At 51.3% G+C, this 97,466-nt stretch carries 95 protein-coding genes; 37 read left to right on the top strand and 58 right to left on the bottom strand.

What is annotated here, in order from left to right; translation table 11 throughout:
• Positions 1–199: 199 nt before the first annotated feature.
• The 6 genes from KDM87_RS16535 to KDM87_RS16510 all read right to left on the bottom strand — a co-directional run bounded on the left by KDM87_RS16535 (position 200) and on the right by KDM87_RS16510 (position 8,517).
• Positions 200–544: a hypothetical protein gene (locus tag KDM87_RS16535; RefSeq protein ID WP_186897745.1), complete on the bottom strand. Its 345-nt coding sequence runs from the start codon at positions 542–544 to the stop codon at positions 200–202.
• Positions 545–822: 278 nt separating this feature from the next.
• Positions 823–1,950 (bottom strand): ABC transporter permease, encoded by a 1,128-nt coding sequence (locus tag KDM87_RS16530; protein WP_212680215.1) that lies wholly within the window; start codon positions 1,948–1,950, stop codon positions 823–825.
• 1 nt (position 1,951) lies between these two features.
• Positions 1,952–4,723 (bottom strand): ribosome-associated ATPase/putative transporter RbbA, encoded by a 2,772-nt coding sequence (gene rbbA, locus KDM87_RS16525; protein WP_212680238.1) that lies wholly within the window; start codon positions 4,721–4,723, stop codon positions 1,952–1,954.
• A 2-nt stretch (positions 4,724–4,725) separates the two neighbouring features.
• Positions 4,726–5,796 (bottom strand): HlyD family secretion protein, encoded by a 1,071-nt coding sequence (locus KDM87_RS16520; protein WP_212680214.1) that lies wholly within the window; start codon positions 5,794–5,796, stop codon positions 4,726–4,728.
• Positions 5,797–5,800: 4 nt separating this feature from the next.
• Positions 5,801–7,330 (bottom strand): efflux transporter outer membrane subunit, encoded by a 1,530-nt coding sequence (locus tag KDM87_RS16515; RefSeq protein ID WP_212680213.1) that lies wholly within the window; start codon positions 7,328–7,330, stop codon positions 5,801–5,803.
• 257 nt (positions 7,331–7,587) lie between these two features.
• On the bottom strand, positions 7,588–8,517 hold the full coding sequence (locus tag KDM87_RS16510; protein ID WP_329604947.1) for a LysR family transcriptional regulator: 930 nt from the start codon (positions 8,515–8,517) through the stop codon (positions 7,588–7,590).
• Positions 8,518–8,798: 281 nt separating this feature from the next.
• Here KDM87_RS16510 and KDM87_RS16505 point away from each other — a divergent pair, with 281 nt between their 5' ends.
• Positions 8,799–9,041, top strand: coding sequence for a DUF4148 domain-containing protein (locus KDM87_RS16505; protein ID WP_212680211.1), 243 nt, complete (start codon positions 8,799–8,801; stop codon positions 9,039–9,041).
• Positions 9,042–9,181: 140 nt separating this feature from the next.
• Here the strand turns inward: KDM87_RS16505 and KDM87_RS16500 are convergent, their stop codons facing one another.
• From KDM87_RS16500 to KDM87_RS16485, 4 genes are all read right to left on the bottom strand, one after another.
• Positions 9,182–10,906 carry a methyl-accepting chemotaxis protein gene (locus KDM87_RS16500; protein ID WP_212680210.1) on the bottom strand — a complete coding sequence of 575 codons (1,725 nt, stop codon included), beginning with the start codon at positions 10,904–10,906 and terminating at the stop codon, positions 9,182–9,184.
• Between the two features lie 684 nt (positions 10,907–11,590).
• Positions 11,591–12,364: a hypothetical protein gene (locus KDM87_RS16495; protein ID WP_212680209.1), complete on the bottom strand. Its 774-nt coding sequence runs from the start codon at positions 12,362–12,364 to the stop codon at positions 11,591–11,593.
• Between the two features lie 519 nt (positions 12,365–12,883).
• A complete protein-coding gene (gene ssb / locus KDM87_RS16490) occupies positions 12,884–13,372 on the bottom strand; it encodes a single-stranded DNA-binding protein (protein WP_212680208.1) in 489 nt (162 codons plus the stop codon).
• 47 nt (positions 13,373–13,419) lie between these two features.
• Positions 13,420–14,604, bottom strand: a complete 1,185-nt coding sequence (locus KDM87_RS16485) for an MFS transporter (RefSeq protein ID WP_212680237.1) — start codon at positions 14,602–14,604, stop codon at positions 13,420–13,422.
• 250 nt (positions 14,605–14,854) lie between these two features.
• On the opposite strand from KDM87_RS16485, the gene uvrA reads away from it, so the two are divergent.
• The 5 genes from uvrA (at position 14,855) to ychF (ending at position 22,187) form a co-directional block, all read left to right on the top strand.
• On the top strand, positions 14,855–17,722 hold the full coding sequence (gene uvrA, locus KDM87_RS16480) for an excinuclease ABC subunit UvrA (protein ID WP_212680236.1): 2,868 nt from the start codon (positions 14,855–14,857) through the stop codon (positions 17,720–17,722).
• 7 nt (positions 17,723–17,729) lie between these two features.
• Positions 17,730–18,305 (top strand): aminoacyl-tRNA hydrolase, encoded by a 576-nt coding sequence (gene pth, locus KDM87_RS16475; protein WP_212680207.1) that lies wholly within the window; start codon positions 17,730–17,732, stop codon positions 18,303–18,305.
• A 16-nt stretch (positions 18,306–18,321) separates the two neighbouring features.
• A complete protein-coding gene (locus KDM87_RS16470) occupies positions 18,322–19,434 on the top strand; it encodes a patatin-like phospholipase family protein (protein ID WP_212680206.1) in 1,113 nt (370 codons plus the stop codon).
• A 243-nt stretch (positions 19,435–19,677) separates the two neighbouring features.
• Entirely contained in the window at positions 19,678–21,072 is a 1,395-nt protein-coding gene (locus KDM87_RS16465) for an MATE family efflux transporter (RefSeq protein ID WP_212680205.1), read from the top strand.
• Positions 21,073–21,095: 23 nt separating this feature from the next.
• Positions 21,096–22,187 carry a redox-regulated ATPase YchF gene (gene ychF, locus KDM87_RS16460; RefSeq protein WP_186884480.1) on the top strand — a complete coding sequence of 364 codons (1,092 nt, stop codon included), beginning with the start codon at positions 21,096–21,098 and terminating at the stop codon, positions 22,185–22,187.
• A gap of 93 nt (positions 22,188–22,280) precedes the next feature.
• Here the strand turns inward: ychF and KDM87_RS16455 are convergent, their stop codons facing one another.
• Positions 22,281–22,946, bottom strand: a complete 666-nt coding sequence (locus tag KDM87_RS16455) for a cysteine hydrolase family protein (RefSeq protein WP_212680204.1) — start codon at positions 22,944–22,946, stop codon at positions 22,281–22,283.
• A gap of 133 nt (positions 22,947–23,079) precedes the next feature.
• On the opposite strand from KDM87_RS16455, the gene KDM87_RS16450 reads away from it, so the two are divergent.
• The 3 genes from KDM87_RS16450 to KDM87_RS16440 all read left to right on the top strand — a co-directional run bounded on the left by KDM87_RS16450 (position 23,080) and on the right by KDM87_RS16440 (position 26,197).
• Positions 23,080–24,096: a GlxA family transcriptional regulator gene (locus tag KDM87_RS16450; protein WP_212680203.1), complete on the top strand. Its 1,017-nt coding sequence runs from the start codon at positions 23,080–23,082 to the stop codon at positions 24,094–24,096.
• 90 nt (positions 24,097–24,186) lie between these two features.
• A complete protein-coding gene (locus KDM87_RS16445; protein ID WP_212680202.1) occupies positions 24,187–25,035 on the top strand; it encodes an MOSC domain-containing protein in 849 nt (282 codons plus the stop codon).
• Positions 25,036–25,066: 31 nt separating this feature from the next.
• Entirely contained in the window at positions 25,067–26,197 is a 1,131-nt protein-coding gene (locus KDM87_RS16440; RefSeq protein ID WP_212680201.1) for a GGDEF domain-containing protein, read from the top strand.
• An 18-nt stretch (positions 26,198–26,215) separates the two neighbouring features.
• Here KDM87_RS16440 and KDM87_RS16435 read toward each other — a convergent pair whose 3' ends face one another.
• From KDM87_RS16435 to rsmD, 3 genes are all read right to left on the bottom strand, one after another.
• A complete protein-coding gene (locus tag KDM87_RS16435; protein WP_186884475.1) occupies positions 26,216–26,473 on the bottom strand; it encodes a YfhL family 4Fe-4S dicluster ferredoxin in 258 nt (85 codons plus the stop codon).
• 51 nt (positions 26,474–26,524) lie between these two features.
• Positions 26,525–27,019, bottom strand: a complete 495-nt coding sequence (coaD, locus tag KDM87_RS16430; protein WP_186884474.1) for a pantetheine-phosphate adenylyltransferase — start codon at positions 27,017–27,019, stop codon at positions 26,525–26,527.
• A 66-nt stretch (positions 27,020–27,085) separates the two neighbouring features.
• Positions 27,086–27,745: a 16S rRNA (guanine(966)-N(2))-methyltransferase RsmD gene (gene rsmD / locus KDM87_RS16425; RefSeq protein WP_212680200.1), complete on the bottom strand. Its 660-nt coding sequence runs from the start codon at positions 27,743–27,745 to the stop codon at positions 27,086–27,088.
• Positions 27,746–27,856: 111 nt separating this feature from the next.
• On the opposite strand from rsmD, the gene ftsY reads away from it, so the two are divergent.
• The 4 genes from ftsY to rpoH all read left to right on the top strand — a co-directional run bounded on the left by ftsY (position 27,857) and on the right by rpoH (position 31,792).
• Positions 27,857–28,960: a signal recognition particle-docking protein FtsY gene (ftsY, locus tag KDM87_RS16420; protein WP_212680199.1), complete on the top strand. Its 1,104-nt coding sequence runs from the start codon at positions 27,857–27,859 to the stop codon at positions 28,958–28,960.
• Between the two features lie 26 nt (positions 28,961–28,986).
• Entirely contained in the window at positions 28,987–29,661 is a 675-nt protein-coding gene (locus KDM87_RS16415; RefSeq protein ID WP_212680198.1) for a cell division ATP-binding protein FtsE, read from the top strand.
• 35 nt (positions 29,662–29,696) lie between these two features.
• Positions 29,697–30,611, top strand: a complete 915-nt coding sequence (locus KDM87_RS16410; protein WP_212680197.1) for a cell division protein FtsX — start codon at positions 29,697–29,699, stop codon at positions 30,609–30,611.
• A 290-nt stretch (positions 30,612–30,901) separates the two neighbouring features.
• The gene (rpoH, locus tag KDM87_RS16405; RefSeq protein ID WP_212680196.1) at positions 30,902–31,792 is read left to right on the top strand and encodes an RNA polymerase sigma factor RpoH; all 891 of its coding nucleotides are present in this window, start codon (positions 30,902–30,904) and stop codon (positions 31,790–31,792) included.
• Between the two features lie 200 nt (positions 31,793–31,992).
• Here rpoH and KDM87_RS16400 read toward each other — a convergent pair whose 3' ends face one another.
• From KDM87_RS16400 to KDM87_RS16380, 5 genes are read right to left on the bottom strand one after another with little or no spacing between them, the layout of a single operon-like run.
• Positions 31,993–32,574 carry an SCO family protein gene (locus KDM87_RS16400; RefSeq protein ID WP_212680195.1) on the bottom strand — a complete coding sequence of 194 codons (582 nt, stop codon included), beginning with the start codon at positions 32,572–32,574 and terminating at the stop codon, positions 31,993–31,995.
• Complete coding sequence (gene cyoE / locus KDM87_RS16395; protein ID WP_186897727.1) at positions 32,571–33,455, bottom strand: heme o synthase; 885 nt, start codon at positions 33,453–33,455, stop codon at positions 32,571–32,573. The genes KDM87_RS16400 and cyoE overlap by 4 nt, the downstream gene beginning before the upstream one ends.
• Positions 33,456–33,460: 5 nt before the next feature.
• Complete coding sequence (locus KDM87_RS16390; RefSeq protein ID WP_212680194.1) at positions 33,461–34,534, bottom strand: COX15/CtaA family protein; 1,074 nt, start codon at positions 34,532–34,534, stop codon at positions 33,461–33,463.
• 3 nt (positions 34,535–34,537) lie between these two features.
• Positions 34,538–35,077, bottom strand: coding sequence for an SCO family protein (locus KDM87_RS16385; protein WP_230407838.1), 540 nt, complete (start codon positions 35,075–35,077; stop codon positions 34,538–34,540).
• A 46-nt stretch (positions 35,078–35,123) separates the two neighbouring features.
• Positions 35,124–35,852, bottom strand: a complete 729-nt coding sequence (locus KDM87_RS16380; RefSeq protein WP_212680192.1) for an SURF1 family protein — start codon at positions 35,850–35,852, stop codon at positions 35,124–35,126.
• 59 nt (positions 35,853–35,911) lie between these two features.
• On the opposite strand from KDM87_RS16380, the gene KDM87_RS16375 reads away from it, so the two are divergent.
• Complete coding sequence (locus tag KDM87_RS16375; protein WP_186884463.1) at positions 35,912–36,112, top strand: twin transmembrane helix small protein; 201 nt, start codon at positions 35,912–35,914, stop codon at positions 36,110–36,112.
• 87 nt (positions 36,113–36,199) lie between these two features.
• Here KDM87_RS16375 and KDM87_RS16370 read toward each other — a convergent pair whose 3' ends face one another.
• The 7 genes from KDM87_RS16370 to KDM87_RS16340 form a co-directional block, all read right to left on the bottom strand.
• Positions 36,200–37,060, bottom strand: coding sequence for a cytochrome c oxidase subunit 3 (locus KDM87_RS16370; RefSeq protein WP_212680191.1), 861 nt, complete (start codon positions 37,058–37,060; stop codon positions 36,200–36,202).
• A 39-nt stretch (positions 37,061–37,099) separates the two neighbouring features.
• Complete coding sequence (locus KDM87_RS16365) at positions 37,100–37,315, bottom strand: DUF2970 domain-containing protein (protein ID WP_212680190.1); 216 nt, start codon at positions 37,313–37,315, stop codon at positions 37,100–37,102.
• Positions 37,312–37,902, bottom strand: coding sequence for a cytochrome c oxidase assembly protein (locus KDM87_RS16360; RefSeq protein WP_212680189.1), 591 nt, complete (start codon positions 37,900–37,902; stop codon positions 37,312–37,314). Before KDM87_RS16360 ends, KDM87_RS16365 begins: the two co-directional genes overlap by 4 nt.
• 13 nt (positions 37,903–37,915) lie before the next feature.
• The gene (locus KDM87_RS16355) at positions 37,916–38,023 is read right to left on the bottom strand and encodes a cytochrome oxidase small assembly protein (RefSeq protein WP_212680188.1); all 108 of its coding nucleotides are present in this window, start codon (positions 38,021–38,023) and stop codon (positions 37,916–37,918) included.
• Between the two features lie 49 nt (positions 38,024–38,072).
• Positions 38,073–39,668, bottom strand: coding sequence for a cytochrome c oxidase subunit I (gene ctaD, locus KDM87_RS16350; RefSeq protein ID WP_186884459.1), 1,596 nt, complete (start codon positions 39,666–39,668; stop codon positions 38,073–38,075).
• Positions 39,669–39,691: 23 nt separating this feature from the next.
• On the bottom strand, positions 39,692–40,864 hold the full coding sequence (gene coxB / locus KDM87_RS16345; protein WP_212680187.1) for a cytochrome c oxidase subunit II: 1,173 nt from the start codon (positions 40,862–40,864) through the stop codon (positions 39,692–39,694).
• A 231-nt stretch (positions 40,865–41,095) separates the two neighbouring features.
• Positions 41,096–42,010, bottom strand: a complete 915-nt coding sequence (locus KDM87_RS16340; protein WP_212680186.1) for a methyltransferase domain-containing protein — start codon at positions 42,008–42,010, stop codon at positions 41,096–41,098.
• An 89-nt stretch (positions 42,011–42,099) separates the two neighbouring features.
• On the opposite strand from KDM87_RS16340, the gene KDM87_RS16335 reads away from it, so the two are divergent.
• Positions 42,100–42,846, top strand: a complete 747-nt coding sequence (locus KDM87_RS16335) for a phosphoribosyltransferase family protein (RefSeq protein ID WP_230407831.1) — start codon at positions 42,100–42,102, stop codon at positions 42,844–42,846.
• A gap of 9 nt (positions 42,847–42,855) precedes the next feature.
• Positions 42,856–43,326 (top strand): tRNA (uridine(34)/cytosine(34)/5-carboxymethylaminomethyluridine(34)-2'-O)-methyltransferase TrmL, encoded by a 471-nt coding sequence (trmL, locus tag KDM87_RS16330; RefSeq protein WP_212680185.1) that lies wholly within the window; start codon positions 42,856–42,858, stop codon positions 43,324–43,326.
• A 47-nt stretch (positions 43,327–43,373) separates the two neighbouring features.
• Here trmL and rfaE2 read toward each other — a convergent pair whose 3' ends face one another.
• From rfaE2 to KDM87_RS16265, 13 genes are all read right to left on the bottom strand, one after another.
• Positions 43,374–43,853 carry a D-glycero-beta-D-manno-heptose 1-phosphate adenylyltransferase gene (gene rfaE2 / locus KDM87_RS16325; protein WP_212680184.1) on the bottom strand — a complete coding sequence of 160 codons (480 nt, stop codon included), beginning with the start codon at positions 43,851–43,853 and terminating at the stop codon, positions 43,374–43,376.
• Positions 43,854–43,994: 141 nt separating this feature from the next.
• Positions 43,995–44,927, bottom strand: a complete 933-nt coding sequence (locus tag KDM87_RS16320) for a CysB family HTH-type transcriptional regulator (protein ID WP_212680183.1) — start codon at positions 44,925–44,927, stop codon at positions 43,995–43,997.
• Positions 44,928–44,940: 13 nt separating this feature from the next.
• Complete coding sequence (locus KDM87_RS16315) at positions 44,941–46,005, bottom strand: sulfate/molybdate ABC transporter ATP-binding protein (RefSeq protein WP_212680182.1); 1,065 nt, start codon at positions 46,003–46,005, stop codon at positions 44,941–44,943.
• Positions 46,006–46,020: 15 nt separating this feature from the next.
• Complete coding sequence (gene cysW / locus KDM87_RS16310; protein ID WP_212680181.1) at positions 46,021–46,926, bottom strand: sulfate ABC transporter permease subunit CysW; 906 nt, start codon at positions 46,924–46,926, stop codon at positions 46,021–46,023.
• Positions 46,923–47,786: a sulfate ABC transporter permease subunit CysT gene (cysT, locus tag KDM87_RS16305; protein ID WP_212680180.1), complete on the bottom strand. Its 864-nt coding sequence runs from the start codon at positions 47,784–47,786 to the stop codon at positions 46,923–46,925. Before cysT ends, cysW begins: the two co-directional genes overlap by 4 nt.
• A 150-nt stretch (positions 47,787–47,936) precedes the next feature.
• Positions 47,937–48,806, bottom strand: a complete 870-nt coding sequence (locus tag KDM87_RS16300) for an EAL domain-containing protein (protein ID WP_212680179.1) — start codon at positions 48,804–48,806, stop codon at positions 47,937–47,939.
• A 49-nt stretch (positions 48,807–48,855) separates the two neighbouring features.
• Positions 48,856–49,071, bottom strand: coding sequence for a TOBE domain-containing protein (locus KDM87_RS16295; RefSeq protein WP_200179498.1), 216 nt, complete (start codon positions 49,069–49,071; stop codon positions 48,856–48,858).
• Positions 49,072–49,239: 168 nt separating this feature from the next.
• Entirely contained in the window at positions 49,240–50,172 is a 933-nt protein-coding gene (locus KDM87_RS16290; RefSeq protein ID WP_212680234.1) for an ATP-binding cassette domain-containing protein, read from the bottom strand.
• Positions 50,172–51,068, bottom strand: coding sequence for an aliphatic sulfonate ABC transporter permease SsuC (ssuC, locus tag KDM87_RS16285; protein ID WP_212680178.1), 897 nt, complete (start codon positions 51,066–51,068; stop codon positions 50,172–50,174). Before ssuC ends, KDM87_RS16290 begins: the two co-directional genes overlap by 1 nt.
• Before the next feature lie 9 nt (positions 51,069–51,077).
• Complete coding sequence (gene ssuD, locus KDM87_RS16280; RefSeq protein WP_212680233.1) at positions 51,078–52,223, bottom strand: FMNH2-dependent alkanesulfonate monooxygenase; 1,146 nt, start codon at positions 52,221–52,223, stop codon at positions 51,078–51,080.
• Between the two features lie 19 nt (positions 52,224–52,242).
• Positions 52,243–53,298 (bottom strand): sulfonate ABC transporter substrate-binding protein, encoded by a 1,056-nt coding sequence (locus tag KDM87_RS16275; RefSeq protein ID WP_212680177.1) that lies wholly within the window; start codon positions 53,296–53,298, stop codon positions 52,243–52,245.
• Between the two features lie 161 nt (positions 53,299–53,459).
• The gene (gene ssuE / locus KDM87_RS16270; protein ID WP_212680176.1) at positions 53,460–54,044 is read right to left on the bottom strand and encodes an NADPH-dependent FMN reductase; all 585 of its coding nucleotides are present in this window, start codon (positions 54,042–54,044) and stop codon (positions 53,460–53,462) included.
• A gap of 31 nt (positions 54,045–54,075) precedes the next feature.
• Entirely contained in the window at positions 54,076–55,098 is a 1,023-nt protein-coding gene (locus tag KDM87_RS16265; protein ID WP_212680175.1) for a sulfate ABC transporter substrate-binding protein, read from the bottom strand.
• A gap of 168 nt (positions 55,099–55,266) precedes the next feature.
• Between KDM87_RS16265 and KDM87_RS16260 the strand changes: the two genes are divergently transcribed.
• The gene (locus KDM87_RS16260) at positions 55,267–55,857 is read left to right on the top strand and encodes a glutathione peroxidase (protein ID WP_212680174.1); all 591 of its coding nucleotides are present in this window, start codon (positions 55,267–55,269) and stop codon (positions 55,855–55,857) included.
• A 114-nt stretch (positions 55,858–55,971) separates the two neighbouring features.
• Here the strand turns inward: KDM87_RS16260 and KDM87_RS16255 are convergent, their stop codons facing one another.
• Entirely contained in the window at positions 55,972–56,601 is a 630-nt protein-coding gene (locus tag KDM87_RS16255; RefSeq protein WP_212680173.1) for a TetR/AcrR family transcriptional regulator, read from the bottom strand.
• A gap of 221 nt (positions 56,602–56,822) precedes the next feature.
• Between KDM87_RS16255 and KDM87_RS16250 the strand changes: the two genes are divergently transcribed.
• The 7 genes from KDM87_RS16250 to KDM87_RS16220 are packed head-to-tail and all read left to right on the top strand — an operon-like array spanning position 56,823 to position 62,563.
• Entirely contained in the window at positions 56,823–58,106 is a 1,284-nt protein-coding gene (locus KDM87_RS16250; protein ID WP_212680232.1) for an NAD(P)/FAD-dependent oxidoreductase, read from the top strand.
• Positions 58,107–58,137: 31 nt separating this feature from the next.
• Positions 58,138–58,971: a DUF1365 domain-containing protein gene (locus tag KDM87_RS16245; protein ID WP_212680172.1), complete on the top strand. Its 834-nt coding sequence runs from the start codon at positions 58,138–58,140 to the stop codon at positions 58,969–58,971.
• Entirely contained in the window at positions 58,968–60,212 is a 1,245-nt protein-coding gene (locus KDM87_RS16240) for an SAM-dependent methyltransferase (protein ID WP_212680171.1), read from the top strand. Before KDM87_RS16245 ends, KDM87_RS16240 begins: the two co-directional genes overlap by 4 nt.
• Positions 60,209–60,775, top strand: a complete 567-nt coding sequence (locus KDM87_RS16235; protein WP_212680170.1) for a chalcone isomerase family protein — start codon at positions 60,209–60,211, stop codon at positions 60,773–60,775. Before KDM87_RS16240 ends, KDM87_RS16235 begins: the two co-directional genes overlap by 4 nt.
• A 25-nt stretch (positions 60,776–60,800) precedes the next feature.
• A complete protein-coding gene (locus KDM87_RS16230) occupies positions 60,801–61,358 on the top strand; it encodes a DUF3833 domain-containing protein (RefSeq protein ID WP_212680169.1) in 558 nt (185 codons plus the stop codon).
• Positions 61,355–62,122 (top strand): SDR family NAD(P)-dependent oxidoreductase, encoded by a 768-nt coding sequence (locus tag KDM87_RS16225; RefSeq protein ID WP_212680168.1) that lies wholly within the window; start codon positions 61,355–61,357, stop codon positions 62,120–62,122. Before KDM87_RS16230 ends, KDM87_RS16225 begins: the two co-directional genes overlap by 4 nt.
• Complete coding sequence (locus KDM87_RS16220) at positions 62,123–62,563, top strand: nuclear transport factor 2 family protein (protein WP_212680167.1); 441 nt, start codon at positions 62,123–62,125, stop codon at positions 62,561–62,563.
• 53 nt (positions 62,564–62,616) lie between these two features.
• Here KDM87_RS16220 and KDM87_RS16215 read toward each other — a convergent pair whose 3' ends face one another.
• Entirely contained in the window at positions 62,617–63,054 is a 438-nt protein-coding gene (locus KDM87_RS16215) for a nuclear transport factor 2 family protein (RefSeq protein WP_212680166.1), read from the bottom strand.
• A gap of 23 nt (positions 63,055–63,077) precedes the next feature.
• Positions 63,078–65,093: an NADPH-dependent 2,4-dienoyl-CoA reductase gene (locus KDM87_RS16210; protein WP_212680165.1), complete on the bottom strand. Its 2,016-nt coding sequence runs from the start codon at positions 65,091–65,093 to the stop codon at positions 63,078–63,080.
• A gap of 150 nt (positions 65,094–65,243) precedes the next feature.
• Here KDM87_RS16210 and KDM87_RS16205 point away from each other — a divergent pair, with 150 nt between their 5' ends.
• Entirely contained in the window at positions 65,244–65,798 is a 555-nt protein-coding gene (locus tag KDM87_RS16205) for a PadR family transcriptional regulator (protein ID WP_212680164.1), read from the top strand.
• A 159-nt stretch (positions 65,799–65,957) separates the two neighbouring features.
• The gene (locus KDM87_RS16200) at positions 65,958–66,797 is read left to right on the top strand and encodes a hypothetical protein (RefSeq protein WP_212680163.1); all 840 of its coding nucleotides are present in this window, start codon (positions 65,958–65,960) and stop codon (positions 66,795–66,797) included.
• A gap of 127 nt (positions 66,798–66,924) precedes the next feature.
• On the opposite strand, the gene KDM87_RS16195 is transcribed toward KDM87_RS16200, so the two are convergent.
• The 3 genes from KDM87_RS16195 to KDM87_RS16185 form a co-directional block, all read right to left on the bottom strand.
• Entirely contained in the window at positions 66,925–67,614 is a 690-nt protein-coding gene (locus KDM87_RS16195; RefSeq protein WP_212680162.1) for a VIT1/CCC1 transporter family protein, read from the bottom strand.
• A 45-nt stretch (positions 67,615–67,659) separates the two neighbouring features.
• Entirely contained in the window at positions 67,660–68,529 is an 870-nt protein-coding gene (locus KDM87_RS16190) for a PhaM family polyhydroxyalkanoate granule multifunctional regulatory protein (protein ID WP_212680161.1), read from the bottom strand.
• Positions 68,530–68,601: 72 nt separating this feature from the next.
• Entirely contained in the window at positions 68,602–69,873 is a 1,272-nt protein-coding gene (locus KDM87_RS16185) for a branched-chain amino acid ABC transporter substrate-binding protein (protein ID WP_212680160.1), read from the bottom strand.
• Positions 69,874–69,985: 112 nt separating this feature from the next.
• On the opposite strand from KDM87_RS16185, the gene KDM87_RS16180 reads away from it, so the two are divergent.
• Both KDM87_RS16180 and KDM87_RS16175 read left to right on the top strand, forming a co-directional pair.
• Positions 69,986–71,158, top strand: coding sequence for a DUF3108 domain-containing protein (locus KDM87_RS16180; RefSeq protein WP_212680159.1), 1,173 nt, complete (start codon positions 69,986–69,988; stop codon positions 71,156–71,158).
• A 1-nt stretch (position 71,159) separates the two neighbouring features.
• Positions 71,160–71,915, top strand: coding sequence for a DUF3108 domain-containing protein (locus KDM87_RS16175; protein ID WP_212680158.1), 756 nt, complete (start codon positions 71,160–71,162; stop codon positions 71,913–71,915).
• Positions 71,916–72,023: 108 nt separating this feature from the next.
• Here KDM87_RS16175 and KDM87_RS16170 read toward each other — a convergent pair whose 3' ends face one another.
• Positions 72,024–73,322: a lipopolysaccharide biosynthesis protein gene (locus KDM87_RS16170; RefSeq protein WP_212680157.1), complete on the bottom strand. Its 1,299-nt coding sequence runs from the start codon at positions 73,320–73,322 to the stop codon at positions 72,024–72,026.
• 102 nt (positions 73,323–73,424) lie between these two features.
• Here KDM87_RS16170 and queC point away from each other — a divergent pair, with 102 nt between their 5' ends.
• The 3 genes from queC to KDM87_RS16155 all read left to right on the top strand — a co-directional run bounded on the left by queC (position 73,425) and on the right by KDM87_RS16155 (position 76,520).
• Complete coding sequence (gene queC, locus KDM87_RS16165; RefSeq protein ID WP_212680156.1) at positions 73,425–74,144, top strand: 7-cyano-7-deazaguanine synthase QueC; 720 nt, start codon at positions 73,425–73,427, stop codon at positions 74,142–74,144.
• A gap of 203 nt (positions 74,145–74,347) precedes the next feature.
• A complete protein-coding gene (locus KDM87_RS16160; protein ID WP_212680155.1) occupies positions 74,348–75,091 on the top strand; it encodes a metallophosphoesterase family protein in 744 nt (247 codons plus the stop codon).
• A 1-nt stretch (position 75,092) separates the two neighbouring features.
• On the top strand, positions 75,093–76,520 hold the full coding sequence (locus KDM87_RS16155) for a bifunctional serine/threonine-protein kinase/universal stress protein (RefSeq protein ID WP_212680154.1): 1,428 nt from the start codon (positions 75,093–75,095) through the stop codon (positions 76,518–76,520).
• A 41-nt stretch (positions 76,521–76,561) separates the two neighbouring features.
• Here KDM87_RS16155 and KDM87_RS16150 read toward each other — a convergent pair whose 3' ends face one another.
• The 4 genes from KDM87_RS16150 to KDM87_RS16135 form a co-directional block, all read right to left on the bottom strand.
• Positions 76,562–77,755: an ABC transporter substrate-binding protein gene (locus KDM87_RS16150; RefSeq protein ID WP_212680153.1), complete on the bottom strand. Its 1,194-nt coding sequence runs from the start codon at positions 77,753–77,755 to the stop codon at positions 76,562–76,564.
• A gap of 403 nt (positions 77,756–78,158) precedes the next feature.
• Positions 78,159–79,313 carry an alpha-D-ribose 1-methylphosphonate 5-triphosphate diphosphatase gene (locus KDM87_RS16145; protein ID WP_212680152.1) on the bottom strand — a complete coding sequence of 385 codons (1,155 nt, stop codon included), beginning with the start codon at positions 79,311–79,313 and terminating at the stop codon, positions 78,159–78,161.
• 96 nt (positions 79,314–79,409) lie between these two features.
• Positions 79,410–79,820: a VOC family protein gene (locus tag KDM87_RS16140; RefSeq protein WP_212680151.1), complete on the bottom strand. Its 411-nt coding sequence runs from the start codon at positions 79,818–79,820 to the stop codon at positions 79,410–79,412.
• Between the two features lie 21 nt (positions 79,821–79,841).
• The gene (locus KDM87_RS16135) at positions 79,842–80,237 is read right to left on the bottom strand and encodes a VOC family protein (protein WP_212680150.1); all 396 of its coding nucleotides are present in this window, start codon (positions 80,235–80,237) and stop codon (positions 79,842–79,844) included.
• A gap of 357 nt (positions 80,238–80,594) precedes the next feature.
• On the opposite strand from KDM87_RS16135, the gene KDM87_RS16130 reads away from it, so the two are divergent.
• From KDM87_RS16130 to KDM87_RS17815, 3 genes are all read left to right on the top strand, one after another.
• Positions 80,595–81,368 carry a DUF1045 domain-containing protein gene (locus KDM87_RS16130; protein WP_212680149.1) on the top strand — a complete coding sequence of 258 codons (774 nt, stop codon included), beginning with the start codon at positions 80,595–80,597 and terminating at the stop codon, positions 81,366–81,368.
• On the top strand, positions 81,365–82,111 hold the full coding sequence (locus KDM87_RS16125; RefSeq protein ID WP_212680148.1) for an alpha/beta fold hydrolase: 747 nt from the start codon (positions 81,365–81,367) through the stop codon (positions 82,109–82,111). The genes KDM87_RS16130 and KDM87_RS16125 overlap by 4 nt, the downstream gene beginning before the upstream one ends.
• Before the next feature lie 75 nt (positions 82,112–82,186).
• Positions 82,187–84,358 carry a YecA family protein gene (locus KDM87_RS17815; RefSeq protein ID WP_230407829.1) on the top strand — a complete coding sequence of 724 codons (2,172 nt, stop codon included), beginning with the start codon at positions 82,187–82,189 and terminating at the stop codon, positions 84,356–84,358.
• A gap of 306 nt (positions 84,359–84,664) precedes the next feature.
• On the opposite strand, the gene KDM87_RS16115 is transcribed toward KDM87_RS17815, so the two are convergent.
• Complete coding sequence (locus KDM87_RS16115) at positions 84,665–87,058, bottom strand: TonB-dependent receptor plug domain-containing protein (RefSeq protein WP_212680147.1); 2,394 nt, start codon at positions 87,056–87,058, stop codon at positions 84,665–84,667.
• Positions 87,059–87,577: 519 nt separating this feature from the next.
• Between KDM87_RS16115 and KDM87_RS16110 the strand changes: the two genes are divergently transcribed.
• On the top strand, positions 87,578–87,790 hold the full coding sequence (locus tag KDM87_RS16110) for a cold-shock protein (protein ID WP_186884413.1): 213 nt from the start codon (positions 87,578–87,580) through the stop codon (positions 87,788–87,790).
• A 638-nt stretch (positions 87,791–88,428) separates the two neighbouring features.
• Here the strand turns inward: KDM87_RS16110 and KDM87_RS16105 are convergent.
• The 5 genes from KDM87_RS16105 to KDM87_RS16085 form a co-directional block, all read right to left on the bottom strand.
• The gene (locus KDM87_RS16105; RefSeq protein ID WP_212680146.1) at positions 88,429–88,758 is read right to left on the bottom strand and encodes a c-type cytochrome; all 330 of its coding nucleotides are present in this window, start codon (positions 88,756–88,758) and stop codon (positions 88,429–88,431) included.
• Positions 88,759–88,773: 15 nt separating this feature from the next.
• The gene (locus KDM87_RS16100) at positions 88,774–89,703 is read right to left on the bottom strand and encodes an alpha/beta fold hydrolase (RefSeq protein WP_212680145.1); all 930 of its coding nucleotides are present in this window, start codon (positions 89,701–89,703) and stop codon (positions 88,774–88,776) included.
• 131 nt (positions 89,704–89,834) lie between these two features.
• Positions 89,835–90,596: a head GIN domain-containing protein gene (locus KDM87_RS16095; protein ID WP_212680144.1), complete on the bottom strand. Its 762-nt coding sequence runs from the start codon at positions 90,594–90,596 to the stop codon at positions 89,835–89,837.
• A gap of 233 nt (positions 90,597–90,829) precedes the next feature.
• Positions 90,830–91,048 carry a DUF4124 domain-containing protein gene (locus tag KDM87_RS16090; RefSeq protein WP_212680143.1) on the bottom strand — a complete coding sequence of 73 codons (219 nt, stop codon included), beginning with the start codon at positions 91,046–91,048 and terminating at the stop codon, positions 90,830–90,832.
• Positions 91,049–91,330: 282 nt separating this feature from the next.
• Positions 91,331–92,626: an acetyl-CoA hydrolase/transferase family protein gene (locus KDM87_RS16085; protein ID WP_212680230.1), complete on the bottom strand. Its 1,296-nt coding sequence runs from the start codon at positions 92,624–92,626 to the stop codon at positions 91,331–91,333.
• A gap of 218 nt (positions 92,627–92,844) precedes the next feature.
• On the opposite strand from KDM87_RS16085, the gene KDM87_RS16080 reads away from it, so the two are divergent.
• Complete coding sequence (locus tag KDM87_RS16080) at positions 92,845–94,218, top strand: M20/M25/M40 family metallo-hydrolase (protein ID WP_212680142.1); 1,374 nt, start codon at positions 92,845–92,847, stop codon at positions 94,216–94,218.
• An 89-nt stretch (positions 94,219–94,307) separates the two neighbouring features.
• Complete coding sequence (locus tag KDM87_RS16075) at positions 94,308–94,919, top strand: glutathione S-transferase family protein (protein WP_212680141.1); 612 nt, start codon at positions 94,308–94,310, stop codon at positions 94,917–94,919.
• 94 nt (positions 94,920–95,013) lie between these two features.
• On the opposite strand, the gene KDM87_RS16070 is transcribed toward KDM87_RS16075, so the two are convergent.
• On the bottom strand, positions 95,014–95,394 hold the full coding sequence (locus KDM87_RS16070) for a DUF423 domain-containing protein (RefSeq protein ID WP_212680140.1): 381 nt from the start codon (positions 95,392–95,394) through the stop codon (positions 95,014–95,016).
• Between the two features lie 27 nt (positions 95,395–95,421).
• Positions 95,422–97,110, bottom strand: a complete 1,689-nt coding sequence (locus KDM87_RS16065) for an ArnT family glycosyltransferase (protein WP_212680139.1) — start codon at positions 97,108–97,110, stop codon at positions 95,422–95,424.
• Positions 97,111–97,466: the final 356 nt, after the last annotated feature.

Raw genomic sequence — 97,466 nt, 5'->3', positions numbered from 1 at the left:
AAACCAGCTGCGGCTGTACGTCCGGTCAAAGCTGCGCCTGCTCCTCGCAAACAAATTACGACCGCATCAACCTCGAATCAGGACTGGGAAGAATTCTGACCGGGATGTATTAGCGATGAAAACTCAGCGTTAATACTGTCAAAACACAAAAAGCACGATTGACATTGCTGTCTGTCGTGCTTTTTTTGCTGCTACATACTTAGTGGAACGCGCCAGCCAATTCTGGTGTTTTTGCCTTCAGGCGGAACGCACTCAGTGCTTTCGTCGCATCAGGAACTGCTGTTACTTCCGCAATGCCGCTCATTAATTCTGAAATACGGCTTTTCAACGCTTTAGCCTGGGTCGCCAATTTGAAATGCGCTGGACGCTGAGTCTGTACGATACTCCAGCGAACGATAGGCGCATGTCCACTTCCATCTAACAATGCACGATCACGCATCCATTTTTCAAAGGAACGGGAAGGCATATCGGTCTCAATCCAGATCAGATTGTCAGACGTCATCTTTTTATTATCGGAAGGGCGAACCAAAATTTCGTAAATCATTTTCAGACTCCTGTTGGGGAATCTCCGCTGCGTTAAAAGTACGTGCAAAGATTCTATGAGTCGAAAAACGAGCCGGAAGCCACTTCGGTTGACACGTAATGTTACGAAACTAAAAAAAACTATACTTTTTTTCCATTGAAATTATAAAAAATTTATTTTTTTCTTAAAAAAACTAAATTTCATCGGTTTTTTAATTTAAAAATTTTAAATAGGCTGAACGCTTACGCTTGTTAATAAAGTTTATTATTTATCATTTTAACAAATATTTAGTGATCGATTTAAGCCATCTGCCCTAAGGTTTTGCGGAAACGCGCCAATGAGAGCATGAACAATACAGAACCAATTACCAGTAATGCAAAAAAAGCCCGCCACACAACTTCAAGCCCGGCACCGCGATACAAAATGGCCTGGCTCAATTCGGTAAAATGCGTTGTAGGCGCCAGAGACATCAGCCATTGAACAAAAACGGGCATACTTTCGCGCGGAGTCATACCACCGGACAACATTTCCAGCGGCATCATCGTCAGCATCATCAACAACCCAAACTGCGGCATACTCCGTGCCAGAGTTGCCATAAAAATTCCCATAGATGTTGTTGCAAACAAATGCAAAGTCACACCAATAAGGAATAAAGCGACGGACCCATCAATCGGAACGCGCAAGGCGCCTTGAATAATAACGGTCAGCGAGACCAGAACGGCAACAAGTACAACCAAGGCCATCGACCAGACTTTTGCCAACATGATTTCAGTCGGCGTCACAGGCATCACCAATAAATGTTCTACCGTACCATGCTCGCGTTCACGAATAAGCGCCGCCCCCGTCAGAATAATTGAGAGCATCGTAATGTTATTCACCAGTTCCATCAATGAGCCAAACCACGATGGATTGAGCGCCGGATTAAAACGCGAACGTAGTGCAAGTTCCACGGGCTGTATCGGTGTCTCACGATAACGTTGCACAAATTCATTGACTTCCCCCATCACTATTTGCTGTATCGCGCCGTTGCCGGAAAATGCCTGGCTCATGCGAGTCGCATCGACGTTCAGCTGAAGCTGAGGGGTCTTTCCCGCAATAACATCGCGCTGAAAATCAGGTGGAATGATCAGAACAAATGTATACAGTCCGGCATCAAGCCCGGGATCAACTTGTGACTGGTTGATACGTACAGGTTTAGTAAATTGCGGTGGATAAAATGCAGAGATGATACGCACTGATAAAGCAGAATCATCTTCATCCACAATCGCAATCGGTGCGCGGTTCAGTGTTTCTGGCATCGCCGTGCCGGCGACATAGATCGCAGCGGTGAATGTATAAATAATCAGCGCCAGCATCATGGGGTCGCGCCAAAGACTCCATAACTCTTTGACACCCAGACGATAAATATTTGCCAAATGACGTCGCATATCAGCGCTCCTGTTTTTTCAGCAAGGCAATCGCCGCGCCAAGAATAACTGGGATTGCCAGCAACAAGGGCCAGAAAGCCGCATGTAAATCATCAAAGCCTAATGCTTTGCTGAAGACGCCGCGACTGATATTAAACATATACGTTGCCGGATAAATCTGTCCAACCAGATGCCCGATACCTTCCAGCGAAGAAACAGGATTGATCAGTCCGGCAAATTGAACAGCCGGAATCATCGTTCCTATCATGGTAAAAAACATGGCTGCAATCTGGCTGCGGGTCAATGCTGAAGCTAATAATCCCATGCCAGTTGAACAAATGCTGAACAACCACGCGGCGAGCAATAAAACAAAGAAATTTCCCTTTACGGGTACGTCGAATATCGTGACGGCAGCCAAGCTCATTAAAAGAAAATTCAGCATTGCCAACGCGACATACGGCACTTGCTTGCCAAGCAAAAATTCGGTGCGCGTTGTCGGCGTCACATAAAAATTAATGATCGAACCCAACTCTTTTTCGCGCACAACCGCCAGCGCCGTCAGCATTGCAGGCAACATCAACAGCAATAGTGGAATCACTGCTGGCACCATTGATGGCAAACTCTTCACATCAGGGTTATAGCGATAACGCGTCTCCACACTGGTAACGCCTGACAAAGTTGATCCTGTACGTTCATGCATCTGCTGTAAGAACCATTGCTGGTGCATGCCCTGCACATAGCCATTCACCGTTTCTGCGCGTTGTGGCATAGCGCCATCCACCCAGGCACCAATCTGCACAGACTTACCGCGCTCTACATCGCGCGCAAAGCCAGGTGGAATTTCTATCGCCAGTGACAACTCGCCGCTACGCATGCGCCAGTCGAGTTCTGCATAGTCAGCAATCGGCGCATGCTCAACAAAATAACGCGACCCTGCAAGATTGAGTATGTAATTCTGGCTTAATACAGTTTGATCACGATCGAGTACGGCAAAGCGCAGATTTTCAACGTCCATGCTGATGCCGTACCCCATCACAAACATCAGCAGCAAGGACCCCAGCAACGCCAGCGTGCTGCGAACCGGATCACGCTTTAGTTCCAGCGCTTCACGCCAGGTATAGGTGTAGATGCGTCCAAGGCTGCGTCGGCAACGTTGTCTGAAGCTGGGCGCTGATGTGCTGGAAAACGCTGGCAGTTCGGCGTTATTGATACTGGCCACCGCGTTAGTATCAGCAACAGGTTGTACAACATCGCCACCATCGGCTTCCAGCAGATAATCGATAAATGCTTGTTCCAGTGTTGCTGCGCCCCGTTGCGCAACTAATGCTGCCGGTGCATCGCTGGCAAGTACTCGCCCTGCATGCATCAGCGAAATACGATCGCAGCGCTCAGCCTCATTCATGAAGTGAGTGGAGATAAAAATGGTGACGTGGTCGCGCCGCGCCAGCTCTATCATCAAACGCCAGAAATTATCGCGTGCCACGGGATCAACGCCAGACGTCGGTTCATCCAGAATCAGTAATTCGGGTTGATGCACCATCGCAACCGCCAGCGACAAACGTTGCCGTATGCCAAGCGGCAGCTTATCGGGCAGCATGTCAACAACCTCTTGCAAATCAAAGCGCGCAACCATGTCCGCCACACGACCCAGTACGTCTGCTTCCGGCACATGAAATAAACGCGCATGCAAGATCAGATTCTGTTGCACATTCAGCTCGGCATATAAGGAAAACGACTGCGACATATAACCGACACGACGACGAATGGCGATATCGTGTGGATTCACTTTCTGACCAAACAACCAGGCATCGCCTTCGGTTGCGGGCAGCAAGCCTGTCAACATTTTCATGGTGGTCGATTTACCGCAACCATTGGAACCGAGAAAGCCGAATATTTCTCCGCGCCGGATGCGAAAACTGACATGATCAACCGCCACAAAATCACCGAAACGCATCGTCAGATTTTGCGCCTCAATTGCGACTGCAGCGCTGTCAGTCATCGTCAGTGGTGGAATTTCGACTCGCTGGTGTCCACGCCGCTTGATCTCCGGCAGCAAACCAATAAATGCTGCCTCCAGCGAGAGGGTCGCCGTTTTCTGCATCAGTTGGGCGGGCGTTCCTGTCGCCAGCACCTGACCATCATCCATCGCGACCAGCCAGTCAAATCCTTGCGCTTCATCCATATACGCCGTCGCAACGATGACACTCATACCCGGACGGCTGACGCGAATATGCGCAATCAGATCCCAGAATTGCGCACGAGCCAGTGGATCGACACCGGTAGTCGGCTCATCCAGAATAAGTAAATCCGGATCGTGAATCAGTGCACAACACAATCCCAGTTTCTGCTTCATACCGCCGGATAATTTGCTCGCTGGCCTATCCAGAAAAGGAGATAGCCCTGTACTGCGCGTCAATTCATCAATCCGACGATGGCTCTCAGTAGCATCATGCCCAAACAGACTGGCAAAGAATTGCAGATTTTCTTCAACCGACAAAGTCGGGGAAAGATTCTTACCGAGCCCCTGCGGCATATATGCAATGCGGGGGCAGACCTGCTCACGATGGCGACGACTGGCCATATCGCCACCAAGCACGTCAAGATGTCCCTGCTGCAAGGCGCGTGCACCGGAAATCAGTGATAACAAGCTGGATTTACCAACGCCATCAGGGCCGATAATTCCCACCATACAATTCGCTGGGATATCCAGCGTAATATCATCCAGCGCACAAACCTTGGCGTAATTCAGCCGCAGCTGTTGAGCATGCACGACAGCTGATGCCGCGACAGACATGCTCACGGCAGCGCTTTCAAATTAAGCGATGCTGGCCATGCAGCCTGTGTATCAGGCTTAATCCACGCCACGCCCGGCAAACCAGTTTTTACCTGTTGCAGGTACTTGAGCAATAAATCACGATCAATTCTGGCTTTCACACGAAACATCAATTTCTGGCGCTCGCTGGCAGTTTCAACGGTCTTCGGAGTGAACTGCGCCGTGCTGGCGACAAACGACACTTTGGCCGGAATCACAAACTGCGGTGCCGCATCCAGGACAATACGCACCTCGCTGCCCAGTGCAACTTTCCCTGCAACACTTTCCGGTACAAAGAACGTCATATAGACATCGGAAAGATCAACCAGATTCAATACCTTTCCACCACCGCCCAGAATTTCACCCGGCTGTGCAACGCGATACTGTACACGCCCTGCACGCGGCGCTTTCAATTCGCTGTCAGCCAGCTCGACATCGATGCGAGCAGTGGTCGCGGCAGCAGCTCTGACACTAGACTGCGTTCCCGTAACTTGCGTCACGGCCGCCGTCACCGCCGCCTTTGCCGCGCTGACCTGTGCCTTGGTGGCGGCAAGCGCGGCAGCCGCACTGCTGACACGTGCGCGATCATCGTCGAGTTCCTGACCGGAAGACGCACCTTCTTTAAACAGAGTTTCCGAGCGAGCCAGACGCCGTTGTGCCGCATCGAGTTCACTTTCACGCTGCACCACCAACGCCTGCGTTGCCTGCAAATCACTCTCGCGTAATGCAACCTGCGCCTCGGCACCTTTCACCGCATATTCCGCTTGCTGCTGTCGTGCTACGGCTTCATCTTTTTGTGCCTGCAAACTATCGATTTGCATACGCGCCAGCAATTGGCCTGCTTTCACAAACTCGCCTTCGGCCACCAGAATTTCCTGCACCCGCCCGCCCAGCTTGGTCGCCACGTCGATTTCAGTGGCCTCAATGCGACCATTGCCACTCACCACACTGTCACTACGATCCACTCCATTCCGGCGCTGATAAACAACATAGGCAGTGATCGCAATGGCAACTGCCATAACAAGCAAGACGATTTTTTTAATATTCGGATTCATGCGTTTATTCCTGGTTGTTTTTTGGCACCGATACGGGATCGACAGAAGACACAGATAATTCATCAGCAAACTGAATGCCACCGCCAAGTGCTGCGAAAAGCGCGACCTGTGCTGACAGGCTGGCGCGACGTATTTGTACCAATTGCTGCTCGCTCGACAGCAAATCACGCTCGGCGTCCAACACTTCCAGATAGCGTGCAGAACCATGGTCATAGCGTAGCTTCGCTAACCGCGCACGCTCAGCCTGTACTTTCAGGGTCTCGCGCGCAATATCGTCCTGTGCCGCTAACCAGTAACGTGCAGCTAAAGCATCAGCAACGTCCCTGAAAGCGGCCTGTACCGTTTGCTCGTAATGTGCGATAGCCTGCTCGCGCCGCAATCGGGCGACTTCAGTGACTGCCTCGCGTCTGCCACTGTCAAAAATCGGTAAAGTAATACTCGGTGAGAATGTCCATGCCTGACTGCCACTGCTGAATAATCCGTTTAACTCAGCACTTGCCGTACCAGCAAATGCGGTTAAAGCAATTCGTGGAAAAAAAGTGGCCCGGGCTACCGCCATATTTGCCTGGGCTGCTTGCAGCGAGTGCTCGGCAGCGAGTATGTCCGGCCGCTGCAATAGCAGATCCGAGGGCAACCCGGCCTTCAATTCAGGTAAGGGCGGAAGAGCATTGAATTGCTCGGACGCCAGCGGCAGTTGCAGTGGAACCCCCACCAACAAGGTCAATGCATTGATCTGGGTCGCACGCGTATGTTCAAGTTGCGCCTGCAATGCCATTGCCTGTTGCGATAGCAACTCGACCTGCGTCAATTCAAGCCTGGATGTTGCCCCCAGATCGACACGACGACGAAAAATACGTAAGGACTTGGCACGACTTGCGACAGTGCGTTGTGCCAGCATCAGACGCTCGTCCGTTTCGCGCAAAGCAAGATAAGTGTTCGCTACTTGTGTGATCACGCTCAACGCCGTCGCGCGACGAGTCGCATCGGTGGCAAGATACGACTGCAACGCCGCCGCATTCAGACTACTGACGCGTCCCCAAAAATCAATCTCCCAACTGCTGAAGCCAACACCAAGCTGAAATTGGCTACCAACAACCGGCCGACCCGATACATTCAGATCGCCGGGCACAGCAGTGCGCGTTGCATCCAGACTGCCGGCGATCGTAGGCAAGCGATCTGCCCTTTGTATGCCGTAAGCCGCGCGCATTTCCTGCACACGCGACAAAGCACTACGCACGTCCCGATTATTGGCTAAGGCCAGCTCAATGAGACGACGCAAAGCCGGATCAGAGAAATACGTTTGCCAACGGATTTGAGAGGCAGGAATACCTGCATCGTGCGCCGGTGCTGCGCTATAAACTTCAGCAACAGGCGATGCGGGTGATTGATATGTCGGTGCAGACAACGTACAGCCAGTCAGCAACGCAAGCAATAACGTCGCTGACGTCAGTGATATCGATGCTGCAGGAGGTCCGGCAGATACATCGTCAGAGCGTTCATTTCGCGATTCTTGACACCAATATCCATGCAACATACTTCATCACCTTTGATTCTGACGTCTAGTGGAAATTTCCTCTGCCGCGCTATTGATCCTCAGATCAATACCGGTTTGACTTCTCTGACAGCGATATCATGAACATCTGCCGACTCCCCCCTGACTAAACAAGTTAGCCAAGTGGTGCAACACCGATATTAAAACGCCTATCTTCAGGATGCCAATCTAATAATAAGTGAAATCATCAGTTCACAGACTGTGTAAACTCAGGCTAGATGCAATTTTTTTATGGCAGATCAAAGTATCTGCTGCGTCATGCCGGCGTGCGGAAATTTTTCAACGATGAAATTGATAAAACTTCGGACTTTTGCAGAAAGCAAACGACGACTGGGGTAGGCCATGAAAATAGTGACACTGCCAAACAAGTGATCAGGAAGCAGCCGGATCAGACGCCCACTACGGATATCATTTTCCAACGAATAGGATGGCAACAAGACCAGACCCATATCGGCAAGAGCGCATTCCCGCAGAATATCTGTGTTATTCGAGACAACCCGGCTATTGACTGGTATCTGCTTTAAGGCTTGTTTTGATTTCCCGGGATAAGAAAATTCTTCCGCATCCCGCTCATGAATCATCCAATTGTGACGCATAAAATCAAAGCCATAATTCAGACACCGGTGTTGAGAGATATCGTCTAAGGTTTGCGGTGACCCGTTGACTCGCAGATATTCAGGTGTCGCGCACAACATGACTTCCGGTGTAGCCAGTTGACGGGCAATCATGCTGCTATCGATTTTTTGTAAATCGAGAAAAAAACCAACATCAATCCCCTCTTCGACCATGTCGATAGAATGCGAAGAAATTTTGATGTCCAGAATGATATCGGGGAATTTTTTTGCAAAAAGTGGCAGCAAAGGAGCTAGTTGTGACACGCCAAAGCCCGGCACCGAATAAATCCGCAAGGTGCCACTCGGCTTTTTTGCTGATGTTGCAGCAATCGCATCAGCATCTTCGATATCAGCCAAAATCTGCCGGACACGCTCAAGATAAACATGTCCGGTTTCAGTCAGTGATAATTTGCGCGTGGTCCGGTTTAATAAGCGCGTACCAAGATGTGATTCAAGATCTGCAACATAGCGGGTCACAACGGCATTTGACATCTCCAGTGCGACTGCGGCCCTGGCAAATCCGCCCAACTCTACGACCTTGGAAAATATGCGCATCGATTGCAGCCTGTCCATTTTTCAAGCCCTTTATTATTCCGCTCTGAGCAACAGTATATTCCCGATACTCGTCTTTTTTGATTAAAAAGAAAAGTCTAAACTTCGTTCGTCAATAAGCCTTTTACGCACTGCGCTTATTCAACAAAGCCTGATCCCCGCTTTACAGAGCGTCATTCAGCGTACTAAAAGACCACTACCAGGTTGTACGCCGCAATGTTATCGGCAGTATAAGCATCAGGGATACGGCGTTTTGACTCTTGATAACTGAATTGGAAACTTACATGAAAACGACATATTTATTCATTGCTGGCCTGATCAGCCTCAGCACAAACGCAGTCTTTGCAGCAGAAACAACAACACCCGTCCCTAAAACCCGTGCAGAAGTAGTCGCTGAACTGGCGCAGGCGCGCGCTCAGGGTGAAGAAGTTGGTATGGAAGGAATGATCTGGTACGAAGCGCAAAAAGCTGAATTAGCAAAAGCCAACGCAGCAAAAAAAGAAACTGCCAAAGCTGACAAAAAATAAGTGCGGAACATGATTTTGCCGGTACCGGTGAAATCGATCAGACTGATCGGCACTATCAGAGCTCTGCCAAAATGAAAAACGCACCCGACATAAAATCGAGTGCGTTTTTTATCTCAATATCGTTATTCTGAAATCAAAACTCAGAACTCTTCCCACTCATCGTTTCTGGCAGGTTTAGCTTCGCTTACACTGGTCAGTTTTGGTGTTGCCTTGTTACTTTTCTTTAATACAGGCTCACGCTTTACCTGACTGAGGCGGCTCTGGGTCTTCGTTTCTCTCGCTTCTTTTACTGTGTTTTTCAAATGGACAGTATCGGCACCGGACAGCTGAAACACACTGACCACTTGTACCATATCGGCAGCCTGATCTTGCAAAGAAGCTGCTGCGGCCGCTGCCTCTTCCACCAGTGCGGCATTCTGCTGGGTAACAGTATCCATTTGCGTAATCGCCTGATTAATTTGCTCGATTCCCGCTTCCTGTTCAATACTGGCTGAAGTAATTTCTCCCATGATGTCGGTGACACGCTTCACACTGTTGACGATTTCTTCCATCATCACGCCAGCCTGGTCTACCAGACGGCTACCGGCATCCACTTTGCTGACGGAATCATCAATCAACTGTTTAATTTCCTTCGCAGCACTGGCGGAGCGATGCGCGAGACTACGCACTTCACTAGCAACCACTGCAAAACCACGCCCCTGCTCACCAGCACGCGCAGCTTCCACTGCAGCATTGAGCGCCAGAATATTTGTCTGAAAAGCGATGCCATCAATCACGCTGATGATATCGACAATTTTCTTAGATGAAGTATCGATCGCCCCCATCGTATCGACCACCTGCGACACAACCGCACCGCCTTTGACCGCAACTTCAGAAGCTGTGACCGCAAGCACATTGGCCTGACGGGCATTGTCCACATTTTGTTTTACGGTGGAGGTCAGTTCCTCCATAGAAGATGCAGTTTCTTCGAGCGAGCTTGCCTGTTCTTCTGTACGCGAAGACAAATCCAGATTACCACTGGCAATCTGCGCCGATGCCGTGGCGATCGTGTCTGTTCCGTCGCGCACCTGACCAACAATATTCTGCAAACTGTTGTTCATTTCTTTTAACGCCTGTAGCAAGAGACCGGTTTCATCTTGTGAAGTAACTTGAATTTGCTGATCCAGATTGCCGCCTGCAATCGTATTTGCAATCGTCACAGCCTCATTCAGCTTCCCGGAGATTAAGCGCGCAATCCAGTAAGCAAACGTAAACGACAGAACCGCAATCGCGAGAATCAGAACGATGATCCAAGTTCTGGAATCGCTATAAGTTTTCCCCGCCAACTCACTCGATTTTTCAGCACCAACGTCATTCACGTCGGCCAGCTTATCGACCTCAGCCAGCATGGCACGATACACCTTCGTCGATTCGCCGCGCATCAACGTAATGGCCTCTTCTTTCGTCCGCTTAGAAGAATACTCAACGATCTTGGCGTGCTCCGCCAGAAATACAGTAATGCTTTTTGCCACTTCAGGATAAATCTTTTTCTCTTCTTCTTCACTAATCAGCGACTCATATTTTTTTTGCAAAGAGATCAGATCGTCTATCTGCTTTGCCGCATTTTTTTCTGCGGTCTGCATATCCTCCGGCGTCGTTGCCAGAATATGCTGCTGTTCAAAACTACGGATGCGCGCCATCGCCATTTTTACCCGTCCCAAGACTTGTATGCTTGGTAGCCAGTTAGTCGCAACCGCAGTGGCGGCTTCATTGACCTTACTTAACTGGACGATGGAAAAAACACCGAGAAAAATGCTCAGCACGATTGCAATCGAAAATGACAGCAATAATTTGGAAGCAATTTTTAAGTTGTTAAACCATTTCATAATGTAGACTCTTTTTCTTGTTGAATTTGATCGGTCAGACAAGCACACTGTTTGTGCATGTCATATCCGATTCTAGGACTGACGCACGTCGATCGATATTGACCGATATCAAGTTGTGCCTATCTGTGCAAGCTGGATATGTATTTCATTTCAGCACCATATTCCAGATTCTTTTTTTTTCATGCATTAGCGCAAACTCCGGCGCTACGCCCCCATTGATTTCCCCGAGAGCAACCTGCCACATAAAAAATAATGAGCACTATCAATTCGTTGTCAGCAGGCATGTCCGGTCCAAGAAACCTGCTTCAAAGAAACACAGGATGTTTATTCATGCCAGAACAGGCTGAATCATATGCTGATATTTTCATAAAAAAACGTCTGCACACAAGATTTAACTAACGTAAATATTTGTTAAATTTTTGAAATGTATTTGTGCCAAAAATTTTGTCGGATCGCACCGCTTTTTTAGCGTCTGTATTGCTGAAATTTATTTATTTCAGAAGCCGGAGTTGAATCAGGAATCCCTGATAAGTTTGCGCTATCGTGCACAGTCTTTTCCCATGCAGCGTAGCGAGCGACCAGGATCGTATGCGCTTGAACATCATGGAATTTACTAAGATACAAATACCAGAAATTCCATCATGGCTTGCCCGCGTAGAAATCGACTGTGCACCAACAGTGTCATTATTTGATATTGAAAACCTTAGGGTCAATGACGGCGCTGGCCTTTACAGAAATAGGTTCAGTAATGACGACTCCGAACTGATCTTTTGCTGTCAATGCCCTGACGTAACCAGCCACGTATTTACCGTCGTAGCCGATAAATTTGGTCGAACCCTGAGTTTCAATCATGCAAACCTGACCCACCGTTTGCGTCGTCGCACTTTCTGGCAAGCATTTCAATTGGATGCCATTGACTACCTTGGCATCGGTATAGATTGCGCTATTTTCCTCGTCACCTTTCATCTCGGTTTGCACAGGCTGCGAGACACGCTCGCCATTTTCCTGAACATCAATGTGATAGCTGTTTCCGTTGTTCACAACACGTAATGTTTCCGTTTTTGCGATCGACGAGGCGCAGCCACTCTCCGGAGTCATATCGACCTTGATGACGCTGCTGACCGTTGTATGCGAATAATTTTTTCCATCACTGACGTATGTATCTTTATCGATAATGAAATCAGCTGGAATATCAATAAACGGCTTGACTGGCAAATTTTTAATTTGCGCAAAACCGACACAGGCGTCGTAGCCATTTTTATACCAGTCGCGATACTGCGCAAGGTTCTCAGGCTTTGTCGCCGTTACCACCTCGTAACCCGATCCCGTTGAGCTACGACTGTTATTACCATCTGGATTGGCTGAACTGCCGGAACTATTCCCACAAGCGGTTGTGCATATCAAAAGTGTCAGAGCGATACTTTGCTTGAGATACGCCGTTTTATTTCCTGACCACATGTGGAATCCTCATCTAATAAATTTGAAATTAAGATCACCCTATTGCTGACAACAACGATGCCGTGCACAACTTTGCGTCAGTCGCCAACGATGTTCGCCAGCAGGGAATAAATAAACCCGGATACGCTTCTTTTCCATCGTGTCACAGCAATCGATAAGGGCGATCAATTAACGTGACTTTGCCCTTGAGTACGAATCAATATCTGACGATTTATCCAAAAAAAGAAACGGATTAATGCGTGGAAATCATAGTGCAATATAAGAAATTATTTTTTGACAATTACATTGATTTACATTTCTTTTGAAAATATAAATTTTCTTTATTTCAGAGGAAAACAATTCCAGATATATCAAAGACTTTTTGTTATTCTGCATATTTCTTTTTACCAACGAAATCGCAAAATTTTACAAAAATCTTATAAAGAAAAATTTGTATTTATTTGTCTCTGCAAATAAAAAAAGCCCTGAAAAATCAGGGCTTTAATATTTATTTTTTACACTTCACATCGCAGGTACGAATTAAAACGGAATATCGTCATCCATGTCTGAGAAGTTCGGCGCAGGGCGGGAAGCTGGTGCCTGACGTGGTGCAGGTGCTGCGGCCTGACGAGGCGCAGGAGCTGGAGCGCCGCCGTAACCGCTGTCATCCATTGCTGCGCCGCCGCCCATACCCTGACGGCCGCCCAGCATCTGCATGCTGTCTGCCTTGATGTCGGTCGCGTATTTTTCAACGCCGTCTTTGTCTGTGTATTTGCGTGTGCGCAGGCTGCCCTCGACGTAGACTTGCGAGCCTTTTTTCAGATACTGACCCGCGATTTCAGCGAGCTTGCCAAAGAAGGTAATGCGGTGCCATTCAGTCTGTTCTTTTTTATCGCCTGTTGCTTTGTCTTTCCAGCTGTCTGTCGTTGCGACAGTAATACTGGTCATTGCATCACCACTTGGCATATAACGTGTTTCCGGATCGCGGCCCAAATTGCCAACGATAATGACTTTATTGACGGATGCCATGGTTTTCTCCTGTTTTCCTGTTCGTTCCTGATAATAATCTGGCTGATTCAGCCTTCTGCAGGCTGATTACGGCCTGACCGGCGGGGTATTTCCGGCATTTTGGATGCGATTATAAGCCAGATAAGAGTAAAAACAGCGCACAAACCAAAGATTGATGAGGGCGTTGCGTACTGCGACAGCAAACCGCCGACAGCACCGCCGCATGCCATCCCGAAAGCCTGCAAAGTGTTATACACGCCCAATGCCGCACCTTTGGCTGCTGGCGGCGCAATCCGCGATACCAGCGATGGCTGACTGGCTTCCAATACATTAAAAGCAATGAAAAAAGCGAATAACAGAGCCATCAATAAAAACGGCTGTTGCAACCATTGCCAGAAACCCAGTTGCACCAGCAATAACAAGGTAATCGCCGCAATAAATACCTGCTTCATCTTGCCGTATTTTTCACCAACAAAAATGGCTGGCAACATCGCCACAAACGATGCCAGCATGACCGGCAAATAAATTTTCCAATGACTGGCAACTGGCATACCGGCGACCTTGACCAGCGTTGCAGGTACCACCACAAACATGGCCATTTGTCCCAGATGTAATACAAAGACGCCAAAGTTCAGGCGCATCAACTCGCGGTTTTTCAATACGGTGGAAAAAGGAACCGGCTCAGCCTTCACCATCGCGGCATCCGGCGTGACCCAGATGACAAGCGCGATGGCGGCCAGCGCCAACACTGCGGTCAGCATAAACATGCCCGCCATCCCGATGCCCGCATACAGCAAAGGCGAAATCACCATCGCCAGTGCAAACGTAATGCCGATCGAGCCGCCTATCATTGCCATCGCCTTGGTACGGTGCTCTTCACGGGTAGAATCGGCGACCAGTGCCGTGATTGCAGCTGAAATGGCACCCAAGCCTTGTATGCCGCGCCCGATCATGATGCCGGTCAGCGAGGAGGATTCCGCACAAATTACGGCGCCAAGTGCAAACAAAATCAGGCCAGTCACGATGACGGGTTTGCGTCCGTAACGATCAGATGCCATGCCGAAGGGTATCTGGAAAAATGCCTGCACCAGACTGAACATGCCCATGGCAATACCCACCATCACAGCACTCTCACCACCACTCAGGCTTTTTGCATAAATCGCAAATACGGGCGACATCAGGAACAGACCCAGCATGCGTAAGGCAAAGATAGATGCCAGCGAGGTGCCCGCCCTGATTTCATCGCGGCTCATACCGGATGATTCACTTTGTATTGCACCAGTGCTATCGGATTTTGTTGCCATAGTCATATTAAAAACTCGCCCACGTGAGGTAATTTGCGCAAAGCAAAGACGAGCCTGCGGTAATGTTCAAAAACCCGTTATAGTAGCAGGTTGCTTGCCTCTGCCCAAATTCAGATCAAATACCATGACGACACGACCAAAAGCCGCTAAAGCACCAAAACCAGCCGAAATCGAGTTCGATGCGGACGATATTGCGCTCATGCAAAAACGTGAGCTGATCCGCGTACGCGGTGCACGTACGCATAACCTGAAAAATATCAACATCGATTTGCCACGTAACAAGCTGGTCGTGATTACCGGCTTGTCTGGTTCAGGCAAATCGTCGCTGGCGTTTGACACGCTATACGCGGAAGGCCAGCGTCGTTACGTGGAATCATTGTCCGCGTATGCGCGGCAGTTTTTGCAGCTGATGGAAAAGCCGGATGTCGATCTGATCGAAGGTCTGTCACCGGCAATTTCGATAGAGCAGAAAGCAACTTCGCATAACCCGCGCTCCACCGTCGGTACAGTCACCGAAATTCACGATTATCTGCGTCTGTTATACGCCCGCGTTGGCACGCCATATTGCCCGGATCACCCGGAAAACCCGCTGGCCGCACAATCCGTATCGCAAATGGTCGATACCGTGCTGGCGATGCCGGAAGATACCAAACTGATGATACTGGCACCGGTGGTATCCAACCGTAAGGGCGAGCATGTCGATCTGTTCGAGCAGATGCAGGCGCAAGGTTTCGTGCGTTTTCGAGTGCAAAGCGGCACGCATGAAGCGAAGATTTATGAAGTCGATGATTTACCGAAATTAAAGAAAACGGAAAAACATACGATCGATGTGGTCGTTGATCGCGTGAAGGTCAAAGAAGAAATCAAGCAACGTCTGGCAGAGTCGTTTGAAACCTGCCTGCGCATCGCCAATGGCCGTGCTCTGGTGGTCGATATGGACAGCCAGCAGGAACAGTTGTTTTCAAATAAATTTGCCTGTCCGGTCTGCGGTTATGCATTACAGGAACTGGAACCGCGCCTGTTTTCGTTCAACAATCCTATGGGCGCTTGTCCGGAATGCGATGGGCTGGGTCATATCGAATTTTTCGATCCTAAACGTATCGTCGCTTTCCCGAATCTGTCGTTGGCGAGCGGTGCCGTCAAAGGCTGGGATCGCCGCAATCAGTTTTATTTCCAGATGCTGTCGAATCTGGCGGCGTTCTATGAATTTGATATCGATACGCCGTTTGAGCAATTACCAGAATCAGCGCAACAAATCATTTTGTATGGCTCCGGCAAACAAACCATACCGTTTACCTATATCAACGAAAAAGGCCGCACCGTCATCAAAGAACACACTTTTGAAGGCGTGGTAACCAACCTGCAACGACGCTATCGTGAAACTGATTCGATGGCGGTCAAAGAAGAGCTGGCGAAATTCATCAATGAAAAACAATGCCCGTCGTGTGACGGTGCGCGTCTGCGGGTAGAGGCACGCAATGTCAAAGTTGGTACAGGCAAACAGGAAAAAGCGATTTACGACATCAGCGCCATGCCTTTGCGCGAGACTCTGCATTTCTTTGAACATCTGACTTTGCACGGTGCGAAACGCGATATTGCTGACCGCATCATCAAAGAAATCACAGCGCGCCTGACTTTCCTGAATAACGTCGGCCTTGATTATCTGTCGCTGGAACGCAGTGCCGATACGCTCTCTGGCGGCGAAGCTCAGCGCATCCGTCTGGCATCGCAGATAGGCTCCGGGCTGACTGGTGTGATGTACGTATTGGATGAACCGTCCATCGGCTTGCATCAGCGCGATAACGACAGGCTGATCGACACCCTCAAACATCTGCGCGACATCGGTAACAGCGTGCTGGTAGTGGAGCATGATGAGGATGCGATACGTTGCGCAGATTTTGTGGTCGATATGGGCATCGGTGCCGGTGTGCATGGCGGTGAAGTGATCGCCCAAGGTACGCTGAATGACATCATGACAAACACACGCTCACTGACCGCAAAATATCTGAGCGGTGAACTGGAAATTTCAGTCCCGGCCAAGCGCCATGAAAGCCATCCGGACAAGCAATTAGTCATCGCCGGTGCGCGTGGCAATAACCTCAAAAATGAGACCATGCATTTGCCTGTCGGTTTGCTGACCTGCGTGACCGGTGTCTCTGGCTCAGGCAAATCCACGCTGGTGAACGACACGCTGTATCACGTTGCAGCGCGTCATCTGTATGGTTCGCAAACCGAACCGGCACCGTTTGATCATGTCAGCGGGTTGGAACATTTCGATAAAGTGATCTCGGTTGATCAGGCGCCGATCGGGCGTACACCACGTTCAAATCCGGCGACCTACACCGGTTTGTTCACACCGATACGCGATTTGTTTTCGACCGTACCAACCGCCAAAGAACGCGGTTACAGCGCAGGCCGTTTTTCATTCAATGTTAAAGGCGGCCGCTGCGAAGCCTGTCAGGGCGACGGCGTGATCAAAGTCGAAATGCATTTCCTGCCAGATGTGTATGTGCCATGCGATGTCTGCCACGGTAAGCGCTACAACCGCGAAACACTGGAAGTTCAGTACAAGGGTAAAAACATCCATCAGGTGCTGGAAATGACGGTTGAAGATGCGCATGAATTCTTCAAACCGGTGCCAGTGATTGCGCGTAAATTACAAACCTTGCTGGACGTAGGTCTGGGTTATGTTCGCCTCGGACAAAGCGCCACCACTTTGTCTGGCGGTGAAGCACAACGCGTCAAACTGTCGCTGGAATTATCCAAACGCGATACGGGCCGCACGCTGTATATTCTCGATGAACCAACGACAGGCCTGCATTTCCACGATATCGCCCTGCTGTTGAAAGTAATCCACCGACTGCGCGATCAAGGCAATACGCTGGTCATCATCGAACATAATCTGGACGTGATTAAAACCGCTGACTGGCTGATTGATCTGGGTCCCGAAGGCGGCGCTGGTGGTGGCCGTATCATCGCTACCGGTACGCCGGAACAAGTTGCAGCGAACCCCGACAGCGTGACCGGCAAATACCTGTTACCTCTTTTAAAGAAACACAAGAAGTAGTCTCACCATGTCTATTCGTCTGATTGTCGGCCTCGGTAATCCGGGGCCTGAGTATGAACAAACCCGCCACAATGCTGGCTTCTGGCTGATCGATCAGTTACGGGTCAGCTTGCAGCGGGATAAAAATTTTAATGCGCTGGTCGGTAAAACCCGTATCTCAGGCGAGGAAGTCTGGCTGCTGGAACCGCAAACGTTCATGAACCGTTCCGGCCAATCTGTCGGTGCGATTTGCCGCTTTTATAAAATCACACCGGATCAGGTGCTGGTGGTGCATGATGAACTCGATATGCTGCCCGGTGTCGCCAAACTGAAAAAAGGCGGTTCTTCCGGCGGCCATAACGGGCTCAAAGATATTACGGCAGCACTCGGCACGCAGGATTACTGGCGACTCCGCATTGGCATTGGTCATCCACGCACGCTGAATCTGAATCAGGGTGTCGCCGATTTTGTACTGCACAGGCCGCGTAAAGAAGAGCAGCCGCTGATCGACGAAGCAATCGCAAAAAGTCTGGATGTGCTGCCGCTGATGGTCGAAGGTCAGACCGCCGAAGCGATGACCCGTCTGCATACCAGCGCAAAGTAAGCGGGATATTACCAACATGCCTGCTTCCATCCAGATTTTTGCCGGAAAAGCGGCATTCGCACATGTGCAGAAAAATGGTCTGCAGGCGGCGGATATCGCGCTGATTCCCGCGGCTGCCGGCGGCCCCAAAGGCCTGATCCTGCAAGGTCTGGATCAATGGCTGTTTGGCGAATGGCTGGCTGCAGCACCGCGTCAGCGCACGCTGATCGGCGCATCCATCGGCGCGTGGCGCATGGCGGCGGCGAGTTGCGCCAACCCTGTCGCGGCATTTCAACGGCTGGCCGATCTGTATTGCGAACAGCAGTATCCGGAAAAACCACCAGCCGCGCTGGTGACACAAGAGATCTCGCAATTACTGCAAGGTTTTATCGGCGGTTACGAAGATGAAATCGTCACCAACCCTTTGCAGCATTTGCAGATACTGACGAATCGTGGCCGTGGTCTGTTGACGTCGCCCACCACTGCAACGCAGGCCAAAGCAGGTTTTGCCAGCGCCGCGCTCACCAATCTACTGTCACGCGACGCTCTGGCGCGGCACATAGAACGTGTCGTCATCGGTAATCGCGCCGGAGCTAGCGCCTGGCTGGAAAAGCCATTTGATCATTTCAAGACCCATTTGTGCGACTTAAATACGGATAATCTCGCGCCCGCATTGCTGGCATCCGGCACCCTGCCGCTGGTGATGGAACCAGTCCGGCAGATTCCCGGCGCACCCGCTGGCACTTACTGGGATGGCGGCATGATCGATTACCATCTGGCGCTGCCTTACGAGCGCATACAAAGCGGTGCAGACAAGTGCGATGCCGGGCTGGTGTTGTATCCGCATTTTACTGACCGCATCATTCCAGGCTGGCTCGATAAAGCGCTGCCGTGGCGGCGGGCTGGTAAAGGCCGTCATCGCAGTTGGGTCGATAATGTGATCATGATTTCGCCGTCGGCAGAATTTGTACGCCAGCTGCCACGCAGCAAATTGCCGGATCGGCAGGACTTTTTTCATTACGGGCTGAATCATGCGCTGCGGATTCAGCAATGGAAAATCGCCATCGCCGAAAGCGCCCGTATGCGCGATGATCTCGCCGCTTTCATCGCGCAACCGGACATGTCACAAGTTCGCCTCCTGAATCACTGAACTAATATCACTGAACTGATATCACCGAACGAACATCGCCGAACGAACATCGCCGAATTGAATTTCAAATCATCAGTCCTAATCAATATGCGCCTTACAAGAGATAAATGCTCTGCAAGGCCCATATTTACTTGGTGATGGAATAAAAACTATCCCAATCATCCCAATTTTGGTGCAGATTTTTGAGTCTGCATCGGTGATCGGTTAAGATGCTGATCCTTTTAAGAAAGACAGAAGTTCAGCATGAAAACCCGCATCCGTACCGAAGCCGCCGCTCTCTGGCAAATTGCCTGGCCCGTTTTAATTGGCCAGCTTGCCACGGTGGGCATGGGTGTCGCCGACGTTGCGATGACCGGGCATTTCAATGCCGAAGAGCTGGCTGCAGTCTCGCTCGGCACTTCACTCTGGACCATCGTACTGGTCACCGTGATGGGCATCATGATGGCGGTCAATGCCGTCGTTTCGCATGAAGTCGGCGCTGAACAATACGAGCGCGTGCCGCATATCGTCAGGCAATCGCTATGGCTGGGTCTTGGTGTCGGCCTCATCGCCTGCCTGTTACTGAATGCGTCCACTTTAGTCTTTTCGTATCTGCAACTGCAGCCCGAAGTGCAGGAAAAAGCGAGCCGCTTTGTGCATATCATCAGCATAGGCATGCCCGCTTTTGCGATGTACCGCGCCTTGTATGGCTACACCACCAGCCTGAATCAGACCAAGCCTGTGATGGTGATGGCACTCGGCGGACTGCTGTTTAATGTCGTCATGAACTGGCTGCTGATTTACGGTCATTTTGGTCTGCCGCAACTCGGTGCCAGCGGTTGTGCGGTGGCGACTGGTGTCGGCATCTGGCTGATGTTCGGTACGATGATCTGGTGGATGCGACGTGCTCCTGCGTACCGCGCGACCAATCCGTTTTCGCATATCGAGCCGCCGCACTGGGCTGAAATTCGTTCCACGCTCAAGCTGGGGCTGCCTATCGGTGTCACGTATTTTGCGGAAGTATCGGCATTTGCCTCAGTCGGTTTGCTGATCGCCCGTTTCGGTGTGATTGAAGTCGCGGCGAATCAGATTGCACTGAATTTTTCCTCGCTCGTGTTTATGGTGCCAATGAGTTTAGGCATCGCCATGACAACCCGCGTCGGGCAAGCCCTCGGCGAAGGCGATGAGCTGCGCGCGCGCTTTGTCTCCTGGGTCGGGGTCGGCTTCTCGCTGGCCTTTTCATTTGTCTCCGCAACCGGCATTACCGTATTCCGCGACAGTATTGCGGCGGCTTATACCTCAGACCCGGCAGTGCAAAAACTGGCGGCAGATCTGCTGTTATTCGCCGCTATTTTCCAGTTATCCGATGCCGCGCAGGTAACGGCTTCCTGTGCGATCCGTGGCTATAAAATCACCCGCACGCCGATGCTGATTCATCTGATGGCGTTTTACGGCTTTGCACTACCCATCGGCTGCTTGCTGGGTCTGGCACCGGAATGGATGCCGTGGCGGCCATCATCACCGATGGCATCGCAAGGATTCTGGATAGGGCTGATCCTGGGATTAACCATTGCTGGCGGCCTGTTACTCGCTTATTTGCAGCGTATCAGCAGTATCCGGGTCAGAATGGCAGTCAAATCCGGTAAAATAGCGGGTTAATTCAATCTGATCGGCAAAACACTATGAGTCTCCAATGCGGCATCGTCGGCCTGCCTAACGTCGGCAAATCCACCTTATTCAATGCACTGACTAAAGCGGGCATCCCGGCAGAAAACTATCCTTTCTGCACCATTGAGCCTAACGTCGGCGTAGTGGAAGTGCCTGACCCACGCCTGAAACAATTGTCCGAAATCGTCAAACCTGAACGCATCCAAAATGCGATTGTGGAATTTGTCGATATCGCCGGTCTGGTTGCTGGCGCATCCAAAGGCGAAGGTCTGGGTAACCAGTTCCTCGCGCACATCCGTGAAACCGATGCGATCGTCAATGTCGTGCGCTGCTTTGAAGATGACAATGTGATTCACGTTGCCGGTAAAGTCAGCCCGCTGGATGACATCGAAGTGATTCAAACCGAACTCGCGCTGGCCGATATGGGCAGTGTGGAAAAAGCGATCCACCGCGAAAACAAAAAAGCCCGTTCCGGCGACAAAGACGCCGCCAAACTGGTGGCTTTGCTTGAACGCATCATGCCAGCGCTGAACGAAGCCAAACCAGTCCGCGCACTGGGTCTGGATGCCGACGAAATGGCATTGATCAAACCACTGTGCCTGATCACCGCCAAGCCAGCAATGTATGTCGCCAACGTATCCGACGACGGCTTCACCAATAACCCGTTGCTGGATCAACTGACCGCATTTGCCGCATCCCAGAATGCGCCTATCGTGGCGATCTGCGCTGCGATCGAATCTGAAATCGCTGATCTGGATGATGCTGATAAAGCTGACTTCCTGGCCGATATGGGCATGGAAGAACCTGGCCTCGACCGCCTGATCCGCGCGGCCTACAAATTACTCGGTCTGCAAACTTACTTTACCGCAGGTGTTAAAGAAGTCCGCGCATGGACTATCCACATCGGCGACACTGCACCACAAGCCGCAGGTGTAATTCATACCGACTTTGAACGCGGCTTCATCCGTGCCCAGACCATCGCATTCGACGACTACATCGCCCACAAAGGCGAAGCCGGTGCCAAAGAAGCAGGCAAAATGCGCGCTGAAGGTAAAGAATATGTCGTCAAAGATGGCGACGTACTGAACTTCCTGTTTAACGTCTAAACTGAACGATAGAACTCAGACCTGCACAGGTCTGAGTTCACCCTAAAAAGCGGAGCCCTAGTTGGGCTCCGCTTTTTTTATTCGCGTCAGCGCTTAGGGCTGGTCAGGGCTTGCTGACGGTTTGCTGATTGCGTCCTGATGCGACGCGTAGATATTGCTGCGACTGAGCGGGACTTGTTGCTCCAGTGCGGCTAACCACTGGTCGGTACTGCAGGAGCTGGCAAAATTTGAATGGAATACCACCTGAAATACACGGTGGATCTCTTCCGCACTGGCAACGCCAGCAGCATTGCGGTACGGCAGCGAGCCGCTGGCATCGCTCAGGATTTCGACCTGATAGCCGCGATGGGCCGCTTCAAATATGGTGCTGGCGTTGCAGTTATGCGTCATATAGCCAACGATGCTCAGCGTGTCGATCTGTAAGGCCTGCAATTGCGCATCCAGCGTTGTTCCGCTAAATGCACTGGCCTTGGCTTTTTCTATCAAGACATCAAACGGTCGTTGTATCACCTCGTCATGCAATGCCCAGGTTGCGGAGCCACGGGCAAACACCGGGGAAGTTTCCGGCGCAGAATGTTGAATCAGGAAAACCGGAATACCGGCCTGATGCGCGGCGTCCATCGCCCGGCCTATCTGCAGTAAAGACGATTGTGGATCGGGATAACTGATGCGCATCTGACCACTGAAATATTCATTCTGTACGTCAATCACAATCAGGGCACGGCGTGGCGCGGATGGGTTTAATGCGGGAGCGGACATCTATTTTCCTTTTTCAGATAAGCGAGGCGAATCGGTATCAGCAACAAAAGCGGTGCTGTGTGAGTGAATATTTTGCGTGAAATTTGCTGTTTTTCAGAGTGACCCGATTGACATATTTAGATACAATCAGGCCATGCCGATAACATCTGCCACATTCATCAAATCCGCTGCATCACCGCTCACAATTGGCGTGCTGGCGTTTGATGGCATCAGCCCGTTTCATTTATCAGTACCCAGCCTGGTGTTCGGTGACTTACATAAATACGCTGACACCCCTGACATACGCTTACGTGTCTGCTCGCAGAAGAGTGCAGCAGGAAATCACAAAATCAGAACCAGCGCAGGCTATACGCTGGAAACCAAATATGGCCTGTCAACGCTCAGGCGAGCCGACATCATTATCATTCCCTCGTGGCACGAAGATTTAAGAGCGACGCCGGACGAGTTAATCAAATTGCTGCGCGTGGCAAACAAAAACGGGGCTCATATCGTTGGCCTTTGCCTCGGCGCTTTCGTCTTAGCCGATGCGGGTTTGCTGAATCAACGCGAGGCAACGACCCATTGGGCGCTGGCGCAGGAGTTTGCGCGTCGCTATCCGCAAGTCCATATTAAGCCGGATGTCCTGTACGTTGATCAGGACAAAATCACGACCTCGGCAGGAACTGCGGCGGGTATTGATTGCTGCCTTCATCTGCTGCGCAGCTACTTTGGTGCCGAGTTAGCGAATCAGGTTGCACGCAGGCTGGTGGTGGCTCCCCATCGCCAAGGCGGGCAAGCGCAATACATAGAACAACCTATACCCATACTTGCCAGCGACGATCGGTTAGGGAAAGTATTGCATTGGATGCACAGTCATTTAGATCAGACGCAAACGCTGGATATGCTGGCCAATAAAGCGCTGATGAGTCGCAGAACATTTACCCGTCATTTTCAGCAACTGACAGGAACCACGGTTGGTAAGTGGCTGCTGCATCAGAGACTGAACTTTGCGCAACGGCAATTGGAATCGAGCCGGCAATCTATCGAAGAGATTGCATCCGCTGCCGGGTTCGGCTCAGCATTACTGATGCGACGGTATTTTGCACAAGTGCTGAAAATTTCGCCTTCCGCCTACCGTTTGCAATTCCGCGGCACCGCTGATGGACGTTAAAAGTGATGTGATTGACAATTTAAGCTCACCCGTTTTGCCATAAGGCATTAAAATAGTTGCCCTGACCGCCTTTACTCTCAGATTTACCGCATGCCCTCCATTTCCGAACTCACGATGTATCCGATCAAATCCTGTGCTGGCATTGCGCTGACAGATGCAGTGATGACCGCGAGTGGATTGAGCTACGGCGGTGTCTGTGACCGTGAATGGATGCTGGTCGACGGAAGCGGTCTTTTTCTGACACAACGTGAATATCCCCGCATGGCCTGTCTGCGGGTAACTATTGCGGGTGACAACTTACGTGTCGATACCGATGCGATGGCAACCCTGAGTATTTCGCTGAAAGCGAATGCCGATGCGCAAAAAATCAAGGTTCAGATATGGGATACTGAAATCAGCGCCGATGACGCAGGTGAAGAAGCGGCGATCTGGTTTAGCAAAGCCTTAGGTACGCGATGCCGGCTGGTGCGTTTCTCGCCACAGACGCAGCGTTTTGCCAATACCAAATGGACCGGCGACACGCTGGCACCGACCCGATTCGCTGATGGCTATCCCATGCTGCTGATTGCACACGCCTCACTCGATGACCTGAATCGCAGAGCCGCGCTGCAAGGACGTCAGGCCGTTCCTATGAACCGCTTCCGCCCGAACATCGTCATTGATGGCGTTGAGGCATTCGAGGAAGACTACGCGGCCAGTTACCTTTTGAAGAATGGCATACAGCTGCGTCCTGTTAAACCCTGCCCGCGCTGCCCGATTCCGGCGGTCGATCAGGTAACAGGTGAAGTCGGCGCAAGCCCCGTCGATATTTTACAAAGCTATCGCGCCAACCCGATTGTCGATGGCGAAATTACGTTTGGCATGAACGTCATCCTCGAACAAGGTGCGGGTTTAGTGCTACACGTCGGCGATGAAGTTGAAATGCCGATCGCGTTTTGAATACCGCCTCCTCTCGAAAAAATAAGGAAGTATGGACAGAGCCAATGTGAACGCCAGACGTCAGGCACAAAGCCTGGAGAATCTCCGGGTGGAAAATCACGCCCTCCGCACACAGCTCGACGATATCCTGGAATTAGCTCACAGAAATCAAAGCATCCTCGCGCGTCATCAGAGTTTTGAATTAAAAATTATCGGTGCGAGTCATTTCAAAGAACTGATCAGCTATATTTTCAGCGAACTGGCAAACACTTCTGATCTTGATATCGTGACCCTTGCGCTGGTTGATCCGCGGCAGGATTTACAACAAATGCTGAACGACCTGCGCATTGATTTGCAAGAGTTTCCCGGTCTGCTATTTGTCCGCCACGAACACGAATTACAGACCAAAGCACTGCTGTCTTACAAACCGTTGCTAGGCAAATATCAGAGTCATTTGTACGGTAACTTATATCGCAGTTGTGCTAAAAAGCCCGCCAGTGTTGCGGTCATTCCCCTGGTGCGACAAAACCGCCTGATCGGTTATCTGAATCTCGGCAGCTTCTGCGCTGAGCGCTTCCTGACAACGATGGCAACTGATTTCATAGAACGCCTCGGTTCCATCATTGCAATCTGTTTAGAAAATGTTCTGAATAATGAACGACTCGTCTATATCGGACTGACAGATCCGCTGACGAATGTCAGTAACCGCCGCTATGTCGAACAACGCACGCTGGAAGAAATTGCCCGCGCCCGCCGCCAGTCTTACGGCATCGCCTGTATGTATCTGGACATCGATTTTTTCAAGAAAATTAATGATGAGCACGGCCATCAGGGCGGTGATGATGTTTTGTGTGAAGTGGCAAAGCGGATCAAGGCAGAGTTAAGACTCAGCGACACGCTGGGGCGCTTTGGTGGCGAGGAATTTGTCGTTTTACTGATTAATGCCAATCTGCAGGATGCCATGCTGGTCGCTGAACGCATACGTCGCAGCATCGCTGGAAAACCGTTTACGCTGTCAGATAAGGGACATTGTTCCACCACGATTTCTATCGGATTGACGACCGTATCGGAGAAACACAATCTCGGCGAAGCAACTGCGGTGGCAAGAGAAATGATCTCACGCGCCGACCGCGCTTTGTATGACGCTAAACGTTCCGGCAGAAATCAGGTACGTTGCGAATAACCGGTGGCGGTAACGAAATTATTTAACTTGTGCCGCTTGTAAATGTTCGTATTTCGCCTGCAACTGCGCTGGCGTCTCACGCCATTCAGGATTAAATGGAATACAGTTCACCGGGCAAACCTGCTTACATTGCGGTTCTTTGTAGTGACCAACACATTCCGTGCATTTATGCGGGTCGATTTCATAAATTTCCGGGCCCATAAAAATCGCGTCATTCGGGCATTCGGGTTCACACACGTCGCAGTTAATGCAATCGTCGGTAATCATCAGGGCCATACTTACTTCACTTTCATTTCATCTGCGCATCTGCGGTATGGCAGTCACGCTTTATTTACTTTCGTTCAGCGCGTCAACCTTCTGCTTGAGCCAGCGATCAACCGAAGGGAAAACGAACTTGGATACATCACCGCCAAACATGGCGATTTCACGCACGATCGTGCCTGAAATAAACTGATACTGGTCGGACGGCGTCAGGAACAGCGTTTCCACATCTGGCAACAAATAACGGTTCATTCCTGCCATCTGAAACTCATATTCAAAATCCGATACCGCCCGCAGACCACGCACAATCACGCGGGCATCATTTTTCCTGACGAAATCTTTGAGCAAGCCAGAAAAACTCTCCACCCGCACATTCGGATAATGTCCCAACACTTCATTCGCGATGCTCAGGCGTTCTTCCAGAGAGAAAAATGGCCGTTTGTTTTTACTGTCGGCAACACCCACCACCAAAGTATCAAAAAGACCTGAGGCGCGACGCACCAGATCTTCGTGACCGCGGGTCAGCGGATCAAATGTTCCCGGATAAACGGCTGTGACCATCTTGACTCCCTATTTTTTCGCTATTTGCGCTGTTTGCATAATGATATGCACTAAATTGATCTGGCATTATGCCTGATTTTCGTGCGCATTATGCTGCAAAATGTTGCGTTGCAGAATATGGAAATACACACTTCCGGCTTTATCCGCCCGTATCACCTGCCATCCGCTCAGCAATTCCAGCATATCCGGGTCACTGCTTTGCTCGTCGAGCGGAAATTCTGCCTCGACATACACATACCCATCCTCACTCAGCGCATCGTGGCAAACGGGCAAAATTTTTGCCAGCCAGCCTTGCCCGAAAGGTGGGTCCAGCAAGATGAGGTCAAATTTTTTCCCTTCGGCAGCCGCATTCGTGATCACTTTACCGGCGTCACCTCTGAGCAACTGGCACTGCTGCGCTTCGAGTTTAGCTTTAACCTGTTCGAGCTGCCTGAACGCTGGCGTATGTGACTCCACCATCGTGACCAGACGCGCACCACGGCTGGCAGCCTCAAATCCCAGCGCGCCGCTGCCGGCAAATAAATCCAGACAACTGACTTGCGCCCAATTCGCGTCAAAAAGATGGTTCAACCAGTTAAATGTCGTTTCACGGACACGGTCTGGCGTTGGCCTCAGGCCGTCAGCCTCAATCACGCTTAACAAGCTGCGTTTCCACTGGCCGCCGATGATACGCACCTGATGGGCGACTCTTTGAGGAGATACGGGTTTTTTAGTCTTGGTTTTCATTAGTTGAATGACACTGGTAAGTCAAATTACCCGGCGCGGTCTGTTAGAATGGCTGCATTCTAATACTTGGGTCAGCAGTTTGCAGCTTCCCCTCTCCGACAAAATTATCCGATGTTTAGTTTTTTCAAAAGAAAACCCAAAGAAGAACCGGTAGTAACGCCAGAAGTCGTTGCTACGCCTGCTTCTGCGGTAATACCGACTACACCTGCCGAGGTGCCGCAGACAATTGCCGAACCAGTAATACAACCGGTCACCACGACAACGCCTGTAACAGCATCTGTCGAAACGGTATCAGCGCCTGCGCCGCAACCGGAGCAAAAGCGTTCATGGCTGAGCCGCCTGAAAGCTGGTCTGGCCAAAACATCATCGAATCTGACCACGCTGTTTATCGGCGCACGTATCGATGATGACCTCTATGACGAACTCGAAGCGGCTTTATTGACATCCGACGCCGGCGTTGAAGCAACCTTGTTTTTGCTCGATACGCTGAAAAAGAAAGTCAAAGAAGAAAAATTAACCGAAGCAGAGCAAGTTAAAGCAGCGCTTAAAGCTTTGTTGCTGGAATTGCTTACGCCACTGCAAAAGCCGCTGGAACTGGGTCGTCACCAGCCTCTGGTCATGATGATTGCTGGCGTCAATGGCGCCGGAAAAACCACCACCATAGGCAAACTCGCGAAGCACATGCAAGTGCACCATCAGTCCGTGTTGCTGGCGGCTGGCGATACGTTCCGTGCTGCGGCGCGCGAGCAATTATCTATCTGGGGCGAGCGCAATGATGTGACCGTGATTTCGCAGGAATCCGGTGATCCGGCAGCGGTGGCGTTTGATGCCGTTGCATCCGCACGTGCACGCGGCACCGATGTCGTGATGGTGGATACCGCAGGGCGTTTGCCAACGCAGTTGCATCTGATGGAAGAACTGAAAAAGATCAAACGCGTGATCGGTAAAGGCATGGAAGGCGCTCCGCAGGAAGTGCTGTTGATCATTGACGGCAACACCGGACAAAACGCGCTGGCGCAAGTCAGAGCGTTTGACGATGCATTGCAGCTGACCGGTTTGATCATCACCAAATTAGATGGCACTGCAAAAGGTGGTGTTCTGGCTGCGATTGCAAAGACGCGCCCGATACCCGTCTATTTCATAGGTATCGGCGAGCAAATCGAAGATCTGCAACCATTCAACGCGCAGGAATTCGTCGACGCCTTGTTTAATTAAAATTACAGACAGTCAGTGCAACGACCATGATCGAATTCGATAACGTCACTAAACAATATTCGCGTGATGCCTACGCTTTACGCGATATCTCTCTGACCATCCAGGATGGAGAACTCATTTTTCTGGCGGGGCCATCCGGTGCCGGGAAATCGACTTTATTAAAGATGATCGCAGGTATAGAAAAGCCGACCAGCGGCCATGTCATCGTCAATGGCCAGGACATCAGCAAGCTGAAAACCGGCAGCCTGCCGTATTTACGTCGTAAGCTCGGTCTGATTTTACAGGATCAGAAATTACTGACCGACCGCAGCGTTCTCGCCAACGTCATGTTGCCTCTGATTGTGACTGGCGCGGCCTCGGGTGAAGCGGAATCGCGCGCCTGTGTCGCACTCGAAAAAGTCGGCTTACTGGATAAAGCCAACGCCCTGCCGCTGGAACTCTCCGGCGGAGAACAACAGCGTGTTGCGATTGCGCGTGCAATCGTGAATCGTCCCAAGATTATTCTGGCCGACGAACCGACCGCGTTTCTGGACAGAGATAATGCGAATAAAGTGCTGAGCGCGTTGAAAGCATTCCAGAGTGCTGGCGTCACTTGTCTGATATCGAGTCACGACGAACAATTCCTGGATCAGGCCGACCGCGTGATCTATCTGAGCAATGGACAAATCTCGGATTCATGGACAACAGGCGCTGCCGCCTGATTGCCTCCTGATCTTACGCCTTCAAGGAAATCCCTATGACCATCTGGTTTCGTGAACATCTGTTTGCACTGAAAAGCGCATTCACCCACTTGCGTGCCGGTACCGGAAATTTCATTTTCAATGTGCTGGTAGTCGCGATCGCGCTGGCGCTGCCGATTGCGGGTCTGACGCTGATTGAAAATATCCGTCCTATCTCTTCACAGTTATCGATAGAACCGGAAATCAGTATTTTTCTGACGACTGACACGGCGCGTGAAAATGCAACGGCATTGTCGGTACCAATCAAGCGCCTGCTGAAAGACAGTAACATCAGCGGCAAACTGAGCTTTACACCAAAAGAAAAAGCGCTGGCAGCGATGCAGGATGCATCGAGTCTGGCAGAAGTGTTATCGACACTGGGCGGCAATCCCCTGCCGGATGCTTACGTGCTTTCGCTGTCGAATAATGACGCAGCAAAACTCGATAAACTGGTCGAACAACTGCAGGCCTTGCCCGATGTTGAGGTGGTTCAGGTTGACTCGGCCTGGGTTAAACGACTGGCTGCACTCGTGCAGATATTGCAGATAGGTTTGCTGTTTCTGGCAACGACACTGGGCGTCGTCGTGATTGTGGTCGTGTTTAACGCGACCCGTCTGCAAGTCATTTCGCATCAGGCTGAAATTTCCGTGACCCGTTTATTAGGTGCGACCAACAGCTTCATTCATCGCCCCTACTATTACACTGGCGCACTGCTAGGCCTGCTGGCGGGAAGTCTGGCGCTGGCTGGCATCGCTGCCTCGCTGCAACCACTGAATCAGGCCATTGCAGAATTTGCCAAATTGTATGCATCGGAATTCCGGCTGGTACCGCTGGGCATATTACCCAGCCTGATGTTGCTGGGTGTCAGCATGTTACTGGGTCTGGCAGGCGCTTATCTGTCCGTCCGCCGTCAACTGGCGCGAACAAACTGATACATAATGATTTGCAACTTTCCCAAAAATCGCTGCTCTAACCTCTTAGTTAAAGCGGAGTAAGAAAGCTGATTCCAGAAATTTCTGCAGAGTTACCGATGGCGAACCACTGGCAGCCATACTCGGCAAGTATCTGGAATACCCGCTTTTCCCTCTGACCTCATCTTAATGAAATCATCATTTTCACGAGAATTAGCACTCTTCTCAAGAGAGTGCTAATATTAGGAAATAGTACGTTTGTTCAGAGTTATTTTTTTGCTCGGACTGCAGTAATTGAGAGGAACAACACAATGACTTCAAGACAACTTATTCCTGTAACAGACAGCACAGCGCTGGCACTCGGCTTTACAGGTACGCTGGGCAATATTGACGCTTATATTTCTGCGGTCAATCGCCTGCCTATGCTGACGCATGAAGAAGAAATCGATCTGGCGACCCGCCTGCGTGACAATAATGACCTGTCTGCTGCGCAACAGATGGTGATGTCGCATCTGCGTCTGGTTGTATCCATTGCCCGTGGCTACCTCGGCTATGGCTTGCCACACGCCGATCTGATTCAGGAAGGCAATATCGGCCTGATGAAAGCAGTCAAACGCTTTGACCCTGATCAGGGTGTGCGTCTGGTGTCGTATGCGATGCACTGGATTAAAGCCGAAATGCACGAGTACATTCTGAAAAACTGGCGTTTAGTTAAAGTGGCGACAACCAAAGCGCAACGCAAACTGTTTTTCAATCTGCGCAGCCACAAAGAAGGTCTGGAAACCATGTCGCCGAAGCAAATTGATGCACTGGCGAAGACTCTCGATGTGAAACGCGAAGAAGTGATCGAAATGGAAATGCGTCTGTCTGGCCGCGATATCGCGCTGGATGCACCTACCGATGATGATGACGATAAATTCGCACCGATCGCTTATCTGAAAACAGAATCAGAAGAGCCGACGCAGGTATTGGAATCACGCCAGTATGATCGTTTGCAAAGCGAAGGACTGGAATCAGCGTTGTCAAAACTGGATGCGCGTTCACGTCATATTATCGAATCGCGCTGGTTGAAAAATGACGACGGTTCTGGCGCGACACTGCACGAACTGGCAGATGAATACGGTGTTTCCGCCGAACGTATCCGTCAGATTGAAAGTGCAGCGCTGAAAAAAATGAAAGGTGCGCTGGTCAGCTTTTCCTGATCAGACCGCGCATGAAAAAAGGCACTCTGCGGAGTGCCTTTTTTTTATTGTTTATCCTCTGAAAATCAATAAATAGGGGGAGTATCTGCCATTTTTCACCTAATGTCCTTGAAAACAGTGGGCGTTTAAATATACTCCCCCCAGTATATTTAAGGCTCAGCAGGCCGTTTTATATGCCCGCGTCAGCCAGTTCAGCAAAATTACTTCAGCAACAGTTTTAAATCGTGAACGATAGGTTCAGCACCCTGGCCGTGCCGCAGGAATAAACGCAGGCGGCCTTCCGTGTCAAAAACATAGCTGCCCGCCGTATGATCCATGGTGTAACTGGTCGGTGTTTTGCCGTCCACTTTCTGGTAATACACTTTGAAGTCTTTCGCCACTTTTGCCGTCGCTGCGGCATCGCCATACAAGCCGAGGAAGCGCGGATCAAAGTTCGGCACATACGCCGCCATCAATGCCTGCGTATCGCGTTCAGGGTCTATCGTGACGAACAAGACTTGCACCTTCTCTGCCTGTGGTCCCATTTTCTGCATCACATTCGCCATCTCCACCATCGTGGTCGGGCAAACATCAGGACACTGGGTATAACCAAAGAACATCACCACCAGCTTGCCGCGAAAATCTTTCAGTGTCCTGGCCTTGCCATTGTGATCAGTGAGGGAAAAATCCTGCGCATAATCGAGCCCGGTGAGGTCCGTGTTATTGAATTTTTCTCCGGGTTTGCCGCAAGCCGCCAGCCCTGCGATCAGAGCGCAGGCGAATAATTTTTTGAGTAAGTTCATAGTCGTATGTAGTGATCAACCAGCAGCGCCGCAAACAGCAGTGACAGGTAAATGATCGAATAAGCGAATGTTTTGCGGGCGAGAATATCGTTGTAATTGCGATAAATCCGCCATGCGTACCAGAGAAAAATCGCCCCGAGGATGACGGCACTGACCAGATAAATCAGGCCGCTCATCTGCACGGCATAAGGCAACATCGTCGTCGCGAATAAAGCGATGGTGTACAACCAGATGTGAAAACGGGTGAATTCAGGGCCATGCGTAATCGGCAGCATAGGCAGGCCTGAGCGCGCGTAGTCATCACGCCGGTACATCGCCAGCGCCCAGAAATGCGGCGGCGTCCAGACAAAAATGATCATCACCAGCAACCACGCTTGCATAGGAACATCGTTTGCCACCGCGGCCCAGCCGAGCGCCGGCGGCATCGCGCCAGACAAGCCGCCAATCACAATATTTTGCGGCGTCGCTGGCTTCAGAATGATGGTGTACACCACGGCATAACCGACAAAAGTCGTAAATGTAAGCCACATCGTTAGCGGATTCACCAGCGTGTACAACACCCACATCCCGGCACCACCGATCACACCTGAAAACAATAAGGTCTGAGATGCACTGATTTCACCAGCGGCTGTGGCGCGGCGCGCGGTACGCGCCATGCGCGAATCGATCTCGCGCTCGACCAGGCAATTCACCGCAAAAGCGGCACCCGCCAACAGCCAGATCCCTATGGTCGCGGCAACCACAACACGCCAGTCGGGTAAATCAGGTGTGGCCAGAAACATGCCGATGACGGCACAAAACACCGCCAGCTGAGTTACGCGCGGTTTGGTCAGAGCCCAGTATTGAGCAAAACGGTTGGAGGTCAGGCTTATTGTCGTCATATCAATCAGTGTGTGGCAATCAGTTTCGTCTGCCTGACCCTGTAGTTTAACATGGTCAGCAACAGCACTAAGGTGGCCGCCCCACCGTTATGCAATACCGCCAGCAACAAGGGCCAGGAAAAAAAGACAGTCGAAACGCCGATCAAAAATTGTGCTGCAATCGCCAGCATGAGTTGGCGCCCCAGACGTTCGACTCCGGGTAAGTGCATGGCGCGCCACGCAACTATCGCGACCACAACCGAGACCAGCAGAGCAAAATTACGGTGCACCCAATGAATAGCGACCAAAGCCGTAAATGGCAGATAATCGCCACTCACGGTCTGCCCCAGTTGACGCCACAAACTGAATCCGTGCTCAAAATCCATCGTCGGTATCACCGCACCGTTACACAAGGGATAATCGTGGCAAGCCAAGGCTGCGTAGTTGGTACTAACCCAGCCACCCAAAGCAATCTGCATAAAGAGTAAGACTAAGGCAAGCATCGCAGGCCAGCGCAGCGCAGCTACCTGCGCCGTCCGAATGACATGCGTCTGACTGTACTGCTGCAGGGACGCCGATAACAGCGCCAGCAAGCCCATCCCCAGTAACAGATGCGTGGTCACGATCACCGGCTGCAGTTTTAAGGTCACCGTCCACGCGCCGAATGCCCCCTGCAGACAAACAAACACCAACAAAAAGCTGGCCAGCCACGGCGAAATGCCGGTCGTATGACGTCGCCGCCACGCAAGAACAACCTGAGCAATGATCAGTACGCCGACACTCATCGCCAGATAACGGTGAATCATTTCTATCCAGGCTTTTTGCAAGCTCACCGGGCCATGCGGCATCGCCGCCTCTGCTGCGCGGATATCGGCATGCGATTGCAAAGGATTTGCCTGACCATAGCAGCCCGGCCAGTCAGGGCAACCGAGGCCGGAATCCGTCAGCCGGGTAAAGGCACCGAACATGATCAGTTCAAACGTCAGCGCCACAGTCACCGCAATCAGCTTGCGGTGTTTGTTGGTGTCACGCGACCAGAATACGACCGACAAAGGCAAAACGGCGACACATAAACCTATCAGAGCGAGTTGTAAAAACATGAATCAACCTATCGCCGACGCACGTAACAGCTTGCTGATATCTTTTTTGATTTTGTTCGGATCGGCATTTTTCGGGAAACGCATCATCAGATTTCCAAGTGGATCGATCATATAAATGTGATCGCTGATCTGATTGCCATCTTCGGTCGGCAACCATTTTCTGAGCGCATCCGCATCACCTTTCAGCACATGCATGCCATCGTATTCGCGCAGTAACAAAGTATCGACAGGTTGCTCGTCAATGACTGCCCAGACCCGTTCAATTCGATCCATTTCCTTGCCCTGCGCGAGTCTCAGTTGGCGCAAGTCATACAGTTTTTTCTGACATCCGGTATCGCACGAACCGCTGCTGATCGTCAGCATGATCCATTTGCCGCGATACGCCATCAAGCCCTTCTGTTTATCCACCTTATCAGCATCCGTCGTACCGAGTAAGCGTGCGTGCAGCTCCGGCATAGGATACAGACGCGGGTCCAGTATCGTGCCGTAATTGGTTCTGCCTTCCGGCTTGATCACATAGTAAGCGAGATAAGACGCTATCATCGGTGCGGCACAAACGGCCAGCACGATAAATAATTTCCAGCGTCCTTTAATTTTTTGATTCTGCGTTTTTTCCACGACGTATTCCTGTCACTACAAAAAAAATCCCTGCCATTAACGACAAGGCATACCACTGAAATGCATATCCTTTGTGTTTATCAATCCCCAGCGAAGGTGCAGGCCAATCGCGTTGCAGATGGTCTTCCGCTGGCGACGTCTGCTCGACGATCAAAGGATAAAATGCTAATCCGGTTTCCGTCGCAAGGCTGGCAATCTCCAGATTCTGCAAAATCGCACCGGGCTTATACGGCTCAGGCTGCCCCAGTTGCATGACACGATCCAGATGCTCTTTGACAATACCCTGAATTTCTATCGTACCTGACGGCGTGAGCAAGTGCGGCAACGCTGTTCTGTCCTGCGGGTTTCTGGCCTGCCAGCCACGCGCAATCAACACATGCCGCCGGCTGCCCTCAAGCTTAAATGGCATCAATACATACATGCCTGCCCTGCCTTGCATAGGGCGATTATCCAGATACATGGGCCAGGTATCGAGAAACTGACCGCGCAACATCACCTTGCTGAAGGGTTGCAATTGCTCTTCCGGAGTATCGCTGCGCCATTGCGTGGCAGCGCTGTGCATGCGTTCCGCCGTCGTTGCGGCAATCGCTTCTTTTTCGGCAGCACGCCGGCTTTGCCACATGCCCAGATTCAGCCCGAGAATGACCACAGCCACGGTAGCAATAAAAGGTAATAGTCTGAATTGAAAAGAAACAGGCATGAAAAGCATTACAATAAGAAATTGATCAATCCGGCATCACATTTAGTCAAAGAATCAGTATGAAAATTCTCGTCGCCATTGCTTTTTTCCTCATCATCTTCAGCATGGGATCGGCATTAGTTTATCTGATGAAAGACAAAGGGCGCAGCAACCGCACTGTTAAGGCACTCGCGTTCCGTGTCGGCTTTTCCATCAGCTTGTTTATCCTGATATTACTGGCCAATCATTTCGGGCTGATTCAACCAACCGGTATCAGATAATTCAGCGACAGCTTTACCGATAAAAAAGCCGCAACAAGTGTGCGGCTTTTTTATTTGAAAACGAATCAGCTCAGTCTGCTGCGCGCATCAGAGCCAGTAGACAACGACGTACAATCCCAGCCAGACCACGTCAACAAAGTGCCAGTACCACGCTGCACCTTCAAACGCAAAATGCTGTTCTGGTGTGAAATGCCCCTTCAGAACACGGTACAAAACTACCGACAACATGATCGCACCCATCGTCACATGGAAGCCGTGGAAACCGGTCAGCATGAAGAAAGTTGAACCATAAATACCGGAGGTCAGTTTCAGGTTCAGTTCGCTGTAAGCGTGCATGTACTCGTATACCTGGAAGCCCATAAACACCGCGCCCAGCAAGACGGTTGCTGCCAGCCAGAACGCCGTGGTGCCACGGTGCCCGGCACGCAGAGCATGATGCGATATCGTCAGTGTCACACCGGAAGTCAGCAGCAATGCGGTATTAATCGTCGGGATAGGAAATGGCCCCATCGTTTTAAATGCTTCAACCGTACCAGCAGGGCCAGCATTACCCCACTGCGCTGAAAAATCCGGCCACAATACTTTGTGATCCAGATCTGCCAGCCATGGCATGGAAATACTGCGGGCATAAAACAATGCGCCGAAAAAAGCGGCAAAGAACATGACTTCTGAAAAAATGAACCAGCTCATGCTCCAGCGATAAGAAACATCAATGCGGGCGCTGTATTTGCCGCTTTCGGATTCGGCAATCGCGTCACCAAACCAGTTATACAACACCACCAGCGTCAGAAAAACACCCGCAAAGTTGACGTAAGAGCCCCAGCTCACCGCATTCACCCAGGCAGATGCGCCTATCATGGTCAGCAACAAGGAGGCTCCCGCCAGCACCGGCCACTTTGACGGTCCAGGCACGAAGTAATAAGGGGCTTTCGCGTTTGAAGTACTCATTTCCATCTCCCGATACATTTGAATGTACTACTCGAATTATTATTTTGCGACGACAGACTTAACGACCAGCACCAGTACGAAAATGAAAATCAGGGCACCGATGATGCCCGCGATAATCACATGCACCGGATTCAGATGCGCGGCGTCCTGCTCGTAATCGTTTTTCTTACGGATACCCAGAAATGACCAGAACACCGCTTTCATCGTCGCCAGAAACGATACCTTGCGTTGCGTCGCCTGCTTCAGATCATTCATGTTTTTCCTTGTGCTCCTGAACTTGCTACCTTGCTCTTGCCACCGACTTCAAAAAACGTATATGACAAGGTGATGGTTTTCACGTCTTTCGGCAACGCGGGGTCAATGTAAAACACCACTGGCATTTGCCGTGCCTCGTTCGCATTCAGCGTCTGCTGCTGAAAACAAAAACACTCCATCTTTTTGAAGTAATTACTTGCCTGCTGCGGTGCATAGCTCGGTATTGCCTGCGCATCCATCTTGTAAGGCTGCTTGTTCACCACCTCATAAACAACTTGCGTCATTTCACCCGGATGCACCTTGATGCTGGCAACCGTAGGGCGGAAACGCCAGGGCCCTTGTGTGTTCGCATCAAACTCCACGGTGATTTCACGCGTTTTGTCGATTTGAGAATTGCTGACTTCCTTTAACGAAATATCCTTCGGTGTCAGGATATTCACGCCGGTCAATTCACAAATCTGTTTGTAAATCGGTACCAGCGCATAGCCAAAACCAAACATCATGACCGCGATCAGCAGCAGCTTGCCAAACATTCTGGCATTCAGCTGACGCGCTTCGGTTTTCGTGTTTTCGTCTGATCCGGACATCAGGTATTCCGCTTCACCGCAATAAACCCTGTTTGACAAACACGCCGATAAAGAAGATCAACGCGACAGAAAGCAGGATCAATGCAGTGCGTAAGTTGTTAGGTTTGTTGTCGTTGTTCATTTTTATTCAGAGGTGCCGGAAAATTATCCGGCACCTCTGCCTTTAATCATTATTTAACGACAGGAGGTTCTTCAAAGGTATGGAACGGTGCCGGACTTGGCACTGTCCATTCCAGCCCTTCTGCTCCTTCCCATGGTTTTGCCGGCGCAGCTTTGCCACCTCTGATCGAAGGAATCACGACCGCCAGAATGAAATACACCTGCATCAGACCGAAACCAAACGCGCCGACTGACGCAACCGTATTCCAGTCAGTAAATTGCGCCGGATAATCTGCATAACGACGTGGCATCCCGGCCAGCCCCAGGAAATGCATAGGAAAGAAGGTGATGTTAAAAGTGATCAGCGACAACCAGAAATGAATCTGACCGCGGGTTTCGTTGTACATGAAGCCTGTCCATTTCGGGCTCCAGTAGTAGTAACCCGCGAACAAAGCAAACAGGGAACCGGCAACCAGCACATAATGGAAATGCGCGACCACGTAGTAGGTATCCTGTAACTGAATATCAATCGGCGTCACGGCCAGTATCAGCCCGGTAAAGCCACCGATGGTAAAGACGAAAATGAAACCAACCGCAAACAACATCGGTGTTTCGAAAGTCATCGAGCCCTTCCACATCGTCGCCACCCAGTTAAATACTTTCACACCGGTAGGAACCGAAATCAGCATGGTGGCATACATGAAGAACAACTGCGCCGTCACTGGCATACCGGTTGTAAACATGTGGTGCGCCCAGACGATAAACGACAGGATCGCAATAGATGCAGTTGCATACACCATCGATGCATAGCCGAACAAAGGCTTGCGCGCAAATGCAGGCACGATCTGCGAAATAATACCGAAAGCAGGCAAAATCATGATGTACACCTCTGGATGTCCGAAGAACCAGAAAATGTGTTGATACATCACAGGGTCACCGCCACCGGCAGCGTTGAAGAAGGACGTGCCGAAATGACGGTCAGTCAGGGTCATGGTGATCGCACCAGCCAATACCGGCATCACCGCGATCAGCAGGTAAGCAGTAATTAACCAGGTCCAGCAGAACATCGGCATTTTCATCAGCGTCATGCCTGGAGCGCGCATGTTCAGAATCGTAGTGATGATGTTGATCGAGCCCATGATGGATGATGCACCCATAATGTGGACTGCGAAAATCGCCATGTCCATACCAGGTCCCATTTGTGTCGACAGCGGTGCGTACAGCGTCCAGCCTGCGGCGGTTGCACCACCCGGTACCCAGAATGACGACACCAGCAGAATCGCAGCGGGCGGCATCAGCCAGAATGAGAAGTTATTCATCCGCGCAAATGCCATGTCGGATGCACCGATTTGCAGCGGAATCATCCAGTTGGCGAAACCAACGAATGCCGGCATGATCGCGCCGAACACCATGATCAGACCATGCATGGTCGTCAGTTGGTTAAAGAATTCAGGTTGCACCAATTGCAGCCCGGGCTGAAATAACTCAGCGCGGATAATCAGGGCAAGAACACCGCCTGATAACAGCATCGTGAAGGCAAACCATAAATACAGACTACCGATATCTTTATGATTGGTGGCAAACAACCAGCGGCGGAAACCATGAGGATGGTCGTGCGCGTGGTCGTGCGAATGATCGTGAGCGTGATCAACAGTTGTGGTGCTCATCTTGTCTCCTGTTTCCGGTACGTTTACTTACGCGCAGCCAGAACTTCAGCTGGTTGGACGATATTTTCAGCAGCTTTGTTAGACCAGCTGTTGCGGGTATAAGTGATAACAGCCGCGATTTCCGTGTCGGACAAAGTGGATTTCCAAGATGGCATCGCATTTTTACCGTTCAACAAAATACCGACCTGATCCACTTTGACGCCATTGACGATCAGCGATCCATCTAACGCAGGGAATGCACCCGGAACACCTTTACCAGTCGCCTGATGGCAGGCAACACAGTTAGCCGCATAGACTTTCTCGCCACGCTGTTTTAACTCATCGCCCGTCCAGACCTTACTCGGATCATCCGCTTTGGCAGCCATTTCTTTTTTCTTGGTATCGACCCATTTTTTATAGTCGTCGTCAGAAACCACATTCACGACGATAGGCATAAATGCATGTTCTTTACCGCACAGCTCAACGCACTGACCGCGATAGACACCAATTTTTTCTGCTTTGAACCAGGTATCGCGAACGAAGCCGGGAATCGCATCCTGCTTCACACCGAAAGCTGGAATCGTCCATGAGTGAATCACGTCATTAGCTGTCGTGATAATGCGTACTTTTTTATTCACAGGAACCACGACCTGATTATCGACTTCGAGCAAATAATTGTCGCCACGGGCTTCGGTCGGCGCAACGCCGGGAGAGCCAACCTGGGTGCGGGGTGTGGACAAGGTCGATAAGAAAGAAATGCCTTCGCCTTCACCTTTCAGATAGTCATAACCCCATTTCCACTGCATACCAGTGGCTTTAATTGTAATGTCGGCGTTTGAAGTATCTTTCATCGCCACGACTGTTTTGGTCGCTGGCAGCGCCATGCCGATCACAATCAGAAAAGGCACAACAGTCCATGCGATTTCAACAGTGGTACTTTCATGGAAGGAAGCTGCCTTGTGGCCGAGAGATTTCCTGTGTTTCAGGATGGAGTAAAACATGACTCCGAAAACGGCGACAAAGATAACCAGACAGATAACCAGCATCAGGTTATGTATCGAGTAAATTTGTTCCGCTATTTGTGTGACAGGTGTTTGCAAATTTAACTGGCGTACCGCCGGTCCACCCTGGCTGTCGACCACTGCCCACGCGGGCAGTCCTGCCGCCAGGAGCGAGGCACCCAGCATGAACGACTTTAATCGCTTTCCATGTTTCATGATATCCCCAAAACCCCGTTTAGAATTCTTATGAATTTGTCGTACCAGGACGCGGAATATTGTTACAAAGTGCGTGCTGGCAACTTCTACAACGTCGTGAGTATAAGGTGTAACTTAAAAGGATATCAAGCAGAATACAAACAAGAAATCAATGATCTGGCGCAAATGAAACAACGAATAATAGTGCTTGCTTATCACTTTAAGATGCTTCTTTAATCCAGATCAAACAAATTACGGTCGTTTCTTAGGTAAATCGAAACGGACGATAGATTCGCCTGCTGCCGTTTTCTTATTGACCGGTTTGAAAGCGTGCCCGTAAACGACTTCAAAACTCAGAGCAATACGGCCATCGGCAGCGCGTTGCTGCTCCAGCGCACTCAGCATCGCCTGATGTGCATGCTTTCCGCTGAGCCCCTGACGACGGCTCAGCAACGGATTGCCGCCAAGCGCCCGCACGTCGGCCAGCAACTTCCCGGTATCCTGATACGTCAGCGTGATTTTTTCCATATCCATGACAGGCGTGGAAAAACCGGCATTCACCAGCATGTCACCAAAATCATGCATATCGACAAAAGGCAGGGTATGCGGAAACTCATCAACATCCGCATATGCCTGGCGTAATTCTTTCAGAGTGTCCGGCCCGAAGCATGAAAACATCAGCAAACCATCGGTGCGCAAGGCCCGGCGCCATTCAGCGAACACCAGATCGGGTTGCGGATGCCAGTGCAAGGCCAGATTCGACCAGATCAGATCAAGTGACTGCGATGGCAAAGGTAATTTAGCAAAATCGCCACAAATCAGATTGGCACCCTGCTCGCCACGTAAAGCGGCCGGTGTTAATTTTGCAAACAAACGGCCAACCGCGCTCATCGCTGCCCGTTGTTGCTCCTGTATCTCTGCCAGCATCGCCGGTGCGGCATCCAGCGCCAGCACTTGCGCTCCGGCGTACATACGCTGAAACTCAGCGACATCAGCGCCAACACCACAACCAGCGTCAAGTATCTGCGCAGGTGTGATCCGCACCAATTCCAGTTTTTCGCGCATACGCCCGGCGATCTCCCGACGTAAAAAATCAGATCCCGCGATTTTTGCCGGATGGGAAAACAGCTGACGAACCAGCCGTGTGTCGATAGGTGCACTGAGCATAAGGAAAACGATCTTGACGTCTGTTTGAATGAGATAATGCGGGAGTTTACACGCTTGTGATTATGGCCGCTGCATGAAGGCGCAAACGCATGATGTACTTACAGCAAATATGGCGTAAAAGCTGGCAAGCTTCCTTGGCACAACTGCTGCCGTGCAGTTGTGCTTTATGTCATGCCCAGAACCGGGATGTCATTTGCGAACAATGCCTGACCAGCTATTTTCCGCGCGACCTATGCCGCTGCGAACAATGTGGTTTAGTCATGCCGCCGGGCGCCAATACGCCGCGTTGCGGTGACTGCCTGCAAAATCCACCCGCGTTCGACAACACCATCGTCGCCTGCGACTATGAAGCGCCGCAAGACCGTCTGGTACTGTCATTAAAATTCGGCCATCATCTGGCGCTCGCCCCGGTGTTTGCAGCGATGCTGCGCGATGCGATTCTGCACCAGCAGCATCAGGAGTTGCCGGATTGGCTCTGCGTTGTTCCGTTAAGCCACAATCGGCTGACAGAACGTGGATTCAATCAGGCACTGGAAATAGCCAGACCACTGGCGCTACATCTGGGTATCCCCTTGCATCCGCAGGCATTGCGCAAAACCCGGGAAACCGCCAAACAAAGCAGCCTTGCGCCCGACGCGCGGATGCGCAACGTGAAAAATGCCTTTGTCCCTGACGATCAGCTGTTGCAAACCATCAAAGGCAGGCATATCGGTATCGTCGATGATGTCATCACCACTGGCATGACCCTGCACGAAATCGCTACAATGCTGAAACGTTTTGGCGCACGCAAAGTCAGCAATTATGTTTTTGCCCGCACCCCACATCATATTTATTAAGGAAACACCTTGTTTCACGTCGTCCTCGTAGAACCTGAAATTCCGCCGAATACCGGCAATATCATCCGCTTATGCGCCAATACCGGAGCACAACTACATCTGATAGAACCGCTGGGTTTTCCACTCGACGACAGCAAGATGAAACGCGCAGGTCTTGATTATCACGATTATGCGACGATGAAAGTGCATAAAAACTGGGAAGCGTTTCTGGCCAGTGAACAACCTGATGCGCAAAGAATGTTTGCCATGACCACGCATGGCTCGACGGCATTTTCCAGCGTCGCATTTCAGCCCGGCGATTATTTCGTCTTTGGTGCAGAAACCCGCGGACTCGCAACCGAACTACGTGAATCTTTTCCGCTCAGTCAGCGCATACGCTTGCCGATGCGGCCAGACAATCGCAGCCTGAATCTGTCGAATACCGTCGCCGTCGTTATTTACGAAGCCTGGCGCCAAAACGGCTTTGTCGGCGGCGCCTGACCTGAGAAAAACGGTGTCCGGCGTTACAGAAATGCCGGACGCCGGTGTCAGGTCTGCGCCCGCACTTTCGCCAGTAACTTGCTGGTGGAACGATCGTGTTCAAAGTCAATCGCTGCTACCTGACCACCATACGCCAGCACTGCCTGCCCTTCCGGAATCGCACTCATATCGTAATCGCCACCTTTGACATAAATATCCGGATGCGCGCTAAGTACGGCTTCCAACGCGGTATCTTCATCGAAATCCACCACCAGGCTGACCGCTTCTAATGCCGCAACCACGGCCATGCGATCAGCACAGGTGTTCACCGGGCGGTCATCGCCTTTACCCAGTCGTCTGACCGAAGCATCCGTATTCAGTGCCACCACCAGCGACGCGCCGTGTTCTCTGGCCTGAGCCAGATACGTGACGTGACCACGATGCAAAATATCAAAGACACCATTCGTCATCACCACGGGTTTGGGCAATGCCGCAACACGTTCGGCCAATGCAGCACGGGTACAGATCTTTTGTTCAAATTGAGGCATACGAATTCATTCAGAAAAAGAACGGCGCAAAAAAAATAGCCGCTGGAAAAGCGGCCATTGTACACGGCGTCTTTCAGCCTTCACGCTTCAGACACGCAATCGGTTTTTACGCGGGCCGCATAAGCGACACCCGGTGGCAAATCAGTTATTGTCAGCGTCTGCAATTGCTTTACGTATGTCTTCCTTACTCAGTGCCGGTGCAAACTGACGGATAAAATCATAGGTATAGGTGCGCAAATACGCGCCGCGCCGTACCGCCAGCCGCGTCACATTCGGCGTGAATAAATGATCGGCAGCGATAGTGCGCAAGCCATTGGTGCGATTCGTTTCTATCGCCATCGACGCCACAATACCCACGCCCAGTCCAAGCGCGACATATTGCTGAATCACGTCAGAATCCATCGCGGTCAGCACGATGTCGGTACGCAGACCGGCATCCAGAAAAGCTGCATCAATATGACCGCGACCAGTGAAGCCGACGTCATACGTTATCAGTGGATAATTCGCCAGATCCTCCAGCGTCAGCGTTTCTTTACGCAATAGCGGATGACCTTCCGGCACAACAATCACGTGATTCCATTCGTAGCATGGGAATGACACCAGATCCTTGAATTGCGATAAACCCTCAGTTGCAATACCGATATCGGCTTTGCCTGACATCACCCATTCGGCGATGTGTTCCGGCGAGCTTTGTTGCAGAGCGATGCGTACTTCCGGAAACGCCTGACGGAATTGCTGCACCACTTTCGGCAGCACATAGCGCGCCTGCGTATGCGTGGTCGCAATCGCCAGCGTGCCTTTGGTCTGATCGGAATATTCGCTGCCGGCCTGATGCAGATTTTCAGCTTCCAGCAGCAGACGTTCTATGATGGGAAGGATGCCTTTTCCGGGCTCAGTCAGACCAGTCAGGCGTTTGCCATTGCGTTCAAAAATATCCACGCCCAGCTCTTCTTCCAGCTCGCGGATCTGGCGGCTGACGCCCGGTTGTGAAGTGAACAGCACATTCGCTACTTCGGTCAGATTAAAGCCGCGTCGGGATGCTTCTCTGATCGAGCGTAATTGTTGAAAATTCATAGTCAGTCTCCGCTCATTGGTTATCGACAAAGACGTGCAAGCGCTTAGGTCTGACCACCAGCGCCTCACCGACTTTCAGTTGTAATTGCAGATAGCGTTCGCTTGATATCATCGCTTCGACCAGATCGCCGTTATCGTCGCGTTCCATTTCCAGTTGCGCCAGCGGGCCTATGCTGTGCACGCGCCGCAATTGCACGACCAGCCCTTCGGCACCGGGCGCGTAGCGGTCGATCTCAAATTCATGCGGACGCACATACGCCGTACCGAATGCATCTTTGGTATCTGCATGGCCCGGCGCTTCAAATGGCACGCCACCGGCATCGAGTATGCCTTCGTGAATACGGCCGCGGAAAAGGTTCACGTTCCCCAGAAAGCCATATACAAACGGTGTCGCCGGATGCTGATACACCTCGGCAGGTGCACCGACCTGTTCGACCTGCCCCTGATTCATCAGCACAATCTTGTCGGCAACTTCCAGCGCTTCTTCCTGATCATGCGTGACAAAAATACTGGTCACATGCAGCTCGTCATGCAGACGACGCAACCAGCGGCGCAGCTCTTTACGCACCTTCGCATCGAGCGCGCCGAAAGGCTCGTCGAGCAGCAGCACGCGCGGCTCCACGGCAAGTGCGCGCGCCAGCGCGATACGCTGCCGCTGACCGCCGGACAACTGCGGCGGGTAACGGTCTGCCAGCCAGTCCAGCTGCACCAGTTCCAGCAGCTTCGTGACTTTTTCTTTGATCTGCGCTTCAGAAGGCCGCACGTTTTTTGCCTTCACCCGCAAACCGAATGCGATGTTTTCAAATATCGTCATGTGCTTGAACAAGGCATAGTGCTGAAACACAAAACCAACCTGACGATCACGCACATGCTGTTGCGAGGCGTCCTGACCATCGAGCAAGACCTGGCCGCTATCGGCAAATTCCAGACCGGCGATGATACGCAGTAAAGTCGTTTTACCGCAGCCGGATGGCCCTAACAAGGCCGTCAGTTCGCCATCGGGAAAATCCAGCGAGACATTATTCAGCGCGGTAAACTGACCAAAACGTTTATTTAATTGATGAACGGCGATACTCATGATTTTCGCTCCGGCTTATTCTTCAGAAATGGGGGCGCGACTCTCATTGGTGCGCCATTCAACGATCGTTTTTAATGCCAGCGTCAGCAAGGCCAGCAAGGTCAGCAATGAAGCCACTGCAAACGCTGCTACGAAGTTGTATTCGTTGTATAAAATTTCGACCTGCAAAGGCATGGTGTTGGTCTCGCCGCGAATGTGGCCGGACACCACCGACACCGCGCCGAACTCGCCCATCGCCCGCGCATTACACAGGATCACGCCATACAGCAAACCCCATTTAATATTCGGCAAAGTCACATGCCAGAAGGTTTGCCAGCCCGATGCACCCAGCACCAGCGCCGCTTCTTCTTCCTCACTGCCCTGCGCCTGCATCAATGGAATCAGCTCGCGCGCCACAAACGGAAAAGTCACAAAAATCGTTGCCAGTACGATGCCCGGAACTGCGAACAGAATCTTGATATCGTGATCGCGCAACCATTCGCCAAACCAGCCCTGCGCGCCGAACAGCAACACATACACCAGACCCGAAATCACCGGCGACACGGAAAACGGCAAATCGATCAGCGTCAGTAAAACGCTCTTGCCGCGAAACTCGAATTTGGCAATTGTCCAGGCGGCGGCAACGCCGAAAATCAGATTCAGCGGTACGGCAATACCCGCCGCAATCAGCGTCAATTTAATCGCCGATAAAGCATCCGGTTCGACAATGGCTTCCAGATACACCTGCCAGCCTTTTTTTAAGGCTTCGGCAAATACCGCCGCCAGCGGTACAAATAAAAACAGACTCAGAAACGCGAAGGCAATCAATGTCAGCGTGACGCGTATCCACAAGGGTTCCAGCGTGGCTGCCGGATTGATCGCAGGCTCGGCGCGGCGTTGTGCGGAGACCGCTGAAGGTGCTGCAATACTGGTCGTGCTCATGATTCTTTTCCTCCCTGCCGGCTGCGCGTCCATGCCTGCAAAGCATTGATCGACAGCAGCAAAACAAACGACAGCAACAACATCACAACCGCAATGGCGGTGGCACCGGCGTAATCGTATTGTTCCAATTTAGTGATCATGAACAGCGGTGTGATTTCTGAAATCATCGGCATATTGCCGGCGATAAAAATCACCGAGCCGTATTCGCCAGTCGCCCGCGCAAACGCAAGTGCAAAGCCCGTCAGCATCGCAGGCAATATCGTCGGGAAAATCACCCGTGTGAACACTTGCCAATGGCTGGCACCCAGACTCAGCGCGGCTTCTTCGAGCTCTTTTTCGGCTTCTTCGAGCACCGGTTGCACCGTGCGCACCACAAAAGGCAAGCCGATAAATGTCAGCGCGATCAAAATTCCTAAAGGCGTGAACGCGACTTTGATGCCCAGCGGCGTCAGTAATTTGCCTATCCAGCCATTCGGCGCGTACAAGGTCGCCAGCGTGATACCGGCGACAGCGGTCGGCAAGGCAAACGGCAGATCGACCAGCGCATCAATCAGCCGCTTACCGGGAAATTGATAGCGCACCAGCACCCAGGCCACGATGCCGCCAAACAGCACGTTGATCAGCGCCGCCAGAAAAGACGCACCGAAAGTCAGACGATACGATGCCATGACACGATCAGACGTTACGGTTTCCCAGAACGCTGGCCAGGTCATGGTGAAGGTTTTGAGAAAGACCGCAGAAAGTGGGATTAAGACAATCAACGCGAGGTAAAACAGGGTAAATCCCAGCGACAGATGAAAACCGGGAAGCACACGTTTACTGGTCGGTTGACCGCCTGTTGCAATTGCAGCAGATGCCATAGTCAGCCTTTATTACTGATTCAACTAAAGATGGCAAATATTGGCAGGATTTTGATATAAGAAAAACGAATTTTTTGTTATGTCCTTAGATGATAAACACATATAGTCAGGCCGCCGCTACCCATCATGCGGCAAGCTGAGGCGTGCTGATCAGGCCGGCAGTTCAGCCGCAGTCGTCGCAATCGTCGAGGTTGTATGCGATGCGGCGCTTGGCAACTCCGTCGCTGGTCCGACCAGCGTTGCTCTCGGCAAGTCAAACAAAAATCCCTGCACCAGATACGGGCTTGCCGTGTCGTTTGCCTGTTGCAGCGACAAAAAGCGCGCTTCGTTTTCTATGCGCCGGAAAATGATGTGGCACTGCGCCTGATCGGCGCGTTGCAGCAAGCTGATCTGCGCAGACGCATGATTGGCGGCGCTGATATCGAGCTTGATCGCGTCAGGGCGTATGCGATCAAGTAAATCACCCGCTTGCTCCAATGTGCTGGCATTCACGCCGATGCGAAAACCGTTGCGGCGGTAATTCTCAGCGACATGCGTCAGCACCCAGCGCTGGCTTGGTGTGATCAGCGGCAATTGCAGAATAATCTGTTCATGCGGTAATTCCAGCGCATCAAGTATCCGCCGGAAAGCCATGCCGTGATTGCCTTCCACCGCAGCCAGCAAACGGCTGTGCACGCTCAGATACAAATCCAGTCCCGGCTCTGGCGACTGACGATAAAAATTCAGCGTATGCAACAAGCGGCACAGACGATCCAGCTCCACCGATTCATCATCATTCGCGACGTATTCCAGCAGCTTCCAGATATTGAGCCCCTGATCGCCGGGATCATAGCTGCGGGCATAGGCTTCATACGCAACGACCTGATGATCCTCACCCGAACGTATCGCCTGAAACGCACTGGTCAGGCTGGCGTTGAAATAGCGCCCGCGCGCACGCCCCTGCTCGTCCAGCCACAAATGACTGCTGGCCGTGGAGTGACGCAGGCGGCTCAGATAATTGTGTAAATTCAGATGATGCATATTTCCTCCTTTCAGCGGCCACGCGGTGTGATACGCCGGACGCCGTCAGTTACAGTTTCGCGATCGAGACTTCAGTCGCTTTCACCAACGCCACCACCTCGCTGCCGACGACCAGATTCAGATCGCGGATAGAGCGCGTCGTGATCACCGAAGTCACGATGCCCGCCGGGGTTTCGACATCGACTTCAGAGACAACATCGCCTTCGATAATTGCTTTGATTTTGCCGCGGAACTGGTTACGTACATTAATCGCCTGAATTGTCATTTTTCTTCCTTTTTGATGCGGATTTTGATGCGGAAAATATCCCGAAAAACAGATACTCCCCCTCTTTTTTAATAAAAAACCCTTAATGTCTGTGAATTCATTGGGCTCTGAAACATACTCCCCCGGAGTATTTTTATACTGATTTGATGCTGCCAGCAGAGCTGAGACCTAAATCGCCCAGGTCACCTGGTTGACCGTGCGCATCAGCGACACATCGCCGAGCTCCGCATCCGGCTGTTGCGCGGGGCGCTGTAACACCCGCGCCAGTATCTGTTCTTCCAGCGCGGCAAAGAGCGGGTTGCCACGCGCGCGCGGTCGCGGCAGATCGACTTTCTGATCCAGCGTGATCTGACCGTCTTCAATCAGAATCACACGATCAGCCAGCGCAATCGCTTCCTGCACATCATGCGTGACCAGCAAAGCAGTGAAACCGCGCTGTTGCCAGAGTTGCTCTATCAGGCTTTGCATCTCAATGCGCGTTAAGGCATCGAGTGCGCCCAGCGGCTCATCCAGCAATAACAGGGTCGGTTCATGCACCAGCGCTCTGGCCAGCGCAACTCGCTGCCGCTGCCCGCCGGACAATACCGATGGCCAGTCACCGGCGCGCTCAGCCAGTGCGACCTTGTTCAGCGCCGCCAGCGCATCATTGCGACGACCGCGCAAACCAAGCCCGACGTTATCGAGTACCGATTTCCACGGCAGCAAGCGCGAATCCTGAAACATCACGCGGGTTTCCGGACGCGCATTGTTTTGCCCGCCCTGCGCAAAATCCAGGCGGCCGCCGTCGGCTTTTTCCAGCCCGGCAATCAAGCGCAGCAAGGTGCTTTTCCCGCAGCCACTGCGCCCGATCACCGCCACAAATTCTCCGGCTTGCACATCGAGCTGCAGCGACTTCAGAACGCTGCGGCCGTTATAGGATTTTTGTAAATGCCGGACATGAATCGCCGTACCGGCTTGCGGTGTCCGCTGCGGCAAATGTGCAGGATTCCACTCTGATGTGTCATTCGCGCTGCCGGCATGACTGATGCCATCGTCCAGCTCTTGCCTGAGCGCGGCGATACGCGCCACCGCTGGTGAAGGTGAATATAAAATGTCCGGCATCATGCAGGCTTTCTCTGGTAACCCGGATGCCAGCGCAGCCAGTAATGTTCAAGTGCGCGCGACAAGACGTCGGCGATTTTTCCCAGCAGGGCGTACAACAAAATCCCCACCAGCACGACATCAGTCTGCAAAAATTCACGCGCATTCATGGTCATGTAACCGATGCCTGCCTGCGCCGAAATGGTTTCAGCGACGATCAGCAAAACCCACACCAGCCCCAACGCAAAACGCACGCCGACCAGTATCGATGGCAAAGCGCCCGGCAAAATCACATCACGGTATAAAGCCCAGCCCGATAAACCATAGCTGCGCGCCATTTCTATCAAACCCTGATCCACCGAACGTATGCCGTGAAACGTATTCAGGTACACCGGGAAAAACACGCCGACTGACACCAGAAACAGCTTCGCGGTTTCATCAATCCCAAACCATAAAATCACCAGCGGTATCAGCGCCAGCGCCGGGATATTACGTATCATCTGCAGACTGGTATCGAGCAGGGTTTCCGCGCTGCGGAAGGTGCCGGTCAGCAGACCGAGCAATAAGCCGAGGCCGCCGCCAATCACAAAGCCCGACACTGCGCGCCACAAACTGGTTTTCGCGTGAATAAAAATCTCACCGGAAATGCTCAGATTCCAGAACGCTTTCGCGACTGCCAGCGGCTCCGGCAGAATGCGGCTCGATAACCAGCCCTGTTGCGCCGATACCTGCCAGATCACCAGCAATAACAGCGGCACCGCCCAAGGTGCGAATGCCTGCAACAAACGCACGACATGCTGACGCCACGGCGTGGCGGGGCGCGCCGATTCGCGGCGTCGGAAGGTCTGCGACAAGTCGTCTGCAAGCCCGGCGAATTCATTGAACTCATTGATCTCAGTTATAAGCGGCGACGCCATGCTGTGCTCCTAGCTTTGCGAAACCTGTGGCGCAATCGAATTGGCGATCACTTCGCCAAACGGTCCGGTGAGCGAACTCGTGACACGCGGCACCGATTTTCCTATCAGCGGAAAGACCAGTTCGGCAAAGCGATACGATTCTTCCAGATGCGGATAGCCGGAAAAAATAAAGGTCTCGATACCGAGCGCCGCATATTCTTTAATCCGTGCCGCCACGGTTTCCGGATCACCGACCAGCGCCGTTCCGGCACCGCCGCGCACCAGCCCGACACCCGCCCACAAATTCGGTGAGACTTCGAGTTTGTCGCGCTTGCCGCCGTGCAGCGCCGTCATCCTTTGCTGACCGACCGAATCCATCTTCGCAAACGCTTTCTGCGCCCGCGCAATCACCTCATCATCAACATAACGGATCAGATCATTCGCTGCCGCCCAGGCTTCTTCATTGGTTTCACGCACGATCACATGCAGGCGGATACCAAAGCGCAAAGTGCGGCCATGCCTGGCGGCGCGTGCGCGCATATCAGCGATTTTTTCAGCGACGGCCGCAGGCGGTTCGCCCCAGGTCAGATAGACGTCAACCTGTTCCGCTGCGAGCTCGTGCGCGGGTGCCGATGAGCCGCCGAAATACAAAGGCGGATGCGGCTTTTGCACCGGTGGATATAAGGTCTTCGCACCTTTCACGGTCAGATGTTTACCGCTGAAATCAAAACCGGCATCACCACCTTCACCGCCCAGCGATGCGCGCCAGATACGCAGAAATTCTTCAGTGATTTCATAGCGTTTTTCATGATCAGCAAACACACCATCGGCTTCAAGTTCGCCCTGATCACCACCGGTAACGATATTCACCAGTAAGCGCCCGTTCGATAAACGATCAAAGGTCGATGCCATGCGAACCGCTAACCCGGGGCTGCTGAGTCCGGGACGGACTGCGACCAGAAATTTCAGCTTTTTCGTCGCACTGATCAGGCTGGATGCAACGACCCAGGCATCTTCGCAAGAGCGCCCAGTCGGCAGCAGCACACCGTCGTAACCCTGCGTGTCCGCCGCCACCGCGATTTGCCGCAGATAGTCGTAATTGATGTCGCGCGCACCGTGGCTGGTGCCGAGATAACGCGTATCGCCGTGAGTAGGTATAAACCAGAATATATTCAAGCTCATCGCATTTCTTTCTTTATTTCAGGACAGATGCTTTAGCGCCAGATGGCAACCAGACCGCATCGCGCACGCTGATGCGTTTAGGAATCAGCTTCAGATCGGCAAAGCTGTCTGCAATGCTTTGCTGTTCCTGAATCACGGCTTCCGATAAAGGTTTCACGCCATAAGAAAAACGGCCAACGGACAATTCGACAATCGATGGTTCCAGCCCGATCTGCACGGAAAGAATTGCAGCAGTGGCTTTAATATTTTTCGCGCTCCAGTCGCCGGTCTTGCCGATTTCTTCCAGAATCAGACTGATGATGGCGGGATGTTTTTGTGCATACGAACGCGAAGCGAGATAGAACTGGTGATTGCTGACAGCGCCTTTGCCGTCGGCCAGCACGCGTGCGCCGAGCTGTTTTTCAGCGGCAGCCAGAAACGGATCCCAGATCGCCCAGGCATCGACACTGCCGCGCTCAAATGCAGCACGTGCATCGGCAGGAGCAAGAAACACGACGTCCACATCTTTGTAGGCAAGCCCGGCTTTTTCCAGTAATTTCACCAGCAGGTAATGCACATTAGAACCTTTGTTGAGCACAATTTTCTTGCCCTTCAGGTCAGCTACCGATTTCAGTGCAGAGCCTTTCGGTACGACGATTGCTTCACCCGCAGGCGCCGCAGGTTCATTGCCGACATACAGCAAATCGGCACCGGCCGCCTGTGCGAAAATCGGTGGAGCTTCGCCAGTAGTACCGAAATCAACACTGCCGACATTCAGGCCTTCCAGCAATTGCGGCCCCGCCGGAAACTCTATCCATTTCACTTCCACGCCGAGTGGTGCAAGGCGTTTTTCAAGACTGGCATTACCTTTCAGCACAGTCAGCGTGCCGTATTTCTGATAACCAATACGCAGCACACCTTTCGCTGCACTGTTCTGTGCATGCGCGATGTTCTGACCACCAGCGGCAACGAGTGCCGCCAATGTCAGCACGCCTGTCAACACACGACGGCGCAGCGCATTGGTTTTTTTCACCTGCTCAACGTAACGTGTATAGCGCTGATGTGCATTACTATTCTGATGTTCACTCATTTCATTTCCTCGATTGATAGGCAAGACTTACCCCTGCCGGAAATCAGGCATTGCGGTAACGCTTACGGGATTGTTGCTTAATGTCAGGGTTTACAAATCTGCTACAGCGTTGGCTCAAAATTCATCAACGAATTTTTATGGCCAGCAACAACAGGAACAGGTCAGGCGCGACAACACATCAGTTCAGCAACGGCTGGTTTCGATGCATGTATATGTCGTAAAGAAGAGAGGCTCTCGGCCAGTAATTGCACGCCGTCAGCAACTCGCTGCGCTATTGCTGCATCCAACTGTAAGCCTTGCTGTTCGTGCCACTGAACCTGGGCATCGGTTGCATAAACGCCTGGCAGTACATGACGTGCCGACAGCGACGTCAGCACCGGGCGCAAGGCGTAATCGAGCGCCAGCATGTGCGACTGGCTGCCCGCCGTCGCCAGAGGCAAAATGATTTTTCCGTTCAGACCGTCTTGCGGCAGTATGTCTAAAAATGCTTTTAACAAACCGCTGTAAGCTGCTTTGTAAATCGGCGTGGCAATCACCAGAGCGTCGGCGCGCTCGACCAGTAATCTGGCGACATTCAGTTCGGTATCGGAAAAATCCGCATTCATCAGCGCTTCTGCCGGCAGATCGCGGACATGCAGGCTGACGGTACGCTGCCCGAGCGCATTGAGTTTCTCACCGGCATGCTGCAGCAGACGAGTGGAGCGCGACGGTGAAGACGGGCTACCGGAAAGCAAAAGAATAGTCATTGTGATTCCTTCAATGCGCTGTTGAGCATCATTATTTTTTATTCGGCTGATAAATCTGATCAAAAACACCGCCATCGGCAAAGTGGGTTTTCTGCGCGACTGTCCAGCCACCGAAAGCCTCATCAATATTGAACAGCTTGATTTTCGAGAATTGCCCGGCATATTTTTTCGCCGCTTTTTCACTGACCGGACGATAGAAATTTTTGCCGATAATGTCCTGTGCCTCGTCGGTGTAGAGGTAATTCAGATACGCCTCAGCCACTTTGCGTGTGCCACGTTTATCGACCACTTTATCGACCACGGACAATGGCGGCTCCGCCAGAATGCTGACGGATGGTGTGATGATTTCAAATTTATCCGCACCGAATTCTTTGAGTCCCAGATAAGCTTCGTTTTCCCACGACAACAGCACGTCGCCGATACCGCGCTCAGTGAATGTCACGGTTGAGCCACGCGCACCGGAATCGAGTACCGGCACATTTTTAAACAGTTTTTGCACATAGTCTTTTGCCGATGCATCGCTACCGCCCGGTAATTTCAATGCATAACCATACGCCGCCAGATACGACCAGCGCGCGCCGCCGGAAGTTTTCGGATTCGCAGTAATCACGGACACGCCGGGTTTGATCAGATCGGCCCAGTCTTTAATCCCTTTAGGATTGCCTTTACGCACCAGAAAAACGATCGTGGATGTATAAGGCGAAGCATTGTGCGTCAGGCGTTTTTGCCAGGTTTTCGACAGCAAACCGGCGTTCGCAATCGCATCGATGTCATAGGCCAATGCGAGCGTGACCACGTCCGCATCCAAACCGTCGATCACCGAACGCGCCTGTTTGCCTGAGCCGCCATGCGATTGTTTGATGGTGACTTTATCGCCCGTTTTTGCCTGCCATTGTTTTGCAAATGCCTGATTCACGTCCTGATACAGTTCACGCGTAGGATCATAGGAAACATTGAGCAGCGTGATGTCTGCAGCGTGGGCTGCGCCGTGAATCGCACCGGCAAATGCGAAACTGGCGAAGCTGGCGAGGAGCAGGAATTTTTTTGCTTTCATCTGGAATCCTTGAATTCAGTGTTGAATGAGGATCTCAGAATAATTCGCGACTTTATATTTTAAAACGAAGTATTTTTACGATCTATATTCATTTTTCATATAAAGAGCCTGATCAGCAGCTTTTTACCGGCTGCGCTACTATGTGCTTCTTTCATGAAGGAGACCTCCATGCTGCGACGTTCTGTTGTGTTTTCTGCTGTCTTTTCTGTTGTCTGTTCGGCCTTGATTGGCAGCCTGGCTGCAATCAGCAGTCCGGCTTTCGCTGAGGAGGCAGAAGCCTGCCCGGCCATCCTGAATCACAAATTCAATCGCCTGCAAGACGATGCACCGCAGGATCTTTGCCAGTACAAAGGCAAAGTTGCATTGGTCGTCAATACCGCCAGCTATTGCGGCTTCACCAATCAATATGAAGGGCTGGAAAAAGCCTATGCCAAGTACAGCAGCAAAGGTTTGGTGGTACTTGGTTTTCCGTCGAATGATTTCGGCAAGCAAGAGCCGGGCAACAGTAAGGAAATCGCCGATTTTTGCTACAACACCTATGGTGTGAAGTTTCCTATGTTTGCCAAGTCATCTGTCACCGGCAAAGACATCAATCCTCTGCATGCACAGTTGGTCAAAGCGACAGGGACAACACCGAAATGGAATTTCTACAAATACCTGATCGATCGTAAAGGCAACGTCGTTGCCGCTTACAGCAGCATGACTAAGCCTGACGATAAAAAGCTGGTTGCTGATATAGAAAAAGCGCTGGCGGAATAAGCCCACGGCCTGTACACAAACGCCGTTGACAAAAAGGCTGGAAGCCCCTGTTTATGAGGGCTTCCAGCCTTTTTTATGATGTAGTACACGGTTGGAGCAACCAGAAAAGAGCGCTTACGTGGCCGATGTTCTCGCCTGCTCTGACAAAAATCCCCCTATGGTGGCATGCACCATCGCTGCGACGATCTGCTCATGCGTCAAGCGCTGGTCGCGCACCAAAAACTCCATCGTCGGATCGCAGGCGCGCGAATACAAGGTGTACACCAGCACATCATCCGGCACCAGCGCCGTCAAAGCGCCTTGCTTACGTGCCGTTGCCACCAGTGCATAAAAACGCTTGTTGATCCGTAAAGCCACGGTCACATAATCGAGATTCAGCATCAGGCTACGTTGCAAAGCGCGGCTTGTCGATGGCAAATGCGGCACGCCCCCTTGCAAACGCAAACGCAGCGACCAGGCAAGGATGTGCCGGATTTTTTCTATCGCCGGCATGTCTTCCGGCAGAGTATCTAATTCTTCCAGTGTTGCTTTCAGCAGACGGGTCAGTGCGGCCGCGGCCAGTTTTTCTTTCGAAGAAAAGTGTTTGTACAGACTACCTTTCGCGATACCGACCGCATCAGCAACATCATCCATCGTCATCAGGTCATACCCTTTATCGGATAAAAGATGATTGACTGCATCAATAATCGCTTCTTCACGTGCGTCAAACTGCTGTTTTTTAAAGGGAATTTTTAGCTTTATCATTTTTTTCTGTACAACTTTAAACTTTGTAGTATATTTCGTGACTGATCAGTCACGAAATGAAATATCAGGTCACATTTTAACTCAGGCGTATCGGCAACGGGCAGGAATCTGTATTTCCTCCCGGTCAGATTGGTAACAGAATGTGGCTGAAATAAGCGTAAGTCGGGAATGCAAGCTGCTTGGCGGCATTCATTAGAAAAAAAATTTATCGTTAAAAAATGATGAAAATTGCGGTCATCGGTTCCGGCATCTCCGGCCTCTCCTGCGCTTATGAATTATCTCGCGCACACCACGAAGTCAGTCTGTTTGAGGCAGACAGTTATTTTGGCGGACACACGCACACCGTTGATGTGACGCTGGAAGGTAAAACCTATGGCGTCGATACAGGCTTCCTGGTGTTTAATCACAAAACCTATCCGAATCTGGTCAGATTATTTAAAGATCTGAAGATAGAAACCGTCGCGACGGATATGTCGTTCTCAGTCAAAATGCCGATAGCCGGACGATATCTGGAATGGGCTGGAGCTAATCTGGATACGGTGTTCACACAACGTCGGAATTTGTTGAACCCGCGCTTTCTGCGCATGCTGCGCGACATCCTGCGTTTCAATAAACAGACTACCGCGATGGCAAAAGCGGAAGCAACACATGATTTCCACATCCCGTTGGGTCAGTTTTTGCAGCAGCATCGTTACAGCGATGAATTTATTCATTGGTATCTGTTGCCGATGGCCGCCTGCATCTGGTCTTGCCCGACTGCGACCATGATGGAATTTCCTTTGTCGTCGTTCGTGAATTTCTGCCACAACCACGGTCTATTGCAAGTCAACGACAGGCCGCAATGGCGCACCGTCAAAGGCGGTGCACGACATTATGTTGAACAACTGCTGCCACATATTGCGCACACCTATCTGCATGCGCCAGTCAGCGCGGTACAGAGCAGTGCATCAGGACGGGTCAGCGTCATATCAGCAAGAGGTATTGAAGAATTTGACCACGTCGTCATGGCAACACACAGCGATCAGTCGTTGAAAATGCTGACAGACAGCACCACCACAGAGCAGCAAATACTGTCTGCCGTGAAATACCAGCCTAACCGCGCGGTACTGCACACTGACGCCAGCTTTTTGCCGGAGAACCGCAAAGCCTGGTCTGCCTGGAATTACCAGAGTGCGAACGGAAAAGAGCCGCAAGTCTGCGTGCATTATCTGATCAATCAATTGCAGCCACTGCCGTTCACCACTCCGGTGATTGTCAGTCTGAATCCGATTGAAGAACCGGCACCTGAAAAAGTGATCGCCAGCTTTGATTATGCGCACCCTGTGTTTGATGCGGCAGCTGTGAAAGCGCAAACCATACTGAATCAGATACAGGGCCAGCGGCAGATCTGGTTTGCCGGGGCTTGGACGGGTTACGGCTTCCACGAAGATGGCCTGAAATCCGGTTTACGCGTCGCAAAAAATATTATCGCCAGCCAGCCGCTAGTGAGACCACTTGCGGCTTAACAGCGCTCGCTTTATCTCAGCCCAATAAACGATGACACCAGCAGATAACGCCACACTGAAACAGCAAACCGCATCACCGACGATACGTCTGTGTACCGGTGAGGTCTTGCATAAACGCCTGCGTCCGGCAAAAAATGCGTTTCGCTATGGCGTCTTTTTCATCCGTGTCCCAGTACGCGCCATGACGGCACAGACCGTGTCAATGCCGTATCGCTTTTTTTCGCATAATCGTTTCAACCTGCTGTCATTTTTCGACAAAGATCATGGCGATGGGCAGCGGACCCTCTGTGACTGGTTGGATGCAATATTGCACGAGCACGGCATCAACGATGCTGATGGCGAAATCTTGCTGCAGTGTTTTCCGCGTGTCCTAGGCTATGTATTTAATCCTGTGTCATTCTGGTTTTGTCACCGTCATGATGGCAGCCTCAGAGCGATCATCTGCGAGGTCAGCAATACCTTTGGTGAAAAACATCTGTATTTGCTGGAGCAAGGCGACACGCTGATCAACGGGCAGGAACTCCATGCAAAAAAAATCTTTCATGTCTCGCCTTTCTGTGCAGTAGAAGGCCATTACCGCTTCCGTTTTTTACAGACACAAGCACGTGAACGTGAAGGGCAGCACAACATACGCCACATCGCCAGAATTGATTATGACGATCACCAGGGGCCGCTACTGATCACCAGCGTTTCCGGTGAAGAGCAGGCAATGGGAGATCAACAGATCGTCAGAGTGATGTTGCGCTACCCGCTGATGACTTTCGGTGTCGTTGCCCGCATCCACATTCAGGCATTACGCCTGTGGTTAAAACGCGTTCCATTTTTTTCCAAACCAACTCCACCATCGCAAGAGGTTAGCCGATGAGCACTTTGCATCCTACTTTGTCGCCTGACAGCAGTCAGACAAAACAACTGGACACCACGCAGTTTCCGGCCGAAGCCCGCTTTGTTATTGGCTTACTGAAGCGGCTGGAACACGGCAGCCTGAGCATACAGTTTCCGGATGGGCAGATCGCGTATTTTGGCCGCGCCGATGATGGTAATCGCCACGTGACGCTGGAAATGCGCAACTGGCAAATCTGTCGCGCGGTTCTGAAATCCGGCGATATCGGTTTTGCTGAGAGTTATATTGCCGGTCACTGGACAACCACGCATCTGGCGGGACTGATAGAGCTGATCACGCGCAACCGTGTCCAACTCGAATCCGTCATCTACGGCACATGGTGGGGCAATCTTTTGTATCGTATCAAACACCTGTTAAACCGGAACTCAAAAGCAGGCAGCAAAAAAAATATTCATGCACATTACGATATCGGTAATGACTTTTATCGTCTGTGGCTGGATCCTTCCATGACCTATTCCAGCGCCATCTTTTCCTCGGATCAGGTGGAAAGTCTGCACGATGCGCAACAGATGAAATACCGTCGCATCCTGCAACAACTGAATCTGCCTGCGCAAGCCAAAGTATTGGAAATTGGCTGTGGCTGGGGTGGTTTCGCTGAGATGGCGACACGCGATGCGCAGGCGCACGTGACCGGACTGACACTCTCCACCGAGCAATTGCATTTCGCCCGCGAACGCCTGCAGCGCGCCGGCCTGCATGCACGCAGCGATCTGCAGATACAGGATTACCGCGATGCCCACGGTGACTACGATGCCATCGCGTCGATAGAAATGTTTGAAGCCGTCGGTGAAGAATACTGGCCCGGCTATTTCGCCTGTCTGCAGCGCAATCTGAAACAGGGTGGGCGTGCCTGCATACAAAGCATCACGATTGCCGATGAATTATTTGAGCGCTATCGCAAAGGCACCGATTTCATTCAGCAATATATTTTTCCCGGTGGCATGTTGCCATCGATAGGCAAATTTCACCAGCTGGCAGAACAACACGGCTTGCAGGTAATAGATACATTTACTTTCGGTCTTGATTACGCGCGCACTTTACTGGAGTGGCGTAAAGCATTCATGGAAAAACTGGCGGAAGTCAGAGCGCAGGGATTTGATGAGGAGTTTTTACGCACCTGGGAATTTTATCTTGCCTATTGCGAAGCCGGATTCCGCGCCGGAAATATCGATGTGGCGCAATTTACCTTAATCAAAAAATGATCGCTATTTCCGTGCGCAATTCTTTGTTGCTGTGGCTGCTCTGTGCCTGCTGTTTATTCGGCAGTGCGTGGGCTGCTGCGAATGAGGTGCCACCGCCGATACGCGATGAGATACCGCAAGCAGTATTGCAGGGAAGCGGTACGTATCGCTGGTTCGGTCTGACCATTTATGACGCGGCACTGTGGCTGCCAGCCGGCAGCAATCCTGACATGCGGCAACGTTTTGCGCTCGATCTGACCTACGCCAGAAATTTATACGGTAACAAAATCGCGGAAACCAGTATTGATGAAATCGACAAACTGAAACTCGGCACAGCGGAACAAAGACAGCGATGGTTACTGCAGATGAAAGGAATATTTCCGGATGTCAAAGAAGGCAGCAGGATTACCGGCATACACATCCCAAATGAGGCGGCGCGTTTTTATCTGAACGGGAAATTCCTTGGTGAAATTCGCGACCCGGAATTTGCGCGCTCTTTTTTTGCAATCTGGCTGGACAAAAAAACCTCCGCGCCGGATCTCCGCAGCAAGCTGCTGGGCAATCTGGAAAAAACCTATCAATGACTTTCCGTCTCTGCTGAAAGACACTATGAAACTCCATCACATATTTAAAAACATTGTCGTGCTGGCTGCCTGTCTGCTACTAGCATCCTGTGCCAGCAAATACGATCCGGCACTGTATGCGAAAGAGCAGCCGCAGCTTTCCTTGCAGCACTACTTTAATGGCACGCTTGACGCCTGGGGTATGTTTCAGGATCGCTCCGGCAAAATAGTCAAACGCTTCACGGTCGTCATGCGCTGTGAATGGAATGGCGACACCGGCAAGCTAGACGAAGACTTTACCTACTCCGACGGCACGAAACAAAAACGTATCTGGACCTTGAAACAGACGGCACCAGATCGCTTTACAGGGACTGCCCCGGACGTGATAGGCGAAGCGCAGGGCATCGTTTCCGGTAACACACTGCACTGGAATTACGTGTTGGCGTTGCCGGTTGACGGCACCGTGTATCACGTTGATTTTGACGATGTGATGGTGCTGATGAATGACAAAGTGATGCTGAACCGGGCGATCATGCGCAAATTTGGCGTTGATCTCGGCAGTGTCACCTTGTCGTTCACCAAACGTGATGGACAGATGAAATGAATCCGCGCATACGTGACTGGCAAGGAAAGCGTGTCTGGATCATCGGCGCATCAACCGGAATCGGTGCCGAAGTAGCGCGGTTGCTGCTGACCAAAGGCGCGAGTGTAGCGCTGTCAGCACGTAACGGGGAGCAACTGCGACACATCGCGCAAGTCTTCCCGCAAGCATTGGCCTTGCCGCTGGATATGACAGACCTCGTTAGCTTACAAACAGCGCATACACAGTTGCTCGCAGAATGGCACCAGCTTGATCTGGTTTTAGTCGTCGCTGGCGCCTACAATGAAATGCGAGCAGACAGTTTTAATCTCGCCGATGCCAATCACGTGCTCAACGTCAACGTGCGTGGGGTCTATCAGTGTCTGGAGGTTGTACTGCCTACCTTGTTAAAACAGGGTTCCGGCGGTATCGGTATCGTCGGTTCGGTTGCCGGTTATTCCGGTTTGCCAAAAGCGCTGGCATACGGTCCAAGTAAGGCGGCGATCATTAATCTGTGCGAATCACTGTATGTGGATCTGCATCCGAAAAACATTGGGGTGTATATGATTAATCCGGGCTTTGTCGCCACACCGATGACGGCAAATAATGATTTCGAGATGCCGGCCTTAATGACAGCGCCAGCTGCAGCGCAAGCACTGGTGCGGGGTCTGGAGCGAGGTGAATTTCATATCCACTTCCCGAAACGTTTTACTAACTGGCTGCGGTTAGCACGCTTACTGCCTTATCGCAGTTACTTTTATCTCGTACACAAAGTGACAGGACTATAAATGAGCCCTCAGGAACATCAGGCCAGTCTGGATAAACTGGTGAGTTTTTTTGAAACCATCAGCCTCAACGGGGTCGATGATATTGAGCGTATTTATACCGAAGATGCGTATTTCAAAGACCCGTTTAATGAGGTGCGCGGCAGCAATCATATCAAGCAGATTTTTCTGCATATGTTTGAGCAGGTCAATCAGCCGCGCTTTCTGGTGACCTCTACCGTACTGCAAGGCGACAACGCATTTTTATGCTGGGATTTCCTGTTCACGATGAAGCGTTTCAGCACTGAAGAACAATGCATACGTGGCGCCACCCACATCTGCTTTGCGACTGATGGCCGCGTCACCATGCACAGGGATTATTGGGATGCCGCCGAGGAACTGTACGAAAAGCTCCCGGTACTCGGCGGTCTGATGCGTTTGTTAAAGCGGGCAGCGAACAAGTAAGCGTCTACGGAATATGCGGTAATATCCGCCGCCGTATCCGGTATTTGTCAGCGTCACTCTGCCGCTTTAGCAGCTTTATAGGCAGGTAAATACTGCGCCAGTCTGGCTCCCATTTCCTGACCTAGTGCCTGTAAGCCACTCATCGGTCTGACCATTACTTCAAAATCCCGTATCTTGCCGGCATCGTCGAAAGCAATCATATCAATCCCCTTGAGCTGCTTGTCGCCAACCCGGGCACTGAATTCAAGCACAACATTGAGCCCGTCGTCAGACACGAATTCACGGTGATAAGTAAAGTCTTGAAATACCTGTATCACCGTGCCCAGAATCAACACAACAGCCTGCGCACTGGCATACGGCTGGTGCGCCATCGGGGAACGGAATACCGCTTCAGGGTGAACGATTTCCGCCAGTCCATTGAGATCGCGGGCGGCAATCATCTGATGCCAGCGTTGTAATGATGCGGTTGCTTGTGGGTGTAATTGATTCATAAAGGTCTCCTCCCGCTGTGTGGTCAGATCGTTGCTGCCAGACGTGTGCCCTGATTAATCGCCCGTTTTGCATCTAGTTCAGCGGCAACATCAGCGCCACCGATCAGATGCACGGTTTTTCCGGCTGCTTCCAAAGCTGCTTGCAAATCACGGCGCGGCTCCTGACCTGCACACAGAATGACGTTATCAACTGGCAGTGTTTTTTGCTGACCATCGATCGTCACATGTAAGCCCGCATCATCAATCTTGTTGTAAGTGACGCCCGCAAACATATGCACGCCGCGATTCTTCAGCCCGGTACGATGTATCCAGCCTGTGGTTTTACCCAAGCCGTCGCCCACTTTAGAGACCTTACGTTGCAACAGAAAAATTTGTCGTGCAGGCATGTCGATTTCGGCTTCGGTCAAACCGCCTACTGTCTGATAGCTGGTATCGACACCCCATTCAGCGAAGAATTTTTTCGGGTCCAGACTTGGGCTGGTACCGCTGTGACTCAGGTATTCCGCCACGTCAAAACCTATGCCTCCGGCACCGATAATCGCGACGGTTTTTCCAACGGCTTTCTTATCGCGCAATACGTCGAGGTAACTCAATACTTTTGGATGAGTCACACCGTCGATTTCCGGCGTCCGCGGTGTGATGCCGGTTGCCAGAACGACTTCGTCAAACGCGTTTAATTCGCCAGCCGTCACCAGCGTGTTCAGACGAAGTTTGACGCCAGTCAGTGTGATCTGCTTCGCAAAATAACGCAGGGTTTCATAAAACTCTTCTTTACCCGGTACTTGTTTCGCAATATTGAATTGCCCGCCGATCTCAGCACCCGCATCAAATAAGGTGACATCATGCCCGCGGCTGGCAGCCGTCGTCGCAAAACTAAGGCCAGCTGGCCCCGCACCAACGACAGCGATACGCTTGGCCTTATCCAGCTTGACATTGACCAGCTCGGTTTCATGGCACGCACGCGGATTCACCAGACAAGATGTAATCTTGCCGCCGAAAGTATGATCCAGACACGCCTGATTACAACCGATGCAGGTATTAATCTCGTCAGCCTTACCTTGTTCCGCCTTACGCATGAACAACGGGTCAGCCAACAATGGACGCGCCATCGAGACCATGTCACAAAAATTATCCGCCAGCAATTGCTCAGCCACATCCGGTGTATTGATCCGATTCGTCGCCACCAGCGGGATGTTCACATGACCTTTCAGTTTCTGCGTCACCCAGGCATAGGCGGCACGCGGCACCTTGGTGGCAATCGTCGGAATACGCGCTTCATGCCAGCCTATGCCGGTATTGATAATCGTCGCGCCAGCTGCCTCAATGGCCTTGGCGAGCTGTATCACTTCATCCAGCGTTGAGCCGCCTTCGACCAGATCAAGCATCGACAAGCGATAGATGATGATGAAATTACTGCCGACTTTTTCGCGGATACGACGCACGATCTCGACCGGAAAACGGATGCGGTTTTCATACGCGCCACCCCATTCATCGTCACGCTGATTGGTACGCGCAGCGATAAACTCATTGATCAGATAACCTTCCGAACCCATGACTTCCACGCCGTCATAGCCTGCAGACTGCGCCAGACCAGCACAACGAACGAAGTCATCGATCGTCTGCGCAACTTCCTCGGTCGTCAGCGCATGTGGCGTGAACGGGTTAATCGGCGCTTTGATCGCACTGGGTGCAACCAGTGTCGGCTGGTAGGAATAGCGACCGAAATGCAGAATCTGCATCGCGATCTTGCCGCCTTCACGATGCACGGCATCAGTCACGATGCGGTGATGTGCCGCTTCTGCTTCGGTCGTCAGCATCGCACCGCCATGCATAGGGCGCGCACGCTCATTCGGCGCAATCCCACCTGTCACGATCAGCGCAACGCCGCCGCGCGCACGTTCAGCATAAAAGGCTGCCATGCGTTCAAAACCATTGTCGACCTCTTCCAGGCCAACGTGCATGGAACCCATTAACAGACGGTTTGGCAAAGTGGTAAAGCCCAGATCAAGCGGTTTGCTCAGGTGAGGATAGAAAGACATGGCGTTTCCTTATAGGAGAAGGAGAAAAACAGTAGCAGTCACTTAAATTGACGATGCAAGGGATAGCGAGAGAATAACGAAACAACTTTATATATGCAACTGGTTGCATATAAAATACAGACAAGACCGAATAATGACTCTAGTACTGCTATGTCCCTGCCCCACGCCTTATTAACCTCTCTGATAGAAAAACCCTGCTCCGGTTATGAACTGGCGCGCCGCTTTGATAAATCCATCGGTTATTTCTGGCACGCGACGCATCAGCAGATTTATCGCGAACTCGCACGCATGGAGGAACACGGCTGGGTCAGTTCAAGCGAAGTCGAAGGCGGCCGCGCGGGTAAAAAGCAATTCGAGGTTTTGCCGGCCGGACGCGCCGAATTACAGCGCTGGACAACAGAAAGTGCCACCCCGCTGCGTCTGCGTGATGAATTGATGCTGAAACTGCGGGCTGAGGCTGCTATTGGCCCACTGGGAATCAGCGATGAACTGGAAAAACGGCTGCATCTGCATGAACAAGAGTTAGCCAATTACCGGAAAATCGAGGAGCGTGACTTCAACACGCCGCCACTTTCACGTGAAAGCGACATTCACTATCTGATTCTGAAAGCCGGAATCGCCTACGAAGAAGGGCGCATACAATGGACCAGAGAAGCATTGGCAGTCATACGCAGACTGAATAACAAATCACAAACCTCATCCTGATGACCGAATTTATGCGAATAGACCTGCCATCCTGGCTATTGCCGTTACAATACGGGCTTACCATGTTGTCAATGGGGCAGACCTGACCTGCTCATCATGAAATGTCAGCCGATTTTTTCAAGGACGTCTATGAAACCAGTTATCAAAAACAGTCTGCTTATGATCACTATGATCGCCGCTCTCAGCGCTTGCGGTGGCGACGATACCAGCAAGACATCAGGCTCAACAACAGGAACCACGAGCGCCGGATTGACCGAAGCACTGACGGTATTCGCTGAAAGCTGGACTGGTACGCAAATGCTGGCAAACTTTCACGACATGGCTGTCATCACTGGCAACAACGGCAGTTGCGGCGGCGGTGGTAGTGCTTCGTATCTCACCGGTCTGACAACGATGAACAACTGCGTTCGCCGATTTCCAGCGGATAACGGCTACCTGGGCGGGCTGACCGGTATTCCGGTACAAGTCGGCACCATCAAATCAGCGACACTGCAAAATAATGGCAATATCGTCGTAAAAGATGGCGGCAGTATAGGGACAACACGCTATACGATTAACACCCTCAGTTTCAGTATGACGGATGATACGTCGAGTACGGACAAGGAAATAACGCAGGCGATCAATGGCCGCCTGGGTGTCACCTTAACAACCGGTTCAATCTTCAGCGTAGGTTCCGTTTCCAGTAGCAGTACCAATAACGGCAATAGCCTGAATATGACCAGCAGTTTTATTTATGCCCGCAATGCGGGAAATGCTAACCAGGTCGTCACCTCCAGCAATCTGGTCATCAATGCTGATTCGTCCAACATGAGCCAGCGTCCTGCCAGCGGGCAATACACGGTCGCAGTCGGTACCGGAGGTTCGACATGTGTCAATGTTGGCGTGCAATTCGTTTCAACCACACAGGTCAAACTCACCTGTAGTAAGACGTCGGAAAGCCGTGTGATCAACTGGACGGATGCAGATGTGAAAACAGCACTGGCAATGGCTATTAGCTGATACAATTTTTCAGTCTTAAAAAAAGCCCGGCGTGACCGGGCTTTTTTGCTGATGACATTTTGCATACTGACACACTGATCCGCAGTCACAATAATTCAAGACAGCGACGGAAAGACTGCGAACAGCCTCAGGCTGCAACACCAAACAAGGCGCCGACACCCGCCGTCAGCGCCATCGCCAGCGCACCCCAGAAAGTCACGCGGGCTGCAGCCACCGTCACAGAGGCACCACCAGCATACGCCGCAACCGATCCCAGTAAAGCAAGAAATAACAGCGCACTGATCGCGACCGACCACATCAGCCAATGGACGGGAAATAAGAAAACCACCAGTAAAGGTAAAACCGCACCGATTGCAAACGTGGCTGCCGATGACAATGCGGCCTGCACAGGTCGTGCGGCCAATGCATCGGAAATCCCCAATTCATCGCGCCCATGCGCACCGAGTGCGTCGTGCGCCATCAGTTGTGTCGCCACCGCCGCCGCCAGTTCCGCATCAAGACCACGCGCAATGTAAATATCGCGCAATTCATCATGCTCATGCGCAGGATCGGCCGCCAGCTCCTTGCGCTCACGTTCCAGATCCGCTGTTTCGGTATCCGCCTGCGAACTGACCGATACGTATTCCCCCGCTGCCATCGACATTGCGCCAGCCACCAGCGCAGCCACTCCCGCAATCAGAATATCTTTGGAAGCTGCTCCGGCTGCCGCCACACCAAGCACCAGACTGGCCGTGGAAACAATGCCATCGTTCGCTCCGAGCACGGCGGCGCGCAGCCAGCCTATGCGGTGCGTTTTGTGTCGTTCTATATGTCGCATGACGTCACTTTACCTTGAATTTTCGTAGCAGTAGACACAGATGATTTATGATTTTTGCGGCGTTTTTGTCGTGGCTTTGGCTGCTGTTTTCGTAGTTGTTTTCGCGACCGTTTTTGGCGTACTTTTGCTTGCCGTCTTGCTGCTCACTCCGGTTTTATTTCTTGCTTTGGCAACAGCAGAGGCACTCGCTTTCGCTGTCGGCTTTGTTGCTGGTTTTACTGCTGGTTTTGCTGAAGCTGTCGCAGATTTTCTTGTCCGTCCATTCGTTGTTGGCTTGCCCGCAGCCGCTTTACCTAGTGTTTCTTTTGCCAGACCATCACCTTCCATTGCCTGGCTGACTGCTTGCTTGAATTGGTTCTGCAGCAAATTCCACCAGGCTGCCGGGTTCGCAAACGGTGTACTGGCCTCATTGCCAGAGGCGGAACCTGGCGTTTTCTCTGCGGTCTCCGCTGCTTGCGGCAGGATACTTTCCGGCTCAGGCTCAGGTGCTGGCTCAGGCGCAGATTCCTGCTCTGGTGCCGCTGCCGGTGGCATAGGCCAACTGGCATGATCAGAAGTATTAGATGAGGCGGGTTTCGGAATATCTGCAGGTTCAGAACTGGTTTGTGCGCTGGCTTGCGCACTTGCCTGCTGCATGTGCTGGGCAAAATTTTCACCCAGCGATTGCAATGTCGCAATCGTCGCACGCTGGACTTCGAGCGCCTGTATCGTGCCACGCAGCATATTCATATTCACATTCAGCCACGATTCTACGGTTTTCAGATCCTGAATTTTTTTATCTAATTCATCAACCGACATCGGTGGTGCGACCATGCCCGGAACATTCATACTGCCCCAGAGTTTTTTGATGAACCCAAGCGGATCACCCATAGAATTCATGCCGGGAATATCAGAACCAGAAAAAGGATTGCTCATCGGTGTACTCCTTATGTAGGCGCTGTCTGCACGCCATGATGACATTGCATGTGAAGATGAAATAGCGTTCTGCTAATGTCTCTCCATCTTGCATGAGCTCGGTAATGCAGTCAATCCGGATTCAAAGAATCGCTCGGTTTTAAAACCGTAACCACTGCCTTCATTGTCAAAACGGGTTCCGGCATCGCCTTTTTTCTGCATGACGGATACGTACAAAGGCTGCAATAACTGATGGTCTTCCGCGCGCATCAGTGCCTGATGAAAGCCATTGCTGAAACTCGCATTTTCCAGCGCCCGCGCCACAGCCGCTGCTTCGGTCGTTTTTGCCTGCTCTATGGCGCGCGCCAGCATTTCCAGCATCAGTTGCATGCGCAGATGCACATAATCATCCTTCGCCAACGGATAACGCTTGCGAAAAGCCTGATAAAAATCGTCACTCGCTTTGCCACCGACGTTCGGATGCCATTCAGCCACTGCCCGCACGCGGCCGATACCGGCATCACCGATCGCAGCCGGCGCGCCCAACCCATTCGCATAAAAAGTGTAAAATTTGACGTTCATCCCGGCTTCTTTGACTGCTTTTACCAGCAAAGTCAGATCATTGCCCCAGTTGCCTGTGATGACGGTATCCGCACCGCTGGCTTTGATTTTTGCAGCGTACGGCGCGAAATCCTTGACCTTGCCTATCGGATGCAAATCTTCACCGACAATGCTGATATCCGGCCGTTTGCGCGCCAGCATCGTGCGCGCGGACTTACCGACCTGGCGCCCAAAACTGTAATCCTGCCCGATCAGATACACTTTTTTGGCGCGGCTATCATCTTTGATGACCTCAGTCAGCACATGCATACGCATATCTGCATGTGCATCAAAACGAAAGTGCCAGAAACTGCACTTTTCATTCGTCAACACAGGGTCAACGGCAGAGTAATTCAGAAACAATACGCGATGATCAGGCGCTCGCTGATTATGCTTATTGATCGCATCGATCAGCGCCGTAGCAACCGCAGAACTATTGCCCTGCACCACGAAAGGAATTTTCTGATCGGTCACCTGTCGCAATAAGGTCAGGGATTCTTCCACCCCCTGCTTGTTATCAAACACGCTCAGGCTCAGTGGATGCTGACCATCCGGCAAGCGGATACCGCCGCGCGCATTGATGTTGTCGATCGCGATTTGCAGATTACGCTGTACCGCCTCGCCGGCATTCGTGAACGCCGCACTCATACCATCGATCATCGCAATCCGTATCGGTGGCAGAGGCTCTTTAGACGTTACGGCAAACGATGTTGAAAAAGGCAGACTCAAAAATGCCGCAATTGTGATGCGCAGAAAAAATGTCATAAGCAAAGGTTAATAATTAAAAGTAGTGCTGAAGCAAAGACCGGCATTCTACGCCGTATAAAATTCCTGCGATGTCATCGCAGCTAAAGCGACAAGCGTTTACACTGTCGCCATGAACAGCATTGTCCTTGCCACTTCCCCTGTTAAATTCCGCTCCCGCGCCCTGATTTTCACAGGCATGGCGATCGTTTTTCATCTGTGTTTATGGCATTTACTGTCGGATAGCCTGGTCACTGAAAAGCCAGCAGCAACACCTAACAACAGCATCGAAGTCCAGTTTAAAGAAGCACCTGCCGCTATCGCACATGCGGTTGAGCCCGCCAGAAACGTCATCCCTAAGCCACCGGCACGCAGCGCCAAAGCGGCAAAACCGGTAACCACAGCAGCTAAACCAGCTCAGGCTCTGGAAAATACGCCGCCCGTAATGACACCGGGCGATACAGAATCTGCACCAACAGCCGTCACCGAACCCGCACCAACTCAGGAGCCAGCCTCTCCGGCGCAAGAGATACCTGCGGCAGAACCCGCACCGGTAATAGCGGCATCAACAGCCAGCGCCAGCGCCGATAACGAGGCTAATCAGGTGACCGAATTAGCCGGGCTGAAAATCACTGCGCCGCCATCCGGGAAAATGCATATGAAAGTCGTACGCATTTCGCCGAACATGAACCCGGTATATGGTCTCGGTGAAATCAGCTGGCAAGCGCAAGACGGGCAATATCAGATGCAGGTGCAGGCATCGCTGGATTTGCTGTTCACCAGCCTGAATTTGTATAAGTTGCAAAGTGAAGGCAGTCTCTCCGCGAATGGCATACAACCTAAGCGCATGAGTGAAACGCGGCGGGGGCGCAGCGAAACGGCCACGCATTTTGATTACGATGCCAATCAACTCAGTTTTTCGTCATCGAATAAAAACACCGAGCTGAGCAAAGGCGCGCAAGACCGGGCGACAATCTTTATGCAACTGGCGGGATTAGGGATCGCCTCGCCGGAACAGTTTCAGCCGGGCAGACAAATTTCGGTACAGGTTGCCGAAGATCGTGACGCAAATCAGTTCATCTTTGTCGTCATCGGCCAGGAAGAAATTGAGACGGCTCTCGGCAAAATCATGACCTGGCACGTCAAGCGTCCGCCCCGCACAGGACTGTATAACTCCACGCTGGAACTCTGGTTCGCACCTGCGTATCAGTGGTATCCGGTACAAATTCGCAATACTGAAACGAACGGCGCCGTCACGACACAGACGGTCAGTAAAATTCAGCTTCAATCCACTTCTGGAAAATGATATGGCCCACCCTTTTTCTCTTCGTCTGATCACCTCTGTACTTATCTACGCGGCGCTGGGCACCACGCTGGCAAACGCAGGCACGACGGAACACTTCAATAAGATGGCCTTTAATCTGCCACCGGCGGCCGAGCTGTCTTACACCATCAAGGCAAAGCAAAGCGGCATTCCTTTGGGTGGAGCAGCGACTGTCAAATGGGAAGTCAGCGACAAAAAATTCAGCATCGTGACGGAAACGCGTGCAATGCTGGTCGGTAAAATCCTCGATGCCAGCAGTCAGGGCCATATCAGTGATTACGGTCTGGCGCCGGAAAAATTTGTCGAGAAACGTTTTCGCAAACCTGAAACGATTACCAGCTTCGAGCACGATAGCAAAACCCTGCGCTTTACCGCATCAGATGAAACCTACACGCTGAAAGGCGGCGAGCAAGACAGAACGAGCGCCACCTGGCAACTGATTGCGTATGCGCGTGCCGCTGGTGATAAGTTCAAACCGGGCAGCGAATGGAAAATGTTTGTCGCCGGACGTCGCGATGCCGAGCCCTGGAGTTTCAAAGTGCTGGCAAGTGAAAAAACCAGCACGCCGCTGGGTGAATTCGCCACGATTCATATCAGTAAAGCACCGCCGCCGGATTCTAAAGATCAGGCGCTCGATATCTGGCTCGCACCCGCGCTGGACTGGTATCCGGTACGTCTGAAATTCAGCGATGCGGATGGCGACTATGTTGATCAGATCATAGAAAGCGTGAAGAAATAAGGCGAAGAGTATGGCCGGAATGACCGCTGGAACCCCGCGTATTTATTGGGTCTCCAGCCGGTCATGAAATGCCTTAAACAAGGACAAAAACCGCAACCACGTATCTTTTTATGCGGGCAATTGTGGCTTAGGGCGCTTCTGTAAAGCAGGCAAAATATATTTCCAGACCACCACCATTTCAAACAACTCAACAGCGATCAGCGCAAAGATCGCACCGGCAGCGCCCCAATACGGAATCGCCTGATAGGTAATCAGCACCACCAGTATCAAGGTGACCGTTCCCAGAAAAAACATAGAGCGGAAAGCGCCGCCGCTCATCAGCCATGACGTTCCTATCGTGCGTACAGAATTGATTGCGAAATAGCCGCCCCACAGCATAATCAAAGGGCCGAGGCCGCTGTATTTGCTACCGATCACATACGCTTCCAGCCACGGCAAAGTCAGCAACATCGCGCCCACATACGCAAACACAACGAGTTCGATGCCTAAGATAGAAACGATGGTCAGCTTGCGCAGGCCGCTCCAGTTATGTTCTGCCATCAGACGACTCGCTTCTGGTCGTGCGACCCGGGACCAGGCTGCCACTGCCAACGGAATGGGCATCAGCAACAAACGCGATGCATTCAAGTCGGCAATCGCGGCCAGCCCCAGCCATGCACCGGAAAGATAGACGTAACTGTAATTCGACAGCCAACCAACGATGACGCCCAGTACCGCCCAACGACCATGGCCGCGTATGGTTTCCTGATGTTCATGCAAAATATCAGCGTCTTCCGCATCAACCTGACTGACCTGCGTTGCCGTACGATCCATGATGCGATGGCGACCAAACAGCGCGCACAGAAATGAGGATGCGGCCAGCACGATAAAGACATGGGCAACATCGATCACTTCAAATAAATATAAACTGAGCATCCCCGCCAACACCGCCGCGACATACACCAGATCCTGCCGCAAGACGCTGTGAATATCGGATTGTATAAAGCCGACAGTGCGACCGTATTCACGCAGGCCATTGCCGATCACATAGAGGCCGAACGCGCCCGCCATTAACCAGCCTTTATTACTATGATGCGTGGCGGCCGGGACAAATTCGACGATCAGAAACGCGGCTAAACCCATCGCCACGGTCCAGAATATCTGCCGCTGCCAGTAACGGCGCAACAAAAGTTTGCGGGTATTTTCATGCACCGCACTGGCAACCGTCGTCAACGGCCCGGCGATCCATGAATCAACGATCAGACCCGCCAGCAGTCCGCCCGCGTATAACTGACCATACAGACCATAATCGTCTTTATCTACCAGGCGGATCAGCAGAGCGCCAATGCAGAAGTTCAGGGCACTCAGCATGCCCTGATCGATGACCGACAAAAACGAAGAGGATAGAAATTTTTTAGGAAAACTCATGGGCTTGCGATAACATTCATCTCACACGAACCTTACCATCATGACAGAATGAAGTACAAAGGGTTTCTCCCTGCTTCATCCATCCTTATTTTAGTTTGCAAAATGAATAAATTTAGTAATAACGATCGTGCGCTGGTGTTGTTCAGCGGCGGGCAAGACTCTACCACTTGTCTCGTATGGGCATTGTCGCGTTATGCCCACGTGGAAACCATCGGTTTCGATTATGGGCAACGCCATGCCATCGAGTTGACGGTACGTCCGACCTTATTGGAAAAAATCCGCAGTTTCTCACCAGAATGGCAAGCGCGGCTGGGCGAAGATCACATGATAGATCTGTCACTGATTTCGCAATTATCCCATACGGCGATGACGGAAAATATCGCCATCGAAATGCAGGCCAATGGCTTGCCGAATACCTTCGTACCGGGGCGCAATCTGATGTTCATGATGGTAGCGGCCACGCTCGCCTATCGCCGCGACTTGAATGTACTGGTGGGCGGCATGTGCGAAACCGATTTTTCCGGTTATCCGGATTGTCGCGATGACACGATGAAAGCTCTTCAGGTTGCGCTGAATCTGGGCATGGCAACCCACCTCAAACTGGAAACACCACTGATGTGGATAGATAAAGCGCAAACCTGGGAACTTGCGGGACAGCTCGGCGGTAGCAACCTGATTGATCTGATCCGCGCCGATACCCATACCTGCTATCTCGGTGAACGTGGTCAATTGCACGACTGGGGTCATGGTTGCGGTACCTGCCCGGCCTGCGAATTGCGTGCACGCGGCTATCATCAATATCAGGCATCATTACCCAAATAAGCTTAAAAATATGCTTGTAAGCTGGCCGTTAGCCAGCTAACTTAAAATGATAGCCGCAAGACAGATAAAACTAACAGGACTTACGCAAAGTTGCCCCGGCAAGGAATGGCGACGAAGACAGTACGAATAGTACGGCCAGAAGCCACAACACCGCTGAGGCGGTTTTGCGTCAGTCCTCACAATTATATAAATGGAAGAGACCTATGCTGCTCGCGCTGATGACCGACCTGCATGCGAACCGCGAAGCATTTGCCGCATGTCTGGCACATGCAGAACAACAAAACGTAACGCGCTATGCTTTCCTTGGTGACCTGATAGGCTACGGTGCTGATCCTGCCTGGGTCGTGCAGACTGTGATGGACTATGTCAGCAAAGGCGCTTACGTTCTGATGGGCAACCACGACGTCGCGATTCTGCAGGAAGATAAACAAGGCATGAATCCAACCGCGCGTCAGGCGATTGAATGGACGCGTGCTCAGTTGAGTCCGGCACAAATCGATTTCATTGCAAAGCTGCCCTACCGGATTGAATTACAAGATCTGCTGTTAGTCCACGCCAATGCCTGGGCGCCGGAAAAATGGGAATACATCGATGGCGTGATGGAAGCCATGCGCAGCATGCATGCGTCGAAAGCAGCGATCACCTTTTGCGGGCACATGCATATACCGACGCTGTATCACATGACGCTGACCGGAAAAACCGGGGAATTTCTGCCAACGCCGGAAAATGGCATACCGCTCAGCAAGCAACGACGCTGGCTGGTTATTCCCGGGTCCGTCGGCCAACCGCGTGACGGTAACCCTGCGGCATGTTACGCGACCTTTGATACCGAGACGCTGGAGCTGACCTATTACCGTGTTCCTTACGATCACGAAACCGCTTCGGCAAAAATTCTGCGTGCGGGTCTGCCACCTGCGCTGGCATCCCGTCTGCTGACAGGAAATTAAGATGAGCCCGCACAGCCTGCAGGCCGGAATGGAATTTGATGGCTACCGCTTAGAAGAAAAATTACATACCGGCGGTATGGCTGCACTCTGGCGCGTCACCGATTTGCGCCAGCGTCATGTGGGTAAGCCGGGGCTGGAAAACGGTGTACCGCCATTGATCATGAAAGTGCCGCTGCTGTATTCTTCTGATGACCCGACCGCCATCGTCGCGTTTGAAGTCGAACAGATGATCATACCTAAGCTCAAAGGTGTACACGTGCCGCGGTTTTTCGGCTCCGGTGATTTTGATGCGCAGCCGTATATCGTGATGGAACAGATTGCAGGCGAATCCTTACGCAGTCGTTTTGAGCAAGCGCCGTTACCGATCAGCGAAGTCGTCACGATCGGTATTAAAGTCGCGAATGCTTTACAGGATTTACACCGGCAAAATGTGATTCATCTCGATATCAAACCAAGCAACATCATGTTCCGCGACGGTGTGGCGGTGCTGATCGATTTTGGTTTATCGCGGCATGATCGCCTGCCTGATCTGCTGGATGAAGAGTTTCGCCTGCCTATGGGCACGGGGCCGTATATCTCACCGGAACAAGTGCTGGGTGTACGCAATGAACCGCGCAGCGACTTATTTTCACTCGGGGTTTTACTCTACCATCTGGCGACGGGCGAACGGCCTTTCGGTCATCCGACCTCTGTTTCAGGTTTAAAGAAACGCTTATACCGCGACCCGATTCCACCGCGCAGCCACCGCGCCGATATCCCGACCTGGTTGCAGGAAATTATTCTGCGTTGTCTGGAAGTAGAACCGGCGGCGCGCTTTGACACGGCCTCACAGTTAGCGTTTTTGCTGCAGTATCCTGAACAACTGACGCTGACCGAGCGCGCAGAAAAAGCGCAACAAGATGGCTATCTGTCTGTAATCAAACGCCGCCTGAAAGCCTCAGGCATAGAACCGGTCTTGCAACACAGTATTTCGGAACAATTAGCCAAGGCACCGATCATCGTTGCCGCGCTGGATCTGACCCGCGGCTCCGAAGCACTGGCAGAAAATCTGAGAAATATCACGCGGCGAATGCTGCAGACCGAACCCGGCGCAAGGCTGGCCTGCCTGACCATACGCAAAACCAGCCGCATAGGAATGGATGACAGCCTGATCAAACAGGGCGAAAACATCCACGTTAAACAACTGGTTGATCTCAAACACTGGGCCAGACCGTTGAATATCAGCGCGGACAAAATTACGTTTCACGTGATTGAGGCACCGGACCCGGCAGGTGCGATCATTGAATATGCGCACAACAACGATGTCGATCACATCATCATCGGCTCGCGCGGCACGTCTGCTCTGCGACGCTATCTGGGTAGTGTCTCCGCGCAGGTCGTGGCAGAGGCAGCCTGTACTGTGACGGTTGTTAAAACGACCGAAAAGTAAGCTGCCTGCTGCCTTTGCAGAAAAGTCAGGCGCTTTCTGAATTATTTAGTACGCACAATCAGACCGCTGCTGGCATCCTCTTTATATGCATACGACACTTTACCCTTACGAATTTCGCCCATAACGACCATTGATTGCGTAATCGCTTCATGATCTGCTTTTGAATACGGCTTTTTATAGCGTGTCACGACCGTCGAGGTGGCTTCGTATTTCATGTCTTCCAGCGCTTCTTTGATCTTTTCCGACTCGGTTGAATTCGCCTGCATGATCGCCAGACTCAGCAAACGCAGGGCATCATAGGTCTGCGCCGCAGCTACAGCGGAAGTAATAATTTTGGCATTATTCAAACGCAGATAAGATAAAGAAAAACTACTGCTGCGAGTGGAATCACTCTCGATAAATGTCACTGGCATACGAGCGCCTTCGGCATTGCTACCGGCAGTATCGGCAAAACTCTTTTGCGACAAAATCCAGCTGCCAACCAATGGCAGATTGACTTTTGCCTTGCTCATACTATTGGCGGCCGCTGCTGCTTCCGAAGACAGGCAATACAAGATAATGACCTGCGCACCAGCCTGCTTCGCCTGCGTCATCTGGCTGGTCATATCCTGCTCACCGATTTTCACACTCTGCACGCTGACTGGTGCCAGCTTGCGTTTTTGCAGCTCAGCAACCAGATTATCTTTACCGAACTGACCATAAGGCGTGTCGTCATGCAGAATGGCAATCTGCGTCAGCTTACGTTTATCAACCACATCATGCAGCATCGCAACCGGCTGGATACTGTCGCTGGCTGATAAACGGAACACATAACTGTGCGGAACCGCTGGCGGCATGAATTTGCTTAAACCAGCGCCTGTCGCAACGCTGACGATCAGCGGAATTTTTGCATCCTGAAATACTTTTGCCGCCTGCAGCGCAACACCCGTATTCGCAAAACCAACCACCGCTACCACTTTTTCTTTTTCTATCAACTCTTTTGCCATCGCCACACCCAGCTCTGGCTTGGCCTGGTCATCGCGTTCGACAAGTTCGATTTTGCGCCCGAGTACGCCACCAATCTGATTCAGATCAGCCTGAAATACACGCGCACCACCGCGCATGCTCTCACCCATATCGGTTGATGATTTGCCGGTGAACGGGCCGATGACCCCGATCCTGATCGGCGGCTCCTCCGCGTATGCTGCGCCGCACAGGCACAATACAAGACTACTCAGTAGCGAACGAATGCGCATTTTTATCTCCAATTTTATTAAACACCCCGGCAGGTTGACACCGCAAATAGCAGGGCAGATTTTCTCGTGCTGAGAACGTAACCGCGCACCATATAGTTGTCAATTGGAAATATAAATTAAAAAACAAAGTGGCTTCTTGATTTCCAACATAAATCAATCGCATAAAATTTCCGCAATGCAATACGTATCAATACGTATGCCTGAGTAAAGCTTGGCAGACTACCCAGAATTAGTTAGCGATACAGACATTTTTATCAGTGCAAAATAGTTGCTCAAGTGTTGTAATTTCACACTTTGTTGACACTCTGATGAATGCTATATCCAGTTCGGAAACAGCGCTCGTCGAGCGGTAGGCATGAGAAGAATACAGCCTGAAAATGACGTGCAAGAGGGTAAGGCAAACTCACGCGATCTGCAGACCTTGCCTCCAGACGCCCATCACAACAGGAATACCTTCAACGATGCGGACGCGGATAAAATCGGCGCGCAGGCCGGGGGCGATCTGACCGCGATCCTGCAAACCTATCTGCCGTGCGGGTTGCAGGCTGACGGTGGAGACGGCTTTCGGCAAAGAGTAACCATCTTCCTGCAATAAAAAAGCGGCGTGCAGCAAGCTGGCGGGAACATAATCTGACGACAGAATATCGAGCAAATCATGGCGCGCTAATTCACTCGCAGAGACGTTGCCGGAATGCGAGCCGCCACGCACCCGGTTCGGTGCGCCCATGACGATGGATAAGCCGTGCTGATGCGCAAACTGTGCGGCCGCCAGCGTGGTTGGAAATTCAGAAATCGTCACGCCGTCGCGCACGCCTTCAAGTACGTGGGTATGGGTGGTGTCGTCATGCGTCGCCAGCGGAATACCATGCGCCTGTGTGCGGCATAGCCTGACGATCTGCGCCCGGTTTTGTTCTGCATACTGCTGCTGGCGATCGCTCAGCACTTCCAGCATCTGATCGACTTTCTGGTGCGTCCAGCCGCGTTTACCGGTGACGTAGACGCGGTAATGTTCAAGGTCGGTCCATTGTCGTTGCCCCGGCGTGTGATCCATCAGCGACACCAGCCGCAAGTGTTCGTCATTTAAAAACGGTGTGAATAATTCCAGCAAACGCGCCTCTGCCAGCTCCAGCCGCAGATGCAAAAAATGATCGGTGCGCAGTACGCCCGCCTGCCTGGCACCGGCCAGTCCTTGTACGCAGGCCTGCATCATTTGAGTACGCACGCTGTCGGGGTCGATATCGCCGATAGCGATCGCATCCAGCACTGTCGTGATACCGGAACAGGCGATCTGTGCGTCATGCGCGATGATGGCGGGCAGCACCGGCCAACTCACTTTCGGGCGCGGCATTAAATGCTTTTCTAAATTATCGGTATGTAATTCCACCAGACCGGGTAACAGATAATCACCCTCCCAGTCAGCCCCGGTCAGCATTGCCGCGCCTGAATTAACATCATCAATACGCCCGTGACTGACGACGATACCGCCAGTCAGCACCTGATCCGCCGTGACGACACGCGCGTTGCGGATAGAGAACGCTGTATGCGAAGCAAAATTCATGAAGTACTACATCCTTGAAAAGCGGTGAACAATCTGAAAAATCCGGGAGAAAAAATACCGGTTGTGTCTGCGATTTTTGCTGCGGCGATCAGATCGTCACAAAGTCCATGCGCGATGTTGTAACACCACCCTGTAGCCATCAACATCTTCAAACGTCTTACCGGCCACATCCCAGAAAGGATTCGCCGATCGCACCGGCAAAAAGCCAGCTTGTTGCATGCACTCGCAGGCATGCTGCCATTCTGCCTCATCAGGCAGATAAAAAACCAGCAAATGATCCGGGCTCGGTGCCTTACATGCATACGAGTCGGCATGCGAGCTGGCATGCTGAGTAAATTCCAGATGATAGCTGTGCTGGGGATGGCCGATGATTGCACCGTCAATGCCATCGTGATCGGCAAACTGGCTCAGCAAAACAAACCCCAGGCCGTCGATATACATTTTGGTGATCACACTCAGATGATCGGTGGGTCGCGCCACCCGCAGCACTGCTTTTTGTGAAATCATTTTATTCCTTTACTGCCTGTTTCACAGCGGTGCATGGCACACGGCTTCGACATTATTCCCATCAGGATCTATCGTGAAAGCACCGTAGTAATCGGCATGATAATGCGGACGCAGGCCGGGTTGTCCGTTATCTTTGCCGCCGTGCGTCAGCGCCTCTGCATAAAACTGATCGACCGCATCGCGCGAGGCAGCGCTGAAGGCAACATGCCGTGGCGTCGATTTTTCTTTGGTTTCGATGATCCAGAATGTCGGCTTTCCATTCACACCGAACGCACACATGCGCTGCGTCGGAAAACCGGGATTCCATTCAGCGACAAATTCTGTCTGCAAGGTATATCCCAATGGGGCAAAAGCGGCTGCATAAAATGTTTTCGTTGCCGGATAATCTGTTGCATAAGTGCTGAGGTGATCTATCATGAGTTCTCCCGGTTTTCAGATACAGGACTGACGCAAAGCTGCCCGAGCAGCGTTATGACTCCTAGCCGTACTATTCGTACTGTCTTCGTCGCCATACCTTGCTGGGGAAACTCTGCGTCAGTCCTATGGAATAAGAATGATGAATGACAACGCATTCACCTCATACTATGTCATATCAGGCACAAAATATTCTTCTGGAATAGGCGCAGGCTTTGATTTTCTGTATTGAAAAATTTGAAAAATTGTAGAAATTCAAGAAACGGCCGCTGAGTCATCGATCATCACATCACAAGGCTGCGCGCCGGGTGCAGATGGATGACGAAAAAATGAACATGCAAACACTGAGAAAAACATCCGATGAGCGCGACCAGTCACACCCACCCTCTGCAAACACGTTACGCATTGTATTTTGCGCCGGAACCCAACAGCCCGTGGTGGCAGGCTGGCTGCCGTTGGCTTGGGCGTGATCCAGATTCAGCAACATCATTGCCGCAAACTGCGTGCGAGGGCGTGACTGCGGCCGCTTTTCAACAACTAACCAGCGATGCCCGCCGTTATGGTTTTCATGCGACGCTGAAAGCACCGTTCCGGCTTGCGGACGCTTGCACACCCGCGCAACTCAATGCTGCCCTGCGTGATTTTTGCAGACAACAGCACAGCCTGATCATTCCGGCACCGCGAGTCGAATGGATGGGAAATTTTCTGGCGCTGCGTCCGCATGGCGACGTCAGCGCGATCAATCGGTTAGCGATGGATTGCGTCAGTACCTTCGACAGCTTCCGCGCACCGCTGAGTGCAGCCGACATCGCGCGCCGCCAGCGGCACCCACTGAGTGACCGGCAAATGCAACTCTTGCAGCGTTGGGGTTATCCGTACACCGAAGAAGAGTTCCGTTTCCATATGACGCTGACCGATGCCTTGCATCAGTCAGCTCATGCGGATCAGGCAGAGGCGATCTGGCAGGCAGCGCAAAACTTCTTTACGATCGATGCGCCTTTGCAGCTGAACGGCCTTGCGCTGTTCACAGAAAGCGCAACGGGCGCGCCATTTCAACTGGTACAGCGTTATGCTTTCGGCACGGTAAACGACATTGCCACAGCCGCATTGAATGAAATGAAATCGCAGTCATGACAAGCTCAGAAATGAACATCACGCACAGCTCAGAAAACGCCACCACAACGCCACGCCATATCGTGCTGATTCCCGGCTTCATGTGCGATGCCAGCCTGTGGCAGGAAGTGCTGGGCGGCTTGCAGCAACTCGGCACGGTGTCGTTTGCTGATCTCAATCAGGGCACCGACATCGACGCGATGGCGGATCGCATCATTGCGGATTTGCCGGAAAAATGTGTGCTAATCGGCTTTTCTCTTGGCGGTTATGTCGCCCGCCGTATTGCTGCGAAAGCGCCGCAACGCGTCAGTCAGCTGGTGTTACTGAACACCTCGGCGCGCGCCACCAGCGCCGAAGAAATCACCCGCAATCAGCAGCAAATCAAGATGCTCAAGGTCTTTCCGTATAAAGGCCAGACCATCACCGCATTGAAGCGCGCACTGCACCCGGCGCGTAGCGACAACGCCGTGTTACTGCAACATCTGCAAACAATGTCGCTGACACTGGGCGCGGATATTTTCATGCAGCAGTTAAGCATCATCCGGCAAGACGGGCACGCCGATTGTGCGCAGATTGCGTGTCCGGTGCTGGTGGTTGCCAGCCGCAAAGACCAGATGCGGCGCTTGCAGGAAGCCGAAGACATCGTCGCCGCGCTGCCTGATCCGACTTTCCGCATCATCGACGATTGCGGCCACATGTCGCCACTCGAACAGCCGGGAATTTTGCTGGAATATCTGGGCGATTTTTTGTCACAGGTAAACTAAAAATGTACTAGCTAGGACTTGACCAGACACCAACTGCCAGATGATTTAAAGTTTTAGTAAAAATAAAGGTCAAGGATGACGACAAACCAAGCATTGAAGCAATCCGAGCGTGAGCTATTTCAGGAACTTGAAGGTCTCTGTGTTGCGCCTGGCTTCATTCATGCGATTGCCTATATCAATACGCGTGATAATTTGATTGCGTATGCGGGTGAAATGAAGATAGATGATTTGGTGCCCCTGCATAGTCGTGATCGGCTGGTGCGCAATGAGGTAAACGTGCTCATCGGGCTGATGGTCAAGCGCGAAATCAACTACGTATTGCCAGATGAGGCTACTCTCAAAAGCTATGTCGAGCATAGCCAGCTTTTGTTAGAAAAGATTCATGACGCCATGTGGAGGTCGTTGCGCCCCAAAGAGAAAGGGGAAATTCCTGACGTCAATGATCTGAACGACGCCTTATCAAGCGGCGAGACGATGCGGGAGGCAATATTCTATGGAGGAGAGTCTGCTTACGCCTTTCATTATCGTGACCTCGCGCCGCTTCGGTATGGACGGGACGATCCCTGGATCATGGCTCACATGGGTTTTTCCATAAAGGACGCCGCCGCTGTGGTGAAGGTCGTGGGCCATTTGTTGAACGAGAAAAGTACGGATATTTTCCACTCGACCGACCGTACGCGCCCGTTCTCTCAAACGTTCTTGCCAGGGTATGAGTTTAGTGCGGCGGAGGTCGTCGCTAAGTTGAAGCTGCCGATGGAGACGGTTGAGAAAATCTTGACCACCTTCGCTTACCCCGAAGGAAACCGCAACGCTCAGTTTAATGCGGTGGACGACCGTAATATTGCGGCAATACTTCCACTCATTAAACGTGATGACCGCTACATTTTGTTCAATATCTATGATTTGAGCGAAGTGTTATACCAAGCACCTTTCTTTTGGATCTTGTCAGATAAAAATTACCAGCCGATCGCACAGGAAAATCGTGGAGCGTTCACCGAAAACTTCGCTGAAGCTAGGCTCGTCAGCGTATTTGGGCGAGCTAACGTCAAGGTGAACGTCAATCTGTTGCGTACCAAGGACACTGTACTGGGGGAATTCGACGCGCTGGTGTTCTTTGGCGACTTGGCGATTGTCGTACAAGCGAAATCGAAGCAGTTGACAGCAGCCGCTAGGAAGGGCAACGAGACCAAACTGCTGAGCGATTTCGGCGATGCAGTGCAGAAGGCGTGCGATCAAGGTTATGACTATGGGAAATTGTTGCTGGACCCATCTGTCCGCTTAGAGGATGCGAATGGGGTTCAGTTGACCAAACCCGCCACGATTAGTCGCATTTATGTTGTCTGCTTAATCGCAGATCATTACCCCGCGCTATCTGCCCAAGCTCGCCAGTATTTAAAATTCGAGTCCGTGGAAAAGCTGGCTACGCCATTTGTGATGGATGTGTTCCATTTGGACGCCATGGCTGAAATGCTGGACACACCGTTGTACTTTTTAAGCTATCTGGATCGCCGATCAAGTTATCACGAGACCGTGATTGCGAACCACGAACTGAATATTCTGGGCTTCCACTTGGAGCGCAATCTTTGGGTGCAGGATGGTTTCACATATATGCATCTTGAAGACAGCGTGGGAACGGGACTTGATCTATCGATGTTGGTTCGGCGTGAAAATGTTCCTGGTCCGTGGACTCCACCGGGCATTTTGACGCGTCTGCAGCAGCATCGGCTAGGCCAAGTGATTAAAGAGATTGAGAGGCAGCCCAATCCTGCGATGCTAGCTCTAGGTTTTCAGATATTGAAAATTGGCGAAAATTCGTTCGTGTCGCTCAGCAAGATTATAGAGGACATCATGCGCAGAACCATGATGGACGGCGGACAGCATGACGTATCGGTTCCACTTGCGAATGGTAAATCGGGGCTGACGATTCATGTGAACCTGTTGTCACAAGAGGAGGCTGAACAGCGGCTGGCGGCTCACTGCGAAGTTAGGAAGTACCTGGAGCGCGCGGAAAGTTGGTTTGGTCTTGTTCTAGACGCTCACTCTGGGCAAATTCGTTTTGGCCTACAGATTTCGGGGCCGTGGACTCATGACCCTGAATTAGAGGCAACAGAACTTTTTAAAACGCTGCGAAGAGGGAGCTCCACCAAGCAGATCGCTTTGCCTAAGTTTAAGGCTAAAAAGATAGGGCGCAATGACCCATGCCCCTGTGGCAGCGGGAAAAAGAGCAAACGATGTTGCTACTCTTAACAAGGCAAGACAGCAACCATTGCTCTTAACGTCCGCTTTGGGCAGATTTACAAACCCCTTAATCGCACACCTGTTGTCAAATCAAGTGTGAGCTACTATAACTAAAAGCAAGCTGAAAATGTGCTGAAAACAGGCGCAAAAACGACTTTTTTGGCTTTAAAATACTGGGAGGAGTATATTTTAAAGCCCAGTATTGACGCTGAGAATAATGCGAAATTGCTATATACTCCCCCGAAAATATAAAAAAACGCGTAAAAAAGCCGGATTTTATTCCGGCTTTTTTCATACTGCAGACTGCGCTGCCGGTTACCAGGCGTAAGCCGCTTTCGCATAGAAATAACGACCATTGAAACCGTAAGGCGAGAAGGTGCTGTAAGGCAAAGTGCCACCGGTATTCAGGTTGCCGTTCGAAGTCACCTGATCCGGATATTTATCGCCCAGATTGTCGATGCCACCGGTCAGCGTCCACTTGCCGACGCGATAGCTGGCGGAAATATCAACGACCACGTTCGCACCATAAGTCTGATCCAGCGTTGCATTATTCTGCGGTGAAACGAAGCTGCCATAACGCGTTGCCTGCGCACGTGCCGTCCATTGATTGACGGCATAATCAGCGCTGAATGTCAGCTTGTCTTTCGGCGCAGAATCCGTCGCGCGCAACAACGATTGCCGGTCAATCAGCAACAGATTATTTTGCGCCAGTACCGCCGGATTTGCCGCGACATGGCTGACCGTGGTTTTGTTGTGGTTGTAACCCAGCGTCAGCCCGAGTTTATCGCTGCCAGTCAGGCTCAGCTGATATGTGCCGACGATATCGACACCGCGTGTTTGTGAATCCAGCGCATTCGTGAAATAACGCGCCGCACCGACCAGCACGCCCTGTTTCGCCAACACGCTTTGCAAGGCGGCGGGCAACACCAGATTACCGGAATACAAAATGCGGTTATCGATATCGATCTGATACGCATCGACGCTTAGCGAGATATTTTTATTCGGTTGCAACACCGCACCCAGACTATAGTTGCGCGATTTTTCGGCTTCCAGCGGCTTCGCACCTAAGGCTTTTGCGGCTGCCGTGGCAACGCCGAAAGTGCCGGTATCAACCAGTTGCGACGTACCGTTAATGGTGATCAGATTGGTGGTTGAAATTGTGTAATTCTGTTGGGCTAACGATGGTGCGCGGAAGCCATTAGACGCCGCACCGCGTAACGCAAATTCCGGCGTGACCGCAAAACGACCCGATAATTTACCGGAAGTGACGCTGCCGAAATCGCTGTAATTTTCATGCCGCAGCGCGACTGAAGCGCTGAGCTGTTTAGTCAGCTCAGCTTCGACGTTCGCATACACCGATGTGCTGTGGCGGTTAAAGCTGCCTGCATTCGATGGCTGAAAACCGGAGAAACCCTGCGCACCGCTGCCGAAATACGAGTTCGGCTCACCCGCGCTGATCTCATACTGATCGCGCCGGTATTCAGCACCAACCGCCAGTGTCAGCGGATTTGCCAGACCGGCAAATTCAAATTCTTTAGCGGCGTCAAAGTTTGCCAGTGTCTGCGAATTTTTCAATTTACCGGCGTAAAAACTGGTCGGGCTGGCCGCGCCTAAACTGAGGTTGACGCTGTTATTCACATCGAGGCGGAATTCATTCGAGCCGTAATTCGCACTCGCATCCCAGCGCCAGCCATCGGCCCGCCCTTTGATTCCGACGACAGTGGACACATCGGTATTTTTCGCCACTTCATTCGGTAAAAACCCTTGCGGATACAGCGGTGTGCGTAAGTTCGTGCCACTGGTGTACGCGGTACGCCAGGTTGCCGCCGCATCGGAATCACGCTGGCTGATATTCGCAAACGCATACAGTTCCAGATCATTATTCAGCGGCAAAGACGCATTCAAGCCCAGATTAGTTTGCTGTACTTTCGGGTCACCTTGCTTTTGCGTGACCTTGCCATACAAGGGCTCGGCCGGATTACGCAGATCAGCACCGGCGCGGTTGGTCTCGCCCTGATATTTTTGTTCAGCGGTAAAACGCACCCAGCCTTTGTCGCCGAGATGTGCACCGAAGTTGGCGCTCAGTGCGCCTTGCGTGCCATCGCCTTTGCTGTATTGCCCGCCGCCCGCTTGCAACTCGCCACCTTCAGCACCTTTTTTGAGGATGATGTTGATCACACCGGCAATCGCATCTGAACCGTATTGCGCCGCGGCGCCATCGCGCAGTACTTCGACTTTTTCAATTACAGAAATCGGAATGGTATTCAGATCTGCCGGGGAAGAGCCGCGCCCGGCGGTGCCGTTGACGTTGACAATCGCTGTCGTGTGCCAGCGCTTGCCGTTGACTAACACCAGCGTCTGATCCGGCGACAAGCCGCGCAATTGTGCGGGGCGGCTGGCCGATGTGCCGTCAGCAACAGCAGGACGCGGAAAATTCAAGGATGGCAGCAAGCGGCTTAATGCCGTTCCGAGTTCGCCAGTGCCGCTGGCCTGTAAATCTTTGCTGGTCAGAATATCGATCGGTGCTTCGGAATCGGAAACCGTGCGCTTGATGCTGCGCGTGCCGGTAACGATGACGGTATCCGCAGCAGCGATCTCCGTTTGTTGTGCATACGCAGCCGGTGCCACCAGGCTGCTGAACAAGGCACCGATGACCAGACTGATGGAACGACGGGGAACGGGAACGGAATAAATTTGATACGCACGCATGAATAATCCTTTTGGTGATTGGCAAACCGGATGCCTGTTGATGCAGCCGCAAAATGACTGCAGCGATGGGGATTCATGCTACGTGCTGGACAACGCGTGCCCAACGACCTTTTTTCACTTAGAAAATATGAAAAAAATATATGGAATATGAAAAACACTACGTAAAAATCCTCTAATTCACCAACAATAAAAAATATTTTTAATTAATTTTCGCAATAAAAACAAGCACTTAAACACCTGATGCGGAGCCTTGTTTTGTCTATGAAAAGCTGACGTTTTTTTGTGCAGGAAGATTGCGCTTTCGTGCGATCAACGCCGGATCAGATTAAAAATAAAGTTTGGTGATTGTTGTTTTCCCGTGTATATTCCGTTCCGTACTTGCATCAAGTCCTCATATTGTTGGTCCCAATTCCGCATAGCTGTATCCTCTGGCTGTTCTGTTTTTTCTCCTCCGGTTTTATTTCTTGGTTTCAAGTGCCTCAAGGCAATTTCGCCTATGTTTCACGTAAAGGAATAAACATGAGTACTCAAACAGGTATCGTAAAATGGTTCAACGACGCTAAGGGCTTCGGCTTTATCGCTCCAGATGCAGGTGGTGCAGATTTGTTCGCCCACTTTCAAGACATTCAATCGAGTGGCTTCAAAAGTCTGAGCGAAAATCAGCGCGTTTCTTTTGAACGCACAACAGGCCCTAAAGGCGACAAAGCAGGCAATATCCAGATTCTGGCTTAAAGTCTCACGGCAGATTCCGGCAAGCGATGCTTGCCAGAACAACGCCAACCGTTTTTGCTGTAATGAAAAATTTGTTCTGCAATACCGGCCAGTGACACCACGCAGATAGCATGGGTTGCTGATGAACAAAGTCTGACCGTTACAGCAAACCTTCGCATACCAGTACGCTGCACTCACGCAGCTAACTGACGCGGCAATCAATTCTCACCGGCTGGTGGCACCATACAGATAGTATGGGTTACCGGAAAATGGCGTAGTTGATCAGTGAGTTTCACTGGAAAGCATCTGCTTTTTGCTATGCAATCGTCCATCTCTTTTTTACTGATGCGTGTGCGTCATGAAAAAATGCCTTGGTCGGTCTTGCGAAGGTTCGCATTCGTTTTGCCCTCTGATGTTGCCAGTATTGACTGACAACGCAGAAAAAAGTGACTCACCACGACAAGCACCGCGCAGATAGCACGGGCATTGTTTCAGTCAGTGGCACCACGCAGATAGCATGGGTTGCTGACGAGTCACCGCAATGAATGGATTGCCCACCGTATGGTGGGCTTTTTGTTATCTGCAGCCCTGCTTTACATGGCCGGAACCAGCGCAGACATCAGGCCTGTGCAGATACTCTTGAGTTATTTTTTACCAGCTTATTTCTTACCGGCGACTTCCGCCAAGTAGCGCGCCACCAGTTTAATTTCTGCATCAGTCAATCCGGTAATCACCGGCATTTCACCTATGCCGTTACGTACTGCTTTTTCGACCCGCGCCGCATCCGGTTTCAGCTCATCCAGATCAGGGCCGCCTTCTGCATACGAATCCGCATGTTTCAGGCTATGGCACATCGCACATTTCGGTTCGGCTTTCTGATTGAAGATTTTCTTGCCTTCGGCGATCACATCTTCGGCGCCAGCAATACCGGAGCCAAGCAAACTCAGCGCAACAAAACCGTAAGAAATACACAGGCGAACAGCAGACATGACGGGCTCCTCAGATTATTGCAAAAAGATGCGAACGGCAGCGACGGTGACTACGGGATTTTCTTCCTGCGGAACATGGCCAAGTTCGTCAAACATAATCAGCTTGCTGTTCGCAATATCACGCTGAAACCACGCTGCGTTTTCCGGCGGTATCAACTGATCTTTACCACCCCAGAGTATCAGGGTCGGGACACGAATCGTTTTGATCAGCTCAGCATGATCGCCGATAGCGAGCTGGCTGATACGCTGACGCAAGGCGGGGCGATTTCCTTCCCGCAGCATCATCGCTTCATAGCGATCAACTAAGGCTGGCGTGACTTTTTCCGGACGGGCATAAACATTCTTGACGCTGGATTCAACCATAGAGCGCGGCAGGCAGTGATCCATCACCCACGACATCATCGGCATACGCGCAATCTGAAAACCAACCGGTATCGATTTTGGTGTGAACGCATAACCTGCCGCATCCACCAGTATCAGTTTGTCTATCCGCGCCGGTGCAGCAGCCGCGACTTCCCAGGCGATTTCGCCACCAAGAGAGTTACCACCCAACACGACTTTTGACAGATGCAAGGTATCCATCAGATCCAGAATAAAACGCACGTACGCCGTCGTGCTGTAGTCGTTTTCCTGATTCGGCCCGGTCAGGCCAAAGCCGGGTAAATCCATCGTGATCACGCGGCGCTCGGCCTTCAAGGCCTTCACCCAGGGTTCCCAGGTATGCAGACTTGATGAGGTACCGTGAATCAGCATCACCGGAACGGGATCATCCGCCAGACCTTCGTCGCGGACATGCACTTGCAAGCCTTGCACATCAATGAATTTTGAAGGTGCAGGTGCCCATTTTTGTTTCAGGTCATCGACAGATTTGTCTGGTGCCCAGGCGATCGCTAAACTCAGAAACAAAGCACCTGCTAACAAGATAAAGAGACTCAGGACAGCCATAGAAACGCGTTGACGGACATGCATTGATGACAGAAAAAAAACAATTCAGTAACAGAGCGAGATTATAGGGTGCATCGCCCTATGACTGTGGAGTTTATTACCGGAAGAATGACATTGCTCGAGGACGGCGATTAATGCGGTGCGCTGCCCAGACGGATCAGGCGACCAGAGCCGCCGATGGTTTTAGTGACGACAGGATCACCGTAATATTCGATTTCACCGGAACCGCCGACAGTCACATCCAGCTTATTATGTACCCAGGTGCGGACATGACCGGAGCCACCTATGCGGATACGCACATCGTTGGCCTCGAGTGCTTCCATCAGCAATGAACCGGAGCCACCGATTTTCCCGCTGATTTCGGTTGATGCACCGGCGGCACTGAAACTACCGCTGCCACTGATATCGATTTCCAATGCCTCGGTGCGCAAATCCTGTATCCGCACATCACCGGAACCACTGACCGCAATATGCAGACCGGGGATATGCAATTTTTCCGCATTTACCTTGCCCCAGCCGCTGATTTTCAGCTCCGCCAGATTTTTCAGAAACACTGTAATTTTCAGCGCTTTGCTGTCGGGGTAAACATTTTTCTGCTGCGGCCGTATCTGTAACGCGCCGCTTTCCACCACGACGTCAACCAGACTCTGTAAATTATCATCAGTCTCGATTTCAACGCTTTCTTTTTCTCCCTGGCGCAATTCCAGATACGCGGGAAGATCGAGCGCAATTTCGTTAAATTCACTCACGGGTCTGACTTGTTTCTGGACATTGCCGGAACCAGCCACTGTTTTACTTTTACGGAAAATATCCAGCCAACCAGCGCTCGCAGGTAGCGTCGTCGCCAGCAATAATCCAGCAATCACAGTGCGACGTAAAGATGAGGTTTTCATTTGTGGGCTCCGGCAGGACGATCTGAACAAAGAGCGTCAGTGTAGCCGCAAGTGACAGCAGCGAAAAGCGGATTATGGATCAGAGATCATTCGTCGTGAGCGCGTAATGCCGGGGCGAGATTACCTCATTCCCGACACAACAAATTTGCAGGACATTGATTTAATTTGATTTAATCAGCGTCATCAAAATGTTCAACGAATATGCAGCCAGCACACCGCATAGCAAGATCAGTTTATTTTCTTGCAGATGGCGGGGCTCCGGCAGCTTCCCCGTTCTTTTTCTTTTCGGACGACGCAACAGATTTCACCTGCACCACTTTACCTTTACCTTTACAAGGACTATCGGACCAGACCACGCGACCATCGACCTCGCATTTGAACACGGGCGTCTGCGCCGCGCTGATCATAGGAAAAGCCAGAGACAAAATCAGAACACTCAGTAATTTATTCATTCTCGTTACCTGATTAATCGATTGCAGGATGCGCGCATCACTGTGACTAACGCAGGCTGGCAAGCCAGCCAAACGTCTCTTTTGTTAAAATTTAAGCAATTATAAGCTATCCTTTCTGTCTCTTTGCTCAAATCACGATAAATCTTGCCCATCAGTGCAGATTTTTTCATGTATCACTCAAAAGAAACCCCCGCATAAAATAAGGCCTGCAAGGCATTTTCATGCCAGCAGGCGCATCGAATCAGGGGCATTGATTCAGACAAAGTCTGGCAACAATCACGCTCAGAGCAGATGTAAACGTCTGGCTTCCTGCGTTAACTCCGCGCGGAAATCAGGGTGGGCAATCGCGATCATTTCCTGCGCACGTTGCTTCGCCGATTTACCGCGTAACTGCGCAACGCCGAATTCGGTAACAACATAGTTAATATCATTTTTGCCGGTCGTGACATGCGTGCCCGGAGTCAGCGTCGGTACGATGCGGGTGATGCTGTCATCTTTTGCTGTTGCCGGTAAGACGATGAACGCCTTGCCATCGCGGGAACGGTTCGCCGCCCGCACAAAATCAACCTGCCCGCCTGTGCCAGAATACGGTACAGCCCCCAGACTTTCGGATCCGCACTGTCCCAGCAAATCAATTTGCAATGTCGCGTTAATCGCAATCAGCTTGTCGTTTTTTGCGGCCAGATACGGATCATTAGTAAAGTCCACCGGATGCATTTCTAGCGCCGGATTGCGGTGAATAAACTGATACAGTTTTTTTGAGCCCAGCGCAAAAGTGGCGATCATTTTTCCCGGCATGAAGGTTTTTTTGCGGTTCGTGACGGCGCCACTTTCTACCAATGTCAGTATGCCGTCACCGATCATTTCTGTATGAATGCCAAGATCGTGCTTGTTCGTGAGTTGCATCACCACCGCATCTGGAATACCACCGTAACCGATCTGCAGCGTCGAGCCATCATCAATCATATCGGCGACATATTTTCCTATCGCTTCCTGCACCGGGCCGATTACCGGCAGACCAACCTCGGTGACGGCTTCATTGCTTTCCACCAACGCCGCTACCTGAGAAATATGAATGTGGCAGGAACCATTCGCAAACGGCACATGCGGATTGACTTCCAGCACCACCGCACGCGCTTTGGCGATCGCCGCCATGGTGTAATCTGCCGCCAGACTCAGGGAAAAATAACCATGCTCGTCCATAGGAGAAGCCAGCGAAAACACCACGTCTGAAGGGATCATGCCACGCTCGATCAGCATCGGCATTTCAGAAAAATAGCTGGGAATAAAATCGATGTCGCCTGCTTGTCCGCCAGCACGGGAAGCTGCGCCGAAAAAGAAAGAAACGTGACGAACATGATCTGCCGTCGAAGGATCAAAATAATCGAATTTTTTGATCGGTAAAATCTGCGCCACCTTCACATCATGAAAGCGTCGGCGTTGTGCCGATAAGGCGGACAATAAGGCAGGTGGCTCACCAACACCTGTCGGTACGACGATGAAATCGCCATCCTTAACGTGGTTGATGGCATCTTCCGGGGAAAGATGTTTTTGACGATACAACTCCTGTACAGACATCATGGTTTGGCACTCTCTTTGGTGTTAATTAGTTGGTCTCCTGCGAAAGTCTATGTTAGCGTTAAAGCATGTTGCAGCGCAGTCATGCAGACGACATTTGCACCAGATTTGTGCTGGCGCAAAAAATACGTCGTCTCTGCTTGCCAGTGTGGTTTCGCGTAATATCTGCTCAACACATACCCACGTATTTTTTCTCTTATTTTTTGGGAATATGCACCATGCCACAAACGCCATTGACTCCTTCCCTGCTGCTCAGTGCCACATTGCTGACCTCTACACTACCAGTGTCGGCCCAGATCGCCGAACCAAACATCAATGAAAAAAAGCCGGAAATAACAAAGATCGTGCAACAGATCTCGGCACAACACATTGATGGTTATGTCCGCAAACTGGTCAGTTTTCATACCCGTCATACGATGTCAGAGACTCAGTCAGATACTGTCGGCATAGGCGCGGCAAGACGCTGGATCAAAGCGGAACTGGAGCGTTGCAGTAACGGTCAGCTCGATGTGCAATTCGACAGCTATGTCGAAGCGGGCGGCCGCCGTATCAGCAAACCAACCGAGATTGTGAATGTGGTCGCTACCCTGAAGGGGAAAACAGACCCCGGCCGTTATTATGTCGTCAGCGGACACTATGATTCACGCGCTACAGATGTGATGGATGCCACGTCGTTTGCGCCTGGCGCGAATGATGATGCGTCAGGCACTGCTGCGGTCATGGAGATGGCCTGTGTAATGGCACAACATCGTTTTGATGCGAGCATCGTTTTCATGGCGGTCGCGGCGGAAGAGCAAGGGCTGTACGGTGCCGCTCACTGGGCAAAACAAGCCAAAGAAAAAAAGATGAATATCGCTGGTATGTTCACGAACGACATTATCGGCAGCTCACGCTCAGAACACGGTGAGATCGATAACAAATCGGTGCGCCTGTTTGCAGAAGGGATACCAGCCGTCAAAGAATTACCGGACGCGACCCGCAATCTGATTGCCACGGGCGGTGAAAGCGATTCACTTTCACGCCAGCTGGCGCGCCATGTCAAAGAAACCGGTGAACGCTATGTGCCCGGCTTCACCGTGAATATTATTCATCGGCGCGACCGTTATCTGCGCGGTGGCGATCATATTCCTTTTCTTGAACAGGGCTATGCCGCACTGCGCTTTACTGAACCGAATGAAGATTTCCATCATCAGCATCAGAACGTCCGTATAGAAAATGGTGTGCAGATGGGTGACTTACCGGAATTTGTCGATACCGATTACACCGCGAATGTTGCCCGCGTTAACGCGGCTGCATTAGCCAGCCTGGCCCTTGCACCAGCGACACCGGCGCAGGTGCAAATGAACACATCACAACTTGAAAATGACACCAGCATGCGCTGGAATGCCAATACTGAAGCCGATCTTGCGGGTTACCGCATTGTCTGGCGAGACACGACCAGCAGCGTCTGGCAAGGTGGTGTGATGGTAGGAAATGTTCTCTCCTATACCGTCAAAGGAAAATCCAAGGACAATTATTTCTTTGGCGTACAGGCCGTCGATAAAGACGGCAATATCAGCGTCGCAACCTACCCTATGCCAGAAAAAAAATGAACAAAGAAACAGCCATCTCACGCTGATGCCAACGAGGATGCCGAAATATCGGCATAATCATCACTCTCTTTTTACCCCTGAGGATTACCATGATTGAAGTTCACCACCTGAAAGAATCCCGTTCACGTCGTATCACCTGGATGCTGGAAGAATTAGGCCAGGAATATACGGTGATCAGCTATGACCGCGATCCGCAAACCCGACTCGCACCGCCGGAACTCAAGAAAATTCACCCACTGGGAAAAGCACCGGTGCTGCGCGATAAAGAAGAAATTCTGATCGAATCCGGCGCCATACTGGAATACCTGATCGCTGAATATGGCAATGGTCAGTTCGTGCCAGAAAAAGGCACGCCGGATTACTACCGCTATCTGCAATTCATGCACTATGCCGAAGGATCGGCCATGCTGCCTTTACTGCTGAAGCTCTACGTCGGGCGGCTCGGTGAAGCTGGCGCGCCATTGCATCCTCGTATCAACAGCGAAATCGCCAATCATCTTGGCTATCTGAATGTGGAATTAGAAGGGCGCGATTTCTTCGTCGGCAATGCACTCACTGGAGCAGATGTTCAGCTATCTTTTGTGGTGCAAATCGGCGTCAGAAGTGCCGGACGCGATGCGTTTCCGAATCTGACGCGTTTTGTCGATATGATAGAAGCACGCCCTGCTTATCAACGCGCAGTCGAAAAAAATGGCGAGTAAGCTTTTCCGCTTCACCCGCCGGTATTAGCCAGCACTATCATCCGATCACAATCTGACACGCTATCAGGCAGCCAGATTGTGACGGCACAGAACATCAATGCTGGCGCCGGTAAGCGCACCACGCCAGCATTGCCCAGCTCAGTAAAAATGCGACGCCACCCACCGGTGTAATCGCACCAAGGATGCGCAGCCCCGACAACGCCAGCGCATACAAGCTGCCACTGAAAATAAAGATACCGGACAACATCGTCCACGCCGCATACCGTAGCAAACGCTCATTCCACTGTGCCTGCAACAGGCTTAATCCCAGCAAACCCAGTGCATGCACCATCTGATACTGCACCGCCGTCTGCCATATCGCCAGCATGTCAGCGCTCAGCACCGACTTCAACCCATGCGCACCAAATGCCCCGGCACCGACTGCAATCAGCATGTTCAGCGCAGCGAGAAAAATAATACTCTCTACTTTAAACATTTTCGCTCCGATAATTGAAGGGCAATCTCAGTATTTATTGCATACCCCGGACATAGTCTTTTTAAGCGTATACAAATCAGCTTCGGGAGTGCTGTAGATTAAATCGAAAAAATCCGTAAATTCAGGTCTTGCCAATAACTGATCAGAAACCGACTGAATAGGATAACCACGATTTTTTGCGATCTCTCTTTGCTTACCTGCAAATAAAAGAGAATTTGCTCCAACAGAATTTAATTTGCACACTAACGAATCCGTGGATAGGTCAATGAAATCTGAAACTCGGCCTGGTCCAAAAATATCACCGATAGTTGACATTGGTAGGTAATAGATATCCGATGTAAAATCAAATTGAACAATTCTGAATTCAGGGTGTTGTTGCAAAAATAATCCCACGTCATAAGATCTAACCTGTTTGCGTAAAAAAATCTTTTTTTCCTCAGCGTTTGTATGCATTTTTTTTAAGCTCTCAGGAACTGATTTGATCAGCGCAAAACTCAGCAAACAACACAATAAAACTCCCAAGGTTTTTACACCATTGACGGCCCATTTTTCAAATCTGCCACGATTCATTAATGCTTGATAGCACTCCACAATAGAAAATGCCGACAATAACGCTACTATGGGCTCTACTGGCATGAAATATCTTGAATAGTGTGAACTGACAATCCATGTAAAGAAACCGTACAAAGAAAAAACGATTGCGCCAGCGGCCCATTGCAATCCTCGATTCCGATACCAGAAATACATACTCAATATTGCAGGTGCAAATAAAAAATTTGGCCAATCCTTATGCAGTTGTATGTCAGCAAATTGAATCGTCATATCAGCCGCATTCCAATCTGCAACTCCAAATACTTGCGGAAGCATTGGCGCGACCGGATTACCTGTCAGCAGATAGTTTCGTAGGTACCAAAAAATAGAAGGTACACACGCAATCAGTAAACACAGAAATAACCATTTCGGACGACGCTCCTTCAACAGTGTGCAGAGTAGCAACAAAGGAGCAAAAATTAACGCCTGATACTTAGTACCTGCAGCGATGCCAAAACAAAAAATGGCAATCAATAACAGCTTGTTGTCTCCAGATTTCCACCAGAATAGATAAATAGCAACTGCATAGAAAATGAAGAGCGTAATTCCTAAATCTATCGTTGCTGTACCAAATTGATTAAAGTTGACAATGGCAAATATAAACGCCGCGATTATGCCAACTTCTTTTTTAGCCCAAGCACGCCCCAAAACAAAAAGACCGAACAATACCAACCAGCCAGCTGCAGCGTGGATCAGATGAGGAAGGACTTCATTATCTGCAGCCAGGCCTAGCGCGTACAGCAAGTTAAAGTTGTAGGGAAAGTATGGATAGCGCAACCATTGATTGACACCGACCTGTCCATCACTTAACCAATGCTTAACATGTGGTAAGTGATACATGACCTCATCAAATGATAATGGGAGCTGTAGTGGCCTGAGTATCAACTCAACACTAGTCAGCAGCAAGATCAATTTAAGTAACCAATGGATCGTACTCTGGGACTGACGATAGGTCGTCACCAGATTTTTTAGATCAGTAAAAATGGCTTTACGTTGAACAATTGCAAAGAAAAATGTTACTGCACAAAAAGTATAGATATATTTTGGTTGAAATAATTTTAAAACCCCCAATAACTGCAAACCCAAAATATGAAATCCTATTCCAATAACGATACCTGATAACAATCGGAAATCATCCGGGAGACTAGCCTTATCGTTGTCAGAAGATAAGACATTCCGACCCAGTCCATAAGAACTGACAAGGAAAAGAAATACCAAAAAGTAACAAAAAATATAATAAATTATTTGCATGCGTTCCACACAGATATGTCGCTAATATTGATCCTTATCCGTCATATTGCAGATTGAAAATTTGCTACCAGGCGCATTAAAAATACTGGTCATATATCCAGTAAAATACTGCATTGCCTGTAAGCATCAATAAAAGCATCAAAATTTGAAACAAACCGATGACTGCTTCATCATGTAAAAGTATGATGATTTTCAAAATACGGAAGGAATTTAAAAAAATTAAAAATTTA

The sequence above is a fragment of the Cognatundibacterium rivi genome, from assembly GCF_018139565.1.
Taxonomy (GTDB): domain Bacteria; phylum Pseudomonadota; class Gammaproteobacteria; order Burkholderiales; family Burkholderiaceae_D; genus Undibacterium; species Undibacterium rivi.
This window is presented reverse-complemented; position numbering and strand designations above follow the sequence as displayed.

Bases quoted from the DNA above. Each gene is read 5' to 3' on its own strand.
- KDM87_RS16535 (WP_186897745.1), bottom strand. From the start codon at position 544: ATGATTTACGAAATTTTGGTTCGCCCTTCCGATAATAAAAAGATGACG.
- KDM87_RS16530 (WP_212680215.1), bottom strand. From the start codon at position 1,950: ATGCGACGTCATTTGGCAAATATTTATCGTCTGGGTGTCAAAGAGTTA.
- rbbA (WP_212680238.1), bottom strand. From the start codon at position 4,723: ATGTCTGTCGCGGCATCAGCTGTCGTGCATGCTCAACAGCTGCGGCTG.
- KDM87_RS16520 (WP_212680214.1), bottom strand. From the start codon at position 5,796: ATGAATCCGAATATTAAAAAAATCGTCTTGCTTGTTATGGCAGTTGCC.
- KDM87_RS16515 (WP_212680213.1), bottom strand. From the start codon at position 7,330: ATGTTGCATGGATATTGGTGTCAAGAATCGCGAAATGAACGCTCTGAC.
- KDM87_RS16510 (WP_329604947.1), bottom strand. From the start codon at position 8,517: ATGCGCATATTTTCCAAGGTCGTAGAGTTGGGCGGATTTGCCAGGGCC.
- KDM87_RS16505 (WP_212680211.1), top strand. From the start codon at position 8,799: ATGAAAACGACATATTTATTCATTGCTGGCCTGATCAGCCTCAGCACA.
- KDM87_RS16500 (WP_212680210.1), bottom strand. From the start codon at position 10,906: ATGAAATGGTTTAACAACTTAAAAATTGCTTCCAAATTATTGCTGTCA.
- KDM87_RS16495 (WP_212680209.1), bottom strand. From the start codon at position 12,364: ATGTGGTCAGGAAATAAAACGGCGTATCTCAAGCAAAGTATCGCTCTG.
- ssb (WP_212680208.1), bottom strand. From the start codon at position 13,372: ATGGCATCCGTCAATAAAGTCATTATCGTTGGCAATTTGGGCCGCGAT.
- KDM87_RS16485 (WP_212680237.1), bottom strand. From the start codon at position 14,604: ATGAGCCGCGATGAAATCAGGGCGGGCACCTCGCTGGCATCTATCTTT.
- uvrA (WP_212680236.1), top strand. From the start codon at position 14,855: ATGCAAAAACGTGAGCTGATCCGCGTACGCGGTGCACGTACGCATAAC.
- pth (WP_212680207.1), top strand. From the start codon at position 17,730: ATGTCTATTCGTCTGATTGTCGGCCTCGGTAATCCGGGGCCTGAGTAT.
- KDM87_RS16470 (WP_212680206.1), top strand. From the start codon at position 18,322: ATGCCTGCTTCCATCCAGATTTTTGCCGGAAAAGCGGCATTCGCACAT.
- KDM87_RS16465 (WP_212680205.1), top strand. From the start codon at position 19,678: ATGAAAACCCGCATCCGTACCGAAGCCGCCGCTCTCTGGCAAATTGCC.
- ychF (WP_186884480.1), top strand. From the start codon at position 21,096: ATGAGTCTCCAATGCGGCATCGTCGGCCTGCCTAACGTCGGCAAATCC.
- KDM87_RS16455 (WP_212680204.1), bottom strand. From the start codon at position 22,946: ATGTCCGCTCCCGCATTAAACCCATCCGCGCCACGCCGTGCCCTGATT.
- KDM87_RS16450 (WP_212680203.1), top strand. From the start codon at position 23,080: ATGCCGATAACATCTGCCACATTCATCAAATCCGCTGCATCACCGCTC.
- KDM87_RS16445 (WP_212680202.1), top strand. From the start codon at position 24,187: ATGCCCTCCATTTCCGAACTCACGATGTATCCGATCAAATCCTGTGCT.
- KDM87_RS16440 (WP_212680201.1), top strand. From the start codon at position 25,067: ATGGACAGAGCCAATGTGAACGCCAGACGTCAGGCACAAAGCCTGGAG.
- KDM87_RS16435 (WP_186884475.1), bottom strand. From the start codon at position 26,473: ATGGCCCTGATGATTACCGACGATTGCATTAACTGCGACGTGTGTGAA.
- coaD (WP_186884474.1), bottom strand. From the start codon at position 27,019: ATGGTCACAGCCGTTTATCCGGGAACATTTGATCCGCTGACCCGCGGT.
- rsmD (WP_212680200.1), bottom strand. From the start codon at position 27,745: ATGAAAACCAAGACTAAAAAACCCGTATCTCCTCAAAGAGTCGCCCAT.
- ftsY (WP_212680199.1), top strand. From the start codon at position 27,857: ATGTTTAGTTTTTTCAAAAGAAAACCCAAAGAAGAACCGGTAGTAACG.
- KDM87_RS16415 (WP_212680198.1), top strand. From the start codon at position 28,987: ATGATCGAATTCGATAACGTCACTAAACAATATTCGCGTGATGCCTAC.
- KDM87_RS16410 (WP_212680197.1), top strand. From the start codon at position 29,697: ATGACCATCTGGTTTCGTGAACATCTGTTTGCACTGAAAAGCGCATTC.
- rpoH (WP_212680196.1), top strand. From the start codon at position 30,902: ATGACTTCAAGACAACTTATTCCTGTAACAGACAGCACAGCGCTGGCA.
- KDM87_RS16400 (WP_212680195.1), bottom strand. From the start codon at position 32,574: ATGAACTTACTCAAAAAATTATTCGCCTGCGCTCTGATCGCAGGGCTG.
- cyoE (WP_186897727.1), bottom strand. From the start codon at position 33,455: ATGACGACAATAAGCCTGACCTCCAACCGTTTTGCTCAATACTGGGCT.
- KDM87_RS16390 (WP_212680194.1), bottom strand. From the start codon at position 34,534: ATGTTTTTACAACTCGCTCTGATAGGTTTATGTGTCGCCGTTTTGCCT.
- KDM87_RS16385 (WP_230407838.1), bottom strand. From the start codon at position 35,077: ATGATAGCGTCTTATCTCGCTTACTATGTGATCAAGCCGGAAGGCAGA.
- KDM87_RS16380 (WP_212680192.1), bottom strand. From the start codon at position 35,852: ATGCCTGTTTCTTTTCAATTCAGACTATTACCTTTTATTGCTACCGTG.
- KDM87_RS16375 (WP_186884463.1), top strand. From the start codon at position 35,912: ATGAAAATTCTCGTCGCCATTGCTTTTTTCCTCATCATCTTCAGCATG.
- KDM87_RS16370 (WP_212680191.1), bottom strand. From the start codon at position 37,060: ATGAGTACTTCAAACGCGAAAGCCCCTTATTACTTCGTGCCTGGACCG.
- KDM87_RS16365 (WP_212680190.1), bottom strand. From the start codon at position 37,315: ATGAATGATCTGAAGCAGGCGACGCAACGCAAGGTATCGTTTCTGGCG.
- KDM87_RS16360 (WP_212680189.1), bottom strand. From the start codon at position 37,902: ATGTCCGGATCAGACGAAAACACGAAAACCGAAGCGCGTCAGCTGAAT.
- KDM87_RS16355 (WP_212680188.1), bottom strand. From the start codon at position 38,023: ATGAACAACGACAACAAACCTAACAACTTACGCACTGCATTGATCCTG.
- ctaD (WP_186884459.1), bottom strand. From the start codon at position 39,668: ATGAGCACCACAACTGTTGATCACGCTCACGATCATTCGCACGACCAC.
- coxB (WP_212680187.1), bottom strand. From the start codon at position 40,864: ATGAAACATGGAAAGCGATTAAAGTCGTTCATGCTGGGTGCCTCGCTC.
- KDM87_RS16340 (WP_212680186.1), bottom strand. From the start codon at position 42,010: ATGCTCAGTGCACCTATCGACACACGGCTGGTTCGTCAGCTGTTTTCC.
- KDM87_RS16335 (WP_230407831.1), top strand. From the start codon at position 42,100: ATGATGTACTTACAGCAAATATGGCGTAAAAGCTGGCAAGCTTCCTTG.
- rfaE2 (WP_212680184.1), bottom strand. From the start codon at position 43,853: ATGCCTCAATTTGAACAAAAGATCTGTACCCGTGCTGCATTGGCCGAA.
- KDM87_RS16320 (WP_212680183.1), bottom strand. From the start codon at position 44,927: ATGAATTTTCAACAATTACGCTCGATCAGAGAAGCATCCCGACGCGGC.
- KDM87_RS16315 (WP_212680182.1), bottom strand. From the start codon at position 46,005: ATGAGTATCGCCGTTCATCAATTAAATAAACGTTTTGGTCAGTTTACC.
- cysW (WP_212680181.1), bottom strand. From the start codon at position 46,926: ATGAGCACGACCAGTATTGCAGCACCTTCAGCGGTCTCCGCACAACGC.
- cysT (WP_212680180.1), bottom strand. From the start codon at position 47,786: ATGGCATCTGCTGCAATTGCAACAGGCGGTCAACCGACCAGTAAACGT.
- KDM87_RS16300 (WP_212680179.1), bottom strand. From the start codon at position 48,806: ATGCATCATCTGAATTTACACAATTATCTGAGCCGCCTGCGTCACTCC.
- KDM87_RS16295 (WP_200179498.1), bottom strand. From the start codon at position 49,071: ATGACAATTCAGGCGATTAATGTACGTAACCAGTTCCGCGGCAAAATC.
- KDM87_RS16290 (WP_212680234.1), bottom strand. From the start codon at position 50,172: ATGCCGGACATTTTATATTCACCTTCACCAGCGGTGGCGCGTATCGCC.
- ssuC (WP_212680178.1), bottom strand. From the start codon at position 51,068: ATGGCGTCGCCGCTTATAACTGAGATCAATGAGTTCAATGAATTCGCC.
- KDM87_RS16275 (WP_212680177.1), bottom strand. From the start codon at position 53,298: ATGAGTGAACATCAGAATAGTAATGCACATCAGCGCTATACACGTTAC.
- ssuE (WP_212680176.1), bottom strand. From the start codon at position 54,044: ATGACTATTCTTTTGCTTTCCGGTAGCCCGTCTTCACCGTCGCGCTCC.
- KDM87_RS16265 (WP_212680175.1), bottom strand. From the start codon at position 55,098: ATGAAAGCAAAAAAATTCCTGCTCCTCGCCAGCTTCGCCAGTTTCGCA.
- KDM87_RS16260 (WP_212680174.1), top strand. From the start codon at position 55,267: ATGCTGCGACGTTCTGTTGTGTTTTCTGCTGTCTTTTCTGTTGTCTGT.
- KDM87_RS16255 (WP_212680173.1), bottom strand. From the start codon at position 56,601: ATGATAAAGCTAAAAATTCCCTTTAAAAAACAGCAGTTTGACGCACGT.
- KDM87_RS16250 (WP_212680232.1), top strand. From the start codon at position 56,823: ATGAAAATTGCGGTCATCGGTTCCGGCATCTCCGGCCTCTCCTGCGCT.
- KDM87_RS16245 (WP_212680172.1), top strand. From the start codon at position 58,138: ATGACACCAGCAGATAACGCCACACTGAAACAGCAAACCGCATCACCG.
- KDM87_RS16240 (WP_212680171.1), top strand. From the start codon at position 58,968: ATGAGCACTTTGCATCCTACTTTGTCGCCTGACAGCAGTCAGACAAAA.
- KDM87_RS16235 (WP_212680170.1), top strand. From the start codon at position 60,209: ATGATCGCTATTTCCGTGCGCAATTCTTTGTTGCTGTGGCTGCTCTGT.
- KDM87_RS16230 (WP_212680169.1), top strand. From the start codon at position 60,801: ATGAAACTCCATCACATATTTAAAAACATTGTCGTGCTGGCTGCCTGT.
- KDM87_RS16225 (WP_212680168.1), top strand. From the start codon at position 61,355: ATGAATCCGCGCATACGTGACTGGCAAGGAAAGCGTGTCTGGATCATC.
- KDM87_RS16220 (WP_212680167.1), top strand. From the start codon at position 62,123: ATGAGCCCTCAGGAACATCAGGCCAGTCTGGATAAACTGGTGAGTTTT.
- KDM87_RS16215 (WP_212680166.1), bottom strand. From the start codon at position 63,054: ATGAATCAATTACACCCACAAGCAACCGCATCATTACAACGCTGGCAT.
- KDM87_RS16210 (WP_212680165.1), bottom strand. From the start codon at position 65,093: ATGTCTTTCTATCCTCACCTGAGCAAACCGCTTGATCTGGGCTTTACC.
- KDM87_RS16205 (WP_212680164.1), top strand. From the start codon at position 65,244: ATGTCCCTGCCCCACGCCTTATTAACCTCTCTGATAGAAAAACCCTGC.
- KDM87_RS16200 (WP_212680163.1), top strand. From the start codon at position 65,958: ATGATCACTATGATCGCCGCTCTCAGCGCTTGCGGTGGCGACGATACC.
- KDM87_RS16195 (WP_212680162.1), bottom strand. From the start codon at position 67,614: ATGCGACATATAGAACGACACAAAACGCACCGCATAGGCTGGCTGCGC.
- KDM87_RS16190 (WP_212680161.1), bottom strand. From the start codon at position 68,529: ATGAGCAATCCTTTTTCTGGTTCTGATATTCCCGGCATGAATTCTATG.
- KDM87_RS16185 (WP_212680160.1), bottom strand. From the start codon at position 69,873: ATGACATTTTTTCTGCGCATCACAATTGCGGCATTTTTGAGTCTGCCT.
- KDM87_RS16180 (WP_212680159.1), top strand. From the start codon at position 69,986: ATGAACAGCATTGTCCTTGCCACTTCCCCTGTTAAATTCCGCTCCCGC.
- KDM87_RS16175 (WP_212680158.1), top strand. From the start codon at position 71,160: ATGGCCCACCCTTTTTCTCTTCGTCTGATCACCTCTGTACTTATCTAC.
- KDM87_RS16170 (WP_212680157.1), bottom strand. From the start codon at position 73,322: ATGAGTTTTCCTAAAAAATTTCTATCCTCTTCGTTTTTGTCGGTCATC.
- queC (WP_212680156.1), top strand. From the start codon at position 73,425: ATGAATAAATTTAGTAATAACGATCGTGCGCTGGTGTTGTTCAGCGGC.
- KDM87_RS16160 (WP_212680155.1), top strand. From the start codon at position 74,348: ATGCTGCTCGCGCTGATGACCGACCTGCATGCGAACCGCGAAGCATTT.
- KDM87_RS16155 (WP_212680154.1), top strand. From the start codon at position 75,093: ATGAGCCCGCACAGCCTGCAGGCCGGAATGGAATTTGATGGCTACCGC.
- KDM87_RS16150 (WP_212680153.1), bottom strand. From the start codon at position 77,755: ATGCGCATTCGTTCGCTACTGAGTAGTCTTGTATTGTGCCTGTGCGGC.
- KDM87_RS16145 (WP_212680152.1), bottom strand. From the start codon at position 79,313: ATGAATTTTGCTTCGCATACAGCGTTCTCTATCCGCAACGCGCGTGTC.
- KDM87_RS16140 (WP_212680151.1), bottom strand. From the start codon at position 79,820: ATGATTTCACAAAAAGCAGTGCTGCGGGTGGCGCGACCCACCGATCAT.
- KDM87_RS16135 (WP_212680150.1), bottom strand. From the start codon at position 80,237: ATGATAGATCACCTCAGCACTTATGCAACAGATTATCCGGCAACGAAA.
- KDM87_RS16130 (WP_212680149.1), top strand. From the start codon at position 80,595: ATGAGCGCGACCAGTCACACCCACCCTCTGCAAACACGTTACGCATTG.
- KDM87_RS16125 (WP_212680148.1), top strand. From the start codon at position 81,365: ATGACAAGCTCAGAAATGAACATCACGCACAGCTCAGAAAACGCCACC.
- KDM87_RS17815 (WP_230407829.1), top strand. From the start codon at position 82,187: ATGACGACAAACCAAGCATTGAAGCAATCCGAGCGTGAGCTATTTCAG.
- KDM87_RS16115 (WP_212680147.1), bottom strand. From the start codon at position 87,058: ATGCGTGCGTATCAAATTTATTCCGTTCCCGTTCCCCGTCGTTCCATC.
- KDM87_RS16110 (WP_186884413.1), top strand. From the start codon at position 87,578: ATGAGTACTCAAACAGGTATCGTAAAATGGTTCAACGACGCTAAGGGC.
- KDM87_RS16105 (WP_212680146.1), bottom strand. From the start codon at position 88,758: ATGTCTGCTGTTCGCCTGTGTATTTCTTACGGTTTTGTTGCGCTGAGT.
- KDM87_RS16100 (WP_212680145.1), bottom strand. From the start codon at position 89,703: ATGGCTGTCCTGAGTCTCTTTATCTTGTTAGCAGGTGCTTTGTTTCTG.
- KDM87_RS16095 (WP_212680144.1), bottom strand. From the start codon at position 90,596: ATGAAAACCTCATCTTTACGTCGCACTGTGATTGCTGGATTATTGCTG.
- KDM87_RS16090 (WP_212680143.1), bottom strand. From the start codon at position 91,048: ATGAATAAATTACTGAGTGTTCTGATTTTGTCTCTGGCTTTTCCTATG.
- KDM87_RS16085 (WP_212680230.1), bottom strand. From the start codon at position 92,626: ATGTCTGTACAGGAGTTGTATCGTCAAAAACATCTTTCCCCGGAAGAT.
- KDM87_RS16080 (WP_212680142.1), top strand. From the start codon at position 92,845: ATGCCACAAACGCCATTGACTCCTTCCCTGCTGCTCAGTGCCACATTG.
- KDM87_RS16075 (WP_212680141.1), top strand. From the start codon at position 94,308: ATGATTGAAGTTCACCACCTGAAAGAATCCCGTTCACGTCGTATCACC.
- KDM87_RS16070 (WP_212680140.1), bottom strand. From the start codon at position 95,394: ATGTTTAAAGTAGAGAGTATTATTTTTCTCGCTGCGCTGAACATGCTG.